Below are 82,500 nucleotides of genomic sequence, written 5' to 3' on the forward strand. Positions count from 1 at the left end.
TGGTCTGGCTCTTCGTGTTTGGTCCGCAGGACGCATCCATCCTGTGGGAGATCACCAAGGTGCCGCTGCTGCTGGGATCATCTCTGCTGGCCTATCGCCTGCTGGCGGCCCAGCCCCTCACCCGCCGACTGCTGCGTACTCGCTGAGTCCGATATCCGGCCCGTCCTATCGGGCCGGATGCCTATTCACGTTTTGTCCCTTTCTCTTCCGCTACGCCCTTTTTCCCTTGCTTCATTCGCGCGGTTTGCTGCAATGGCTCTGCTTTTCAGCCGAGCTCCCCCGACCGCACAACACGCACCCAAAGCCCCCTCCATTTTCACCTTGCCAGACAAATGAAAATCAATATCATTGGCATCCCGCTTAAGCGGGTCAGGCTAATTTATAATTAAATCAATATGTTCGAGCCGTCAGGTCGACATCCAAAGAGTCAATATTGAATATGCAGCACCCTCACTTTCGCAGAACGCTGGTCTCGCTGGCACTGCTGGGCACCGGCTTCACTGCCCAGGCCGCCGATGAAACCATGACAGTGGTTGGCAAACGATCCCAGCATCAGGAAGTTGCCACCGCAACCCGTACCAATACGCCAGCCAAGCTGGTTCCCCAGACCATCGACAGCGTCAAGGTCAGCGAGCTGACCGCCTTTGGCCAACCCACATTGAGCGAAGCTCTGGTCGGCATTCCAGGTGTTGATGCAAGCGGTGATACCCGCTTCGACGGCGTCACAATCCGCGGCTTTAGCGCAGGCACGGATTTCTATCTCGACGGATTCCGCGACGACATGCAGTACACCCGGGATCTCGGCAATATCGAACGGGTAGAAGTGCTAAAGGGCCCGGCAGCAGTACTCTACGGACGTGGTAGCAGCGGCGGCATCATCAACCGCATCAGCAAAAAACCGCAGAAAGGGCAGGAGTCCAGCGTCACAGTACGCGTGGGCAGTTACGATTACCAACGCATGGCCGCAGACCTGAGCGCCGAGCCGAGCGAGGCGGTGCAACTACGACTCAACGTCGCTCAGGAAGACAACGACAGCTTCCGTAATGGCGTGCACGGCAGACGTACTATGGTGGCACCAGCCATGAACTGGGATATCACTGATCGATTGAGCTGGCTGCTGCAATACGAACGCAATGAATCGCACCGCACGCCGGACCGCGGTATCCCCGGCCTTAACGGTCGTCCAGCAGATGTGCCACGTGACGCCGTCTATAGCGATTTACGGCGTGACTACATCAATGATCTGGCACAGTCGGCACGCTCTCGCTTCACTTGGGATGTAAACGACGACTGGCAGGTGCGCCAGCAACTGAGCCTGATCGATCTCTCGAGCCAGTTCGACAATACCTACATAACCAAAATGGAAGGTGAGCAAATAACTCGAACTCGCTGGCAGCAAGATTTACAAACCCGCAATCTCGCCTCCAGTCTTGAGGTCGAAGGACACCTGCAGAGTGGCCCCATTGCCCACACCCTATTGGTCGGCACCGATCAGGGGTGGCAGGAGCGTTATCCCAAACTATGGAGAAGCCCTGAACTTAAATCTTTCAACCTTTACAACCCTGAGGCCCTACCGACCTATGACGGCAAGATGTCCCCCTCCTCGGACAAGCGCAGTAAAGTGCGTAGCACTGGCACCTATGTGCAGGACCAGCTGACTCTAGGCGACTGGCAACTATTACTGGGTCTGCGTTATGACCACTTCGAGGTCAATAGCCGTGATAACATCAAGAGTTCTGAAGAGACCATTACCAACAGTGCATTGAGCCCACGTGCCGGCTTGGTATGGAGCCCAGTAGAGGAGCACGCCCTCTATGCCTCCTACAGCAAGAGTTTTATGCCTAACGGCGGCGCCCTGATCGGTCTAAATGATGTTGGAAACAAAAACAACAACCTCGATCCCGAGTTCACTCGTCAATATGAAACTGGCGTTAAGAGCGACTGGCTGGATGGTCATCTGGCCACTACTCTGTCGTTCTACCGCCTCGAGATGTACAACAAGCGTCGTACAGACCCCAACGACAACAAAACAGTTCTCCTGACTGGCCTGCAACGTACCGACGGTATCGAACTCAGTACACGAGCTCAGCTGAACGACGAGGTTTATCTCCGCGGCGGCATAGCTCTGCAAGATGCAGAAATGGTGGAAGACTCCATCAATAAGGGTAATCGCCCAAGCAGCGTATCACGCCTAAATGGCGAACTGTTTGCCGGTTATCAGCAAGGAAAGCTCGGCTGGTTCGGCGAGAGCGGTGTTACCGCTGTGGGTGATCGCTTTGCTGACAATGCCAATACCACGGTGCTCCCCGGCTATGCTCGCGTTGATGCCAGAGCAGGTTATCGCTGGCAACATTGGGAAGCGCAGTTCGGTATGGAGAACCTGTTTGACACTCACTACTACGTAAGTGCTACCGGCGCCTCTCAGATCATGCCCGGCTCCCCACGGCAGGTTAATTTGACTACGTCCTACCGTTTTTGATCCAGTGACAACCACCCCGACTGGCCAGCCCTTGCTGGCCAGTTTTTTTATGAAGCAACCAAGATGAAACGCAGAAGAGTTCCCCTTCACAACAACAAATGGGTACGCCGCCTCCATGCCTGGGCCGGTTTTTTTACCCTCGCCCTGATGCTGATGTACGGCATCACCGGCCTCTGGCTGCAACACCGTGCCGTGTTGCCCATCCCCGGCCCCCACACCGACAAATCGAGTGAAAAGATAGTGCTGGAGGCGCCGTTCGCCAGCCCGGAGCAGCTGAAAAGCCTGCTGCAACAGCGCTATCCCGATACCTTTGCCGACGGACGAACCATGATCACCCCGGCCCAGACCCTGCCCACCCCGAACGGCCCGCTCACCCTGCCCGCCAAGTGGGAGATGCGCGGCGTCACCCTCAGTCAGAGCGTGGCCGCCAGCTATGTTGAGGGTACCCTGCTGGTACATACCGACCTGCAGCAAGCCAACTTTGCCGCCAGCCTAAACCGGCTGCACCGCGGCATGGGTACCGGCCTCGGCTGGCAGCTGTTTGGCGATATCGCCGCCCTGGCTCTGCTGCTGCTGGCCCTCACCAGCCTGTTTATGTGGACCAAGCTGCACGGCACACCCAGAGCCATCATCGCGCTGACACTCGCTGGCAGCCTCGGCACCCTGCTGTTTGCCCTGCTGGGGTAACGCAGCAACCATGATCTGATGCAGCAAGGTTTGGAAAGAAAACCGCAATAGAAACAGGCCGCTGGCGGTGATGCCGGCGGCCACATCAAGAAAAGGAAATAACGGAGAGCGGGAAAAGAGAAGGGATATCAAGAGGTAACGGGAAGTACTGCCAGCTCAACAGCAACGCTCCAACACGCAGGAACGCCAAAAAACAAAAGGCCATCATTGCTGATGGCCTTTTGTCATGAATTTGATGGTCGGGGTCGGACTCGAACCGACACGGTTATTCACCGGCGGATTTTGAATCCAGAAACTGCGGTTTCACAAGGATAGTACGAGTCGTAATACCTTGAATCAAGAGGCTTTGAGTTATCTCTAGTTTGCTGTGAGTGAGGCGGGTTTTCACACTTTGCACATTTTTACCCACCGAAATCACATGAACACTACTCCCAAGCTCAGCGTCTCGTCGAAATGGCCAAAGGAGCCCTCTCGGCGAAGTGTGCGTACACGCCAGAAGTAGAACTGCCGTATATCTTGGTCTGCTACATCAAGTAATTCTCGATAGGCTGTACCTCTAGAAACCAGAGCCGTACCGCAATTTCCATCAAACTGCATCGGGCGAACAGGACCCCAACCCGCATTCCAGTAATAAAGGTCAGCGACGACCTCATCATCTGATTTGACTTCCAAGTATCCGTTATGAGGTACGACCTCGAGCTGGTCATAGTCAGGCATCGTGGGCAAGAAGAGTCGCCCCGGGTACAGGTCATGTTGCAGGTAGCCTAAACGGTCTATACCGAGTGCCATGGCCAGAGGCCAAGCCCTGCTCTTCTTGTCCGCAACAGCGTAACAGGCGGGCGGAATCAAGACTGTCATCGCACTTAGCGGCTCCAGAGCATAACTGTGAAGCATTTTCCCGCTACTCCAATAGTCTTTCAGATGCTCAGCCAAATTCTCATCCAGAATGCAACCACCTCCCACCTGGTTCCAGCGAATAACAGAGACTTCTATACAACGCTCCATTGAAATTACGATGGGCGACGTGAATGCTATCAGCTCGTCATCAGGACTTTCGGCTTGTGCCCGTTCAACTAGGCTGCGGACAGCAGAACCCATTGCCTCGTGGTCACCGTCAAAGTCAGTTGGACCAGGAAACCACGATGGACGCTCTGGTCTGAGCAACGCAAGCGTCGGGTGAACAGGCAAGGCCAACAGAGCCATTCTTTCCGCCCGACCTGGAGGCATACTCCAAAATGCTTTGGCAACCGCCAGCGTGCGGAGGTAGGCGGAAATCATACGCATGGCAGCCCGAGACGAGATGTGGCCGATGAACCCGTCGCCCAGAGGCCGTGAAAAATACCAAGGGTCACCCTGAAAAGGAGCATCTGGGTAGGCGCTCCTGTTAACAGACCACTCGAAAGCCATCTGGCGAACAAATGGAAGCCCCGTGGTGCGCTCAATGTTCTCCATAGAGGTGCGGAAGATCCGAGGAAGGTCCGCCCCTTGCACACCGTTGAAATCCTGTGGAATAACGAAGCCCTCGGGCACTTCTTCCAGACCGGTGATAGGGACATCAGTCCATAGTCCAAGACTTTCCAGCAACAACGCTGATAGGATGGACGGCTTAGGAATGCTTTGCGCCAATTTCGGGTTTGCCTCGTAACGATGCATCTGCGCCGCTATCCAGAAGACGCAAAGCGCCTCCACCACCTCGGCCTCAAGCTTACGTGAGCGCAGAAACTCAAGTAGCGAAGCCTCCGTTGCTGCTTTAGATACCTGCTCACCCAGCCGAGCTGCAAGCTCTTGCATGGTCCACCACCTTGTAGCGGTTGACGGCCAGCCGAGCCTGGCGATGAGGATGCTAAGGTCGTCCATCATTTGCCCATCGTCCTCGACACATCAAGCTTTCCTGCCCAACGCGGGCGCTCGAGCGGAAGGGTTCGGGTGTCTTCACGCACGCAATTGACCATCACTTCGGCAAACCTCACGGCATCTGCCAAGCGATTTTGTCGCACATAGAAATAGACCATCAGATCCTTCGGTGCTAAACGCGGCGGCTCTGGCTCACCAAACACACCGTAAGTGGTTGCAGCGACAAATTCGTCACACCGGCTCAGGAAATGTTTCACGACCATATCCAGCCGTTTGCAGGTCTTTGTTTCCTCCTCCATATAGCTCATCCACGCACCATTTTGGATATGCGCCTGGACCAAATACTTCCACGCAACTTTTAGGCCGCTCAACTTGCGTCTCGTCTCAAAGGCAAGGTCATACAATTCGAGAATGCCCTTTCTCCGTCCCTCATCTGACATAAGCAAACTGTCCAGCACCGCGAGTAGACGCTTGCCATGCCCAGCCTGCTCCCAATGCTCATACCAAACTCGGAGCAGCTTATTCTTCTCGTTGTAACTGTCTGACAAGCTCGCCAATAGTTCCTCCAGTTGTTCAGGCGCAAATGTAGTGACGTCACTGGAATAAGGTTTGCTGTCAATGTTATTGCTTGGTGAATCAGTATGTTGCAACACGCCAACATTCCAGCCGACATGTTCCCTAAGAACACTTAACCGCTCCGCGGCACCATCCAGGCCATCGCGTTCGAGCCGCATCAACTCGTCCTGAATCTCGGGGTGTACCCCCGTGCGCATGAGCGCATCAAGCGGCCAGCCTTCCTTTACACCCTGTTGTACATATGCCCGCAAACTGTTCTCCGCGTGCGACCAATCGCCTGCGTGCGTATGTTCCTCATACTTTTCAACCAAGGCTGCTGGGCACAGCTTTGCCAGCAGGCAGTCCGCTGCTGCAAGTAGGTGTCTTGTGCCCTTCCCGTCTGTGTAGTCCAAAACGTGGTGAATTTGGGGCGAGAGTAAACTGAGTAGCCGTCTAGCGTCATCTGGTGAGGCATCCACTAGGTACTCAATTGCATCGAGCGTGTTACTTAACGTTGGGTCCTTACGGTGCCCATAACCAGTCGTCAGCTCCCAGACCTGTTTGCAGAGCTCCCGTGCGTCAACGTTTAATCCATGGGTCAAAGCGATGCCACACAACTGCAGAGGCGTCTGCAGATGAACACTTGTCTCCTCACGGATATCTGCATCCAGCAGGACGCGTTGAGAATGAACGAAAGCAGCTGCCGCTTCATCACTCATCCTAGTCAGCAATCCTGCCGCGTACTCTGCGCGGAAGGATGCACTGTCAAACCACTCGGATGTGGCTGCAGCAGCTAAGGTCGCCTCGGTAATCGCCACATCGTCACGGTTGAAGAGTAGGCAACTGCCGAGTCGAATGTCGCAGGCAACACGATGCAACCCGGCTCTGAAGTCTTCTGCTGCTGAGCTTGCGTTGTAACCCTGCCTGAAATGCCTGAACATAACCGGCTTGAGCAGTTCGAATATCTCATGAAAGTCCACGAACTCTCCTTGCCACCAACGCCCTGCAATTTGGTCTGCAATCACTGAAAGAGCATCAAGAAAGTGACTGATGTTGTTCCTGTCCTCATAGTGTGGGGCCCTCACGAACTCGAAGGCATTTTGCCCATCGGCTCTCGCGCACAGACTGACGTGGACACCACTAAAGAACCAATGGTGTACGAGCGTAGTTAGATCGTCTTTACGTTCGTAGAAGTTACCCCTGAGCCACACGAGCGGAATAGGCTCATTTAGAGGCTTCGAAGTTCGCTTACAAGCAGCCTCCACCGCTGCGACAAAGGGGGTTCGTCTCAGTTTGCTGAAGTCATCGTGGTCGACAATGCTTACTCCGGCCGTTGCTGCCGCACGAACGCAGAAGTCACTTAGCACACTCGTGTCCAAATCAGGTTGCAAAGAAATCGCGGCCTCCATCAAGTCATCAAGGTAACCGTCCTCAACCAGCATTCGTGCTCTTGGCATCCATACGATGGTGCTGTTTTCTCTAACTAGTTGGACAAACGCCTCTGGGGTCGCCCCGATAGCCCCAAGGCGCGTGAACGCATCGACCAAAAACTGGAACTCATCAGCCCCCGAGTTGGATGAATACCGGTTGGAGAAGCGACTAAGGCCTCTAAAACGACGCAGGGTCTCGTCACCACAGGTCTCGGCCAGTACCGTCTGGCCACGTGCCCGCAAGGCTAAACCGAGCGCAGCCACATCCAAGATATCCGTCTCGTGCCGTGAAGCCATGGCCTCTTGGATGACCCCCTCATTGGCCGTCAGCGTCAGGGTAAATGACACCAGCCGGGCTATGTCGTCGCTCTGCATCTGAAATTCGCTGCCGCCAACCATTCGCATCTGCAAGTGTGCAATTCGATATGCGTCCGCAAACGCATGGGTCTCCAGAGCAGCGACCAGTGCTTCGGATAGCAGCGTGTCAAAAAGCGATTCTGGATAGCCCTCCTCTAAACGGAGCATGATCCAGTCGCGGGTTAGCCCACTAATGAGATTTTTGGGATTACCCAGCCTTGCCTGGACTGTCCATAGCCAGTTAACACTAAGAGAAGGTGGCGCTTCAGTTTCCAACCAGCTCGCTACTGCTGGCATCAATTCCTTGATGCGTTCGTCGTAGCCTATGGTCGAACGAACAAAGACCGCCAGACTTTCATGGAAAACCTTCAGGCCAGCGGTTGACGAGTGCAGCAGATGTTCCACTTTGACGACCTCGGGCTGCGCAGTGCGCAACTTCGCAGAGATCTCCCCAAAAGCAGTTTTAGGCCAAAAGAAAGGAAACGCACATACCAATCGCAGTGTGTCCTTGAGACTTGGCGGCAGCGCCTCCCACAGCGACGAGTAGTAGAACTTTGCCTCTTTGGTCATGTCACCCTGTAGCCGCTCGATATTCCAACTATCAAGGGGGCGGCCTGCGTGCTCAAGCTCGGCGGTGGCATAGATGACGTGCAGCGGGTGGCCATTGGTCTTCTTGCGAAGCGCGCTCGCAGTTTCCTGTAGCTGTCGTTCCGACTGCTCCTGATCGTCAAACCGGGTTGAGAGCCTGCCTTCATCAACCGCCTTACACAGGTACGACAGGACTGCGTTTTCAGACATCGCCGGTAACGTTCGCCAACTAGCCTTCGGCGCTACAGCCAAGAGATCCCTAGGTAGTTGAGCGTCATCGACCGGCTGTGTGCCCACTAATAGAACCATGTTCTCCGGGCACGGAATAATCTGGGAAAACACATCGTCCAGCGGACGCTTGTCTGCGTTGTTGATTCGCCAGACGTGGTCTAGGCCGTCCAGAACTAGTACAAGCGGTTTACCCTGCTTCTTGTAGTAGGCTGCGCATGCTTCAAGGAGCCCTCGCAGATCACTGCCGGGCGCATAAGCTTCCGGATGTAGACGTTCGACCTGCGTCTTGAGCGATTGCTCAACCACATAGCTGTGTACACGATCTCTTCCCCGCTCAGTCGTCGAGAGGAAGTAGTGGTGGCGTAGCGTGGGAATTTTCGACTCAGAAAGCTCTTCGCACAGCGCGCTTAAGTATGTGCTCTTCCCACGGCCAGGTGGGCCCGTGAGCACAATTGCTTGCCCAACACCGGCAACAGTGGCTTGTGCAAACTCGAGATGGAATGTCTCGTCAGGCACCTCATATCCGAGCGGCACAACAAAATCTTCCGGTAAGGGCGCCGGTGGTGTTGCCCGCAGGATGGTACGGACCTGATCCAGATAAATCCATCCTTCTGGCGGTGGGGCATTTTTTCGAATCGACCAGTTCAAGGCGACGTTCTTTAGGTTCGTAATTCCCTCAGGTGTGCCGTGTTGGCGCAGTCTCGCATCGATCTCGTGCTCGAGAGATTCGAAGCCCTTATCACTGTGAACGATCTGTAACTGACTGAAGAACGCTTCGCACATCCTCTCATCGCCAAGCTCGGAGAGCACTTCTGTGCGCCGCGGCTCCGGAATCTTGGCGAAGGAGATTTTCCCGCCAACTAAGCACGCCTCAATCTCAGCATCTGGCCGACGATTGGTCTTGAGCGAGAGCGCGCCAATACGCGCCGGTTCCAGTGCGACGAATGCGTCAAACCACTTGCGCAACATCGATCTGGACCGCGAGGTCTTACCGGCCTTTTCCAGCATCCACGTCCAGTCCAATGCATGCACGTTTGGGTTCGGCGTGTACTTGACCTGCTCAAGGTCGACTAGGTCGTCGGGGCGTTCAGCGACGATATCGTCCAGCCCGGTTGGCGCAATGGCATCGTCATCGCACTCAAACTTCACACGGGTATAGCGTGTTGGTGCGTCGAGCCAGTCACACAGGAGTTTCAGTCCCTGCCTAGTTTGGTAGAGATAGCCTGCGGCAGTGATCGCTGTTTTTTTGATTTCATCAGACATAAAGTGGAATCGACAAGAAGGTGGCTCGCACAACTCTGGCTACTTGATATTGTTGCCATATCACTCAGCAATGGAGACTAACTCGCCCCCTCTCAAAGTGAGAGTAGGGCAAGGCAAATGTGACTTTAATGGCACCCTTTTGCAACCACTTCACAGACCACTTGTGATTCGAAGGCGATTGTGGCGATCAGATCACCACCTCCTCCTCAGTTAGCTCGATTTACCTAAACGCGGCCCGATAACAACCCGGAGGCCATCCACTACCACCTTTCGATACGACAAGGTTCAAGGGCACTCTGCAAATGATCACTCGTAACGGGACAAAGGATTTTGCATTTTTGGGGGGACCCTCGAAGAGGCGTGTGCGATCGCCCCTACCTGCAATCTCTTGCCAGGACAGGGCTTGCGGTGAATCAGGAGACTGGTGACTACAAAAAACGATCCTGGCTAGCCAGAAAAGGGATCGCCGATAGTAGAGAAAAAGGATCGTTATGCAAAACGATCGCTTTTAATAAAAACCCTTATTTTACTGTGAGTTACTACGATATTGCCGAGAGTAAGCGATCCTGTTTTTGCACTAGAGCCGTACAGTCAAAAGCGATCGTTTTACCACATTTGGGAATGTAAGCAGGGCTGTAGCCCGCATTCTTATTGGGTTATGCCAACCCGATACCCACACAGGGCAATAATGATCGCCTGTAACACAAAAAGTGATCACTTAGGGGGTGATCACCCCGGGATTTTCTCCAACTCCCAACCCCATGGTTCATTTGGTGCGCCCCTAGGGTATGAGGCAAAACGCCAACCCAACTGCTTCAACACTGTGTTCAAGCGACGAAACACCATCCTGTGATTTGAATGACTCAGGTTGTAGAAATCAGTCAGCTCCTCACAGGTCACGCCGGGGTCTGTTGCGACGACCAGAATATAGGCATGGTGCGGATGCCACTCCATTGCAACGACAAGAGCAGCCAAGTGATTGATCGGCGCCAGCTTGGCTATGGCATGGTCTCGTTCTGCTCGTTCCATCAATCGACGGTTAGACTGCCCGACATTCCGAGCCCAGGCATTACGATACCGAAAAATGTCTTCGACTCCCGGTGCTGGCTTGCACAATCGTTCTAGCTGCTTGCGTTGGCGTTCTGCTCGTTTTTGCTCCTTTAGCCGCTGCTTTTCCTCTTTCGCTATCTCTTTGGCATACCTCTTCAGAATTTCGTCGATCATTCGCTTCTGCTTCACGTTGGGCTTGGTGGATCATCATTGGCTTGGCCCGCTAATCCCCTGAAATGTTTTACCGCTTTTGGTGCCTACCCAGCCTACCCCCGTTGCAGGCCTTACCAAGACTGGCTTGAGGCGTGCAGGGTTCAACATTCAGACCCTACCCATACCCTACCCCGGCACCGTTTGGTTAATCAGAGCAGCCTAGATTTGCAACCAAGCCAAATCAGCCATGACGGTAGGGATAAAGATGACCAGTAGGGTTTGGGTAGGGTTAGAGAATACCCACCCTACCTCTTTATATCCCTTGCCTGGCAAGGCTTTCAGCTGTGCTAGGTAGGGATGGTAGGGTTTGTAGATGAAAGTCCTAGGTATCATCAGGTACAGCGGCCAAGCTCATCATTCTGTCATCACTATGCCGTCATTACTGATCGGCGTAGACCGCTTGGGGTAAGAACATCTCCGCTACCTCGGTCAACATAATGTTGGTTTGCGATTTGCCCTTGATCACCCGACTGCAGTATTGGCGGCCATACTCTTTGGCTGCTGCCTTGAGCGCACGGCTAAAACCTTGAACTGATAGCGGGCGCCCCAGACCGTGGTACTCCATGAAGGCAAGGTAGGCATGATAGAGATAGCGTCGGGGTTCCCGCTTGATCTCCGGATTACCCCCCATCATCAATCCCTTGGGTTCATCCAGAAAGAGCACCATCCCGCAAAGGTCGATCACGGGGTCGGTGGCTCGTTTGATGATCAAGGCATCATCGGAGTTACGCTGTTCCAGCAATAAGTGACGGGCATGCTCAGGTTCGGTGAACTGGGCTAACAGATAGCGGATCACCACCGGCAACTCGGCGGCAATCTTGTCTCCAAGCAACGGGTCTTTATCCGCTTCGGCCACAACCCGGTCAAAGGTAAAGATCACCCTACGTCGGGATATTCCCCCATTGCGTTCAGTAATGACCATAGGCTCGTTATTGGTGGCCAGCACAACAGCCTGAATGACAGTGGCAAATTGTTTCTCATACTTCCCATCGATCTCGACCAAATCGCCCCCGGTAATGGCCTTGATGCCACTGCCATCACCGATGTATTTGGGCTGGTCAGGCAGCACAATCAGCCGTTTATCGACAAACTGGTAGCGACTTTTAGCGTGGTCCAGTGAGGCCATGTTGCCGGAGCCAGTGTTCCGTTTTCCACCAGCTAACAGGATTGCCACATTGGCAAAGATGCTCTTGCCGCTGCCCCCCTCACCGGTAACCTCAAGGAATAGCTGCCAGTCATAACGGTTTGCCAGCACCATATATAAGGCGGCATTGATGCGAGCCATCTTGGCGGCGTTGTTATCGACTGCGTGAGATAACCACCTAGTGAAGTTGGGGGCATCCCGCTCGAGACATTCATCAACGAGTGGCGGAGCATAGTTGATGCCGTTGTGAGTGAGCAGCCCATTGCTGGGCGAATGTGGCCGAAACTGGCGAGTTGCCATGTCATAAACCCCATTAGCAAAGCCGATCAGCTCTTTGGTTGGCTGGCCCATGGTTGGGATCATCAGCTTCATAGTGGAAACTGTGGTGGCAATACTTTTGTCACTGAACGGAACTCCATGCTCGGTAAAGATGGCAGCCATTTCGCGGCGCAGTTCTGTATCTGTCCATGGTGTCCATAGGCCACCGTCATAGCGATAGACACGCTCGGCCTCAAGGCTGATAGCAACTTGCCCCAATCGTTCAACCAGTAGTGCAGCCCGCTGACTAGCACTCATTTTGTCGATCATGGTGGCTGGTGGCTCATGCTCCCGTTCCTCGATCTTCCTGGATGCCTCTCCCTTCTGGCTGGCGTTTTGACTTTGGCTGACCGCCAGTCTGGTGCTAGCGCTCATGATGGCCTCTTGTGTCTTGCTCAGCCCATGAGCTTGGTGGTAATCGTTCCAATCCCCGGCCTCTGGTGGAAATATTGCACGCCCTCCCACAGCCAGTGCTGCTTGCTCAGTCTGGTGCTTAGTGGAGTCGTTACGCTGGCCTGTTGCGTTATCCAAATCGTGATCACCACAGATGATGATTTCGGCGTCTGGGTTCTGACTTCTAGCAATCTCAGCCACGTTCATCAGATTGTTGGCACTCATCGCGCAATAGACTGTTGCCCCTGTCGCCTGCTGGACTGATAGACCGGTGGCGTAGCCTTCCACCACTGCCACCAGCCCCCCACCATCAATGCGATGATATACACCAGCCTTGCGGCCACCACCCAAGGTGTGTTTCAAACCATCTTCGTTGCGAATTAGCTCCACGTTCACCAGATTCCCTGCTCCATCGAGCAAGGGAACAATCACGCTACCGACAGGGAACACCTCACCGTTTATCGTTTCTTTGGTACCGCTGATCGCGCTCTGGTGTTCCGCAAAACCTTTCCTTGATAGGTAGGCGCTACCACAGCCACGCGAATGAGCATTCATGATGCGGCAGGCGCGTGCAGCAGCTTTCCTGTGGCCATCTTCCCGCTTTCGGGTTTCCTCTTTGACCTTGACCTGTTGTTGCTGGTGGATGCGCCCCCGTTCGACAGGATCTAGCCCACCGGCAGCCAACCCCACCATAGGCGCTATCAACTCTGCTGCCTCCATGGGGCTCTTACTCATCACCCGGCATACCAGATCCAAACCATCCCCAGCACCGCACTGGCTACAGATGAAAGTCCCTCGCCCTTCCTTGTCATCGAGTCGAAAGCGATCTTTGCCGCCACAGGCAGGACAGGGGCCATGCTTGCCATGACGAGGAATATGGAGACCAAGGCCCGCCAGCAAATCGGGCCAGAGCCCTACAGCAGCGGCTGCTACATCAGAAACAAACCTTACAGTGCTCATTCCTCGCCCCCAACCAGAGCGGCTACCAGCTCATTGAATGCCCGGTCATCTAAGCCCGCCTTCATTTGGCGAGCATAGGGGCGAGTTACAACAGCAGCAGCCCCTTGGCTTTGCGCTATAAATGCGGATCTCGCTTTTCGGCTGCAAAAGGCACTCAATACTCCGACACGGGAGCGTTTGCCGGTTCTGGGATTGGGTGGTCCATAGAAGGTTTCAGCCTGGCTATCAGCGGCCCATGCAAAATAGATCATCGCTTGCCCTCCGAATCAGAAGACGAAACACGGATCTCGGCCAGCAAGCCTTGATGGCCTTTATGGATTAATAAGTGAACTTTCATGCTAAAATTACCTCGCACTCACTGGCTCCTTGGTCTGCAAACTGTCAGAGCCAGCGAGTAATTCGAAATGCCCTTACTGTCGCAGGTAAGGGCTTTTTTTCATGTTTTCCCCATGGGTTTGCACACCATGTTTGCCTATATCCGGTAACAGATGGATTCCCTGCGGTTTAATCATCCGTCGGGTGTTGTTCAGGCAGTCCACCAGCCATCCACAAGCCGAAGAGTTTGGTATTCACAAACATCCGCTTGCCGACAATTCGGCAGCAACGTTCTAAGCCGGGCTTCTCGGCTCGCTTCCAAAACATGGCCTTCAGTGTGGGATAATTAAATTGGGGGTAGTGCTTGGGGATTTCGGTTACAGGCAGCCAGTTGTTGAGATCTTGGCTGATTGCGATGAGGTTGAGGTCTTGCATATAGCAGATGCTCCCTTTCCAGTTGCTCTTGGTGTTCTGCGGTTTGGTCGGGGAGCATTTAATCAAACTTGAGGTGTGTCGTAAGGTGCAATAATTAGCCCCTATTTTTGCTCCCTAACTTTTTCACCTTCCTGGTGACAGAGTACATACAACTTGGTTCAACGCCCCAGATAGCGGCTAGCAAACGACTCCAAAAAACATCAACCCCAACCTTTGAACAAGGGATTCCAACTGATGTAAGGTGCTTCATTGCTTTGTGCACATCAATTACAAAGGTAAGCCTATCTGCCTCTCTCGCCCTTACCTCTTGCATTGCTTCTAGCATGACAATCTTATGAGCCACTAGAGAACGTTTTACTTGGGTAATAGGTTCATCCATATCGGTTACCTCCCACATCTCTACTTCCCTAGATAACCGAGACAGCGACCTCTCCAAGTATGATAAGACCACTTCAAGCTCTCCTTGAGGGGTAAGCACCTTAGGACCTCGTCGGTCTTGATGATCACTACTCCATGGCAATAACTCACCATCACCACCAGCTCTAGGGTGCATTCTTATTAATGGTACAATTACCGTCTTCATGAACTCTTCATCTATCTGGACAGCGGTTTTAGACCTCCAAGCTCTACACCTAACGACTTCTTTTCTAAGTTCAAACGCCGCCACTGCAGAGGAGGCAATTGACTTCTTCGCTGAGTTTTCTAAGCCCTCGATCAACCAAGGCATAGGCGAAAGCAACACATCCCATTCGTTTAAAAAACGCTCAACCGTCCAACTCATTTAATTCACTCTTGGTTTATGGATGCTTTATTACCAATTCTAAAGACCCATTAGATACCGCCCGCTAACCCTATTTGGATATGATGTTGCCAAATACCCGATCAGTGAGTTTGGCTTTGTGGGCATTGCACAAATGGGAATATCGTTGGGTCATGGTGATCGACTTATGACCTAACACCTCTGCGATTTCCAGAATGCTTGCACCGTTCATCGCCAACAAGCTGGCACAGCTGTGCCGAAGGTCATGAAAATGGAAATCAGAGAGCAACGCGGCTTTTTTCGCGGCCTGCCAATGGTAATCAAACTCGGTAAACGGTCGATTGAGGCCAGAGGGATGAGGGAACACAAAGCTGGCACCAATCTCGCGAAACTTGGAGAGCTCAGTAAGCAAGTCAGCGGTCAGAGATAGAACCCTCTGACTACCATTCTTGGTCACCGCCAAGTGAGCTGTGCGCGTGTTGAAATTAATGTCTGACCATTTGAGACCAATCAACTCGCCCCTCCGTGCACCCGTGGTCAACGCCATATGAACCAGCATATGAAGTCGCTCCCATTTGCTCGACTTTGTGGCCTTCATCAATCGAGCAAGTTCATCTGTCGACAAAAAGCGTGTGCGAGCATTGTCTTCCCTCTTCTGTTTCACTTCCAGGCAAGGGTTCACTTTGAGGTCATAGCGATCACACATGTAGGCAAAGACTGCTGACAACGCTGCTTTGTAGCGGTTCAGGGTCGCAGGAGCTTTCCCCTCTGCCTCCAAAATCGAGATGGCGTTTTTGATCCGCTGGCGATTTACCTTGTTCAACGTCTTGTCGCCGAGATGTTCAGCCCACCAGCCCAGACGCTGTGGTACAGATTTGTCCCGTCCCTTGTGCTGTTCAAGGTACTCATGGATAGCTTGTTGAATAGTGGTACTGGTGAGGGTGACGTTGGTTAAGGCATCCGCCAGCTCGTCAGATACAGTAATCTGAGCCAGGAACTGCTCTGCGTCTTTTTTGCGGGTAAAAACTTTGGATACACGGTTGCCGTTACGCATGAACTGAACGCGATAGGACTTGCCGGTTTTTCGAGTGAGAACTTGGATGCTTGCCATTGGTTGAAGCCTCTTGCACATATTTGCACATGAATGAGAGTTATCAACCGCAGAAACTTTGAGCAGGAGCGCTCTTGAGCGCTGTAACCTGTTGACCAAACAGGGAAAAGAATGGTGCCCGGGGTCGGACTCGAACCGACACGGTTATTCACCGGCGGATTTTGAATCCGCTGCGTCTACCGATTTCGCCACCCGGGCAACTGCGAGGGATTATACGAATGGCGCGATGCCATGCAAGGTGTTTTTCGATTGAACACTCCCGTTTGTTCATTTATTCAACGCCTTGCCGATGCGGGGCCAGTTACATAGAATGCCGCCATCATCTTAATGGAATAAAAACGATGGCCAAGCCTAAAAAAGTCCAACAAAAATCCCCCTCTCCCGCCACTCAGCCATACCCGTCAGCAGGTCTGCTGCGTCGCCTCGGCGCTCTGATTTATGATGCGCTGGTGGTGACTTCGCTGCTGATCATCGCCGGCTTTATCGGCATGGGTGTCGCCAAGCTGCTGCTGGTTACCGGCATGGCCAGCGTACCGGCGGGTGAAGATACCGTCTGGTTGCTGACCCGCCACCACCTGAGCCTGATCTACACCCTGTGGCTCGCCTTCGTCATCTGTGGTTTCTACACCTGGTTCTGGACCCGCGCTGGCCAGACCGTCGGCATGCGCGCCTGGCGGCTGCGCATTCAGAACGAGGATGGCAGCCACATCCGCGTTACCCAGGCGTTGATCCGTCTCGCTACCGCCGCCTTTGGCCTGGGCAACCTGATGTGCCTGTTCAACCGCCAGCGTCCGCGGGCGTTTCAGGATATCTGGGCCGAGTGCGAAGTGATCGTGCTGAGCAAGCAGGAAAATCTAGAATTGCTGAACAAGTAATATCGGGTCTATGCAGAAACGAAAGAGGGCACCAACAGGTGCCCTCTTTGCATTTCTTCACAAAAGCGTGCGGATTACTGCTTGCGGCTGAGGATGTAGAAGGAGATGCCGCCAAACAGCAGGCTGGGCGCAATAGCCGCCAGAATAGGCGGTACCGCATAGACCAGACTGATGGGGCCAAACACCCGATCACTCACATAGACGGCAAAGCCGGTCATGATCCCCATCAGCATCCGTGCCCCCATGCTCACCGAGCGTAGCGGGCCGAAGATGAAGGAGGAGGCCAGCAGGATCATCGCCACCACCGAGAGCGGTGACAGCAGTTTGCGCCACATCTCCAGCTTGTAGCGACCGGCATCCTGTTTGTTGGCATCGAGATAGCCGATGTAGTCGAGCAGACCGGAGACCGAGAGGTTCTCGGGGTCGATACTCACCACCCCCAGCTGTTTGGGCGTCAGCTCCGAGCTCCACTCCATCTTGTCATGCTGTTCGCTGCGGATCTGCGCCGGGTCGTCGAAGCGGGTAACCTGAGTCTGCTTGAGCAGCCAGTGGTGACGCTCGAACACACCCTCCTGCGCCTGCACCACGTCGATCAGCTTGCGCTCGGGGGTGAAGCGATAGAGGGTGATGCCGGTGAGGGCGCCATCGTTACGCACCCCGTTGATATTGACGAAGTTGTTGCCATCGCGAGCCCACACCCCGTAGGCGGAAACCGTCAGACGACCTTCGGACAGCGCGCCCGCTTTGATGTCATCTGCCATCCGCTTGGCGATGGGGGCCACATACTCCCCCATCAACCCCACCATGATCATCAGCGGGATCGCCGTCTTGAGCGCCGCCATTACAATACTGATCTTGGAGCGACCCGCTGCCTGCATCACCACCAGCTCGGAGCTGGTCGCCAGCTGACCCAGACCAATCAGGCCACCCAGCAGCGCGGCCAGCGGGAAGAAAAGCACCGCCTCCTTGGGCATGGAGAGCAGCACATAGTAGAGGGCGTTGATCATGTCGTAGTTGCCATCACCGACCGACTTGAGCTGCTCCACATACTTGATGAGCCCAGCCAGACCAACCAGCGTGATTTCACACAGCAGGATCGACATGAAAATGACCCGACCGATATATCTATCGAGAATGCCAAACATCAGCAGAAGTTCCTATGTTGCAGCATCATGCTGATTTTCTGTTGAAATAGCGCCCTTTCACCCCGTTCCACCAGCTGGTGCCCTGCAGATTGAGGGGCAGGCCGATAAACAGCAGGTAACCGAGCGGCACCAGGAACATCCCCGGCCAGTAGGGTAGCCGACCGCTGTCGATGGCCGAACGGGCGGCGCTGAGCAGCAGGAAGTAGGAGAGATAGAGCATGATGGCCGGCAACAGCTTGGCGTAGCGCCCCTGACGGGGATTGACCCGCGCCAGCGGCACCACCAGCAGGGTGAGCACCGGAATGGAGAGGGGCAGCGAGATACGCCACTGCAATTCCGCCATCATGGCGTTGTCCTGGGTACCGAACAGTTCCATGGTCGGCTTGGCCGCCGCCTTGCGGTTGGAACGCTCCATCTCTTGCTGGCGGATCACCAGACCATATTCGCGAAAATCGGAGATCTGGAACTGCTTGCCGGAGAAGTTCCCCTCGTAGCGGGAGCCATCCATCAGGGTCAGCCACTGCAGGCCGTTCTCGTCGACCGTCACCACCCCTTCGCTCGCCACCACCACCGAGGGAGGATTGTTTCCCTCCGCCCGCTGCAGCACGAAGATCTTTTGCAGTTTTGAGCCGTTGTCGTTCAAATCCTGGATATAGGCAACCAGACGCCCCTTGTCGAGCTCCATAAAGCGGCCCGCCTGCAGGAAGGAGATACCCGGATCCGACTTGAACTCGTCGATCACCTGATACTCGCGCTCCTTCGCCTGCGGGGCGATCCAGCCGGTGTTGAACGCCGCGACCACCGCCGTCAGCAAGGCCAGCAACATGGCGCTGCGCATCACGAAACGGTGGCTGAAGCCGACCGCATGCATCACCGTCATCTCGCTTTCGGCGTAGAGGCGACCATGGGCAAACAAAATGGCTAAAAAGAGACTAATAGGCAGCATCAACAACGCCATATTGGGCAAGTTGAGCAGCAGCAGGGTGGAGACCAGACGTGTCGGCACCTCGCCATCGGCGGCATCACCGATGATCTTGATAAATTGTTGACTGACAAAGATAAGCAGCAATACGAATAACACTGCCAGCTGGGTTTTCAGGGTTTCCCTGAACAAATATCGGAAAACGATCACAGTCATTCCCAAGTAAACTTGTGTTTTTAGTCGAATGCCTGAAAAATAGGGCCGTATATTGGATTTTTACCAGTTTGAACTGCGGAGCCTGTGGCTGTTCGCTCCGCCTCTGATACCCCAACAAGCACCGCATTATTCAATAAAAGGTGCCTTTTGTCTTTAGGATGTAGGAGATTCCATGGAGTTCAGTGTAAAGAGTGGCAGTCCAGAGAAGCAACGGAGCGCCTGCGTCGTAGTCGGCGTATTTGAGCCTCGTCGCCTCTCTCCGGTTGCCGAACAACTGGACAAGATCAGCGATGGCTATATCAGTTCGCTGCTGCGCCGTGGCGACCTGGAAGGGAAACCAGGCCAGATGCTGCTGCTGCATCAAGTACCGGGCGTGCTCAGCGAGCGCGTACTGCTGGTCGGATGCGGCAAGGAGCGGGAACTCGACGAACGCCAGTACAAGCAGATCATCAACAAGACCATCACCACCCTGAACGAAACCGGCTCCATGGAAGCGGTCTGCTTCCTCACTGAGCTGCACGTCAAGGGTCGGGATACCTATTGGAAGGTGCGCCAGGCGGTAGAAACCACCAAGGCGGGCCTCTACAGCTTCGATCAGTTCAAGACCAACAAGGCCGAGCCACGTCGCCCGCTGCGCAAGCTGGTATTCAACGTGCCGACGCGTCGGGAACTGACCATTGGTGAAAAAGCCATCGCTCACGGTCTGGCCGTGGCCAAGGGTGTGCGGGTCTGCCGCGACGTGGCGAACATGCCGCCCAACGTCTGCAACCCGGCCTATCTGGCCTCCCAGGCCCGTCGTCTGGCAGATGCCTACGACAACATCACCACCAAGGTGGTGGGCGAGCAGGAGATGGCCGAGCTCGGCATGAACTCCTATCTGGCGGTGGCTCGCGGCTCCGATAACGAAGCCATGATGGCCATCATCGAATACAAGGGTCATCCGGATGCCAAGCCCATCGTGCTGGTCGGCAAGGGTCTGACCTTCGACTCCGGCGGCATCTCCATCAAGCCGGCCGACGGCATGGACGAGATGAAGTACGACATGGGTGGCGCCGCCTCCGTGCTCGGTACCATGCATGCGCTGGCCCAGCTGCAACTGCCGATCAACGTCATCGGCGTGCTGGCTGGCTGCGAGAACATGCCGGGTGGCAACGCCTATCGTCCGGGTGACATCCTCACCTCCATGTCAGGCCAGACCATCGAAGTGCTCAACACCGATGCGGAAGGTCGTCTGGTGCTGTGTGATGCACTGACCTATGTGGACCGCTTCGATCCGGAAACCGTGATCGACGTGGCGACCCTGACCGGTGCCTGCGTCATCGCGCTGGGTCACCACACCTCGGGTCTGCTGGCCAACCACAACCCGCTGGCCCACGAGCTGCTCAACGCCTCCGAGCAGGCGGGTGATCGCGCCTGGCGTCTGCCACTGTTTGATGAGTATCAGGAGCAGATCGACAGCCCGTTCGCCGACATGGCCAACATCGGCGGTCGTCCGGCCGGCACCATCACCGCGGCCGCCTTCCTGTCACGCTTCACCAAGAAGTACAACTGGGCCCACCTGGATATCGCCGGGACCGCCTGGAAAAGTGGCAAGGATAAAGGCTCCACCGGCCGTCCGGTGCCCCTGCTGACCCAGTTCCTGCTGAACCGGGCTGGCGTGGATATCGAAGAGAAAGAGTAACTCTCCGGCCCCTGCCGATGGCTGCATCGGAAGGGTTGGCGTTACCCTGAACCACAAGGAAGAGGCCCGCCTCTTCCTTGTTTCATTCTTGAATCAGTGAGCTGCGGACAGGAAACGCCCCGTCAGCCTCATGAGGCGGTCAACAGTCCGTCACCGCAAAACGGGATCAACCTGATGAGCCAAGTGACCTTTTACCTGATGAGCGAACAGGATGACGCGCAGGCCGCTGCGGTCGAGCGACTGGCCTGCACTATCGCGGCCGAGTCGTGGGGCGCGGGCCATATCTACCTGTTCTGCAACGACGAGGCCCAGGCCCTGCGTCTGGACGAGCTGTTGTGGCAGCTGCCGCCGGAGCGCTTTGTGCCGCACCAGCTGCAAGGCGAAAGCGGCATGGCTCCGGTGGAGATCGGCTATCAACCACCGAAACGACGCTACGCCCGCCTCATCAATCTGGCCACTGCGACACCTTTGTTTGCAGGACACTTCGCTCAAGTGGTAGATTTTGTCCCCACTGACGAAACACAAAAGCAGCAAGCCCGCGAGCGCTACAAGCACTATCGCCAGGCAGGCCATACCCTCGAAATGAGGGATCAGCCCGTCCTTGCCGCACCGGATCCGGCGCAGCCATGACTGCAACCAATTGATCCATAAAGAATCAACACCAGACTCCATCCATCCAGATTACGGCGAGACCATGGAAAAGACTTTTAATCACAACGCCATCGAACAGGCGCTCTATCAGCACTGGGAAGCCCAGGGTTACTTCAAGCCCCACGGCGACACCAGCAAAGACTCCTTCTGCATCATGATCCCGCCGCCGAACGTCACCGGCAGCCTGCACATGGGTCACGCCTTCCAGCAAACCCTGATGGATACCCTGATCCGCTACAACCGCATGCAGGGCAAAAACACCCTGTGGCAGGCAGGTACCGACCACGCCGGTATCGCCACCCAGATGGTGGTTGAGCGCAAGATCGCCGCAGAAGAGGGCAAAACTCGCCACGATTACGGCCGTGATGCCTTCATCGACAAGATTTGGCAGTGGAAGGAAGAGTCCGGTGGCACCATCACCCGCCAGATGCGCCGTCTGGGCGACTCCGTGGATTGGGAGCGCGAGCGCTTCACCATGGATGAGGGTCTCTCGAGCGCCGTGCAGGAAGTGTTTGTTCGTCTCTACGAAGATGGCCTGATGTACCGTGGCAAGCGTCTGGTGAACTGGGATCCGAAACTCAACACCGCCATCTCCGATCTGGAAGTGGAGAACCGCGAGATCAAGGGCCACATGTGGCACCTGCGCTATCCGCTGGCCAACGGCGCCAAGACTGCCGAAGGCAAAGATTACCTGATCGTCGCTACCACCCGTCCGGAGACCATGCTGGGCGATACCGCCGTGGCCGTGAACCCGGAAGACCCGCGCTACAAGGCGCTGATCGGCCAGCATATCCTGCTGCCACTGGTGAACCGCCTGATCCCCATCGTTGCTGACGAACACGCCGACATGGAGAAGGGCACCGGTTGTGTGAAGATCACCCCGGCCCACGACTTCAACGATAACGAAGTGGGCAAGCGCCACAGCCTGCCGATGATCAACATCTTCACTCTGGATGCCCACGTGCGTGCCGAGGCTGAAGTTGTCGATACCAACGGCAACCCGAGCACTGCCTATGACGCAGCCCTGCCGGCCGAGTTCGCCGGTCTGGAGCGCTTCGCCGCCCGTAAAGCGATTCTGGCCAAGCTGGAAGAGCTGGGTCTGCTGGACGAGATCAAGGATCACGTGCTGCAACAGCCTTACGGCGATCGCGGTGGCGTGCCCATCGAGCCAATGCTGACCGACCAGTGGTACGTGCGCGTCGCACCGATGGCCAAGACCGCCATCGAAGCGGTAGAAGATGGCCGCATCCAGTTCGTGCCGAAGCAGTACGAAAACATGTACTTCTCCTGGATGCGCGACATTCAGGACTGGTGCGTCTCCCGTCAGCTGTGGTGGGGTCACCGCATCCCGGCCTGGTATGACGACGCCGGCAATGTCTACGTTGGCCGCAGCGAAGATGAAGTACGCGCCAAACACAGCATCCCGGCCGTAACCGTACTGCGTCAGGACGAAGACGTGCTCGACACCTGGTTCAGCTCCGCCCTGTGGACCTTCTCCACCCTGGGCTGGCCGAACAACACCGAGGCACTCAAGACCTTCCACCCGACCGACGTACTGATGAGCGGCTTCGACATCATCTTCTTCTGGATTGCCCGGATGATCATGATGACCATGCACTTCATCAAGGACGAAAACGGCCAGCCGCAAGTCCCGTTCAAGACCGTCTACATCACAGGCCTGATCCGTGACGAAGAGGGCCAGAAGATGTCCAAGTCCAAGGGCAACGTGCTGGACCCCCTCGACATGATCGACGGCATCTCGCTGGAAGATCTGCTGGAGAAGCGCACCGGCAACATGATGCAGCCGCAGATGGCCGAGAAGATCGCCAAGCGTACTGCCAAGCAGTTCCCGGAAGGGATCGATGCCCACGGCACCGACGCCCTGCGCTTCACTCTGGCTGCGCTGGCCTCTACCGGTCGTGACATCAACTGGGACATGAAGCGCCTGGATGGCTACAACAACTTCTGCAACAAGCTGTGGAACGCCTCCCGCTATGTGCTGATGAACACCGAAGATCAGGATTGCGGCTTCAACGGCGGCGAGATGCAGTTCAGTCTGGCGGATCGCTGGATCCAGTCCCAGCTGCAAGTGGCCATCCGTGACTTCCGTACCGCCCTCGATACCTACCGCTTCGACATCGCGGCTGGCGTGCTGTACGAATTTATCTGGAACCAGTTCTGTGACTGGTATCTGGAGCTGACCAAGCCGGTACTGACCAAGGGTTCCGAGGCCGAGCAGCGCGCTGCCCGCCACACCCTCGTCAGCGTCCTCGAGACCCTGCTGCGTCTGGCACACCCGATCATCCCGTTCATCACCGAGACCATCTGGAAATCGGTCGCTCCGCTGGCCGGTGTACACGCCGACACCATCATGATTCAGGCCTTCCCGGAGTTCGACGCTGCCAAGGTGGACGAAGCCGCGATGGCGGATCAGGAGTGGGTGAAGGAGTTCATCGTCAGTATCCGCAACATCCGTGCCGAGATGAACGTGGCGCCGAGCGTGCCCCTCAACGTGCTGCTCCAGTGCGATGCCAAGGATGCCCAGCGCGCCGCTGACAACGAGGCCTTCCTCAAGTCGCTGGCCCGTCTGGAGTCCATCCGCATTCTGGCGGACGGTGAAACCGCCCCGCTGTCAGTGAAGAAGCTGATCGGTGCCACCGAGCTGATGATCCCGATGGCCGGTCTCATCGACAAGGATGCCGAGCTGGCCCGTCTGGCCAAAGAGGTTGCCCGTCTGGTGGGCGAGTGCGGCCGTATCGAAGGCAAACTCGGCAACGAAGCCTTCGTCGCCAAGGCGCCGGAAGCGGTCATCGCCAAAGAGCGCGAGAAGCTGGAAGATTACCGTCTCCAGCTGACCAAGCTGGAAGCCCAGCAGGCTGAAATCGCCGCGCTGTAAGCACCGCCCCAACCGATACAACAAAGCCCCCTGCCAAGGGGGCTTTTTCATATCCGCGCTTCCCGTTTCAGCTCACCAGTAGCCAGCCGCAAAAACCGAGATAGAGCAGACCAACCAGCGCCAGCCGCCCGGCGGTCATCACCCCCTTTCTGAACCCCCACCAGAGCAACCCCACCGCCAGCAGCGTCACCAGCGAGGAGGCCATCATTGCGCCATCCAGCAGCCAGGGGGTAAAGAGCAGACAGAACGCCTTGGGGATAGTGCCCTGGATCATCATGGCCCCGGAGATATTGGCCAGCGCCAGCCGGTTCTTGCCCTGTCGCACCCAGATCAGCACGTTCATCAGCTCCGGCATCTCGGTCGCGACCGGGCTCAGCAGCAGGGCCGCCAGCACCGGCGAGAGGCCAAACAGCTCGCCCATGCTCTCCAGTTGATGGACAAACAGCTGGGCCGCCAGCGCTACCACCACCAACGCAGCCAGCGTCTGTAGCAGCACCTTGCCAAGGGGCGGGATCCCGGCATCTGGGGCCAGCTTGAGGGGCTCCGGCAATTCGACCTCGTAGCTGTCACTCTGTTTCAACTCGCGCCTTACATAGACGAGGTAGATCAGCAGGAAGAGCGGGGCCAGCCAGCTCTTGCCGGTGAAGGCGACCAGCCCCAGCGCGGTCGCCACCAGAAAGATCCCGATAAACCAGCGCTGATCCCGGCCAATCTCGCGCTGCACCTCACCATCGATGGCCCGCTCGGTACGCCCCATGCAAAGCAGCAGGGTGAGACCGACCGCTGCATAGCCGATGGTCGCCAGCACCAGCGGCCCGCCGAGGGCGGCACCGATGCCGATCTCCTGCTGAGCGATCGTGTTGCCCATCAGCAGGGCGGTGAGGGTCACAATGCACTCGGGCAGCGCCGTACCCAGTGCCGCCAGCAGCGAGCCGGTGGCGCTTTGGGAGAGTTTGAAGTGGTGGCCGGTCCATTCGATGCCGTTGACGAAGTATTCGCAGGCAAGGTAGATGGTGACCGCAGAGACGAGAAATAACAGCAGGGTAATCAACATAATAGATACCGCCAGGCGAGCAGAATAACCGATGGACCCGACATGGCTCGCCCGGCTGGCGTGCATATCGAGGCCAAAGGTCTTGCAGAGCGATAGTGCCTATCGCCGCCCATGCCATGGATGCGAGGATCCAAGAGTGTTGACATGGGCCCGGCCCGGAATGCGGGCGGGTTGCTACTCCCCAATGACTGAGGGGACGTTTTAGCAACTCGACCGCCGCCTCACAAGGCAAATTAATGACAACCCATTCAATAAGTTGTAAGGGAATGTAACCTCGCCAGCCCCTCCCCCCGCCGCTATTGCGCTGTTGGCACACCGATTGCTGTAGGTAGTTCACTATCCACAACAGTTTGGGAAGGATGAACAATGAAACGGTGGATCCAACATTTCTATCAACTGAACCGCCTCAATTGGCTGATGGTCTGGTTGTTGCTCTGCTGCAGCATCATTCTGCTGTTTCCGGCCGGACTGATGAAAGGGGCCGTCAGCCAGTGGGCTGCGGATCATGCAGCCTGGCTGGGGGTCGGCATGCTGATCGCCATCTCCTACTTCTGCAGTCAAGGCTTCCTGATCGCCTGGGAGTGGGCATGCGAAGAGTGGCAGGCGCGCCGTCAGCAGGATCAGCTGGCCCAGATGATCGGCTTCCTCGACTTCAACGAGAAGGCGGTGCTGCGCGAGTTCGTGTTGCAGCGTAAAAGCGTCATAAACTTGCCGATCACCGAGCCCGCCGTCAAAAACCTGATGGATGCCGGCGTCCTCACCTACGCCTACGGCAAGCCGACCCGGGAGAAGGATGACGAGAACCAGATCCGCGCCCTGATGATCGCCCTGCCCGCCCGACCACTGCTCACCTACAAGGTGCTGGGGTTGTCGCGTGGCAAGATGAGCGACGAGCAGGTGGAGCAGATCATGAATGCCAGACCCAAGTTCGCCCAGAAGGGGTTCCAGCGCTAACCGCCGCCCAACCGCCAGATGCACAAGAGCCGGACACTGTCCGGCTCTCTCGTTTCTGCACGACGCGCTGTACCATCCCTTGCGTCTTGTTGTGCCCTACCCCTTGAGACTGGAGCAAAAGCTGACATCGTCCTGCACCGGATCATCGCTCATGCTGTGATAGAGCTCGAAGCAGGGACCATTGCCAAACTCCAGCCCGGCAGCAACGATATCGCCGATATGCTCCTGCCAACGAGGGCCATACTGACTGCGGTCGGTAATAAGATAACGGGACTGGGCGTAACGACCGGCGGGAATAAGCTGGATCTCGACCGCTCCGATCCCCACCGTCCCCACAGGCACCGTCACCCCGATGTCAGTGCGACACTGAGCTGGCGGAGTCACCTCGGGGTTATCATGATAGATGAAGATCCACTCCCCACCTTCCAGACCGCGGGCGCTGGCCCACTGATTCAGCTGGCTGCAGACGGGGTCATACCCCTCGCCATAGGGGCCGGTGACACGCATATAGGCCAGAGTACGGGCGTCCATCTCGATGATTTTCATGGTATTGCTCCTTGCAGATGAGTGACCCTCAGCATAAGGATTCGGCTTCACAAATGCGTGTCCATCCTTGCTCATCAAGTGTCCATTCTTGCTCTTGTCGCGGCGAAACTCTCCCGGCGTGCAACCATAGTAACGGCGAAATACCTTGGCAAACGCCTGGGAGCTGGCGAGCCCCGCCCCCAACGCAATGGCCGTGACACTGGCATCGGTATAGCAGAGCTGCCAAGCAGCCCGCTGGATGCGCAGACGACGACACATCTCCCCGGGCGTCTCCCCCGCCACAGCCGTAAACACCCGGTGAAAATGGTAGAAAGACAAGCAGGCACTGCTTGCCAGCGTTTCGATGGAGAGATCGGGATTCTGCTCCAGCGCCCGGATCACCGGGCGCAATCTGGCCTGATAATCGACCATGCCGTTAGCGACTGGCGCCCCCCGCGACTCTGGCCATATAGAACACATCCACATAGCGCCCCTGGCGGAAGGCATAATCGCGGGCCCGCCCCTCCTCCACAAAGCCGAACTTGCGATAGAGCGCAAGCGCCGCTTCGTTATCGACAAAAACCGTCAGTTCAATCCGGTGCAAGTTGAGCCAGTTATCGGCCAGATCCAGCGCCGCGGCCATCAGGGCAGAGCCAACCCCCTTGCCAGCCCAGTCATCCCGCACTCCCATGCCAATCCCGGCCACATGCTTGCGTCTGGGATTGGGCTCCACATGCAATGAGATCTGACCCACCAGCCTCCCATCGGCCTCCGCCACCAATGCGACCACATCACCGTTCTCCAACCGTTTTTGCCACTGGCTAAGGGGTGGCATAGGCAGGTGCAAAGTGCCCGCCTGGGCATTGGGCATGGCGTAAAGATCCCGCAAGGCAGGGGCATCGGCGGGTTCGGCATGACGGATAGTAATCTGCATATGAGGCTCCTTCTCGAAGCCACCATCATGCAATATCTGGCGCGGTTACACATCCCCTACCCGCACCCATTTGTCTTGCCTATCAAAGGGCGAGGAAAGGCCCATTGGCCGAGCACGGCGCAGATCCGTAGGCTGACCCCATATCAACAAGGAGAGAAGCCATGACTGACAAGACCCTGCACAGCGCCAACGGCGCCCCCGTCGTCGACAACAACAACAGCCTCACCGCCGGTCCGCGCGGCCCCATCCTGATGCAAGATATCTGGTTGATGGAGAAACTCGCCCACTTCGACCGCGAGCGCATTCCCGAGCGGGTGGTTCACGCTAAGGGCTCGGGCGCCTACGGCACCTTTACCGTGACCCACGACATCAGCCAGTTCAGCAAGGCCGATCTGTTCAGCGCCATCGGTAAGCAGACCCCGGTCTTCCTGCGCTTCTCCACCGTGGCCGGTGAGAAGGGCGCAGCCGATGCCGAACGCGATGTACGCGGCTTCGCCCTCAAGTTCTATACCGAGCAGGGCAACTGGGATCTGGTAGGTAACAACACCCCGGTCTTTTTCATCCGCGATCCGCTGAAATTCCCTGACTTCATCCACACCCAGAAGCGGGATCCGCGCACCAACCTGCGCAGCGCGACCGCCGCCTGGGACTTCTGGTCACGCCATCCGGAATCCCTGCATCAGGTCACCATACTGTTCAGCGATCGCGGCATCCCCAAGAGCCTGCGGGAGATGAACGGCTACGGCAGCCACACCTTCAGCTTTATCAACGATGCCAACGAGCGCTTCTGGGTCAAGTTCCACTTCAAGACCGAGCAGGGCCACAGCTTCTACACCGATGAAGAGGCCGCCACCGCCGTCGGGCAGGATCGGGAGACCAGTCAGGCGGATCTGTTCAACGCTATCGAGCGGGGCGACTTCCCACGCTGGAAGGTCTATGTGCAGGTGATGCCGGAGGCCGAAGCCCAGACTTACAACATCCACCCGTTCGACCTCACCAAGGTGTGGCCACACAGCGACTACCCGCTGATCCCGGTGGGCGTGCTGGAGCTCAACCAGAACCCGGACAACTACTTCGCCCATGTGGAGCAGGCCGCCTTTACCCCGGCCAACGTGGTGCCCGGTATCGGCTTCTCGCCGGATCGCATGTTGCAAGGGCGGCTCTTCTCCTACGGAGACACCCAGCGCTATCGCCTCGGCGTCAACCACGGTCTGCTGCCAGTCAACGCCCCGCGCTGCCCGTTCCATCACGGCGCCCATCGTGACGGTGCCATGCGGGCAGACAGCAATGGCGGCGCCAACCCCAACTATCAGCCGAACCGTTTCGGTACCCAGCAGCCGAGCGAACAGCACGAACCGGCGCTGAGTCTGGAAGGGGCCGCCCTGCACTACGACTTCCGTGACTACGACAGCGACTACTACAGCCAGCCGGGCAACCTGTTCCGTATCATGGACGAGGGGCAGCGTTCACGGCTCGCCGCCAACCTGGCCAGATCCCTTGTCAATGTGGAGGATGACGCCATCGTCGCGGCCCAGCTCAAACACTTCGAGCAGGCCGACCCCGAGTACGCCAAACGAGTCGAACTGGCACTGGCCGCCTTGCAGCGCTAAGCTGCAAGCAGAAAAGATCTGCAAAAGCAAAACGGGGGCCTGATGGCCCCCGTTATCGTGCTATTGACGGTGAGAAATAGAAAACGGAGCCCGAGGCTCCGTTTTTCAATGCTGTATCAATCCCTTACGGAACGCGCTTCGCGCTCTTCCCGCTCCCTTGCCAACAGGCGTTTGTACCACCAGCTACTGCGACGACGTTGTGCATTGGAAGAGCGACGAGCCATTTCTTAGGTTCCAGCCAAGAGAAGAAAGGAGCTGCATTATGCGACAGGGATCACGTCCATGTCTTTAGCTGGATCAAGAAAAGCCTCACTGACCCACGGAAATCGTCTTTTGATCTTTCGCACCACGGGTGGCAGGCAACACCACCGCAGGAGAGCGCCAGGCCAACGGGCCATTGCTCTCGAGGTCGTTCTGCGGGCCGCACTCCAGCCAGATATCTCCCTGCAGAATGCGGGCCCCTTCGGAATATTTCTGATCCGCAAACCAGCAGACCCGCTCGGGCAATGAGCCCAGCGGCAACACCAGCTCGGGACTGGCAGACTCGCCCACCACAGTGGTTTTGGACGCGGCCAGAGCGGGGATAAGCCAGAGGGAGGCCTGCAGGCAGAGCAGTACATTTTTCATGAGAGGGATCCTGTTTCGATAGGAGGCATTCTCGAAGAGTCGACCAGCCCCGGGGTTTACTTGACTGACAATCATACTGCCTGCTGGCATTGTGGAACCAATATGGTAGCCTGCCAGCGCCTGCGGGCAGTCTCTCGCTGCCACGCGCAAACTTCCGGTGAATTTGTCACGTCCTGACAAAATATAACCTTATTTATCAAATCGTTATTTGGATATTATCCCAATGCGTATCATGCCGTTGCTTCAGGCGGCCTGCCTTAGCCTGATGTTGTCCGCCTGCGTTGCCCCATTGCTGATGATGAGCCCCACCAGCCAGCTGATGTGGGCCCTGCTCAAGCCGCTGGTCGGCTTTGACCCGAACGAGGTCAATCTGTTCGAACAACCCCTGATCAAGGATCGGATGACAGCCATCCTTGGCCCCAACTACGACAGCACCATGCAGTTGCTCAAGACTGCCGACAAGTTACAGCAGGAGGGGCCGCTTTTCTATGTGGTCTCCGAGTATGCGCCGGTGCCGGATATCGCCAAGCAGGCGGGGATGGTGTGGAACTCGCAAACCAACCAGATGTCGGTATTGCTGCAAAAAGGGGATGGCACCACCCTGACCTTCGGCGAAAATCTGGCAGGCACGGCACCGACCTGGCCAACCGCCATGCAGGGCTGGCAGACCCCCACCAGCCAGCTCACCCCGGCGGCCAATGCCCTGACCGGCGCAGCGACCAGTCAGAGTGGCGCCTCCCCCTTCTCCCTTGGCAGCGCGCTGGGCACAGTGACCCGCGGCGTCGCCGGCTCTCTGACCAACAGCGCAAGTCAGGCTATCAGCGGCGCAGCCGCCAACGCCACAGGGCAGGCCACCCAAACGGTGAGCCAAAGCGCGACCGCACTTACCCGCACAGCAACCACCGCAGTCACTGCACCCGCCAAACAGGCGGTGAGCAGCTCCACCGCCACCGTGACGCAAGAGGCCACCAAAGCCGTTGTCACACCGGCCAAACAGGCTGTCAGCAGCGCCGCTGCGACCGTAACCCAAGAAGCCACCAAGGCCGTTGCCGCTCCTGCCAAGCAATCCGTCAGCAGCGCTGCTGCGACCGCAACGCAAGAAGCTACCAAGGCCGTTGCCGCTCCGGCCAAACAGGCAGTCAGCAGCGCCACTGCGACCGCGGCGCAAGAAGCTACCAAGGCCGTTGCTGCTCCTGCCAAGCAAGCCGTCAACAGCGCCGCTGCAACCGTGACGCAGGAAGCCACCAAGGCTGTGGCCGCCCCCGCCAAACAGGCCGTCAGCAGCACTGCCGCCACCGTGACGCAAGAAGCGGCCAAAGCCGTTACCACTCCTGCCAAGCAAGCCGTCAGTAGCGCCGCTGCGACCGCGACGCAAGAGGCCACCAAGGCTGTTGCCGCTCCAGCCAAACAGACCGTCAGCAGTGCCGCGGCGACCGTGACACAGGAAGCCACCAAAGCTGTTGTCGCTCCGGCCAAACAGGCAGTCAGCAGTGCCGCCGCTACCGTGAAGCAAGAGGCAACCAAGGCCGTTGCCGATCCAGCCAAACAGGCTGTCAGTGCAGCCTCTCATACGGCCGGAGAGAGCGTCGCCGATGCCGCCAGAGCGGCGGAAGCCAAGGCTCGCGCCAAGGCAGAAGCAGAGATGGAAGCCCTGCTCAAATAAACCGACAGGCCACCGCAAGGTGGCCTGTTTTTTATCCCGCTACCGGATCATGACGTTATGAAAAAGGCCACATAGACTGTTAGGTAACTACCCGCACAAGGAGTGCATCATGCGTCGTCTGCTCCCTGCTCTCGCTTCTCTCGCCCTGTTTATCGCGCTCCCGGCTCCGGCACTTATCTACTATTCGGAGCAGAACATGCCGCTCAATGGCCAGGATAAAAATGGTCAGCCTGTGGGGTTGGCGGTCGAGTTGCTGCGCCTGATGTGGCGCGAAATGGGAGAGCCGGAGCAACCCATCCACTTTCTGCCCTGGGCCCGCGGCTGGTATCTGCTGACCCAGCAGCAAGAGGCCGTGCTGTTTACCACGGCCCATACCAAGGAGCGGGATCCCCACTTCCTCTGGGTCTGCCCCATCAGCCACTCCAGGGTCGCGCTGGTCGGCCGCAAGCAGGATGCCCCCAAAGTGGCCAGCAAAGCGGATCTCGCCAAGCTGCAGATCGGCGTGATGCAGGCGGATGTCGGGGAGCAGTTGCTGCTCAACCGCGGGATCAGCCCGGGCAATATGATGTCGGTAGAGCGCATGGATCAGGTGGTGCGCCAGCTCATCATGGCACGCACCGATCTGGTGGCGGGCAACGAGGTGATGCTGCGCCATCAGGCCAAGGAGCTGGGTTTCCCCAGCGAGGATTTTGTCACCGTCGCGATCATTGAAGAGCAGGATAACTGCTTCGCCTTCAACCTGAGGGCAGACAAGCAACAGGTTGCCCGCCTGCAACAGGCGCTGGACAAGGTCAGACAGGGGGATGAATACAAGCAGCTGATGAAGCGCTACCAGTTGCTCAGTATCCTGCCCGAAACAACTCCCACCATCCCGCGCCTCGAGTAACCCCGGCCCGCCCTATGGCGGGCTCTCTCTATCTCCCGCCGATGACGCCTGCGATGCCTCCACCGGCGCCGTAATGAGGTGGTTCAGAAAGAGATTGAACAGCTCGGCCCGCGAGCCGAGCCGCAGCTTGCCATAGAGATGCTTGCGGTGATTCTTCACCGTGCCACTGCCAATCCCGAGCTCCGCGGCAATCGCCTCGGTATCCAGCCCCTGCAGCAGCAACTCCGCCACCTGCCGCTCGCGCCGGGTAAGCCTATCGCCCCCGACACTCGCCATCGCCAGCTCCACCGCACTCCGGAGGCTGGCGCTGTCTGGCAGCGCAGTGCTCTGGGCCAACAGCGGCTGGCTCTGCCGCCACTGCTGACGACAGAGCGAATGCACCAGCGGGAACAGCTGCTCCAGCCTCGCCAGCTCGTCACGACTGAGGGTACTGCGCTTGTCGAGGCGCCCCAGAAACAGCATCAGCGTCAGTCCGTCCCGCACCGGCAGGATCAGCCCTACCTCCTCCTGCCAGCCGGTGGCCTGATAGAAGTGATGGCGATATTCGGGATCGAGCCGCCCCCGCGATACCTGCGCAAGGGTCCAGACGCCGGCAGGCAAGCCCTGTTCCAGCGCCAGCATAAAGGGATCCTGACTGAAGTGGCTGGTGAGGTAGCGATCAAACAGCAGAGCCCGCTGATGGTTGAGGTTGTCGTAGAGGTAGACGGGGCGCTGCCCCACTCCCAGCAACAGGGCGCAATCAAACGCCACCTGCTGCTGGAACAGCCGCACCAGCGCAGCCGGAAAGGCGCTGCTGTGCAGGGCATCAACTACCTCGGTCATGCTGCGGGTCAAGGCATCTGTGGTGAATGGCTGGGTCATGGTGGCACGTTTCCGGTGGCGGGGTGCGATTCCCCGCTATGGCTGAATGCTAGCACGAGAGTGGCAAAACTGTCCCTCAGGGGACATATCCGCCACCAGCCAGAACGGCGAGGATGACGACTTTTCCCCCTGCTGTTGGAGAACCCATGATCAACCCCCACCTGCTCGATGAACTGAGCCAGCGCGGCCTTGTGGCCCAGAATTCCGACCCGGCGGCCCTGGCCGATCATCTCTCCACCCCGCGCACAGTCTATTGCGGGTTCGATCCCACCGCCGGCAGCCTGCATATAGGTCATCTGGTGCCGCTCTTGATGCTGCGCCGCTTCCAGCTGGCGGGCCACACCCCGGTGGCTCTGGTGGGCGGGGCGACCGGCCTTATCGGCGATCCCAGCTTCAAGGCGACCGAGCGCAGCCTCAACAGTGCCGATACCGTGCAGGCTTGGGTCGCCAGCCTGTCGGCCCAAATCAGGGCGCTGCTGCCCGCCGATGAGGGCCTGTCAGCCCCGCAACTGGTCAACAATGGCGACTGGATGGGGCAGATGTCCGCCCTCGATTTTCTGCGGGATATCGGCAAGCACTTCTCGGTCAATGCCATGCTGGCGCGGGAGTCGGTGCGCCAGCGGCTGGCCCGTCCGGATCAGGGCATCTCGTTCACCGAGTTCTCCTAAGCTCTGCTGCAATCCTACGACTTTGCGGTGCTGCACCAGCGGCTCGGTTGCACCCTGCAGATTGGCGGCAACGACCAGTGGGGCAATATCACCAGCGGCATGGATCTCACCCGTCGCCTCCATCAGGCGCAGGTGCACGGCATGACCCTGCCCCTTATCACCAAGGCAGACGGCACCAAGTTCGGCAAGACCGAAGGGGGCGCGGTCTGGCTCGATCCGGCGCTCACCTCCCCTTACGCCTTCTACCAGTTCTGGCTCGGCACCGCGGATGAGGATGTCTACCGCTTCCTGCGCTACTACAGCTTTATGTCGCTGAGCGAGATTGATGCACTGGAGGCGGAAGACGCAAAGCGGCAGGGGCGCAAGCAGGCCCAGCAGGTGTTGGCGAACGAGCTGACCGAGCTGGTGCACGGCAAAGCGGCGCTGACAGCGGTGCAGCGCATCAGCGAGCTGCTGTTTAGCGGCGATGTGGCCCGCCTCGGCGAGAGCGATCTGGCCCAGCTGGCGCAGGATGGCATGCCGAGCAGCACCGTCAGAGGCGAGACGGATCTGGTCAGCCTGCTGGTCAACTGCGGTCTGGCGAACTCCAGGCGCATCGCCCGCGAACTGCTGGCGGCGGGCGCCATCAGTCTCAATGGTGTGCTCAAGCAAGATGATCAGCTGAGCGCTACTGATCGGCTGTTTGGTCGCTACCTGCTGCTGCGCCGGGGCAAGAAGCAGTATCACCTGGTGGAGTGGCAATAAGCCGCAGGGCGGAGAGCACAGCCTCCCCGCCCGCACCCTGAACCCCTTTTGAATCCCGAGTTGCGATCCCCCTCACAGCCTCTCCCGTCAGCAGCCACCATACTGGCACCGGCGAACATGGAGTACGCCACACAATCTGTTCCTCACGATTCAACAAGGATGCTGATGATGAAGAGATGGCTTCTGGTGCTGTTCTGCACTCTGCCCATGCTGGCACACGCCAGCGGATACACCCAGACCCGCTACCCCATAGTGCTGGTGCACGGCCTGTTCGGTTTCGACAAGCTACTCGGGGTCGATTACTTCTACGGCATTCCCCAGGCCCTGAGCCGGGATGGTGCCAAAGTCTACGTGGCTCAGGTATCGGCCACCGCCAGTTCGGAACAACGGGGGGAGCAGCTGCTCGCCCAGGTTGAGCTGCTGCTGGCAGCTACCGGCGCCGAGAAGGTCAACCTGATCGGCCACTCCCACGGCGGCCCTACCATCCGCTATGTCGCCTCGGTCGCCCCCGAGCTGGTCGCCTCCGCCACCAGCGTCGGCGGGGTCAACTACGGCTCAGAGATTGCCGATCTGGTGCGGGCCAATGCCGCCCCCGGCAGCGCCGCCGAGAAACTGGCTGCCGCCGCGGCCCACGCCCTCTCCGGCATGATTTCACTGCTCTCGGGCGGGAGCCAGCTGCCGCAAGATCCGGTCGCCGCCCTCGATGCCCTCACCAGCAAGGGAGCCAGCCAGTTCAACCAGCGCTACCCGGAGGGGCTGCCCAGCCGCTATTGTGGCGAGGGGCCGATGCAGGCGACCAACGGCGTCTACTACTTCTCCTGGAGCGGGCGCGGCAACCTGACCAATCTGCTGGATCCGGTGGATCCGGCGCTGGCGCTGACCGGCGCCTTCTTCAAGGAGCCCAATGACGGACTGGTCGGGGTCTGCAGCAGCCACCTCGGCAAGGTGATCGGCACCGACTACCGGATGAACCATCTGGACGAAGTGAACCAGTCCTTCGGCATCCACCATCTGTTCGAGACCGATCCGGTCACCCTCTATCGCCAGCATGCCAACCGTCTCAAGGAGCTGGGACTATGAAGATAGCCACCCTGCTCGTCGTGCCCTGTGCCATCACCCTGCTACTTGGCGGGGTGTTGCTCTGGCCCAATGTACCGACGGCAGACTCATCCCCCGCTCAAGCCAGCCAGCATGCACAGAGCCACCCGCACGATCCCGAGCAGGAGGCCGCCGATGCCCTGCAGGCGCGCTATCGCACCTTTGTCTCCGCCCAGAGCAGCCTGACGGTGCCCACCGAGATCTCCCTCGCCAGCCTGCAGATCCTGTTTGACGAGCGGGAGCAGCTGCGCCAGCAGAGCTTTACCCCGGCCGAGCAGGCCCAGCTGTTTGCCGAGGATCGACTGATGGAGCAGCTGACCCTGCGCCGCAGGGCGCTGGCGGAGGCAAGAGACAGTGACAAGTCGCAGCTGGCCAGCGAGCTGGATCTCTGGCTGGCAGAGCAACCGGGCTGGTTTCGCGAGGCGGAGGCCAACAGCCGCCTGCTTGAGGAGTTGCAAGAGCTGGCACAGATGGACCCGGCCAAAAGGGAGGCTCTGCTGCTGGAGACGGGGGGGCCGGAAGCGGTGGATCGGATGCGCCAGCTGGAGCAGAACCGGCAAGGGTTCGAGGAGCAGCTCAGCGGCTTTCTGGCCGAGCTCAGACAACTGCCGAACGAGGCCCGGGCCGAGCAGCAGCAGGAGCTGCTGGCCCGCTGGTTCGAGCCCGGACAGTGGCGCCGGGTCGAGGCGCTCACCCGGCTCAAGCTGGGGGAGCCACAAGCCGAATGAGAAGGGGGCCCGCGATGGGCCCCCTTGCTATTGCGTTTATTGCGGCTTGTTGGCACCCGGCAGCGGCTGCCAGGTGAGGCGGGTCACTTGGGTGCCCTGCACCTCGCACTTGAGGCTCAGCGCCTGCCACCCCTTCTCCTGACGCAGGGAGACCTCCCCTTCGATCCCCTGCTCGCCAATCTTCAGCTTGTCCTGCTCGAAGATCACCTTGTCGCCGTGGGCGAGATCCATCAGTTTGCCGTTGCAGAGCCAGTGAGCGAGATCCGCCCCCTTCAGCTTGACGCCACCCTTGGCCGCCTTCTGTTCGGCCGCGCTCACCACAAACAGCTTGCTCAGCTCGGCAGCCCGCTTGGTGAGCCACTCCTGACGCTGCTGCATGCTCATTTTGCTGACGAACTCGGCGGGCTGGCCCTTCTCGTCCAGCCACTGGGTCAGCTTGCCGCTGTCGTCAAAGGAGAACTGGGCGGCGGGCTCTTTGACCCCGAACAGCTTGCCGCCCTTGAAGTAGTAGCGGCTCTCCCCTTCCAGCTTGCCCAGCTCGTTCATGATGGGCACGGCGATGATGACGGGGGCGCCATCGATCCAGGCCTTGATATCGACGCCGTCATGGCTGAATTGACGGGTATCGAGGGCGCTCTCGGCCCCCTTCTCCATCAGGGTAAACTGCTCGGCGAGAGAAGCAGCCAGAGAAGGGAGGGAGCAGAATCCCAGGGTCAGCGCGATCGCTGTGTTGCGCATTGAGTTGTACATAGCACTCCTGTGATGGGCCATCCGGCCCGTGGTTAACTCTCTGTCAGCCAGGCCCGCAGACCTTCCCGGTGAGCATCACTCAGGGGCAGGGATTGGCGGGCCCGGTAGTCAAAATGGATCAGGGTCGTTTCGGCGGTGACGGCCAGTTCGCCGCCCTGCCAGGCCTCCTGCCAGACCGTAAAGGAGCTGGTGCCGATGCGGCGCACGCCGGTCTTGATGGTGACCGGCTGGCCGTAGAACAGCTCCCGTTTGAACTGCACCGTATAGCCCGCGATGATCAGATGCCAGTTATGCACATCCAGATCGGGGGAGAAGATCCGGAACAGGGGATCCCGCGCCGATTCGAACCAGACCGCCGGCACCGTATTGTTGATATGGCCGAGGGCATCCGTCTCCTGAAAGCGGGGTTGGATCTGCATTTCCAGCATGGGTTGACTCCTTGTCTCTTTGTTTCTGTCCTTGTCCGTTCATGGGACATCAGTGGCCAATGGGTGGCCGCCGGGCATCATCAGCGGATCAGCATGTTACATGATACTGCTGGCCCAAGCACAGGGATGCCAGCGGCCCTGCGCGACCGGCCAGCGGGTGTCGCAGCGCGGCGGATTGTAGGGCTGCACAGAAAAGCGGGCAGTAAAAAGCCCCGCACATCTTGGCTGTGCGGGGCTGGTGCAGATAACCAAACGGCTTGGGGACTAGCCGAGCAGATCGAAGCGATCCGCATTCATCACTTTGTTCCAGGCGGTGATGAAGTCACAGACAAACTTCTCCTTGTTGTCATCCTGGGCATAGACCTCGGCATAAGCGCGCAGCACCGAATTGGAGCCGAACACCAGATCCACCCGGGTGGCCGTCCACTTCAGGGCGCCGCTGCGGCGATCGCGGATCTCGTAGAGATTGCTCGCTTTCGGCAGCCACTGATAGTTCATATCGGTCAGGTTGACGAAGAAGTCGTTGCTGAGTACCCCGACCCGATCGGTAAAGACCCCGTGCCCGGTACCGCCGTGGTTGGTGCCGAGCACCCGCATCCCGCCGACCAGCGCCGTCATCTCGCAGGCGGTGAGCCCCATCAGCTGGGCGCGATCCAGCAGCAGCTCCTCCGCCGTCACCACATAGTCCTGCTTCAGCCAGTTGCGGAAGCCGTCGGCCAGCGGCTCCAGCACCTCGAACGAGGCCACATCGGTCTGAGCCTGAGTGGCGTCCCCCCGGCCCGGCGCAAACGGCACGCTCACCGTCACTCCGGCGGCCTGGGCAGCCTGCTCGATGGCGAGGTTGCCCCCCAGCACGATGAGATCCGCGACGCTGACGCCACACTCGGCCGCCAGCTTGTCATAGACCGCCAGCACCTTCGCCAACTTCGCCGGTTCGTTGCCCGGCCAATCCTTCTGCGGCGTCAGCCGGATGCGGGCACCGTTGGCTCCGCCCCGCTTGTCGGAGCCACGGAAGGTACGGGCACTATCCCAAGCGGTAGTGACCCGCTCGCTGATGGAGAGGCCGCTGGCGGCAATCCTGGCCTTGACCGCCGCCACGTCATAATCGGCACGTCCGGCAGGCACCGGATCCTGCCAAATCAGATCTTCTGTCGGCACATAGGGGCCGACATAGCGGCTCTTCGGCCCCATATCCCTGTGGGTCAGCTTGAACCAGGCGCGGGCAAAGGCGTCGGAGAAGGCCGCCGGATCATCGCGGAAGCGCTCGGCAATCTTGCGATACTCGGGGTCGAATTTGAGCGCCATGTCGGCATCCGTCATCATGGGTTTGCAGCGGATCGAGGGGTCCTCCACATCTACCGGCATATCCTCTTCGGCGATATTGATCGGTTCCCACTGATGGGCCCCCGCCGGTGATTTTTGCAACCACCAGTCGTACTTGAACAGCAGATCGAAGTAGCCGTTGTCCCATTGGGTCGGGTGGGTGGTCCAGGCCCCCTCGATGCCGCTGGTCACAGTGTTGCGGCCGATGCCGCGGCTGTGGTGATTGATCCAGCCCAGCCCCTGCTCCTCGAGGCTGGCCCCTTCCGGCTCGGGGCCGAGCTGTTTGGCATCGCCGTTGCCGTGAGCCTTGCCGACGGTGTGGCCACCGGCAGTCAACGCCACCGTCTCTTCATCATCCATCGCCATGCGGGCGAAGGTGACTCGCATATCTTGCGCGGTTTTCAGCGGATCTGGCTTGCCATCCACCCCTTCCGGGTTGACGTAGATAAGCCCCATCATCACCGCCGCCAGCGGGTTTTCCAGATCCCGCTCGCCGGAGTAACGACCGCCCGGCTTGCCGCTGGGCGCCAGCCACTCTTTCTCCGAGCCCCAGTAGATATCCTTCTCCGGGTGCCAGATATCCTCGCGGCCAAAGGCGAAGCCGAAGGTCTTGAGCCCCATGGACTCATAGGCCACGGTGCCCGCCAGAATGATCAAATCGGCCCAGCTGATCTTGTTGCCGTACTTCTTCTTGATGGGCCACAGCAGGCGACGGGCCTTGTCGAGGTTGGCGTTATCCGGCCAGGAGTTGAGGGGGGCAAAACGCTGGTTGCCGCTGCCACCGCCGCCGCGGCCATCGGCGATGCGGTAAGTCCCGGCCGAGTGCCAGGCCATGCGGATCATCAGGCCGCCGTAGTGGCCCCAGTCGGCGGGCCACCACTCCTGACTGTCGGTCATCAGGGCGGTCACATCCTGCTTGAGGGCCGCCATATCGAGCCCCTTCAAGGCTTCCCGATAGTTGAAACCGGCCCCCAGCGGATTGGTCTTGGTATCGTGTTGGTGAAGAATGTCGAGGTTGAGGCTCTTCGGCCACCACTCCATTCTGGACGTCTCGACGGAGGTGGTTCCCCCGTGCATGACCGGGCATTTTCCTGCGGAACTGTCTGAATTATTGCTCATCGTTTTCCTCATTTGCTCTGCTGTCCATAACCTGAAACAGCATAGCACAGAGGCGTGACACAAACTGTGCAGCAGCGGCCGATTTACGGATCTTTCACGCAAGCGGCCACGGAACGCCCGTCAGCCGCGACAGAAATTGGACGAACTATGGCGCCTCTGCGGGCTGATGGGGCGGCTCGGGCCGCAGCCAGGCGCTGCGAAAATCGAACCAGCCGAGCGCCGTCATCCGCACCCCGTGCACGCCGACCCGGCTCTCCAGCTCCAGCCAGTGGTGAAACAGCGGTACAAACCAGCTCTGCTGCTGCACTGTTGCCAGCAGGGCGCGGGGGCCAGGCTCCTCACCGCTGGCGCGCCACTGCATCAACCCTTGCCACAACTCATGCTGACTGCTCCACACCTTGCGCAGCAACGGGGTGCCCTGCAACCAGGCGTAGGGGGCAAAGGGGCCGGCATGTTCGAGGTTGAGGGTGCCGAGCCAGAGATCCACATCCTCATCCTCGCCACTCACCCAGCGGCCGTAATCGAGGGTGCGCACCTCGAGCCGGATCCCCTGTTCGGCCAGCAGGCTGCTCATGGCGTTGGCGCACTCGTTGAATTCCAGATGCTGGTTGAAACAGGCCAGCACCAAGGTCGTCGGCAACTGCACAGGCGTAGGCAAGGGCGCGGGCAGCGCTTCGCGCCAGTGGGGCAGCAGGCCGAGGGCGCTGGTCCAGCCCCGTTGCAACTCGGGGGCGACCCGCCCCATCAGGGCCACCGGATTGAGCAGTTGGCCGAGCCACTGGCGCAGGGCGGGATCCTGCATGGATCCGGAACGATCGTCCTGCAGCAGGAAGTAGCAGCCCGACTCCAGCTCCGATTCGCCGCGCATGGTGCCGAGCTCGGGGCTGTCGCGCCCAAGCTGCAGATGGGTCTCCAGTCGCTCCGCCAGTTCAGGCAGCATCCAGATGTCGATCTCGTCGAGCAGGGCGCGCAGGCCGAAGTAGTCGTCAAACGCCGCAAGGCAAAGATGCAGGGGATCGTTGGCAGCGACCCGGTAAGGGCCGGTGCCCACAGGTTGCAGGGCAAAGCCCGCCTCCCCCTTGAGCTCCCGTGGCAAAATGGTCGCCACCGGCTCCGCCAGCAGGTGGGGCAGCCAGGGATCCGGGCTGTCGAGATAGAGATCCATGGTGCGCGGCCAGGGGCTCTCCAGCCGAGTCAGATGGGAAAACAGCGGCCGATCCCGCAGGGCCAGCAGGCTCTCCATCACATCTTCCACCACCAGCTCGCGGCCGTGGTGAAAACGCACCGCCGGGCGCAGGTAGAAGCGCCAGTGGCAGGGGCCCAGACACTCCCAGTGGTGGGCCAGATCCCCTTCGATTTCCCCATTTTCCTCATTTCGCCGGGTCAGGCCGTTGAAGATCTGGCGGCTCAGGTGAATTTCGGAGCGGCGCATCGGGCCGGTGGGCAGCAACTGCGGTAACGGGCGATAGTATGGCACCCGCAGGATCTGGCGCCCCTCGCGGGTGGCCTGACCGAGCTGTTCGATCAGCAGCGGGGTGAGCAGATCAAGGCGATCTTCGGCCAGCCGTACCGCCTGCGCCAGCTGGCCCTGACTGAGCAGATCCCGCAAGCGGCGCCGGGTCAGGCTCTCCTGACTATCGAGCAGGGTGAGTCGGGAGCGCCGCCCCCGCCCCGCTTCTGCCGACCAGCTGAGCCAGCCCTGATCCTGCATCCGCCGCAGCAGCAGGCGAGCGTTGCGCGGGGTGCAGCAGAGCAGATCCGCCACCTCGGCGAGGCTGATCTCCCGCTCGTCGCTGCCAAGCAGCTGGGCGAGTCGTTGAAATTGCTGATAGAGGCGACCGGTCGGCATAAAAGAGGAAATCCCGTTGCTGTAAGTCATCAGTTTTTACTTCCGCATTTTAGCTCAATACTGCTGATGAACGTGAGAACCACAGCAGAGGAACACCATCATGAGCCACGCCAACCCCCTCAAACCGAACCGGATCCAGCAGACCTTGCGCCGTTACTTCAAGCGGATCCTGCCGCGCCCGCTGCCACTTATCGAAGATCCCATGCAGCAGCTCAACCGCCTGATGCAGTGGGATATGAACCAGATCGATGACAAGGAGTATCGCCGTCGCCTCTGAGTGCGGGCCATGCCAACCACTCGGGACACGCGTCCCCTGCGGGCGACACTGCTTTGCCGGATCTTGCTGTTTACATCGGCCACGGGCCTGATAGATTGGACGTCTATCCATCTATAACTGCCATAAGCAACATCCAACAAGGAGTGTGTGATGAAAGATGCGACCCTAGCCCTGCACCACGGCTTTTCCAACGACCCCACCACCAAAGCGGTCGCCGTGCCCATCTACCAAACGGTGGCCTACGAGTTCGAGAGCGCCCAGCACGGGGCGGATCTGTTCAATCTGGCGGTGCCGGGCAACATCTACACCCGCATCATGAACCCCACCAACGATGTGCTGGAGCAGCGGATGGCCGCGCTGGAAGGGGGGATCGCCGCGCTGGTGGTCTCGGCAGGTTCCGCCGCCATCACCTACGCCATTCAGGCGCTGACCGCCGCCGGTGACAACATTGTCTCCACGCCCCAGCTCTATGGCGGCACCTACACCCTGTTCGCCCACATGCTGCCGAGTTTCGGGGTCGAGGTGCGCTTCGCCAAGGATGACAGCGCCGAGGCCATCGCCGCCCTGATCGACGACAAGACCAAGGCGGTCTACTGCGAGAGCATCGGCAACCCGGCGGGCAACATCGTCGATCTGGCCGCGCTGGCCAAGGCCGCCCACGCCCGTGGTGTGCCACTCATCGTCGACAACACGGTCGCCACCCCGGTGCTGTGCAAGCCCATCGAGCACGGTGCCGACATCGTGGTACACAGCCTGACCAAATATGTCGGCGGCCACGGCAACTCGCTGGGTGGCGTCATCGTCGACTCGGGCAAGTTCCCCTGGGCGGATCACGCCGAGCGCTTCCCCCAGCTGACCAAACCCGAGCCTTCTTATCACGGGGTGGTCTACACCGAGGCCTTTGGCCCGGCCGCCTTCATCGGGCGGGTGCGTACCGTGCCGCTGCGCAACACCGGCGCCGCGCTGGCGCCGATGAACGCCTTCCTGCTGCTGCAGGGGCTGGAGACCCTGAGCCTGCGCATGGAGCGCCACGTGGATAACGCCCTGCGGGTCGCCAACCACCTCAAGCATCACCCCAAGGTGGCCTGGGTCAGCTACGCCGGTCTGCCGGGTCACCCCCACTACCTGCTGGCGGAGAAATACATGGCCGGCCGCCCCTCGGCCATCCTCTCGTTCGGCCTGAAGGATGGCTACGAGGCGGGCGTGCGTTTCTACGATGCGCTGAAGATCTTCAAGCGACTGGTCAATATCGGCGACGCCAAGTCGCTGGCCTGCCACCCCGCCTCCACCACCCATCGCCAGCTGAGCGAGGAGGAGCAGGCCAAGGCTGGGGTGAAACCCGAGATGATCCGGCTGTCGGTCGGGATCGAGGCGATCGAGGACATTCTGGCGGATCTGGATCAGGCGCTGGAGGCCTGAGTCAGTCAACGAGGGAGCGGGCATCAGCCCGCTCTTTTTTAGCCATCGGTGAACCGCCCCCCTCGCCTGCTCGTACACCCCATCTTGCCACCGAATCGAGGTCGTTATGATAGTCCTGCACCACCTGAACAAATCCCGCTCCCAACGCATCATCTGGCTGCTCGAAGAGCTGGGCCAGCCCTATGAGATCAAGGCATATCAGCGCGATGCCACCACCTTTCTGGCACCGCCCGAGCTAAAAGCCATCCACCCCCTCGGCAAGTCGCCGGTCATCGAGTTCGACGGCCGGGTGCTGGCGGAATCAGGCGCCATCACCGAGTACCTGATCGCCCGCTACGCCGCCGATCGGCTGGCACCGGCACCAGATAGCCCGGAGTATCCCGAATATCTGCAGTGGCTCCACTTTGCCGAGAGCTCCGGCATCCTGCCGCTGCTGCTCGACATGTTCGTGCGCAAGGATGGCAGCCCGATGCGCTTCCTGCCGGACTACGCCAAGGCGGAGTGTGCCAAGGTGCTGGGCTACCTCAATGAGGTACTGGCGAATCGCCACTATCTGGTGGGGGATCGTCTCTCCGGCGCCGACATCATGAACTCCTTCCTGGTGGATCTGCTGGCGCAAAGCGGCCAGCTGGCCCACTTCCCGCATCTGCAAGCCTACCGGGAACGTCTCAATACCCATCCGGCCCGTCAGAAGGCGGTAGAGCTGGAGCGCGAGCTGGATCAGCGCCCCTGATCCGAATCGCCATCATGCAAAACGCCCCGACTGTCGGGGCGTTTTTGTTATGCAGCGGGCTGCGGTTTACTTGGTCGCAGGCACCTTGTCGCGGCGCGACTTCCACCACCACCTCAAGCGGATCTGGGAGATGAGCATCCCCGCCAGCATCAGGGCACAACCGGCGATAGCGCGCTCGTCCAGCGTCTCACCCAACAGCAACACGCCACCCACGGCGGCAAAGACGGTCTCCAGACTGAGGATGATGGCGGCATGGGCAGGATGAGCGCCCCGCTGCCCCACCACCTGCAGGGTATAACCCACCCCGACCGATACCAGCCCGGCGTAGAGCAGCGCCTGCCAACCGGCCACGGCACCAGCCACAGTCGGGGTTTCGATAACAAAAGCAGTGGCGAGGCTGAGCAGGCCGCAGACTACGAACTGCACTCCAGCGAGCTTGATGGGGGCAACCCGGTTGGAGTAGTGATCCACCAGCAGCAGATGCACAGCCCAGAACAGGGCACCAACTACCTGCAACAGATCGCCAAAGCCGATGGTGAACTCGTCGGTGACGCTCAACACATAGAGTCCCGTCAGAGCAATCAGGGCACCAATCCAGGTATTGAGGCCGCTCTTGTGGCGCAGCAGCAGCCCCAGTACCGGCACCAGAATGATGTAGAGCCCGGTGATAAAACCGGCCTTGGCGGCAGTGGTGTAGAGCAGCCCCACCTGCTGCAGGGAGGCGGCACAGAACAGCACCAGCCCGGCCAGCACACCACCGATCAGCAGCTGGCGATGGTCACCCGCGACGGCAACAGGTTGTCGGGATTTGAGCCACCAGAGCAGCGGCAGCAGGGAGAGGGCGCCGAGCAGAAAGCGCAGGCCATTGAAGGTATAGGGCCCCATGTGCTCCATCCCGAGGCGCTGGGCGACAAAGCCCATACCCCAGATGGTGGCAGCCATCAGCAACATCAGATTGGAGCGCATGGCGATTCTTCCTTAAATCGGCGCGTGACGGGTTATCTGATCCAAGATACCCGCCTCCCTATCCTCTTGTCTCCACTCTTTGTCTTCGCTCTCGCTCTCAACGCTCTGCCTTGCACTGCTTTTGAGCACCGCGAGTGTTACAGCAGCGAGGACTTGGTGAACACGGCCAACAGGGCAATCAGTAGCAGATTGCCCCGCAGGATCCACACCACCCGGAAGTGCTGCTGGATGGAGATCATCGGCGCCTTGCCCAGACGCAGGGCGCGACGCCAGCGATAGAAGAGGCGGCTGGGATAAACGAGGGAGCCGACAATCAGCAGAAACAGCCCCATCTTGAGGCCGTGGGAAGGATGGGCAAAGATCTCTGCCACCGAGCTGGCATGCTCGAGGGCCAGCAGACACCCGGTCGCAAAGATGGAGAAGAGCGCCAGCGCCGCCACCCCATCTGCCAGCAGCAGGCGGCGCACTCGCAGCATGTTCAGGCCGCGCCGAAAGATCAGATACTCGACACAGAGGGCAAGGATCAGCACCGCTATGCTGCCATAATGAATCATTGAGAGCAGAGTGTGGTTCAGCATCGGAAACATCTCATTTTCTGCCTTTAGACGAGCCGCACAGCATCATATATGCTGGTGTCACCCGAGACGAAAAGGATCTGTTCATGTCCCCCGCCAAGCCCAAGCACACCTGGTCTTTGATCACCCGCATGCGGCTGGGCTTCCTCTTGCTCTTTATCCCTGTGTTGCTGCTCGGCAGCATCTACTACCTGCATATGGAGCGCACCCTGCGCCACGAGCAGCAACAATATCTGATTGCTCGCAACACCCAGTATTTCCATACCCTGATAGAACCCTATCTGGCGACCCTCAAACGCCAGTTTACGCTCATTTATCAGCAGGTAAATTATCGGGATTTCAGCGGTCCGGAGATCCGCAACGGCGAGCGCTACCTGCAACAGTGGCAGGCCTATCACAAGGTGATGGAGCTCGATTACGTCTACGTGGGCACCGAGCATCGCAAGATGCTGATCCACCCATCCTGGCAGGCCGACGAGAAGTTCGATCCCAGAACCCGCCCCTGGTATCTGCTGGCCGCCAGCCATCCCGGACAGATTGTCTGGTGATCCTTATTACGACTACACCTTGGGCACTCTCACCATGGCGCTGGCCCGGGTGATTGAAGATCCTGACGGCAAGCGGGTTGGCGTACTCTCGCTGGATACCCAGCTCACCCCCCTCACCAGCTGGCTCAACAACAAGCATGATGAGACTCACCCTCTGGGGGCTGGCTATCAGATCCTGCTCAACCATGACGGACTGGTGCTGGCCCACCCGGATCGCGAACGGGTATTCAACCCCCTCGCCCACCCCGACTGGCTGGCCCGGATGCAACTGCCGCAGGGCTTTTTCCTCGATGATGCCAGCGGCCTGATGGTCTCCTACTACCGTATCCCCGAGCTGCGCTGGATCCTGCTCAGCGTCGAGCCCACCGCCAGCATGCAGCAGGTGATCGACAGCGTCTCCATCAACGTGCAGCTGATGATTGCCGTCGCCTGCATTCTCTATCTGCTGCTGGCCCTGCTCTGGTCCCGCTACTTCCGCCGGATGCTGGGGGAGATCACCCTGCTGATCCGCGCCAGCCGCTCCGGCGGTATCGCCTACAACGGCCGCCGTATGCTGGAGCTGGCCAAGGTCTATGAAGAGATGGATGCCGCCAGCCAGGACTTTGCCCAGATCCGCCTGCAAGCCCATCAGGACAAACTCACCGGGCTCTACAATCGTCGCTTCTTCGACGAGTGCCTGCAGAAGCAGCTCAACAGTGGCGCTCCCTTCGGGGTGGTGATGTTCGATCTGGATGACTTCAAACGGGTCAACGATACCCACGGCCATCAGGCGGGGGATGTGGTGCTCAAGCGGGTGAGCAAGCTGGGCATGAATCTGTTCCACGAGTGGGGCTGGTTCTGCCGCTATGGCGGCGAGGAGCTGGTGCTGATCTTCCGTTACGGCGAAGAGCAGCCGATGCTTCCCTCCCTGCTGGAAGCGTTCCGGCTCGGGGTGGAGCAGCTGGAGTGGCGCGAACCCGATCTCACCATCACCATCAGCGGCGGGGTGGCCTTTAGTCGCTCCGGGCTCTCGGCCAAAGAGCTGGTGGAGCTGGCCGACAAGGGGGTCTATCAGGCCAAGCGGGAGGGGAAAAACCGTATCTGCTTCCCGCTGCGCCACACCCCTCACCAGAGTGCCGAGGAGGATATTCCCGCCTTTGGCGAGCCCCGGCAACAAACCAACGAAGGGTAGCCACAGCGGCCAGCATCAACCACAACGCCGTCAGCAAAAACAAAGAGAGAGGCTCCAGCCTCTCTCTTTGTTTATCGTGCTTCTTGCCGCACGTTAAGCCTGTGTGACGCACGACTCAGCGCTGCCACTCCCACACCGGCCAGCCCAGCTCCTCGGCCTGCTGACGCAGCGCGGGGGCCGGATTGACCGCATGGGGATGGCTCACCGCCCGCAGCATGGGCAGATCGTTGTGGGAGTCGCTGTAGCCAAAGCTCCCCTGCCAGAGGTGGTCCCTGCCGGCAAACAGCTGGTTGATGCGGGCCACCTTGCCCTCGCGAAAGCTGAGGGTGCCGCGGGTCTGGCCGGTCAGCATCCCCTCCTCCTCATCGAGCAAAATGGCGACGCAGTGATCCATCCCCAGCATCTTCGCCATGGGGGTCACCAGATGCTCGCCGGAGGCGGAGATGAGCACCAGATCGTCGCCCCGCTCCCGATGCCATTCGATGCGCGCCAACCCCTCGGGGTAGAGGCGCTCGCGCAGCACCTGCTCGGCAAAGCGGGTAGAGAGCGAGTCGAGCCACTCGCGCGTCTTGCCCGCCAGCGGTTGCAGGGTGAAGGCCATGTACTGGTGCATGTCCATCTTGCCCTGATGGTAGAGGGACATCATGGCCTGCTCCTCCGCGATCATGCTGGCGGGCGCCAGCTCCTCGGCCACCATGTACTCCAGCCAGAGGCTGGCTGAATCCCCGGCAATCAGGGTCTCGTCCAGATCAAACAGTGCCAGTGCCATGAGGGCTCCTTGCGGTAACAACGAAAATGAAACGAGGCGTCATGCTACCTCACAGAGTTGATCCCGGACCACCGCCAGGGTCACGGCGCTGCCGGTTGCCAGCAGATCGCCAGCCGAACGGTTGAGGCAATCCACCGTCAACAGCCCCGCCTCGCACTCCACCTGATAGCGGATGACGTTGCCGAGCAGCTGCTGCTGGCGAACGATGCCGGGCAGGCTGGGCTCGCTGCTGGCCGCCCCAGCGGGCAGCAGGGTGATGGACTCCGGCCGCAGCGCCAGCTTGCCCTGAAAACGGGGGCCGAACAGCGACTTGCCCTGCTCTGCGCCGAGCAGGTTGTAGTTACCGATAAAGCTCGCCACAAACTCGCTGGCGGGACGGGTGTAGATCTCCTCCGGCGTGCCGCTCTGGACGATGGATCCCTTGTTCATCAGGAAGATCCGATCCGACATGGTAAGCGCCTCCTCCTGATCGTGGGTCACGAAGATGGTGGTGAGCTCAAGGCGCTGCTGGATCTCGCGGATCTGCTGGCGCAGGCTGCGGCGGATGCGGGCATCCAGTGCCGAGAGCGGCTCGTCCAGCAGCAGGATCCGTGGCTGCACCACCAGAGCCCGGGCCAGTGCCACCCGCTGGCGCTGACCGCCGGAGAGCTCGGCCGGATAGCGGCGCTCGAAACCGGTCAGCTCCACCAGTTCCAGCACCTCCTGCACGCTGGCGGCGAGATCCCGTCCCGGCTGGGGCTTCATCTTGAGGCCGAAGGCGACGTTGTCCCACACCGTCATGTTGGGGAACAGCGCATAGCTCTGGAACACCATGCCGATGCCCCGCTTCTGGGGTGCCTGCCAGGTGATATCTTCACCGGCCACCCGCACCTGACCGCCATCCACCGGGGTGAGCCCGGCCAGGGCCCGCAGCAGGGTGGATTTGCCGCAGCCGGAGGGGCCGAGCAGGGTCACCAGCTCCCCCTTGCGGATGCCGAATTCAATCCCCTCGAACACCTTGGTGTCGCCGTAGGATTTGTGCAGTTGATTCACTTCTAGATGGAACATGTTGATTCACCGATGAAATCTGTTGGCTGCCCAGGTGAGCAGCAGGGTCAGCAGGAAGTAGCTCATCACCAGTGCGCTGGTGAAGTGGCCCGAGGTGGCGCGCATGTTGTAGAGGTAGACCTGCAGGGTCTCGTAACGGGTGCCCACCAGCATGTTGGCGAACACGAACTCGCCGAGCAGGAAAGAGAGGGAGAGAAACAGCGCCGCCAGCAATCCCTTGCGCAGGCAGGGGATCACCACCAGCAGAAAGGCGCGCCGACTGCTCGCCCCCAGCAGGTGGGCGGCATCCATCAGATCTTTCAGCGGCACCCCTTGCAGGCTGTTGGCCAGCGCCCGGTACATAAAGGGGAGCACCACGGTGAACCAGGTGCCGATCAGGATCCATGGCGTACCGATGATGGGCAGAACGCCGTCGGCGTAGATCTGCAGCAGCCCGACTGAGGAGACCACTGGCGGCACCGCGAAGGGGAGCAGGATCAGCAGGTTCATCCAGGGATCCAGCTTGGGGAAGTAGTAGGCCACCACCAGCACGGTCGGCACCAGCACCAGGGTCCCCAGCAGCAGGGTGGCAAAACAGACCAGCAGGCTGCGGCCAAAAGCCGCCAGAAAGCGCGGATCGCCCCACAGTTTGAGATACCAGTCGAGGGTGAAGCCATCCGGCAGCAGGGTCGCCCCCCAACGGGTGGAGATGGAGTAGAGAAACGTGGCCAGCAGCGGTAGCAGCAGGGTGGCGACCTGCCCACCCAGCACCCACTTGGGCCAGCGCGGCGTCAAATCATGCATGGGATTGCCCCTTGTTCACATAGCTCTTTTTCAGCAGCCACTGGTTGGCGGCCGTCACTACCCCCAGCAGCACCATCAGGATCACCGCCAGCGCCGCCGCCATATTGGGTTCGAGGAAGATGTCGCCGGAGACCAGACTGGCCACCCGGATGGTCACCAGATTGAAGTTGCCGGTAGTGAGGGCGTAGGCAGAGGCATAGGCCCCCACCGCGTTGGCAAACAGGATGATCAGGGTGCCGAGCAGGGCGGGCGTGAGCACCGGCAGTGCCACGTGCCAGACATACTGCCCCTTGCTCGCGCCGAGCAGCGCGGCCGCTTGCGGCCACTCATCCTGCAGCGCATCGAACGCCGGGTAGAGCAGCAGCAGGGCGAGCGGGATCTGGAAGTAGGTGTAGATGAGGATAAGGCCCGACCCCGAGTAGAGGTTGAAGCCGTCGATCCAGCCCCAGGATTTCAGCAGCAGGGTGACGGCGCCGTTGATGCCGAGAATGATGATGAAGGCGAACGCCAGCGTCACACCGCTGAAGTTGCCGGTCATGGTGACGAAGGCCAGCAGCACCCGTTTGACCCGCTCGCCGCTGTGGCGCAGCGCGGCCGCCCCGAGGGTACCGATAGCCAGCCCCGCCAGACTGGCGATACCGGCGATGCGCAACGAGTTGCCGAACGATTGCAGGTAGAAGGGGGAGCTCAAAATCTCCCGGTAGTAGTCGAGGCCCCAGCCATCCGGGGTCTGAAAGCTGCCCACCAGCACCCACACCATGGGGGCGAGCTGGAACAGGATCATCAAGAGGATAAACGGCAGCAATACCAGGGCGGGCAGCCAGTGGCGGCGCACCTTGTGCTTGGTGGCCACGGGTTGATCCGCGAGGATCTCGGTGGTGGCAGGCATCATCAGTGCACCTCGCGCATAAAGGCCGCCTTGAGCAGCGGTGGCGCTGCCGGCTTGTCGTGAGAAACCCCCAGCAGATCGGCCATCAGGGCGCAGAGCTGGGTCTGGGCAATCGCCACTCCATCCGGCCAGCGCTCGATAAAGGCATCGCCAAACAGCCAGAGTGGCACAGTGCGCTCTTCCGGCAGGGTGCCGCCGTGGCTCAGGTCGTTGTTCATGCCATGATCCGAGGTGATCACCACTTGATACCCCTCCGCCAGCCACTGGGGCAGCAGATCGGCCAGCAGGCTGTCCATCCGGCGCGCCTGATTGCGGTACTGGCGGGAATCGAGGCCAAACTTGTGGCCCGCATCGTCCACCCCCATCGGGTGGATCAGCAGAAAATCGGGGTCATATTGGGTTCTGAGCCATTCCCCATCCATCAGCAGATGGCTGTCGGGGTAGTTGTCATCCCAGTAGAAGCAACCGTGCTGGATCGGCAGCAGCTCGTCGTGAGTAAAGCGATCGCGGGCCGCCAGCCAGGGGCTGCGGTTGTAGAGTTCACTCACCCAATGGTAGGCCGCAGCTGCGGTGCGTTTGCCCGCGGCGCGGGCCAGATGGAAGATGGAGTCATGCAGACTGAGACGACTCACCCCGTTGTGGGTGATGCCGCTCACCACCGGCGGCACGCCGGTCAGGATGCACTCGTAGAGGGGTCGGGAGAGAGACGGCAGGGCAGCATTCAGGGTCGTATGCAGGCCCCGCCCCGCCTCCACCATGCCACCGAGGTAGCCCATGGTGTGGGCTACCTCGGCTGCCAGACCATCCACAAGTACCACTATCACCTTGTGTTGCACTGGATTCCCTTACTGCATGTTGATCATGACGGTTTCTTGCCACTGACGCGGCAGGGCTTTGGAGCTCTGCTCCCAGGCGGCGTGATCCTGCACCGGCTTGGCATTGGCGTACTGCTCGGCTGGCAGCAGCTTGGCCTTCACGTCATCCGGCAGGGTCACGTTGCTGCGGATCGGACGGGCGTAGCCGCGGGCCAGGTTGATTTGACCGGCATCGGAGAGGATGTATTCACGGGCCAGTTTGGCGGCGTTGGGGTTCTTGGCCCACTTGTTGATGATGGTGGTGTAACCGGCGATGACGGAGCCGTCGCTCGGGATCACCACATCAAACTTCTTGGGGTCGATCTGGTCGCGGTAGTTGAGGGCGTTGAAGTCCCACAGCACACCCACTTCCACCTCGCCCTTCTCGATGTTGGCGATGGTGGGATCGTTCAGGGAGAGACGACCCTGCTTGGCCAGCTGGCCGAACAGCTCCAGCGCGGGCTTGAGGTTCTTCTCGCTACCACCGGTGGCATAGGCTGCCGCCAGCACGCCGTTGTTGGCCTGAGAGGCAACGCCCACGTCACCCAGGGTCACCTTGTAGTCGCCACCCAGCAGGGATTGCCAGCTGGTGGGAGCGGCCTTGACCAGATCCTTGTTGATCAGGAAGGCGATGGTGCCGGTATAGGCCAGCATCCAGTGACCGTCTGCATCCTTGGCCCAGTTGGGAATATCAGCCCAGGTGGAGGGTTTGTAGGGCTGGGTAACCCCCTGCTTGACCGCAACCGGACCGAAGGCGCCGCCCACGTCACCGATATCGGCAGTGGCATTGGCCTTCTCGGCGGCGAACTTGGCGATCTCCTGCGCCGAGCTCATGTCGGTATCCTGATGCTTGATGCCGTAGATGCTGCCCAGCTGCTGCCAGGTATCCTTCCAGTTGGCCCAGCTGTCGGGCATGCCGATGCTGTGGAGCTGGCCTTCACCGCGGGCGGCCTTTTCGAGATCCGCGATATTCTCGGCTGCATAGCTATTTGTGGCAAACAACGGTTGGCTGATGGCCACCATGGCCAGTGCACTTGCGATCACGCTTTTCATCATCCCATCCCTCTGGACTAGGTCAGTTAAGGTTCGAGAGGGATGCTAGAGGGGAATTGTGACGGTGGCGGGGCGCTTTAATGGCAGTTTGATGACAATCACCCTGTCATGGCGCTGTCATCCACAGCGGTTACAACTCTGAACCCGAGTGAGGCTGGACTATTCCAGTAAGGGATTGGCCAGCCACCCGCCTTCTGAATAAGCAACAGGGACAAGAGTGTGACCGAGCCGAGATTGAGCGAGCAGAGAGTGAACGAACAGAGCATGGCCGATGGCCGCGTCTCCTCCAAGTGCGAACAGATTTGCCAGACTCTGCGCCGCTATATCGGCAGCGGCCAGTTGGGGGCCGGGCAGCAGCTACCCGCCGAACGGGCCCTGAGCGAGCGCTTCGCCACCACCCGCATCACTATCAAGGAGGCGCTCTCCAGCCTCGAAGCGGACGGCCTTATCTACCGTGCCGAGCGGCGCGGCTGGTTTGTGGCGCCACCCCGCCTCACCTACGATCCCGCCATCCACACCCACTTTCACCAGTGGATCGGCGAGCAGCAACGCACCGCCGAAACCCGGGTGCTGGCCCACGGCAGCGAGCTTGCCAGCAGCGAACTGTGCCGCTGGATGGGGCTGGAACCCTTCACTCCACTTTATGAGATCCGCCGCCAGCGGCTGATCGACGGCCGCCCGGTGCTCCATGTCAGCCACCACCTGCTGGCGAGCCGCTTTCCCGATATCGCCAGCGCGCCGTTGGCCAGCTCCCTCACCGAGCTCTATCAGCAGCGCTATGGCATAGGCCAGGGCGGGGCGCGTCTCGAGATCACCCCCTCGGCAGCGCGCGGCGCCATCGCCCGCGCCCTCAATCTGGCGGAGGGGAGCGCCGTGCTGCGGCTGGTGCGGGTCAACTATGACGAGCGAGGCGGTCTGGTGGATTGCGATATCGAGCACTGGCGGCCGGATGCGATCCGTATCTGTCTCGATACCCGGGCGTTGCAACCCATCATCGCCAAAGCGCAGCCCATGCAACTGGCAGAGTAACCACAATCAGACTCACAAGCAGACACGGATCCCGCAGGATCCGCCGGGATCAGTTGTCGATATTGGGGATCATGTCATCGAAGCTCTGGTAGCCGCAGTCGGCCAGTTGCAGCGACATGGTGTAGGTCTTGGCGTGCTCCTGCTGGCCGATGGCGGGGCGGTTGAGCTTGATCTCCTGATGCCAGTACTCCTTCATCCGGTCGATCAGCGCCATCGCCTCCCCCTCGTTGAGGTGCAGCTGGCAGAGCGCCATATAGTTGTTCGACTTGTGCATGTTCTCCACCAGATACTCCCCCAGCACCGACATCGCCTGCCGCGCCTGCTGGCGGGCGAAACGGCTGTGCTGCTCGAAGCTGATCCGCTCGCTGATCAGGAAGTGGTAACTGTTGTCGATACCGAGTTGCAAAATGCCGAGCTTCTCCAGTTTGCGCAGATAGAGGTAGCAGGAGGCATCGGTCAGGCCGTACTCCCGCTTGAGATCGATCAGCGTCTTGTCGCGCCAGAAGATATTGGCGAGAAAGGCGTAGAGCCCCGGCTCGTTGTGAAACGCCTCGTCCTGCTCCTGGGTAAAGACGGCGCGGCGGCTCTGGGCGTCCTGAGTGCGATCCAGCAACTCCTCGAACGAGAGCCCCACCAGATGGCAGATCTCCAGCAGAGTATCGAACGGCAGCGAGGGCTTGTTCATCATCCGTTTCACGGTCGCGATGGAGACACCCATGGCTTCTGCCAGGGTCTGATAGCGGATCCCCTTGTCGGTCAGGGTCTTCTTCAGGGTGTCGAGAATATTGTTGGCCAGGGTCTGGCTGTAGGTCATGCCACTCTTCCTTGTTATCGCACTTTCATTGCATGGTTATGCCGAGTCAGCTTCTGACCTGTTTTTACCTTCAAGGCTCAGATATTGACACCGAAAAAACAGCCTAGAGAAAAAATCGCCTACAAAACCCATCAGGACAGACCAGTTGAACGATGAGGTCGCAAAATCTGACACCAGACAGTGCATATCTTTCAACCCGCAAACATTTTGCTAGTGCTGCATAGAACATCGCGCATAATCGAAACGTATCGAATTCAAGACCCTTCCTGGTTGAGAAATCGATTGTTTGCTTCCAAATTTTTATCTTTTAAACCGTAAGGTTTTTTCTCTTTCCTGGCATTGGGCGGCGCTGATAGCACCGCCCTTTTCTTTTCCCTGAATTCGCAGGTCAGGTCAAGGGCCTCGGCAAGGGGAAGTGTCACAGGCCACCCGCCGCCCACTGATGCGCCAACCATCACGACCGTTCTAGCAAGGTATTCTAAACGATCATCAATACCGTGTTATTGCTATGCAATATATTTAAATGGCTTACTTGGAAAGCTTCGCCAAATATAGAGACGAATATAATCAAGTTATTTAAAACTCCAAAAACCTATCTTTTAAATAGCTTGTATATATAAGCAAACAAAATTAATCAGACCGCACGACCCATATCTGCTTATCGCACCTTATGCCCACCCCAACAACTGCTACCGGGTAAAGAGAAAAGCCACTCACAAGAGCCCATTCGCGTATCTGATGTGTAGCATCGCCTTCGCAAAAGCAGCCTCAAAAGACCACCAGAACCCTCAGTGGGAACAATCCCAAGCCTCAAAAAGAGCAAAAAACAGGCAAAAAGATAGATTTTTTTCTCACGGTTTCACCTTACGTGTCGTTCAAAAAATCATCGAAAAGAGCCTGACACCTGTTAGTGACATCTGAGATGCCAATTTTTAGACAGCTCATCATGGTCATGCTTTAATTAAAATAAATTTCTGTTACAAATCAATTGTGTAGAATCAAAAGTGAGCTATCAGCCTGTCATTTGCCTCACCATTTAATTACTCAGCACTCAATAAAGCTAAAACTCTAATAACACCATTTATTAAACAAAATGACCCTCCTTGCAGCCAGTCATATTTAGAAGAATGGGGAAATCACTCTCTTGTTATTCAGAAATGTGCTGACTATACTGCGGTCCCTCTGTGAAAGCAGAGCGATGACGGAAATATAAAAAGCTTCATGGATTGAGCAATATAAATCACACACAGTTCACGCAACACAAGGTTATTTATCCATGAACAAGTTTAATAAAATTGTCGCTTTCTCCCTGCTTGCTCTGGCCATGAATGGCGGTGCCCATGCCGAAGGCTGGTATGCCGGTCTGGACCTGACCACCTCCAAAATGGATCTCGATGGTGCAGCCAAAGACGCCTATGACGCCAAGATCATCGACGACCAGCTCGACGGCGGCAGCCTGATCGTGGGTTACAGCTTCCAACCCTGGTTGGCCGTTGAAGGTGGCCTGCACGCCCAGCAGATGGATCGGCTGACCTGGGTGACCTCCCCGATTGCAACCGGCTTTGCCGACACCACCATCGAAACCCGCAGCATTAGCCTGGCAGCCAAGCTGAGCCAGCCGCTGGCCTGGGGCTTCAGCGCCTATGCCAAACCGGGCATCGCCTACACCCGCACCGAAGTGGAAGTTGTCGGCAACGCCACCATCCTCGGTTTCAGCGGTCAGGTAAACGAGAGCGCAACCAAGAGCAAGGTACACCCCAATCTGGAAGTAGGTCTGGACTACGCCTTCAACGACCACTTCTCTGCCGGTATCGGTTACGAGCGCCAGTTCGACGCCCTGAGCCTGGGTGACGAGCACTACTCTCTGGATACCTTCAAGCTGGGTCTGCGCTACCACTTCTAAGTCGCGCCGCGTCAGTCACAATACAAAAGGGCCGCAGGTTTCAAACCCGCGGCCCTTTTTACTGCTCTTTTTCCGTGCCCTGCGCGTTAGCAGATCTGGTCTTTACCCAGCTGCTTGGCCTGATAGAGCGCCCGATCGGCGCGCACCATCAGGCTCTCCTTCTGCTCATCCTGCTGATACTCCGCCAGCCCGAAGCTCATGGTAGCGGGCGCGTGCGGGCAGATGGGCTCGCTCGCCATCAATGCCTGAAACTTGCTCGCCACCACCAGCGCATCCTCGCGGCCGGTGTTGGGCAGCAACACCATAAACTCGTCACCGCCCCAGCGGGCCAGCAGATCGATCTCGCGGATATGGCGGCGCACCAGCGCCACTATGTTGATCAGGGTCTGATCCCCGGCATTGTGGCCATAGCTGTCGTTGATCTGCTTGAAGTTGTCCACATCCATGGCGATCACCGTAAACGGCTGATGGAAGCGGCGCGCCCGCTCGCACTCCAGCTGCAACGCCCGCTCCAGACGATAGCGGCTGGCGGCGCCGGTCAGGGCATCGGTCTCTGCCAGCAGACGGTTCTCTTCGGCTTTCTGTTGCAGCGCCTCGTTGAGTCGCACCAGCTCGGCGGTGCGCTCGGCAACCTGCTGCTCCAGCGAGTGATTGCGCCGCTCCAGCTGTTCCAGCAACAACTTGCTGGCGTGGATATCGCGATGGGCACCGATCATCCGCGCCACAGACCCGTCGGGATTGCGCTCAATGATGCGGCCGCAATCCTCAATCCAGAGGTAACTGCCATCCCGGCAGCGGCAACGATACTCGGCGCGATACTCATGGGCGCTGCCGCTCAGGCAGAGATCGAACTTCGCCATCACCGCCGCCAGATCGTCGGGGTGGATCACGCTCTCCCAGGTGAAGACGGTATTGCCGAGGGAGTGAGGCTCGTAACCCAGCATCCGGTACCAGCCGGGGTTGCGATAGACAAAACCGGTATTGGCATGCCAATCCCAGATGCCATCGCTGGTCACCTCCAGAATGCCATGCACCACGGCTTCGCTGACATCCGAGATCCTGATCGTGTCACTGTCCTGCACCATAGCAGTTATCCTTGTTCTTCCGCCCCGCGCCACCACGGGGAATCGCGCTGTTGTCGTGAGGCGCTACCTTGGCATATTGCAACAGATCTGTCAGCCAGAACCCCACCGCACCACCGTTTCCCCGGTTATCGGCCACTCACGGCGCAGGCTGAATCAGGGTGGTCATAAGTGTGGCTCAAGCGCGCCCCATTTACCTGATTTAACTCACGATTCAGTCGTTTGGGGGGATGGGATAGATGAGGGGATACCCAGAGGCACCCACAGAGGTCACTCGGCCAGAGTCAGCCGTGTAGGTTCGATTAGCGAAGCGTAATCGGACAGCGGTAACGGCATTACTCCCTTATCCTATTTATTAGAAAAGGAGGAGAAGGGCTGGGGATAAGGGGCAGGAAAAATGAGATTACGCGGTAAACGTTGGGCTTCGCTACGCTCAGCCACAACCTACACAATCGGTAGGTTGGCGCTAAGCCTGTGAAGCCCAACACATGAGAGTTTATTATTTCACCTGGGGTAGTGAATATTCCACATTTAAAAATGTTTGAGTTATAAAATCATCCCAAGTTTTATAGCATCGAATACTCATGTCTTTTACCTCTGGCGCACCAGTCGTCACTTTTAATCTTTCTGATAACAACCACATTGTTTGTGAGATTTGTCTAGTCTGAGAGTATGGCTCTAAATTAGGTATAATATTGGCATCAATAAACCCTCGCCCAATACTTCGCTCTCCCCTCACTGCATTTTCTTTCCAAAATGAAGCTTCACGTTCATTTTTAGGCTTTACAACTCCACTATAATAGTCAGCATACCACTGATTAAAATCCTCCCTAATCCTTGAGAAAAGACTTTCACTGACGATGAAAAAGTCTAGGTCAGAATGAGAGCCAAACTTCTTACCTAGTTGCTTTGGTGATAATGACTGCCCTAACCTACCACTACCTGTAATATTAATGCTCTTTGGTTCAACATTGAGCCGGATACTCAACCATGACCTCACAGACTCATATATCAAGGGAGCATCTTTAAACGCATAAGGAACCCCCTCAGAAAGCCACTGAGTAGCGATGGCTTGTTTAGCAAACTGGCCTCCAGACATAACAGCATCAGCTATATGTGCTGCATCAGGATATGTGCCAACGATATTTCTTAATGTTGATGGATTTTTGAATGGTTCCATTTAAACAGCGCGCCTATTAATAAGTTTACCTACAATATAAACAGATCTTCGTTTTATCTTTTCATCTTGTATTGGATTATGGAATCTAGACTGAGGATACTTTAATCTAGCAATCAAATCAGCCGCATCAACAAGGCTCATGTTTCTAATGTTTATTTTTAACTTGGTAGACGCATCAATAATTCCATGCATGTTCCAGCCAAAGTAAGCCAATTGAAGATACTTACTCAATATTTTCTCCCTACCGTAGATGCGTGTAATTTTCTTTGCTAGAAAAATCTCAATAACTTTTCTCTTTAATGTCACTTGATAGTTAGATGTAATGACTCTAACTAATTGCATAGCAATTGTAGAGCCACCTTCTCTATTCTTAAAAACACCAGTTTTAACGATGGCTCTTAATAAAGAAAAATAATCAACTCCAGAATGGTTCCAAAAACGATGGTCCTCTCCCACCACCAGCGTATTTTTTAACAAACGAGGGAGTTCGAGACAGCATTCATCCGCCATTGCTTTCTCTATCAGCTTCCACTCTTTCGAAAATATATATTTCATGTTCAAGCTAACAACCTCTCCGCCAACCCTGAATAACGCTCGGTCTTTTTCCGTACCGCCTGTGCCAGCAGGGCGCGATCGCCGTAGAGATCGAGCCGGGCCTTGGCGCGGGTGATACCGGTATAGACCAGCTCGCGGGTCAGCAGCGGGCTGGGGCTGTCGGGCAGCACCAGTACGGTATGGGCAAACTCCGAACCCTGGGATTTGTGGATGGTCATGGCGTAGACGGTCTCGTGAGGCGGCAAGCGGCTGGGCAACAGGGCGCGCAGGGTGCCGTCCGGCTGCTCGAACCAGACCTTGAGTCGCCCGGTTTCATCGGGCAGGCAGAGCCCCATATCACCGTTGTAGAGGCCAACCCCGTGGTCGTTGCGCACCACCATCACCGGGCGACCGGCATACCAGTCGCCATCGCGGGCAATCAGGCCAGCCCGTGACAGGGCCAATTCGAGCCGCTCGTTAAGTCCCAGCACGCCGAACGGGCCATCGCGCAGGGCGCAGAGGATCTGGAAGCTGTTGAATGCCTTGAACACGGCGGCGGGATCTTCCCCCGCGCGGGCCGCCTTCAGATAGGCACCGTAACCGGCCACCCCCTGGGCAATCAGAGCGTCGTAGGCCTCCCCCGCCCAGGGATGCAGGCTGATATCGGCAAAGCCCATACCCCAGACTGATTCCACCGCCGTGGCATCGCCGCTGTTGCAGGCGCGCGCCAGCTGGCCGATGCCAGAGTGCTGATCAAAGCGCCAGCTCTTGGCCAGCAAACAGAGGCTGTCGCGCACCGGAGCCCCTGCGGGCGCGCCCTGCAGGCGGTAGCCAGTCTGGCGGGAAAGCCAATCCGCCTGCGCCGGGCTGATGCCCTGTTCGATAAAGCTGCAGATATCGCCGAGCACGGCCCCCGCCTCCACCGAGGCGAGCTGATCCTTGTCGCCGAGCAGGATCAGGCGGGCGTGGCTTGGCAACGCATCGAGCAGGCGCGCCATCATCGGCAAATCGACCATGGAGGCCTCATCCACCACCAGCAAGTCGAGGTGCAGCGGGTTGCCCGCATGGTGACGAAACTGGCTGCGCCCCGGAATGACCCCGAGCAGCCGGTGCAGAGTGCCCGCTTCGGTGGGGATCGCTTCCACCCACTCGGGGGGCAGATCGAGAGCCTGCAGGGCAGAGCCGATACTCTCGGTGAGGCGCGCCGCCGCCTTGCCGGTGGGGGCCACCAGCCGGATCGCCGGCGCCTTGCCCGCTTGCAGGCCGGTCTCCACCAGAATGGCGAGCAGTTTTGCCACAGTCGTGGTCTTGCCGGTGCCGGGGCCGCCGGAGATCACCGCAAAGGGGCGTGCCGCTGCGGTGGCCGCCGCCAGCTTCTGGCCGTTGCAGCAGAGCGCCTCGGGCACCAGCGCATCCAGCTTGCCAAGGTCGCTCGCCGCCTGGGCGCTGGCCAGCAGCCCTTCGATGGCGGGCCAGTCCACCTCGTTCGGGAACACCAGATCCAGATACTTCTCGATAAAGTGGCGGGCCGAGAAGTCGGGGGCGAGGCGGGCCTTGAGCAGCGCCGCGAACACCAACCCATAGTCGCGGGCAAACAGCCGCGACAGGGCCGGGGCAATCTCCGGCCATTCAGCACGTTCACTCAAAGCGCGCAGATGGCGGGCCACCCCCAGTTCAAAGTCGTGGTAACGGGTGAGATAGAGCCGCCCGTGCCACAGCCGCAGCGGCCAGCGCGGGGCGTTGCCCTCATCCTGTTCGGTGCCAACGAGCGGGCTTGCCGCAAACAGGGCGGGCCAGCGGGCAGGATCCGCCAGATCCCCCAGCAGATCCCGGCTCTGCTGGGGATCCAGACCGAACGGGCGCAGGGATCCGGCGATGAGCATCTCCAGCGGCAGGCAGACATGGCCGCGCCCCAGCTCGAAGCAAGTGAGCGCAGCCCCCAGCACCAGCTCGGGGCTGCCGCCCAGATCGGCCACCAGCCTGGCAAATTGCAGATCCAGCTGGCGGATACGGCCAGCCAGCGCCAGTGTTTTCAACCGTTCAACCATCATTGCGCTGGCTGCGGTGCTGATCATGGTGCCGCTCATGCCTCTACCTCGTTTAATTCTGCTGATGAAACACCGCCAGAGCGATCACCGTGTCTAAACAACTCATCCAGCCCCAGCACCAGTTCACGACTCGGGCGGGTATGGAAAATGCCCCCCTGCGGCATGCCGCGCAGGAACAGATAGAAAACGCCGCCAAAATGCTGCTCGAAGTCGTAGCCCGGCAGGCGCAGGGTGAGCAGCCGGTGCAGCGCCAGCGAGTAGAGCTGGTATTGCAGGTCGTAGCGGTGCTCGGTCATCGCCCGCTCCAGCGCCGGACGGCTGTAATCGGCGGGGCTCATGCCGAGATGGTTCGATTTGTAGTCGAGCAGATACCAGCGCCCCTGCCACTCGAACACCAGATCGATAAAGCCCTTGAGCATCCCCTGCACGGTGGCAAAGCTGAGTGGCTTGTTGCCCCGCGACAGCGGGTCGTGCTGCTGGCAGAGGGCGGTCAGCGCCGGTGCCGTCACCCGCCCCATGGGCAGGAAGAACTCCAGCTCCACCTGTTTGCGCTCGGGGGCCAGATCCCGCAGCCGCACCGGCTCGCCAAAGCCCGTTTCCAGCGGGGTATCCAGCACCGCCTCCACCTGCTGTTGCAGCACGGGAGCCCAACTCTCGTCGAAGCCGTCTTGCAGCAACAGACTCGCGATATGCTCTGCCAGCGGCTCGCCCGCGGCGCTTTGAAAGTCGATGGTCTCGAACAGGCTGTGCAGTAAGGTGCCGGGGCGCGCCCCCTTCGGGAAGGTAAAGATGGAGGGCTTGGGCGCCTCTTCCGGTTGCTCGGAAGCCAGCGCAGCCGCCTCGGTGACGACCTCGTCATCGAAGCCGGGATTGGCGAGTACGCCCTTGCTGTGGCCGTGACCCTGCGCCGCCAGCCCGGAGTAGGAGCTGATCCACCAGTCCCGCTCAAGGGAACCGCTAAAGTGGCGCACCTGAGGCTCGCCCAGCTGCTCCTCCTCTGGCGGCAGCGGGGCCGGACGGGTGAGCGAGGGCTCACCGACAGCCACCCCGGGCAGCGCCTGTGCCAGCTCGGTCAGCGCGGTCGCCAGCGTCTGCGCATCCCCCTCCTCGCCCTTTTGCAGCAGGTAGCCGATGGCGGTGTGGTGCAGGTCGGTCTTCTCCGACTTGCCCGCCCCCGCCCGCACCGGCGCCAGCCCCAGCCAGGTGGCGTAAACGCCCCGGGTCAGCGCCACATAGAGCAGCCGCAAATCTTCGGCAAGGCGCTCCCTGTCCGCTTCGGCGAGCGACGAGTCGGCGCCGGTGAGATCGAGAATGGTGCGATTGCCCGCCTCATCCGCTTCGTGATAGAGCGGGGTCTCGGCGGTTCTGTGGCTACAGATAAAGGGCAGAAACACCAGCGGGTACTCCAGCCCCTTGGATTTGTGGATGGTGACTATCTGCACCAATTTGCGCTCGGATTCGAGCCGCAGTACCTGCTCAGCATCCTGGCCGTTGGGGCGACTCACCGCCTCCCCCAGCCAGCGCAGCAGGGCGTACTCCCCGTCCAGCTCGCTGCTCACCTGTTGCAGCAACTCGCCGAGATGGAGGAAGTTGGTCAGCCGCCGCTCGCCATAGGGGCTCGCCAAAAGCGAAGAGGCGAGATTGCGCCGGTGCAGCAGGGCCCGCAGCATGGCCAGCACGCCGCGGCGGTGCCAGATCTTGCGGTACTCCATAAACTCCTGCACCGCGCTCTCCCACGCCCGCTCGTCGCTGGCCAGCCCATCGAGCGCCTTGGCGTCGAGATCAAACAGCCCGGTCGCCAGCGCCGCCCTCAGGCTGCGCTCTTCGCTCGGGTTCTGACAGGCGTGCAAAATCAGCAAAATCTCCCGCGCCTCCGTCTGCTCCAGCACGCTCTCGCGGTTCGACAGATAGACGGAGGCGATGGCGAGGCGCGCCAGCTCCTGCTGCACCAGCTTGCCCTCGGCGCCGGTGCGCACCAGCACGGCGATATCCCCTGCCTTCACCGCCTTGTCGCCGATCAGCGCCTTGCCCTCGCGGGCCAGCGTCAGCAGGCGGTGGATCTCGGCGGCGGTGGCGCGGGCCATCTTGCTCTGGTAATCCCCCCGATTGAAGGTGGGCTGGCCGGTCAGCTGCCAGCAGTGGAGCACAGGGGCGGTGGCGCCATCGAGCAGCAGCGCCTTGCTCTTGCCCTGCGCCTCCACCGGCAGGAAGGGGATATCCGCCTCGTAGATAAAGGGATCTTTCGCCCGCTCGAACAGGCCGTTGACCGCCCCCACCAGCGCACTGCTGGAGCGCCAGTTGCGCCCGAGGGTGTAGTGGGCGCTCACATTTCGCCGCGCCTGAATGTAGGTAAAGATGTCGGCGCCGCGAAAGCCGTAGATGGCCTGCTTGGGGTCACCGATCATCAACAGCGCCGTGTCTGTGTGGCCGCCGTAAAGCCGATGGAAGATGCGGTACTGCTGGGGATCGGTATCCTGAAATTCATCGATCATCGCTACCCGATAAGTGGCGCGAATGCGCTCGCAGAGCCGCTCGCCAAGGCTGGAGCCAAGCGCCCCGTCGAGGTCTTTCAGCAGGTCATCGAACGAGAGCTGATGGGCCTGCCGCTTGCTCGCCTGCATCCGGCTGCGCACTACTTTGGCCGCCCGTTGCAGAATGAGATCCCGAATGCCGGGGCGGCTCGCCAGCAGTTCATCGATCTGGCTGAACAGTGGCAGGGTCGGCACTGCGCCCCCCTTCTTGAGGTTCTCCTCCAGCACTGTCTGGCCAAAGCGCTCCAGCTCCTTGGGAATGGCGTAGCCACTGCTTTCGTCCTGCGCCCAGTCGGCTATCTTGGCAAGCCACCCTTCATAGTTCTTGCCGGTGTAGCGGCTGATCTGGCCGTCGGTCTGGCGGCGGATCTCGTCCGTCTGCGCCAGCCACTCGCTCTTCACCGCCGCGATGCGACTCATGGCCGCCTGATGGCGGGCGGCGAGGGTCTCGTCCCCCAGCGCGGGGTGGATCTCCAGCTCGCTGTTGTCGAGCCAGCTGCCCATCTCCCGCAGCAGGGCGGCGGGGCTCGGCCAGAGCGCGCGCACCGAACTGGCGAGGGTTTTATCCACCGGATAGAACTCGGATCGCCAGTAGTCGCTCACCGCCTGCAGCCTGAGCTGGCTGTCGTCGGTGAGAAATTCGGTCTCGAAGAGGGCGCCCGATTCGAAGGCGTTCTGTTTCAGCATCCGCTGGCAGAAACCGTGGATGGTAAAGACCGCCGCCTCGTCCATCTGCCGCTCGGCGGCCAGCAGGCGACGGGCCGCCAATTCGTGATCCTCCACCTCGGCCAGCAGCTGGCTCAGCAGGGCGTCCTTGCTCTCACCGCGCATAAAGGCGAGCCGCGCCTCGTGGATGCGCCCGCGGATCCGCCCGCGCAGCTCGGCAGTGGCCGCTTCGGTAAAGGTCACCACCAGAATTTCGGTCACCGAGAGCGGCCGCTCGTGGGCACTCGGCTGACCGGCATCGGCGCCCTCTTCGATGAGCGGGCCGTGGCCCAGCAGCAGGCGCAGGTAGAGACCGGCGATGGTATAGGTCTTGCCGGTACCGGCGGAGGCTTCGATCAGTCGTTCACCATGGAGGGGAAAACGCAGGGTATTGAGCGGGTTAGCCATTATTTCAGCTCCTCCAGGGTCTTGAGCAGCGGGGTCAGGTGTTCGCGGGCCAGCGCCTGCAACTGCCCCAGCACCTCGTCATCGAGTTCGGGGAAGCAGCGGGCGACGTAAACGTCTTGCCCCTCCCCATTGATCATCCAGCCGCCGTTGAAACGGGTGAGTGCCGCCTTGTCGGCCGCCTCCGGCTTGTCGGGATCCTTCTCGATCGTCTTGAGCCAATCCCAGGCGGTGTTGGGGAAAAACGGCAGCGGCCGCTTCATCCCCTGCGCCCAGCACGCCACCAGCGCCGCCAGCTTGGGCCGCGCCTCGTCGGCTGCGAGCTTGGGCAGTCGCAGACTCTGCTTGGCATCGAACAGCAGGGTGTCGCCGGGGGCGCCGCTCAATGAGAGGCAGAGGTGCTGGATCCAGCCCAGCAGCAGATCCTTGCCGTTGAAGCTGCCGGGTTTGACCACCAGCAAGCGCCCCTTCTGGGTGTCGATCCACCCTTGCAGCTGGCCCTGAGTCAGGGAGATATCGATCTCCACCGCCTGCTTTTCTGACTCATTGGCCGCAACCCATGGCCGCAGCCGCTCCGCCAGCTTGCCCATCTCGGCATCCAGATCGTCCAGCAACAGGCTGCCGAACCACCCTTGCGGCAGCAGGCCGGTGAGCTGCAACCGCTCTCGCCGTATGCTCACGCTATGGCTCCGCTCTGGGCTATCCCCCTCTGCCAGATGGGCATCGAGCAGCAGATCTTTCAGCTGGTAATGTTGCAGGCCATCCAGCTCGAACGGCTCGCTGTCTTCGATGTTGGCCTCGTTCAGCTCAAACCACACCTTGAGGCGGCGATTGAGGAAATATTTGGTGGGCTGGCGATAGAAGCGCAGCAGCTCCGCCAGCTCCAGCCCCTGCTCCTTGCCCCATTCGGGAGGTAAAGGCAGCTCGCCGCTCTGGAAGTTGGCCGCGCCGCGCACCGGATTGAGGGCGGGCAACCAGTCGGCGGCATAGGTAAAGAGGCGCGAACCCGGCTCCGGGTAGAAGTAGTTGCGGCTGTAGGGGGTGAGCGGATGCGCCACCATCAGGTGGTTGAGCAGCCGCTTGCCGGAGGTTTCGTCGTCCAGATCCTCATCCCCCGCCAGCACAAAGCCCTGCCGCACATAGTCGATCAGCTCCGCCAGCAGCACCGACGGCACCTTGTCGCTGTTGTCCTGCGCGCTGAAGCCCTGATAGCTGATATAGAGCCCCTGCTGGGCACTCAGCAGTGCCTCGAGGAAAAGGTAGCGGTCATCATCACGACGGGAGCGATCCCCGCGCCGCGACGCCACCGCCATCAGATCGAACCCCATGGGAGCCAGGGTGCGCGGGTAGACGCCGTCGTTCATGCCGAGCAGACAGACCTGCTTGAAGGGGATGGAGCGCATCGGCATCAGGGTGCAGAAGTTGACCTGACCGGCGAGGAAGCGCTGGCTGGAGCGGGACTCCCCCAGCACACTGCCGAGGTAATCCTGCAACAGGTCGGCGGTGATGGGCTGCTCGAAACGGGCCTCGCCAAGCCGGGTCTGCCACTCGGCCAGCTGACTGCGAATAAGCTGAAGCTGACGCTCTTCATCCTCGTCGGCCAGATAGAAGCGCTCCAGCAGCGCCAGCAGGCAGGCATTCCACTCGGCCAGCGGCTGCGCCTGTTGCAGGCGGGGCAAAAACTCGGCCAGCGAGTCGACAAACCAGGCGAGCTTGCCGAGCGCCAGCCCCTGCTGCCCCTCGATATCGGCGTAGGGCAGGATGCCCGCCACCGGCTCGCCATCCCCCATGGCGAAGCCGAGCAGCATGCGGCGCAGGCCGAACAGCCAGCTGTTGCCGGACATGGGCGGCAGATCGAAACGGACGGGGTAGCTGTCGTCCAGCCCCCAGCGGATGCCGGTCTCCTGCACCCAGACCCGCAGCTGGTTGAACTCGTCGTCATCCAGCTCGAAGCGGCGCAGCACGGCGGGCACCTCGAGAATGGCGAGCAGCTCCCCCGCCCCGAAGCGGGCGTTGGGCAGCCTGAGCAGGGCGAGGAAGCTTTGCAGCAGCGGGCTCTCCTGACTCGCCGCCCGATCCGAAACCGCAAAGGGGATCTGGCCGCGCGCCCCAAACACCGCCTGAATGTAGGGGCCGTAGCTGTTCACATCCGGCATCATCACCACCACATCTTTCGGGGTGAGGGCGGGATCCTGTTCGAACAGCGCCAGCAGCCGGTCGTGCAGCACCTCGAGTTCGCGCATCGGGCCGTGGCAGGCGTGGATCTGCAGTGATCCATCCGCCGGATCGATGGGGCTCTTGTGACGGCTGCTGTCGAGATCGAACTGACCGGCGCCCCGTTCTGCCAGCTCCAGCACATCCTTCTGGATGGCGCGCAGCAGGCTGACATTGCCTTTGCTATCCACCTCGTCGATATCGACGAAGGCCTCGATTTGCGGCACCTCCAGCTCCATCAGCTGATGCAGGTAGTCGCGCCCCAGCTTGCCCATGGAGGCGAGCAGCGGGTTGGCGGGGCCTTGCAACGTCTCGATATCGGTGCCGGGTTTGAGCTTGTTCTCCAGCCGAGCCAGGGTCTTGCGATCCAGCAGATCCCCCCAGTAGTAGCGGCAGGGGTTGGTGACGAACAGGTGTACCTCCACCTCCGGCCGGCTACCGAGGGCCAGCAGCGCCTCCACATAGCGCGGCGGCAGCGCCGAAATGCCGAACACAAAGACCCGCTGCGGCAGCTTGCCCGGCAGATCGGCGGTACGCGCCAGCTCGTGGATAAACTCCTCGTAGAGGTTGGCGCGGTGGTAGCCGCTTGGAGAGAGCGCCAACGTGCGGGCCACCAGCTCGCGCCACAGTTCGGGCTGCCAGTCCTGACCGCTCACCCCGGCCAGCTCCTGACTCAATCCTTCCCCCTGTTCCCAACGGGCGATCCAGTCCGGCCGGTAGACCAGATACTGGTCAAAGAGATCCGCTACCTTCTGGCAGAGCTGCCACAACCGAACTTGCTCGGGATCCTTGGCAGGATCCTCCTCATCTCCCCCGCCCAGATAGGCGGCGAGCGGGGCAAAGGCGGGGCGCTCCAGCAAGGCAGGCAGAATGGTCATCAGCTGCCAGCTCATGGAACCCTTGTTGTAGGGACTCTGACGCGGCACATCCGCCAGCACCCGGGTGAACATCTCCCAGATAAAGCTGGCGGGCAGCGGAAAGTCGATATTGGCAGCGATGCCGAACGCTTTGGCCAGCTCCAGCTTGAGCCACTGGGCCATGCCCGGGCTCTGCACCAGGATCTGCTCCCGATCGAAGGGGTGAGAGAGAGGGGCCTGCCGGATGCGGCTCACCAGCAGTTCTTTGAGCAGATCCAGCTGATTGGAGTGGTAGAGGGTAAACATGAGCAATTCCCGCCTGTGGATGAGAGGGGGCGAGGGAAAAGGCGAGCCATTTCCGTCACTTCACAAGAGTGAGAATTGTCGGGGATCGAGGGGGAAGATGCAAAAGGCTCTTGTGGCCAGCAGGCGGGTAAACCGCCGAACCATGAGGGGCGCCGCAGATTTGTGCCGCTGCCTCACCTATCCGGAAAACGCAGACAGAAAAAAGCCGGTGCAGTTGCACCGGCCAAAAAGCATTGGAAAACTTGACTCTTCAGGGCATTACCAGTTTTTGCCGAGACGGGCATCCAGACTGAAAGCCCCTGCTCCGGCCGCCGCCAGCGCCAGGAAACCACCGGCAACGGAGACGTTCTTCATAAACATCAGCATCTGCATCTGTTCTGCAGGCTGATAATGGAAAATAAAGGCAGCCATCAGGGTGAAACCGGCCAGCAGCACGGAGAGGCTGCGGGTAAAGAGACCCAGCACGACGGCAAGGCCACCACCCAGCTCAAGTAGGATCACCAGCGGCAACATAAAGCCCGGCACGCCCATCGCTTCCATATAGCCCTGGGTACCGGCATACCCGCCGATCTTGCTCCAGCCCGCCATTACGAACATCAGCGCCAGCAGTACACGACCCGCCAGCAGCGCTACATCTTTCATCTTGTCCATTTCATCTTCCTCGTTTGTGTCACATCACCGCTGACTGCTTCAGGGTAGGTCAAATAACAGAGCTTGGCTGGCACTGGTCGCAACCAGCTCCCACCGGTATTCATCACGACTGAGTACCCCGTCGCCGGGTCGGGCAGCCAGACCGTTGGCGGTCAACTCCCCTGAAATCATCTGCAGGTAACCGTGTCGGCCAGCCAGTGCCCATTCGAGCGTCTCGCCCGGGGCCAGTTCCAGCCGCCATACGCGGGCCTGTTGGCGGATCCGCAGCGATCCCGCCTCGCCATCCGGTGACGCCACCAGCGTCATGCCCGGTCTGGACTCGATCTTCTTCTGCTGATATCCGGGTGGCGTGCCGAACTCGTTCGGCTCGATCCAGATCTGCAACAGGGAGAGAGGATCCGTCTGCGAGGGGTTGTACTCGCTGTGGCGGATCCCGCTGCCTGCGCTCATCAGCTGGAAATCCCCTGCCGGGATCTGCTCGGCATGGCCGAGGCTGTCCTTGTGCTCTATGGTGCCTTGCAGCACGCAGGTGAGGATCTCCATATTGGCGTGAGGGTGGGTGGCGAATCCGCCACCCGGCGCAACCAGATCCTGATTGATCACCCGCAGTACCGAGTGCCCCATCCACTCCGGGTCATAGTAGTGACCGAAGGAGAAACTGTGGCGCGCGTCCAGCCAGCCAAAGTTGGCCTTGCCCCGCGCTTCTGCGGCTCTCAATTGCATCATGGTCTGCTCCTCACCTACCGGGACGGTTGATTAACGCTGTTTGCCGCTACCGATGCCGAACGGAATACGGTATTCGCTGCTCTGGTCAGCCAGGCTGACTGTAACTGTGCCTTGAGTACGCAGCGGCATACGAATTTGTTCGCGTGCCAGCCAGCTCGGCCAGAATCAATGCATCCATACAAGAGATCATTCAAATAGTGTGTTGTTCTTTCACCGACATCAGACATGCCGATTTGGTGTGTCACAGTGCGGAACTACCCGCATATTTGGCCGCTCGACGTTCCTGCCTAAGCGTTGATTGAATATTAAAGTGACATGACCTAACTTGTTAGCGAGATAAACTGGCAAACATATTCAAAAAAATTGAAGGTGAGGAATGGCCAAGGAATCGAACAAGGAGCGGGCGCTGACCCTGGAGGCAATCCGGGTGCTGGATGCCATCGACCGCCGCGGCAGCTTTGCGGCGGCGGCCGACGAGCTGGGCAAGGTGCCCTCGGCATTGAGCTACACGGTGCAGAAGCTGGAGGATGAACTGGATGCCATGCTGTTTGACCGCAGCGGCCACCGCACCAAGTTCACCCCGGCGGGGCGCATGCTGCTGGAGCGCGGCCGAGTGCTGCTGGAGGCAGCCGAGCATCTGGTGGGAGAGACCCGGGCATTGGCCCGTGGCTGGGAGACCGACATCACAGTCGCCGTCGATGCGCTGGTCCCGGTGCAGGCCCTCTACCCCTTGGTGGAGAAACTGGCCGAGCAGACCGATACCCGACTGCGGCTGCGGGCCGAGGTGCTGGCGGGTAGCTGGGAGTGTCTGGAAGATGGCCGCGCCGACCTGCTTATCTCCTCCATCAACCCGGACATCATGATGACCGGCATCAAGCATCAGGTGATCAAGGACGAGGTGATGCTCTACGTCGCCCATCCCGATCATCCGCTGCATCAGGAGCCGGAGCCTCTGGCTGACGAGACTCTGCGCCGCTACCGCGCTATCGCGGTCGCCGATACCGCCCTTCGCAAACCGGTGCTCACCTACCGCCTGCTGGACAAGCAGCCGCGCCTCACTGTCAGCACCATGACGGAGAAACGGGATGCCCTGCTGGCAGGGATCGGGGTCGGCACCATGCCACAGAGCTGGATTGAGGAGGACATCCGGGCCGGTCGGCTCAAGGTGATCAGCCCCGAGTACCGCCATCAGCTGCAGGTGGTGCTGGCCTGGCGGCGAGACACCATGAGCAAAGCCAAAAGCTGGCTGGTGCGGGAGATACCAAAACTATTTGCGGCTGGTGAAAAATGAGACACAGTTAACAGACAGCTCAATAGCTGCCTCACTTGACACCCAGCTCTTTTATTGGTTCCATAGCCGCCTCATTTGAACCAATGGAATCTGTAAAAAATGAAAAAGAGTTTGCTGGTAGCCCTCACCACCCTGCCCCTGTTTGCCAATGCTGGCCTGATGGACTCGCTGACCGACAGCGTCACCAGCAGCGTCAAGGATGCAGCTAATACCGCCGTATCCGGTGCAGTGGACAGCGCATCCAACGAAGCCATCAAGAAGGCACTGGATATCAAGGAAGGCGGCTCCAACAAGCAGGCTATTAAAGAGAAGCTGGGTACTCCTGCCACCACCAAGACCGAATCCGGTCTGGAAGTGTGGACTTATGATCTGGATGCCCTGAAGAAGGCCTCTCCGCTGCTGGCAGAAACCACCAAAACCCTGCTGAAAGATACCGACGCAGCCAAGAAGAACGTCGTTATCAAGTTCGAAGGTGATACCGTCAAGAAAGTAGACCTGACCGACAAGGCTCAGGGCTGAGTTCGCTCGTCCGGTGGAGTGGCTGCACGCCCGCATCGGCACAGATGGCAAGAGGGGGAGCACCGGGCTCCCCCTCTTTTATGATCGGTTTGTTACACCTTGAAGCGATGCACCAACGCCACCAGCTGGCGATTGACTCCAGCAGGGTGGCCGAACTCTGTTCGGTATTCTGACCGTTATCCACCAGCAGATTGACCATGTCGCGGATGGTGACCATGTTGCGGTTGATCTCTTCGGTCACCCGGCTCTGCTCCTCTGCCGCAGTCGCAATCTGGGTACCCAGATCGTTGATCTGCACCACGGCATCCGCCATCTTGTCGAGCCCGCCGGTCACCTGCTCGGTATTCTCGGTCGCCGCCTGACAGCTCTGCTTGGTGTGCTCCATGGCCACCACGGCTTCGGCCACTCCCTGCGTCAACCGGGAGAGCATGCTCCCCACCTCGGCAGTGCTATTCTGGGTTCTCGCCGCCAGTGCGCGCACCTCATCAGCAACCACGGCAAAACCACGGCCCTGCTCACCGGCCCGCGCCGCCTCGATGGCCGCGTTGAGTGCCAACAGGTTGGTCTGGGCAGCAATATCGCCGATCACGCTGAGTACACTGCTGATCTGACGAGCATCTTCCTGCATCCCCAATACCTTGGTCGCAGCAAGATCCACTTCATCGATCAGCGCCGCCACACTGGCAGAGGCCTGACCCACTACCTGACGGGACTGAATCGCCTGACCATTGGCAGACTCGGTAAAGCTGGCGGAATCGCTCGCGTGGTGCGCCACACTGTCGGCAGTGGAGCTGAGCTCGGTCAGGGCTGTCACTATCTGATCGGTCTCGGCAGCATGCTCACCGAGAATACGTCTGGCCTGGCTCGTCTGCTGGTCAAGCTGGGCCAATTCACGGGTAATCAGCTCTGTGGTCTCGGTCACCTGCAACATCATCTGCTGCAGATAGGCGATAAAGCGGTTCACCGATTGGGCGATATGGTCCAGCTCATCGCGCCCCTTGACCCGGATCCGGGCAGTCAGATCAGCATCTCCGGCCGAGAGCGCATCGATGTTTTGCTTGAGGGTGTCGAGTCGACTGCCCAGCTGCTTGATGGCCATCAACATCAGCGCAAACAGCAGCACCACTAGCGGTAGCTGGATCGCTGCCAGCGTCTTGAGCACCTCCTGACTGTCGTGGGTCAGGGTGCTGGTCGGCAGCGCCGCCGCCAACAGCCAGGGGGTTCCTTCGATGGGTTGCATCAGCAATGTCTGCTCTTCACCCAGATCCTGAAAGGTAGTGCGCTGCAACGCGGCGCCATTACCCGGCCCCAGCAGGCTAGCGATGGCGCTGGCAAAGGGATAGTCCCCGTGAGATGAGAGGTTGCCCAGCACCACATCCCCGCTCAAACGACCATTCTTGCTGAGGATCTTGCCGTCGGCCTCGACGATCATCACCTGACCACCGATCTCCTGCTCTTTTTTGGCGACCAGATCATTGAAGAAACCCAGCGTCACATCGATGGTGGACACCCCGTAAAGGGAACCGTCACGATAGATCCCCATGGCACAGTTGGTGCGCGGCTGTTGGCTGGCACCATCCTTGTAAGCCGCCGCCCAGACACACATGCCTTTCTCCGCCTGCTGCCCGGCTCTGTGCCAGGGCTGCTCGAAATAGTTGGGCGCCTCGGCCGAGTTCCAGTAGGTGTTGGGGATCAGCTTGTTGGCACCATCCCGATGAAAGAAGGTACTGAACTTGATGCGACCGGCTTCCCGCTGATCCGGCATCGGCCAGATGCCGCCACCAAACACCATGGCATTGCCATATTGATCGATCAGAGCAGGGAGAACAGCATCGATTTGCTCACTCGGCAGTTGGGCAACCAGCTGAGTGATACTGCGTGACTGGCTCTGCACCCCGTTGAGCTGATCGCGAATGTCGGTCGCAATCTCGCTGACCCGCAGCACCAGATTCTGCTCACCCGCCCGTTGCAGCTCGGGTTTGACCCATAACTGGATGCCGATTACGGTCAGCACACAGACCGCCACCATGAATCCCAGAAAAACGGCGGTATATCGCCCCTTGATTGTCCCCAGATCCCAACCCATACCCTCTCCTGTTTTCGGCCACTGCTCACTGCAGCTTGTTATATGAGCGGGCATTATCTTGCAATTCGCTCACGGCGCGTTTGCCATCGCTCACATAAGCGACAGTAAGATAAGGATTCGAGCGAAAATGGATCGATACGATCACAAAAAGGGTGGCCTCGGCCACCCTTGGGTTGATAACAGCTGGCGTTGTTACTGGTTCGCTTCGGCGAACTGCTTCATTGCTTCGGCGTGCTTGGTCATGCCGGCGGCACGCTCGTTGAGCTTCTTGATGAACTCCGCCTTCTTGGCCGGATCCTCGATGCGATCATAACGTTGCTGCAAGTTGGCCTGGATCTGCTCCGGGGTCATGTTCTGCATGCGGGCCATCTTGTCGTGGCGACCACCGTGGTGTTTGCCACCCATCATGCCACCACCGTCCATCGGGCAATCCACCATGGCACCTGGCTGGCCGGTGGGGGCTGCTTCACTGGCTGCATAGGCGCCCAGCGGCAGGCCAAGGATCAGGGTGGCGGTCAGCAGGGTTTTGGTCAGCTTTTTCATGGTCTATCTCCTGTAGGGATGATTCTGGTTCGGCGCTCTTGCCTTGCCCTCAAGTAAACACCCTATCGGTGTCTGAACTTTGCCAGCCTCACCCTTTTTTGTAGCAGAGTGTGGCATCGTGCGGATCTGGCACACTTTGACACAAACCGCCGGGCGGATTTTCGTATACTCGTGCCAACGCCAAGCAGGGGAGGTATTCATGAACCAGGGCAACACCCACATTCTGGTGGTCGACGATCACAGCGAGATCCGCGATCTGTTGAAACGCTTTCTGGAACAGCACGGCCTGCGAGTCAGCTGTGCCCGGGATGGCAAGGAGATGAAGCGGCTGCTGGAGGAGCGGGAGTTCGACCTGCTGGTGCTGGATCTGATGATGCCGGGTGAAGATGGCCTGACCCTCTGCCGCGAGCTGCGGGTCAAATCGAACCTGCCCATCATCATGCTGACTGCCATGGGGGAAGAGACCGACCGCATCATCGGATTGGAGATGGGGGCCGACGACTATCTGGCAAAGCCTTTCAATCCGCGCGAGCTGCTGGCGCGGATCAAGGCGGTGATGCGCCGCACCCAGGCAGAGACCCAGCCCGCCGCCGAGACCCTGACCCGGGATCTGCGCTTCGATCGCTGGCTGCTCGACGTCAATCGCCGGGAGCTGGTCGATGAGGATGGGGTGGGCCTGAGCCTCTCCACTGCCGAATTCGATCTGCTCAAGGTGTTTCTGGAACGCCCGCAGCGAGTGCTGAGCCGGGATCAACTGCTGGATCTGGCCCGTGGCCGCGAGGCGGTAGCCTTCGATCGCGCCATCGATACCCTGGTGAGCCGCCTGCGCCGCAAGCTGGAGCGGGACCCCAAGAATCCGGAGCTGATCAAGACCATCTGGGGTGGCGGCTATATGTTCTCCGCCGACGTGACACCGGTTTAAAGCAGTGGGAACCTTGCGACGACTGTGGGCACGGATGTGGCCCAAGGGGCTAACCGGCCAGATCATTCTGGTGGCGCTGGCGGGCTTGATCCTGATCCAGCTGCTCAGCATCCAGATCTACCGCACGGATCGGGAGGAGGCGCTCGGCTTCGTCAACAGCCGCAACGCCATGCAGCGGATCATCTCTGTGGTCAGGCTGCTCTCCCTCTCCCCCCGTCCCTCTATGACGAGATCCTCAAGGCGAGCCGCAGCGAGACCCTGCTGCTGCGCCTCTCCGACGAACCGCTGCAACCGGATAACCGCAGCCCCCGCTTCGAGCAACTGGTGCGCTCGCGCCTCAACTACCCCCCCGGCCTCACCGTCGAGATCAGTGCCGAGCTGAAAGAGGGTAACCAACGCAGCAAGGCGTGGGAACATCATGCTCGCATGATGCGGGATCGCAAGGGACCGCCCCCACCGCGGGATATGCGGCTCTATGGCTCCATCGAACTGCCGCAAGGGGGCTGGCTGCAGTTCAGTTCGCTGGTCGACAAGGAGGCGGGCAGCTGGTCGTGGCAGACCACCCTCAACCTGATGCTGGTCGCCAGTCTGGTGATCGGGCTGATGGTGCTGCTGTTTCGCCGTGCCACCCGCCCGCTCAAGCAGCTGGCAGGCAATGCGGAGCGGCTAGGACGGGGCGAGGATATCGAGCCCTTGAAAGAGGAGGGGCCGACCGAGATCCGCGAATCGATTCAGGCCTTCAACCGGATGCACACCCGGCTCGACCGCTTCGTGCAGGACAGAACCCGGATGCTGGCGGCCATCTCCCACGATCTGCGCACCCCCATCACCAGCCTGCGGCTGCGCACCGAGTTTCTGGCCGATGGCGAGGACAAGGAGCGGATCCAGCAGACCCTGCAACAGATGGAGCAGATGCTGGCCGCGACCCTCAGCTTTGCTCGCGAGGAGGGGCAGCAGGAGGCCACCCGCGAGCTGGATCTGGTCAGCCTGCTGGTCAGCCTGTGCGATGACTACGCCGATACCGGCCAGCCGGTCACCTGTCTGGCGGAGGGCAAAGAGGTCTACGCCTGCCGTGCCAACACCCTGCGCCGGGTGCTGCAGAACCTGATCGGCAACGCCATCAAATATGCCGGCAGCGCCGAAGTGTCGCTGGAGCGGCGCAAGGAGGAGCTGTTGATCCGGGTCTGCGATAACGGGCCGGGGATCGATCCGGCGCGGCTGGAGGATGTGTTCAAGCCGTTCGTGCGGCTCGATGAAGCGCGCAACACCGAGTCCGGCAGTGTCGGGTTGGGCCTCTCCATCGCCCGCACCCTGGTCCATCAGCACGGCGGCGAGCTGACCCTGCTCAATCGGCCACAGGGGGGACTTGAGGCGCGGATCAGCCTGCCGCTGTAAGTAGTTACTCTATCCGCCAGCATTGTCATGGCGCCGTTTGCATCATGCAAACTTCATCATTTGAGCGCTTGTTCTTCGATCCGAAAGACGGTGATAATCGGTGACCACGGGACGGCATACGGCAACGGATTGGAGCAAGGATGGCCTCTTCCAGGACAGGAGTCATAGTCAGTATCGGGTGGGGACTCCTGCTGCTCGCCCTTGCCCTGCCTGCATGGGCCAAAGCCCCGGAAGAGCCGATCATCATTACCAACTCCAAAGCCTGGCAGCCCTTCTCCTATATCAATGAATCAGGCCAGCCGGATGGCCTGCTGATCGATTTGTGGCGTGAATATGCCCGGGTGACCGGCCAGAAGATCGAGTTCAGGCTGGTCGACTGGCAAGGCTCCCTCGACCTGCTCCATGAGGGGAAGGCGGACGTTCACGCCGGACTGCTCTGGTCACCGGAGCGGGACAAACTGTTCGACTATGGCCGACCTCTCGCCCAGCTCGACTCCCAACTCTTCTTCTCGAGCGAACTGCGCGGCACCGACGTACATTACTACCTGCTCCATGAAACGGTCGGTGTGGTGGCCGGTGGCTACGAGGAGTATTACGCCAGACGCTACTTCCTCGGCACCAAACTGCAGACCTTCGACGACAATGACACCCTGCTGGCTGCGGCCTTCAAGGGTGAAGTGAAGGCCTTTATCGCCGATCTGCAGGTCGCCAACTTCTACATCTATACCTCGGACGATCCCACCCGCTTTATTCCGGTTCGCCACCTCTATACTGACCAGATCCGCTTTGCAGTGAGAAAGGGCGACCTTGCCCTGTTAAACCGGCTGGAAGAGGGGTTCGCCAAGCTCAAAGAGAGCGATCGGGAGCGGATCATCCGCAAATGGATGCATGTCGAAACCGTCTACCCCATCCATCTCGGTCCCTGGCTACTGCTGGCCGGTGCATTGATCATGGTGGCCTACATAGTGCAATTGCGCCGCGCCGTTGCCAGCCGTACCACCGAGTTAAGCCGCGCCAACGCCAGACTGGAGAAGCAGGCCAGTACCGACCCGCTGACCGGCCTGCTCAACCGACGGGCATTCATGCCCGCCATGGAGCAGCGGCTGGCAAGCGGGGAGCCCTGTGCCCTGTTGCTGTTCGATGTGGATCACTTCAAGGAGACCAATGACCGCTTTGGTCATGGCATCGGGGATCTGTTGCTGGAAAAGCTGGCCACGACTGTGACCAACCTGTTGCCCGAAGAGGCTCTGCTGGCCCGCATCGGCGGCGAGGAGTTTTGCCTGCTGCTGCCGCTGGCCACGCTGGCAGAGACAGAGCAATGGGCCGAGCGGATCTGCCTGGAGAGCAACCGGCAAACCCTGCACACCCGCAGCGGCGAGGTGACCCTCTCCATCAGCACCGGGGCAGTCTGGGTAGCCGCAGAGAGAGAGGCTGATGCCGACCAACTACTACGGCAGGCTGATGCCCTCATGTATCAGGCCAAGGGACGGGGGCGCAATACCTGGCAAGCCGCCTCCTATCAGGGATAGCCCTCTGACGGACGCGCAATAAAAACGGCCACCATCGGAAGATGGCGGCCGCATGACAGGTTCCCTATCAGAAGTTGTAGGTCACGCCCAGGTTGTAGCGGCGACCATCCAACACAGTGCCATAGCTGCTGTAATCCACCGTCTTGTCGAACAGGTTGTAGACCCCTGCGGTCAGATCGAGATGCTTGTTGGCCTTGTAGACCAGGCCCATGTCAAAGAAGGTGTAGGAAGGAGTCCCCTCCGCCATCTTCACACGACTCAGGTACTCGGAGGTCTCGCCACGGAAGTTGACCCGTGACCAGAGGCTCAGCTGCTCGGTGGTCTGCCACTCTACGCTGCCGTTGAACATGTGGCGGGGCATCTGGTTGAGGGCATGACCCGCCAGTGGACCACTCTTCTGCTCGGACTGGGTAAAGGTGTAGCTGGAGCTGACCGACCAATCCTCGTTGATGGCCCAATCCATCATCCCCTCGACCCCGCGCATGTTCGCCTTATCGACGTTGACCCGATCACTGATGAAGTCATAACTGTGACCATTGAGGGTACAGGCGGGATCACTCTTGCTGGTACAGCGACGCACTTCGGAGATCTTGTTCTTGAAGTCGGTGTTGAACAGGGTCACCCCAGCGTTGAAACCCTGATGACCGTTCCATAGCAGGCCGATCTCTTCACTCACGCTGGTCTCGGGTTTGAGAGCCGGGTTGCCGACCAGTACGCCATCCTGACTGCTACCGCCGGTGGCCTGACCCCAGTTGGCCGCCGACATCCGCAAGTCCGGGGAGCGGTAGCCGGTCGATACGCCCCCTTTCAGGGTCCAGCTATCATCCAGATGCCAGACGCCATAGAGTCGTGGGCTCCAGTGAGAGCCGTAGTTCTGGTCCCGATCCATGCGAGCGCCACCGGTCAAGGCAAAGCTGTCGGTGAGTGACCACTCATCCTCGACAAACATTGCCCAGCTCCAGCGGGTCAGCTGCTCGGCAGGGTTGGCCACTGTCAGGGCATTGCGCTGATCGTGCAACTCCTCATAACGATACTGACCACCGACACTCAGGTAGTGATCCCCCAGAATAAACTGGGTGTGGGTATCGGCGATGGTGTTGGTAAGCTCTATCTTGCGAACGGGGTTGGTGTTGGTCTCCTGCTGAAGATAGCTGCTGGAGGAGCCGAAATCATACTGACCATCATGGGTCAGCGCATAGTTGGTACGCTCGTAGCGATAGAGGCTATCTTTCGCCTTGGCAGCCAGCGAATTGCCAGCTGTGCGATCCCGATCCTGCAGACTGCGACTGGCTTCCAGATCGAAGCGGTTATGGTCATCAGGCTTGAAGCTAAGCACCGCCGTGCCACTGCGAGTCTCCTGCTCGGCAAAACCCTGGGTAAATTTGTCTTCGCCACGATGAGCCAGCTGGCCATTGAAGCGCAGCCCCAACACGCCATCGATCAATGAACCTGCGGTATAGGCATCGGTCTGGAAGCTATTACCGGCATCCTTGTTCTCCTGGAAGGTCGAATCTGCGTGAACCGACCCCTGCCAGGCCAGACCGGTGGTCTTGCGGGTAATCACGTTAATCACACCACCCATGGCATCTGAACCATAACGGGATGACATGGGACCACGGACGACCTCAATGCGCTCGATCGCCTGCAGTGGCGGCAGCCAGCCCTGCTCGATACCAGCTTCATCGCTATTGGGGCGAGTACCACGACTATCCACCTTTTTGCCATCAACCAGCATCAGGGTGTATTTCGATCCCATACCGCGAATGCTGATATCACTGCTGCTGCCACCGCCAGTCACCACAACACCGGGAACATCCTTCAGGGCATCGGTCACATCGCGATAGGCCCGCTTCTCCAGCTGCTCACGGGTAATCACAGAGATGGAGGCAGCAGAGTCTTCAATCTTCTGCTGGAAGCCGGAAGCGGTGACGACCATCACCTCTTGTTTGGCTGCGTGGGCCTGGGTCGCAAGAAGGGAGCAGACCAGCAAGGCAAGCTTGTTCGGTTTCACTGTTGTCATGTTTTAGCCTGAACGTTTTTAGTAGGAAGGTGGCGTATTCCCTTACTTCATTCGTTACAACGCCTTGGCATCCGGCCAGGTGCAGCATCAAAAAAGGCTCATTTGAAAAGCACTTTATTAATCAGCCCGCATTGTAACTCCCCCCCCAACAATTCAAATAATAATCATTATCGTTCGCCTCGTATGGTATTCCTGCTGCAAAACAGCTCATTCTTGATAAGAGACTGTTTTAATGGAATAAATCTATAAACAAACAAGGGGATTACACAAACAAGAGGAAGTGATGACGTACCATTGCAAGACGGCCTGATTTAATCCTCAAGCTCTATCAGCTCGCTGCGGAACAATATGGCCAAGATGGGATGTGCTGCGATACAGAGGTGGAAATAGTAGCAAGAACGCCAACAGGGGAAGGTATTGCCATCGTGGTGGGATGTCGGCAACTCACCAGCAGACTAAAAACATCAAAACCCAGTCGTGAGACTGGGCTTTGTGTTCGTTCTGGTATGCAAACCTGTGGGTCTTATGGACAAAACCGCCCATAGCAAAAAGGCCTTCCCATTCGGGAAGGCCTTCGAATTAGTGGCGGAGCGGACGGGACTCGAACCCGCGACCCCCGGCGTGACAGGCCGGTATTCTAACCGACTGAACTACCGCTCCGCATTCGGTTAGCTTTCGCTAAATCTTCTGCTGCTTCTTTTGAGGTGTCAACCTCGCAGCCAGTGATGTGATTCTTCACATCACCGTTTAATTGGGTGCCTGGCAGTGTCCTACTCTCGCATGGCGAATGCCACACTACCATCGGCGCTACCGCGTTTCACTTCTGAGTTCGGCATGGGATCAGGTGGTTCCACGGCGCTATGGCCGCCAGGCAAATTCTTAATCTAGAAAGCTGACGTGAATAACAACTTGGCTAGTTTGCCTTGTCACTATCACTGAATTGGTAGTTCGCTTAGGTTTGCTACAAGCCTTAGAACACTTCTTGGGTGTTGTATGGTTAAGCCTCACGGGTAATTAGTACGGGTTAGCTCAATGCATCGCTGCACTTACACACCCCGCCTATCAACGTTGTGGTCTCCAACGGCCCTTTAGGACCCTCAGGGGTCAGGGATGACTCATCTCAGGGCTCGCTTCCCGCTTAGATGCTTTCAGCGGTTATCGATTCCGAACTTAGCTACCGGGCAGTGCCACTGGCGTGACAACCCGAACACCAGAGGTTCGTTCACTCCGGTCCTCTCGTACTAGGAGCAACTCCCTTCAATCATCCAACGCCCACGGCAGATAGGGACCGAACTGTCTCACGACGTTCTGAACCCAGCTCGCGTACCACTTTAAATGGCGAACAGCCATACCCTTGGGACCGACTTCAGCCCCAGGATGTGATGAGCCGACATCGAGGTGCCAAACACCGCCGTCGATATGAACTCTTGGGCGGTATCAGCCTGTTATCCCCGGAGTACCTTTTATCCGTTGAGCGATGGCCCTTCCATTCAGAACCACCGGATCACTATGACCTACTTTCGTACCTGCTCGACCTGTCCGTCTCGCAGTTAAGCTGGCTTATGCCATTGCACTAACCTCCTGATGTCCGACCAGGATTAGCCAACCTTCGTGCTCCTCCGTTACTCTTTGGGAGGAGACCGCCCCAGTCAAACTACCCACCAGGCACTGTCCGCGGCCCAGATTCATGGGCCTGCGTTAGAACATCAAACATACAAGGGTGGTATTTCAAGGACGGCTCCAGCGCAACTGGCGTCACGCCTTCAAAGCCTCCCA

58 protein-coding genes, 2 tRNA genes, 2 rRNA genes, 4 pseudogenes and 1 riboswitch (1 of these 67 only partly in view) are annotated in these 82,500 nt (G+C 59.3%); of the genes and pseudogenes, 24 read left to right on the plus strand and 42 right to left on the minus strand.

What is annotated here, in order from left to right:
• Nucleotides 1–439: 439 nt before the first annotated feature.
• Together ACTG2S_RS00005 and ACTG2S_RS00010 are read left to right on the plus strand one after the other, a co-directional pair.
• On the plus strand, nucleotides 440–2,479 hold the full coding sequence (locus tag ACTG2S_RS00005) for a TonB-dependent receptor (protein WP_274160661.1): 2,040 nt from the start codon (nucleotides 440–442) through the stop codon (nucleotides 2,477–2,479).
• A 63-nt stretch (nucleotides 2,480–2,542) separates the two neighbouring features.
• A complete protein-coding gene (locus ACTG2S_RS00010; protein ID WP_201947160.1) occupies nucleotides 2,543–3,166 on the plus strand; it encodes a PepSY-associated TM helix domain-containing protein in 624 nt (207 codons plus the stop codon).
• Between the two features lie 414 nt (nucleotides 3,167–3,580).
• On the opposite strand, the gene ACTG2S_RS00015 is transcribed toward ACTG2S_RS00010, so the two are convergent.
• The 8 genes from ACTG2S_RS00015 to ACTG2S_RS00050 form a co-directional block, all read right to left on the minus strand.
• Nucleotides 3,581–4,957 carry a hypothetical protein gene (locus ACTG2S_RS00015; protein ID WP_274160656.1) on the minus strand — a complete coding sequence of 459 codons (1,377 nt, stop codon included), beginning with the start codon at nucleotides 4,955–4,957 and terminating at the stop codon, nucleotides 3,581–3,583.
• Between the two features lie 65 nt (nucleotides 4,958–5,022).
• Entirely contained in the window at nucleotides 5,023–9,444 is a 4,422-nt protein-coding gene (locus tag ACTG2S_RS00020; protein WP_274160657.1) for an ATP-binding protein, read from the minus strand.
• Nucleotides 9,445–10,173: 729 nt separating this feature from the next.
• Entirely contained in the window at nucleotides 10,174–10,668 is a 495-nt protein-coding gene (locus tag ACTG2S_RS00025; RefSeq protein ID WP_223930607.1) for a hypothetical protein, read from the minus strand.
• 418 nt (nucleotides 10,669–11,086) lie between these two features.
• Nucleotides 11,087–13,522: a primase-helicase zinc-binding domain-containing protein gene (locus ACTG2S_RS00030; RefSeq protein ID WP_274160658.1), complete on the minus strand. Its 2,436-nt coding sequence runs from the start codon at nucleotides 13,520–13,522 to the stop codon at nucleotides 11,087–11,089.
• A 504-nt stretch (nucleotides 13,523–14,026) separates the two neighbouring features.
• A complete protein-coding gene (locus ACTG2S_RS00035; protein WP_047438419.1) occupies nucleotides 14,027–14,272 on the minus strand; it encodes a hypothetical protein in 246 nt (81 codons plus the stop codon).
• A gap of 94 nt (nucleotides 14,273–14,366) precedes the next feature.
• Nucleotides 14,367–15,053, minus strand: a complete 687-nt coding sequence (locus ACTG2S_RS00040) for a hypothetical protein (RefSeq protein WP_274161588.1) — start codon at nucleotides 15,051–15,053, stop codon at nucleotides 14,367–14,369.
• Nucleotides 15,054–15,123: 70 nt separating this feature from the next.
• Complete coding sequence (locus ACTG2S_RS00045; RefSeq protein ID WP_274161589.1) at nucleotides 15,124–16,143, minus strand: tyrosine-type recombinase/integrase; 1,020 nt, start codon at nucleotides 16,141–16,143, stop codon at nucleotides 15,124–15,126.
• 112 nt (nucleotides 16,144–16,255) lie between these two features.
• Nucleotides 16,256–16,341: transfer RNA gene (locus ACTG2S_RS00050), tRNA-Leu, on the minus strand.
• A gap of 143 nt (nucleotides 16,342–16,484) precedes the next feature.
• On the opposite strand from ACTG2S_RS00050, the gene ACTG2S_RS00055 reads away from it, so the two are divergent.
• Nucleotides 16,485–17,018, plus strand: coding sequence for an RDD family protein (locus tag ACTG2S_RS00055; protein ID WP_005336420.1), 534 nt, complete (start codon nucleotides 16,485–16,487; stop codon nucleotides 17,016–17,018).
• A gap of 74 nt (nucleotides 17,019–17,092) precedes the next feature.
• Here the strand turns inward: ACTG2S_RS00055 and lptG are convergent, their stop codons facing one another.
• Together lptG and lptF are read right to left on the minus strand one after the other, a co-directional pair.
• A complete protein-coding gene (lptG, locus tag ACTG2S_RS00060) occupies nucleotides 17,093–18,163 on the minus strand; it encodes an LPS export ABC transporter permease LptG (RefSeq protein WP_005355217.1) in 1,071 nt (356 codons plus the stop codon).
• A gap of 25 nt (nucleotides 18,164–18,188) precedes the next feature.
• Nucleotides 18,189–19,301: an LPS export ABC transporter permease LptF gene (lptF, locus tag ACTG2S_RS00065; protein WP_075115806.1), complete on the minus strand. Its 1,113-nt coding sequence runs from the start codon at nucleotides 19,299–19,301 to the stop codon at nucleotides 18,189–18,191.
• A gap of 172 nt (nucleotides 19,302–19,473) precedes the next feature.
• On the opposite strand from lptF, the gene pepA reads away from it, so the two are divergent.
• The 3 genes from pepA (at nucleotide 19,474) to ACTG2S_RS00080 (ending at nucleotide 24,529) form a co-directional block, all read left to right on the plus strand.
• A complete protein-coding gene (gene pepA / locus ACTG2S_RS00070; protein WP_005336423.1) occupies nucleotides 19,474–20,982 on the plus strand; it encodes a leucyl aminopeptidase in 1,509 nt (502 codons plus the stop codon).
• 174 nt (nucleotides 20,983–21,156) lie between these two features.
• Nucleotides 21,157–21,612: a DNA polymerase III subunit chi gene (locus ACTG2S_RS00075; protein WP_274161590.1), complete on the plus strand. Its 456-nt coding sequence runs from the start codon at nucleotides 21,157–21,159 to the stop codon at nucleotides 21,610–21,612.
• 64 nt (nucleotides 21,613–21,676) lie between these two features.
• The gene (locus ACTG2S_RS00080; RefSeq protein WP_274161591.1) at nucleotides 21,677–24,529 is read left to right on the plus strand and encodes a valine--tRNA ligase; all 2,853 of its coding nucleotides are present in this window, start codon (nucleotides 21,677–21,679) and stop codon (nucleotides 24,527–24,529) included.
• Nucleotides 24,530–24,596: 67 nt separating this feature from the next.
• Here ACTG2S_RS00080 and ACTG2S_RS00085 read toward each other — a convergent pair whose 3' ends face one another.
• Nucleotides 24,597–25,583, minus strand: a complete 987-nt coding sequence (locus ACTG2S_RS00085) for a sodium:calcium antiporter (protein WP_274161592.1) — start codon at nucleotides 25,581–25,583, stop codon at nucleotides 24,597–24,599.
• An 87-nt stretch (nucleotides 25,584–25,670) separates the two neighbouring features.
• Nucleotides 25,671–25,778: riboswitch (yybP-ykoY riboswitch) on the minus strand.
• Between the two features lie 171 nt (nucleotides 25,779–25,949).
• On the opposite strand from ACTG2S_RS00085, the gene ACTG2S_RS00090 reads away from it, so the two are divergent.
• Entirely contained in the window at nucleotides 25,950–26,537 is a 588-nt protein-coding gene (locus ACTG2S_RS00090; protein ID WP_005336432.1) for a superinfection exclusion B family protein, read from the plus strand.
• Between the two features lie 96 nt (nucleotides 26,538–26,633).
• On the opposite strand, the gene ACTG2S_RS00095 is transcribed toward ACTG2S_RS00090, so the two are convergent.
• Together ACTG2S_RS00095 and ACTG2S_RS00100 are read right to left on the minus strand one after the other, a co-directional pair.
• Nucleotides 26,634–27,494, minus strand: a complete 861-nt coding sequence (locus tag ACTG2S_RS00095) for an AraC family transcriptional regulator (protein WP_274161606.1) — start codon at nucleotides 27,492–27,494, stop codon at nucleotides 26,634–26,636.
• Nucleotides 27,495–27,498: 4 nt separating this feature from the next.
• Nucleotides 27,499–27,996: a GNAT family N-acetyltransferase gene (locus ACTG2S_RS00100; RefSeq protein WP_201947155.1), complete on the minus strand. Its 498-nt coding sequence runs from the start codon at nucleotides 27,994–27,996 to the stop codon at nucleotides 27,499–27,501.
• Nucleotides 27,997–28,157: 161 nt separating this feature from the next.
• On the opposite strand from ACTG2S_RS00100, the gene ACTG2S_RS00105 reads away from it, so the two are divergent.
• Nucleotides 28,158–29,606, plus strand: coding sequence for a catalase (locus tag ACTG2S_RS00105; protein ID WP_139406576.1), 1,449 nt, complete (start codon nucleotides 28,158–28,160; stop codon nucleotides 29,604–29,606).
• A 309-nt stretch (nucleotides 29,607–29,915) separates the two neighbouring features.
• On the opposite strand, the gene ACTG2S_RS00110 is transcribed toward ACTG2S_RS00105, so the two are convergent.
• Nucleotides 29,916–30,233, minus strand: coding sequence for a DUF1496 domain-containing protein (locus ACTG2S_RS00110; protein WP_274161593.1), 318 nt, complete (start codon nucleotides 30,231–30,233; stop codon nucleotides 29,916–29,918).
• 223 nt (nucleotides 30,234–30,456) lie between these two features.
• On the opposite strand from ACTG2S_RS00110, the pseudogene ACTG2S_RS00115 reads away from it, so the two are divergent.
• Both ACTG2S_RS00115 and ACTG2S_RS00120 read left to right on the plus strand, forming a co-directional pair.
• Nucleotides 30,457–31,638, plus strand: a pseudogene (locus ACTG2S_RS00115) (hypothetical protein); the annotation flags it as partial.
• Nucleotides 31,639–32,005: 367 nt separating this feature from the next.
• Nucleotides 32,006–32,782 (plus strand): substrate-binding periplasmic protein, encoded by a 777-nt coding sequence (locus ACTG2S_RS00120; protein ID WP_216950011.1) that lies wholly within the window; start codon nucleotides 32,006–32,008, stop codon nucleotides 32,780–32,782.
• Between the two features lie 12 nt (nucleotides 32,783–32,794).
• On the opposite strand, the gene ACTG2S_RS00125 is transcribed toward ACTG2S_RS00120, so the two are convergent.
• Nucleotides 32,795–33,643: a helix-turn-helix transcriptional regulator gene (locus tag ACTG2S_RS00125; protein WP_274161594.1), complete on the minus strand. Its 849-nt coding sequence runs from the start codon at nucleotides 33,641–33,643 to the stop codon at nucleotides 32,795–32,797.
• A 146-nt stretch (nucleotides 33,644–33,789) separates the two neighbouring features.
• Between ACTG2S_RS00125 and tyrS the strand changes: the two are divergent.
• The 3 genes and pseudogenes from tyrS to ACTG2S_RS00140 all read left to right on the plus strand — a co-directional run bounded on the left by tyrS (nucleotide 33,790) and on the right by ACTG2S_RS00140 (nucleotide 36,881).
• A pseudogene (gene tyrS, locus ACTG2S_RS00130) lies at nucleotides 33,790–35,055 on the plus strand (tyrosine--tRNA ligase).
• A 168-nt stretch (nucleotides 35,056–35,223) separates the two neighbouring features.
• Entirely contained in the window at nucleotides 35,224–36,135 is a 912-nt protein-coding gene (locus ACTG2S_RS00135) for a lipase family alpha/beta hydrolase (RefSeq protein WP_439983211.1), read from the plus strand.
• Nucleotides 36,132–36,881 (plus strand): lipase secretion chaperone, encoded by a 750-nt coding sequence (locus tag ACTG2S_RS00140; RefSeq protein WP_439981821.1) that lies wholly within the window; start codon nucleotides 36,132–36,134, stop codon nucleotides 36,879–36,881. The genes ACTG2S_RS00135 and ACTG2S_RS00140 overlap by 4 nt, the downstream gene beginning before the upstream one ends.
• A 36-nt stretch (nucleotides 36,882–36,917) precedes the next feature.
• On the opposite strand, the gene ACTG2S_RS00145 is transcribed toward ACTG2S_RS00140, so the two are convergent.
• The 4 genes from ACTG2S_RS00145 to sgrR all read right to left on the minus strand — a co-directional run bounded on the left by ACTG2S_RS00145 (nucleotide 36,918) and on the right by sgrR (nucleotide 42,350).
• Nucleotides 36,918–37,619 (minus strand): hypothetical protein, encoded by a 702-nt coding sequence (locus ACTG2S_RS00145; protein ID WP_439983212.1) that lies wholly within the window; start codon nucleotides 37,617–37,619, stop codon nucleotides 36,918–36,920.
• A gap of 44 nt (nucleotides 37,620–37,663) precedes the next feature.
• Nucleotides 37,664–38,059, minus strand: a complete 396-nt coding sequence (locus ACTG2S_RS00150; protein WP_005336457.1) for an acyl-CoA thioesterase — start codon at nucleotides 38,057–38,059, stop codon at nucleotides 37,664–37,666.
• A gap of 264 nt (nucleotides 38,060–38,323) precedes the next feature.
• A complete protein-coding gene (gene katG, locus ACTG2S_RS00155; RefSeq protein WP_439981823.1) occupies nucleotides 38,324–40,501 on the minus strand; it encodes a catalase/peroxidase HPI in 2,178 nt (725 codons plus the stop codon).
• Between the two features lie 145 nt (nucleotides 40,502–40,646).
• Nucleotides 40,647–42,350, minus strand: a complete 1,704-nt coding sequence (gene sgrR / locus ACTG2S_RS00160) for an HTH-type transcriptional regulator SgrR (protein WP_439983213.1) — start codon at nucleotides 42,348–42,350, stop codon at nucleotides 40,647–40,649.
• A 100-nt stretch (nucleotides 42,351–42,450) separates the two neighbouring features.
• Here sgrR and ACTG2S_RS00165 point away from each other — a divergent pair, with 100 nt between their 5' ends.
• From ACTG2S_RS00165 to ACTG2S_RS00175, 3 genes are all read left to right on the plus strand, one after another.
• Nucleotides 42,451–42,627, plus strand: coding sequence for a hypothetical protein (locus ACTG2S_RS00165; RefSeq protein WP_005336463.1), 177 nt, complete (start codon nucleotides 42,451–42,453; stop codon nucleotides 42,625–42,627).
• A 150-nt stretch (nucleotides 42,628–42,777) separates the two neighbouring features.
• The gene (locus ACTG2S_RS00170; RefSeq protein WP_042081222.1) at nucleotides 42,778–44,046 is read left to right on the plus strand and encodes an O-acetylhomoserine aminocarboxypropyltransferase/cysteine synthase family protein; all 1,269 of its coding nucleotides are present in this window, start codon (nucleotides 42,778–42,780) and stop codon (nucleotides 44,044–44,046) included.
• Nucleotides 44,047–44,152: 106 nt separating this feature from the next.
• A complete protein-coding gene (locus ACTG2S_RS00175) occupies nucleotides 44,153–44,779 on the plus strand; it encodes a glutathione S-transferase family protein (protein ID WP_439981824.1) in 627 nt (208 codons plus the stop codon).
• 66 nt (nucleotides 44,780–44,845) lie between these two features.
• Here the strand turns inward: ACTG2S_RS00175 and ACTG2S_RS00180 are convergent, their stop codons facing one another.
• Together ACTG2S_RS00180 and ACTG2S_RS00185 are read right to left on the minus strand one after the other, a co-directional pair.
• Nucleotides 44,846–45,745, minus strand: a complete 900-nt coding sequence (locus ACTG2S_RS00180; protein WP_047438801.1) for a DMT family transporter — start codon at nucleotides 45,743–45,745, stop codon at nucleotides 44,846–44,848.
• Between the two features lie 137 nt (nucleotides 45,746–45,882).
• Entirely contained in the window at nucleotides 45,883–46,323 is a 441-nt protein-coding gene (locus ACTG2S_RS00185) for a DUF2214 family protein (RefSeq protein ID WP_047438803.1), read from the minus strand.
• 83 nt (nucleotides 46,324–46,406) lie between these two features.
• Between ACTG2S_RS00185 and ACTG2S_RS00190 the strand changes: the two are divergent.
• Nucleotides 46,407–48,039: pseudogene (locus tag ACTG2S_RS00190) on the plus strand (sensor domain-containing diguanylate cyclase).
• A gap of 115 nt (nucleotides 48,040–48,154) precedes the next feature.
• Here the strand turns inward: ACTG2S_RS00190 and ACTG2S_RS00195 are convergent.
• From ACTG2S_RS00195 to ACTG2S_RS00220, 6 genes are read right to left on the minus strand one after another with little or no spacing between them, the layout of a single operon-like run.
• Nucleotides 48,155–48,808 (minus strand): HAD family hydrolase, encoded by a 654-nt coding sequence (locus ACTG2S_RS00195; protein ID WP_219595002.1) that lies wholly within the window; start codon nucleotides 48,806–48,808, stop codon nucleotides 48,155–48,157.
• A 39-nt stretch (nucleotides 48,809–48,847) separates the two neighbouring features.
• Nucleotides 48,848–49,855: an ABC transporter ATP-binding protein gene (locus ACTG2S_RS00200; protein ID WP_429082353.1), complete on the minus strand. Its 1,008-nt coding sequence runs from the start codon at nucleotides 49,853–49,855 to the stop codon at nucleotides 48,848–48,850.
• 6 nt (nucleotides 49,856–49,861) lie between these two features.
• On the minus strand, nucleotides 49,862–50,638 hold the full coding sequence (locus ACTG2S_RS00205; protein WP_219595000.1) for an ABC transporter permease subunit: 777 nt from the start codon (nucleotides 50,636–50,638) through the stop codon (nucleotides 49,862–49,864).
• Nucleotides 50,631–51,530: an ABC transporter permease subunit gene (locus tag ACTG2S_RS00210; protein ID WP_219594999.1), complete on the minus strand. Its 900-nt coding sequence runs from the start codon at nucleotides 51,528–51,530 to the stop codon at nucleotides 50,631–50,633. The genes ACTG2S_RS00205 and ACTG2S_RS00210 overlap by 8 nt, the downstream gene beginning before the upstream one ends.
• Nucleotides 51,530–52,363, minus strand: a complete 834-nt coding sequence (locus tag ACTG2S_RS00215; protein WP_429044025.1) for an alkaline phosphatase family protein — start codon at nucleotides 52,361–52,363, stop codon at nucleotides 51,530–51,532. The genes ACTG2S_RS00210 and ACTG2S_RS00215 overlap by 1 nt, the downstream gene beginning before the upstream one ends.
• A 9-nt stretch (nucleotides 52,364–52,372) precedes the next feature.
• The gene (locus tag ACTG2S_RS00220; protein ID WP_005355254.1) at nucleotides 52,373–53,434 is read right to left on the minus strand and encodes an ABC transporter substrate-binding protein; all 1,062 of its coding nucleotides are present in this window, start codon (nucleotides 53,432–53,434) and stop codon (nucleotides 52,373–52,375) included.
• Between the two features lie 264 nt (nucleotides 53,435–53,698).
• Here ACTG2S_RS00220 and ACTG2S_RS00225 point away from each other — a divergent pair, with 264 nt between their 5' ends.
• Entirely contained in the window at nucleotides 53,699–54,463 is a 765-nt protein-coding gene (locus ACTG2S_RS00225; RefSeq protein ID WP_439983215.1) for a UTRA domain-containing protein, read from the plus strand.
• A 49-nt stretch (nucleotides 54,464–54,512) separates the two neighbouring features.
• Here the strand turns inward: ACTG2S_RS00225 and ACTG2S_RS00230 are convergent, their stop codons facing one another.
• Nucleotides 54,513–55,277 (minus strand): helix-turn-helix domain-containing protein, encoded by a 765-nt coding sequence (locus tag ACTG2S_RS00230; protein WP_005336490.1) that lies wholly within the window; start codon nucleotides 55,275–55,277, stop codon nucleotides 54,513–54,515.
• A gap of 1,276 nt (nucleotides 55,278–56,553) precedes the next feature.
• Here ACTG2S_RS00230 and ACTG2S_RS00235 point away from each other — a divergent pair.
• Nucleotides 56,554–57,180, plus strand: coding sequence for a porin family protein (locus ACTG2S_RS00235; RefSeq protein WP_439981827.1), 627 nt, complete (start codon nucleotides 56,554–56,556; stop codon nucleotides 57,178–57,180).
• An 86-nt stretch (nucleotides 57,181–57,266) separates the two neighbouring features.
• Here the strand turns inward: ACTG2S_RS00235 and ACTG2S_RS00240 are convergent, their stop codons facing one another.
• From ACTG2S_RS00240 to ACTG2S_RS00275, 8 genes are all read right to left on the minus strand, one after another.
• Nucleotides 57,267–58,265: a sensor domain-containing diguanylate cyclase gene (locus tag ACTG2S_RS00240; RefSeq protein WP_069554145.1), complete on the minus strand. Its 999-nt coding sequence runs from the start codon at nucleotides 58,263–58,265 to the stop codon at nucleotides 57,267–57,269.
• 496 nt (nucleotides 58,266–58,761) lie between these two features.
• Nucleotides 58,762–59,442: a hypothetical protein gene (locus tag ACTG2S_RS00245; protein WP_164535845.1), complete on the minus strand. Its 681-nt coding sequence runs from the start codon at nucleotides 59,440–59,442 to the stop codon at nucleotides 58,762–58,764.
• Entirely contained in the window at nucleotides 59,443–59,997 is a 555-nt protein-coding gene (locus tag ACTG2S_RS00250; protein WP_164535844.1) for a biosynthetic peptidoglycan transglycosylase, read from the minus strand. It abuts the gene before it with no gap.
• 2 nt (nucleotides 59,998–59,999) lie between these two features.
• Complete coding sequence (gene recD, locus ACTG2S_RS00255) at nucleotides 60,000–62,063, minus strand: exodeoxyribonuclease V subunit alpha (protein ID WP_439981830.1); 2,064 nt, start codon at nucleotides 62,061–62,063, stop codon at nucleotides 60,000–60,002.
• Nucleotides 62,060–65,668, minus strand: a complete 3,609-nt coding sequence (gene recB, locus ACTG2S_RS00260; protein ID WP_439981832.1) for an exodeoxyribonuclease V subunit beta — start codon at nucleotides 65,666–65,668, stop codon at nucleotides 62,060–62,062. The genes recD and recB overlap by 4 nt, the downstream gene beginning before the upstream one ends.
• Nucleotides 65,668–69,042 (minus strand): exodeoxyribonuclease V subunit gamma, encoded by a 3,375-nt coding sequence (gene recC, locus ACTG2S_RS00265; protein WP_439981833.1) that lies wholly within the window; start codon nucleotides 69,040–69,042, stop codon nucleotides 65,668–65,670. Before recC ends, recB begins: the two co-directional genes overlap by 1 nt.
• 258 nt (nucleotides 69,043–69,300) lie before the next feature.
• Nucleotides 69,301–69,693, minus strand: a complete 393-nt coding sequence (locus ACTG2S_RS00270) for a DoxX family protein (RefSeq protein WP_005342720.1) — start codon at nucleotides 69,691–69,693, stop codon at nucleotides 69,301–69,303.
• Nucleotides 69,694–69,732: 39 nt separating this feature from the next.
• Nucleotides 69,733–70,419 (minus strand): pirin family protein, encoded by a 687-nt coding sequence (locus tag ACTG2S_RS00275; protein ID WP_005336514.1) that lies wholly within the window; start codon nucleotides 70,417–70,419, stop codon nucleotides 69,733–69,735.
• Nucleotides 70,420–70,795: 376 nt separating this feature from the next.
• Here ACTG2S_RS00275 and ACTG2S_RS00280 point away from each other — a divergent pair, with 376 nt between their 5' ends.
• Entirely contained in the window at nucleotides 70,796–71,710 is a 915-nt protein-coding gene (locus ACTG2S_RS00280; protein WP_279498836.1) for a LysR family transcriptional regulator, read from the plus strand.
• Nucleotides 71,711–71,809: 99 nt separating this feature from the next.
• Nucleotides 71,810–72,229 (plus strand): hypothetical protein, encoded by a 420-nt coding sequence (locus tag ACTG2S_RS00285; RefSeq protein ID WP_279498837.1) that lies wholly within the window; start codon nucleotides 71,810–71,812, stop codon nucleotides 72,227–72,229.
• Here the strand turns inward: ACTG2S_RS00285 and ACTG2S_RS00290 are convergent.
• Both ACTG2S_RS00290 and ACTG2S_RS00295 read right to left on the minus strand, forming a co-directional pair.
• The gene (locus ACTG2S_RS00290; protein ID WP_439981835.1) at nucleotides 72,192–74,315 is read right to left on the minus strand and encodes a methyl-accepting chemotaxis protein; all 2,124 of its coding nucleotides are present in this window, start codon (nucleotides 74,313–74,315) and stop codon (nucleotides 72,192–72,194) included. The genes ACTG2S_RS00285 and ACTG2S_RS00290 overlap by 38 nt on opposite strands.
• 192 nt (nucleotides 74,316–74,507) lie before the next feature.
• Nucleotides 74,508–74,858, minus strand: a complete 351-nt coding sequence (locus ACTG2S_RS00295; RefSeq protein ID WP_005355311.1) for a hypothetical protein — start codon at nucleotides 74,856–74,858, stop codon at nucleotides 74,508–74,510.
• A 199-nt stretch (nucleotides 74,859–75,057) separates the two neighbouring features.
• Between ACTG2S_RS00295 and ACTG2S_RS00300 the strand changes: the two genes are divergently transcribed.
• The 3 genes and pseudogenes from ACTG2S_RS00300 to ACTG2S_RS00310 all read left to right on the plus strand — a co-directional run bounded on the left by ACTG2S_RS00300 (nucleotide 75,058) and on the right by ACTG2S_RS00310 (nucleotide 78,704).
• Nucleotides 75,058–75,780 (plus strand): response regulator, encoded by a 723-nt coding sequence (locus ACTG2S_RS00300; protein WP_043826483.1) that lies wholly within the window; start codon nucleotides 75,058–75,060, stop codon nucleotides 75,778–75,780.
• Between the two features lie 34 nt (nucleotides 75,781–75,814).
• A pseudogene (locus ACTG2S_RS00305) lies at nucleotides 75,815–77,175 on the plus strand (ATP-binding protein).
• A gap of 140 nt (nucleotides 77,176–77,315) precedes the next feature.
• Entirely contained in the window at nucleotides 77,316–78,704 is a 1,389-nt protein-coding gene (locus ACTG2S_RS00310; RefSeq protein ID WP_274161852.1) for a transporter substrate-binding domain-containing diguanylate cyclase, read from the plus strand.
• 67 nt (nucleotides 78,705–78,771) lie between these two features.
• Here ACTG2S_RS00310 and ACTG2S_RS00315 read toward each other — a convergent pair whose 3' ends face one another.
• The 4 genes from ACTG2S_RS00315 to ACTG2S_RS00330 form a co-directional block, all read right to left on the minus strand.
• On the minus strand, nucleotides 78,772–80,724 hold the full coding sequence (locus ACTG2S_RS00315; protein WP_274161853.1) for a ligand-gated channel protein: 1,953 nt from the start codon (nucleotides 80,722–80,724) through the stop codon (nucleotides 78,772–78,774).
• A 583-nt stretch (nucleotides 80,725–81,307) separates the two neighbouring features.
• A tRNA-Asp gene (locus ACTG2S_RS00320) sits at nucleotides 81,308–81,384 on the minus strand.
• 97 nt (nucleotides 81,385–81,481) lie between these two features.
• Nucleotides 81,482–81,596: ribosomal RNA gene (gene rrf / locus ACTG2S_RS00325) — 5S ribosomal RNA — on the minus strand.
• A gap of 121 nt (nucleotides 81,597–81,717) precedes the next feature.
• A 23S ribosomal RNA gene (locus ACTG2S_RS00330) occupies nucleotides 81,718–82,500 on the minus strand (it continues 2,106 nt past the right edge of the window).

The sequence above is a fragment of the Aeromonas sp. 82P genome (assembly GCF_051919365.1).
Classification (GTDB): Bacteria; Pseudomonadota; Gammaproteobacteria; order Enterobacterales; family Aeromonadaceae; genus Aeromonas; species Aeromonas veronii.

Coding starts and splice junctions, on each gene's coding strand:
- ACTG2S_RS00175 (WP_439981824.1), top strand. CDS start 44,153: ATGATAGTCCTGCACCACCTGAACAAATCCCGCTCCCAACGCATCATC.
- ACTG2S_RS00250 (WP_164535844.1), bottom strand. CDS start 59,997: ATGAAATATATATTTTCGAAAGAGTGGAAGCTGATAGAGAAAGCAATG.
- recC (WP_439981833.1), bottom strand. CDS start 69,042: ATGTTTACCCTCTACCACTCCAATCAGCTGGATCTGCTCAAAGAACTG.
- ACTG2S_RS00300 (WP_043826483.1), top strand. CDS start 75,058: ATGAACCAGGGCAACACCCACATTCTGGTGGTCGACGATCACAGCGAG.
- ACTG2S_RS00055 (WP_005336420.1), top strand. CDS start 16,485: ATGGCCAAGCCTAAAAAAGTCCAACAAAAATCCCCCTCTCCCGCCACT.
- ACTG2S_RS00020 (WP_274160657.1), bottom strand. CDS start 9,444: ATGTCTGATGAAATCAAAAAAACAGCGATCACTGCCGCAGGCTATCTC.
- ACTG2S_RS00105 (WP_139406576.1), top strand. CDS start 28,158: ATGACTGACAAGACCCTGCACAGCGCCAACGGCGCCCCCGTCGTCGAC.
- ACTG2S_RS00270 (WP_005342720.1), bottom strand. CDS start 69,693: ATGGACAAGATGAAAGATGTAGCGCTGCTGGCGGGTCGTGTACTGCTG.
- ACTG2S_RS00275 (WP_005336514.1), bottom strand. CDS start 70,419: ATGATGCAATTGAGAGCCGCAGAAGCGCGGGGCAAGGCCAACTTTGGC.
- ACTG2S_RS00310 (WP_274161852.1), top strand. CDS start 77,316: ATGGCCTCTTCCAGGACAGGAGTCATAGTCAGTATCGGGTGGGGACTC.
- ACTG2S_RS00290 (WP_439981835.1), bottom strand. CDS start 74,315: ATGGGTTGGGATCTGGGGACAATCAAGGGGCGATATACCGCCGTTTTT.
- ACTG2S_RS00280 (WP_279498836.1), top strand. CDS start 70,796: ATGGCCAAGGAATCGAACAAGGAGCGGGCGCTGACCCTGGAGGCAATC.
- pepA (WP_005336423.1), top strand. CDS start 19,474: ATGGAGTTCAGTGTAAAGAGTGGCAGTCCAGAGAAGCAACGGAGCGCC.
- ACTG2S_RS00025 (WP_223930607.1), bottom strand. CDS start 10,668: ATGATCGACGAAATTCTGAAGAGGTATGCCAAAGAGATAGCGAAAGAG.
- ACTG2S_RS00200 (WP_429082353.1), bottom strand. CDS start 49,855: ATGTTCCATCTAGAAGTGAATCAACTGCACAAATCCTACGGCGACACC.
- ACTG2S_RS00080 (WP_274161591.1), top strand. CDS start 21,677: ATGGAAAAGACTTTTAATCACAACGCCATCGAACAGGCGCTCTATCAG.
- ACTG2S_RS00295 (WP_005355311.1), bottom strand. CDS start 74,858: ATGAAAAAGCTGACCAAAACCCTGCTGACCGCCACCCTGATCCTTGGC.
- ACTG2S_RS00140 (WP_439981821.1), top strand. CDS start 36,132: ATGAAGATAGCCACCCTGCTCGTCGTGCCCTGTGCCATCACCCTGCTA.
- lptG (WP_005355217.1), bottom strand. CDS start 18,163: ATGTTTGGCATTCTCGATAGATATATCGGTCGGGTCATTTTCATGTCG.
- ACTG2S_RS00240 (WP_069554145.1), bottom strand. CDS start 58,265: ATGGTGCAGGACAGTGACACGATCAGGATCTCGGATGTCAGCGAAGCC.
- ACTG2S_RS00030 (WP_274160658.1), bottom strand. CDS start 13,522: ATGAGCACTGTAAGGTTTGTTTCTGATGTAGCAGCCGCTGCTGTAGGG.
- ACTG2S_RS00180 (WP_047438801.1), bottom strand. CDS start 45,745: ATGCGCTCCAATCTGATGTTGCTGATGGCTGCCACCATCTGGGGTATG.
- ACTG2S_RS00225 (WP_439983215.1), top strand. CDS start 53,699: ATGGCCGATGGCCGCGTCTCCTCCAAGTGCGAACAGATTTGCCAGACT.
- ACTG2S_RS00005 (WP_274160661.1), top strand. CDS start 440: ATGCAGCACCCTCACTTTCGCAGAACGCTGGTCTCGCTGGCACTGCTG.
- ACTG2S_RS00205 (WP_219595000.1), bottom strand. CDS start 50,638: ATGCATGATTTGACGCCGCGCTGGCCCAAGTGGGTGCTGGGTGGGCAG.
- ACTG2S_RS00165 (WP_005336463.1), top strand. CDS start 42,451: ATGAGCCACGCCAACCCCCTCAAACCGAACCGGATCCAGCAGACCTTG.
- ACTG2S_RS00150 (WP_005336457.1), bottom strand. CDS start 38,059: ATGCTGGAAATGCAGATCCAACCCCGCTTTCAGGAGACGGATGCCCTC.
- ACTG2S_RS00085 (WP_274161592.1), bottom strand. CDS start 25,583: ATGTTGATTACCCTGCTGTTATTTCTCGTCTCTGCGGTCACCATCTAC.
- ACTG2S_RS00145 (WP_439983212.1), bottom strand. CDS start 37,619: ATGCGCAACACAGCGATCGCGCTGACCCTGGGATTCTGCTCCCTCCCT.
- ACTG2S_RS00285 (WP_279498837.1), top strand. CDS start 71,810: ATGAAAAAGAGTTTGCTGGTAGCCCTCACCACCCTGCCCCTGTTTGCC.
- ACTG2S_RS00040 (WP_274161588.1), bottom strand. CDS start 15,053: ATGAGTTGGACGGTTGAGCGTTTTTTAAACGAATGGGATGTGTTGCTT.
- ACTG2S_RS00075 (WP_274161590.1), top strand. CDS start 21,157: ATGAGCCAAGTGACCTTTTACCTGATGAGCGAACAGGATGACGCGCAG.
- ACTG2S_RS00245 (WP_164535845.1), bottom strand. CDS start 59,442: ATGGAACCATTCAAAAATCCATCAACATTAAGAAATATCGTTGGCACA.
- lptF (WP_075115806.1), bottom strand. CDS start 19,301: ATGACTGTGATCGTTTTCCGATATTTGTTCAGGGAAACCCTGAAAACC.
- ACTG2S_RS00195 (WP_219595002.1), bottom strand. CDS start 48,808: ATGGCACTGGCACTGTTTGATCTGGACGAGACCCTGATTGCCGGGGAT.
- katG (WP_439981823.1), bottom strand. CDS start 40,501: ATGAGCAATAATTCAGACAGTTCCGCAGGAAAATGCCCGGTCATGCAC.
- ACTG2S_RS00010 (WP_201947160.1), top strand. CDS start 2,543: ATGAAACGCAGAAGAGTTCCCCTTCACAACAACAAATGGGTACGCCGC.
- recD (WP_439981830.1), bottom strand. CDS start 62,063: ATGAGCGGCACCATGATCAGCACCGCAGCCAGCGCAATGATGGTTGAA.
- ACTG2S_RS00015 (WP_274160656.1), bottom strand. CDS start 4,957: ATGCAAGAGCTTGCAGCTCGGCTGGGTGAGCAGGTATCTAAAGCAGCA.
- sgrR (WP_439983213.1), bottom strand. CDS start 42,350: ATGCCGACCGGTCGCCTCTATCAGCAATTTCAACGACTCGCCCAGCTG.
- ACTG2S_RS00185 (WP_047438803.1), bottom strand. CDS start 46,323: ATGCTGAACCACACTCTGCTCTCAATGATTCATTATGGCAGCATAGCG.
- ACTG2S_RS00090 (WP_005336432.1), top strand. CDS start 25,950: ATGAAACGGTGGATCCAACATTTCTATCAACTGAACCGCCTCAATTGG.
- ACTG2S_RS00315 (WP_274161853.1), bottom strand. CDS start 80,724: ATGACAACAGTGAAACCGAACAAGCTTGCCTTGCTGGTCTGCTCCCTT.
- ACTG2S_RS00220 (WP_005355254.1), bottom strand. CDS start 53,434: ATGAAAAGCGTGATCGCAAGTGCACTGGCCATGGTGGCCATCAGCCAA.
- ACTG2S_RS00035 (WP_047438419.1), bottom strand. CDS start 14,272: ATGCAAGACCTCAACCTCATCGCAATCAGCCAAGATCTCAACAACTGG.
- ACTG2S_RS00170 (WP_042081222.1), top strand. CDS start 42,778: ATGAAAGATGCGACCCTAGCCCTGCACCACGGCTTTTCCAACGACCCC.
- recB (WP_439981832.1), bottom strand. CDS start 65,668: ATGGCTAACCCGCTCAATACCCTGCGTTTTCCCCTCCATGGTGAACGA.
- ACTG2S_RS00100 (WP_201947155.1), bottom strand. CDS start 27,996: ATGCAGATTACTATCCGTCATGCCGAACCCGCCGATGCCCCTGCCTTG.
- ACTG2S_RS00230 (WP_005336490.1), bottom strand. CDS start 55,277: ATGACCTACAGCCAGACCCTGGCCAACAATATTCTCGACACCCTGAAG.
- ACTG2S_RS00235 (WP_439981827.1), top strand. CDS start 56,554: ATGAACAAGTTTAATAAAATTGTCGCTTTCTCCCTGCTTGCTCTGGCC.
- ACTG2S_RS00045 (WP_274161589.1), bottom strand. CDS start 16,143: ATGGCAAGCATCCAAGTTCTCACTCGAAAAACCGGCAAGTCCTATCGC.
- ACTG2S_RS00125 (WP_274161594.1), bottom strand. CDS start 33,643: ATGACCCAGCCATTCACCACAGATGCCTTGACCCGCAGCATGACCGAG.
- ACTG2S_RS00210 (WP_219594999.1), bottom strand. CDS start 51,530: ATGATGCCTGCCACCACCGAGATCCTCGCGGATCAACCCGTGGCCACC.
- ACTG2S_RS00120 (WP_216950011.1), top strand. CDS start 32,006: ATGCGTCGTCTGCTCCCTGCTCTCGCTTCTCTCGCCCTGTTTATCGCG.
- ACTG2S_RS00095 (WP_274161606.1), bottom strand. CDS start 27,494: ATGGTCGATTATCAGGCCAGATTGCGCCCGGTGATCCGGGCGCTGGAG.
- ACTG2S_RS00135 (WP_439983211.1), top strand. CDS start 35,224: ATGAAGAGATGGCTTCTGGTGCTGTTCTGCACTCTGCCCATGCTGGCA.
- ACTG2S_RS00110 (WP_274161593.1), bottom strand. CDS start 30,233: ATGAAAAATGTACTGCTCTGCCTGCAGGCCTCCCTCTGGCTTATCCCC.